The following is a 115,343-nucleotide window of genomic DNA, read 5'->3' on the forward strand; positions in this document are numbered from 1 at the left end:
CGCCTTTGGCACCTTCCCCCGCGTTGCGGGGGAAGGCTCGATGTTGTCCTTCCCCCGTTCCACGGGGGAAGGTGCCCGAAGGGCGGATGGGGGCGCTCTTCGCGCGGGCTACAACGGCGCGCAATGGCGCTCCAGCCAGGTCAGGTCCGCGTCCTCCAGCAACGGCGCGAGCGCCGCGCGCACGGTGGCGTGGTAGTCGTCCAGCCAGGCGCGCTCCTCCGGGTTGAGCAGGCCCGGTTCCAGCGCGCGGCGGTCGAACGGACAGAGGGTGAGCGTCTCGAAGGCGTGGAACTCGCCGAACTCGGTCTGGTCGGCCTGCACCACGACGGCCAGGTTCTCGTGCCGGATGCCGTGGCGCGCGGGCTTGTAAAGGCCCGGCTCGATCGAGGTGATCATGCCCGGCTCCAGCGGCACCAGCGCGCCGTTGGGGACGGGCGGGCGGATCGCGTGCGGGCCTTCGTGCACGTTGAGGAAGTAGCCCACGCCGTGGCCGGTGCCGTGGCCGTAGTCCAGGCCGCTGGCCCACAGCGGCGCGCGGGCCAGCGCATCGAGCTGCGGACCGCTGGCGCCTTTGGGAAACCTTGCGCGGGACAGGGCAATCAGCCCCTTCATCACCAGCGTGGCGTCGCGGCGCTGTTCGGCGGTGGTCTCGCCGAGCGCCAGCACGCGGGTGATGTCGGTCGTGCCGCCCAGATATTGGCCACCGGAGTCAACCAGCAGCAGGCCCTTGCGCTGCAGGGTGCTGTGCGCCTCGGGCGTGGCGCGGTAGTGCGGCAACGCGCCGTTGGCCTGGTAGCCGGCGATGGTGGCGAAGCTCTCGCCGATGAAGTGCGGCTGGGCCGAGCGCTCCTCGCGCAGCAACGTATCGACGTCCAGCTCGGTCTGCGTCATCCCGGCGGCAAGGCGTTCCTCCAGCCGGCGGAATGCGCGCACCAGCGCCGCGCCATCGCGGCGCATCGCTTCGCGGATGTGCTCGAGTTCGGCCTCGGTCTTGCGGGCCTTGAAGGCGGTCGAGGGATTGGACGCCTCCACGCGTGCGGCGTCCTTGCCGATGGCATCGGCCACGGCGCAGACCACGCGCGCCGGATCCAGCAGCAGGCGTGCGTCCTTGCCCAGTTCGCCCAGCGCGTCGGTGACGGTGGCGTAGTCGGCGATGCGCACGTCGTCGGCCTTGAGTGCGGCCACCAGTGCGTCGGAAAGCTTGCCGCGATCGACGAACAGCGTGGCCGGCCCATCGGTCTCGACCAGCAGGTGGGTCAGGAATACCGGGTTGCACTCGACATCGCTGCCGCGCAGGTTGGTGAGCCAGGCGATGTCGTCCAGGCTGGACACCAGGTGGTGCGTGGCCTCCTGGCGGCGCAGGCTGGCGCGCAGGCGTTCGAGCTTTTCCGCGCGGGTGGCACCCGGGTAGCCGGACGGATGCTCGAAGACCGCCGCCTTGGGCAGCGCGGGGCGGTCGGTCCAGACCTCGCCCGGCAGGTCCAGGTCGGTGCGCACGCGGGCGCCGGCTTCGCCCAGCAGGCGCTCGATCTGCTTGCGCGCGGCGACGGACAGGCTGTCGCCCGCCACCGCCAGCACGTCGCCCTCCTTGAGCGCCTGCTGCAGCCACTGCAGGTGCTCGGGGGCGTGCGAGATCTTCTGCTTCTTCAGCGCGGCGCCCGTGCCGGCCAGTTGCTGCTCGGCCTGCGAGAAGTAGCGCGAGTCGGTCCACAGATCGGCGGCGTCCGCGGTGACCACCAGCGTGCCGGCCGAGCCGGTGAAGCCGGACAGCCATTCGCGGGCCGCCCAGTGGGCGGGCAGGTATTCGGACAGATGCGGGTCGGCGGTGGGAACCAGGCAGGCGGCGACGCCGTGACGCTGCATGGCCTGGCGCAGGGCGGCCAGGCGGGAGGGGATGGGGTTGGTCATCCGCTCATGCTAGCGCCTTCCATCCTCGACCGTCCGCGCGGGCACGGGCGCGAAGCGCCGGAGTCCAGGCGCCACGCCAGGCCCTCAAACTGCCCGCTCTGCCGGTCGGGAGGAGCCAAGCGTGAACCGCGCGATGGGAATGTCTCGCCGCCGGCCCCGTCACCCGCTAAAATGCCGATTTCCAGCACGGCTGCATCCCATGACCCCCCTGATTTTCGTCACCGGCGGTGTGGTGTCCTCGCTTGGCAAGGGCATCGCGGCGGCGTCGCTCGCGTCCATCCTCGAGGCGCGCGGGCTTTCGGTCACCATGATGAAGCTCGATCCCTACATCAATGTGGATCCGGGCACCATGAGTCCCTTCCAACACGGCGAGGTCTACGTCACCGACGACGGCGCCGAGACCGACCTGGACCTGGGCCATTACGAGCGCTTCGTCCACACGCGGCTGACCGGCAAGAACTCGATCACCACCGGCAAGATCTACGAATCGGTGATCCGCAAGGAGCGCCGCGGCGACTACCTGGGGGCCACCGTGCAGGTGATTCCGCACATCACCGACGAGATCAAGCACTGCGTACACGAGGCCACGCGCGGCTTCGACGTGGCGCTGGTGGAGATCGGCGGCACGGTCGGCGACATCGAGTCGCTGCCGTTCCTGGAGGCGATCCGCCAGTTGCGCATCGAGCACGGGCCGGAAAAGTGCCTGTTCATGCACCTGACCCTGGTGCCGTACATCAAGGCCGCCGGCGAGATCAAGACCAAGCCGACCCAGCATTCGGTCAAGGAACTGCGCTCGATCGGCATCCAGCCGGACATCCTCTTGTGCCGCTGTGAAGAGGCGCTGCCGGAAAGCGAGCGGCGCAAGATCGCGCTGTTCACCAACGTGCCGGAGAACGCCGTCATCAGCGCGGTGGACGTGGACGTGATCTACAAGACCCCGCTGTGGCTGCACAGCCAGGGCCTGGACGACATCGTGGTCAAGCGCCTGGGGCTGGACGCCAAGCCGGCGGACCTGTCCAGTTGGCGCCGCACCGTGGACGCGGTGGAGCACCCGAAGGACGAGGTCACCATCGCGATCGTCGGCAAGTACGTCGAGCACAAGGACGCCTACAAGTCGCTCGGCGAGGCGTTGCGCCACGGCGGCATCAAGCAGCAGACCCGGGTCAACCTGGACTGGATCGATTCCGAGCAGGTGGAGTCCGAGGGCGCGCAGAAGGTGCTGGGCAAGGCCGACGCCATCCTGGTTCCCGGCGGCTTCGGCAAGCGCGGCTTCGAAGGCAAGGTGCTCACGGCGAAGTACGCCCGCGAGCACGGCGTGCCGTACTTCGGCATCTGCTACGGCATGCACGCGGCAGTGGTGGACTTCGCCCGCAACGTGGCCGGCCTGAAGGACGCCGACTCCAGCGAGAACGACCGCAACACCGCCAATCCGGTGATCGCGCTGATCACCGAATGGACCACCGCCACCGGCGAGACCGAGCAGCGCAGCGAGCATTCGGACCTGGGCGGCACCATGCGCCTGGGCTCGCAGGAAGCACGCCTGAAGACCGGCACGCTGGCGCGCGAGACCTACGGGCAGGAAGTGGTGCGCGAGCGCCATCGCCACCGCTACGAGTTCAACAATCGCTACCGCCAGGATTTCGAGGATCTGGGGCTGGTGGTCTCCGGCAAGTCGATGGACGACCTGCTGGTGGAGATCGTCGAGCTGCCGCAGCAGAAGCATCCGTGGTTCCTGGGCTGCCAGGCGCATCCGGAATTCACCTCCACGCCGCGCGACGGGCACCCGCTGTTCATCGGCTTCGTCGAGGCGGCGCGCGAATACAAGGCGATGCGCGAAGGGGAAAAACTGGCGGGCGCGCAAGCGAGGGCGTAAGCCCGCGATAGCGCGCGACGCCTGGCCGCCATCCCCGCGGAACGGGAATGGCGGCCGACGCATATGGGAATCCCGCTTCGCGGGAATGGCACCGAGACAGGAAAGACCATGAAGCTCTGCGGTTTCGAAATCGGCCTCGACCAACCCCTGTTCCTGATCGCCGGCCCCTGCGTGGTCGAGTCCGAACAGTTGCAGTTGGACGTCGCCGGCAAGCTGAAGGAAATCACCGACCGGCTGGGCGTGAACTTCATCTTCAAGTCCAGCTTCGACAAGGCCAACCGGTCTTCCGGCGAGAGCTTCCGCGGTCCGGGCCTGGAGGAAGGATTGCGCATCCTGGGCGAGGTCAAGCGCCAGATCGGCGTGCCGGTGCTCACCGACGTGCACGAATACACGCCGATGAACGAAGTGGCCGCGGTGGTCGACGTGCTGCAGACGCCCGCCTTCCTGTGCCGCCAGACCGACTTCATCCAGAACGTCGCCCGCGCCGGCAAGCCGGTGAACATCAAGAAGGGCCAGTTCCTGGCGCCGTGGGACATGAAGCATGTGGTCGCCAAGGCCAAGGCCGTGGGCAATGACGACATCATGGTGTGCGAGCGGGGCGCGAGCTTCGGCTACAACAACCTGGTCTCGGACATGCGTAGCTTGAGCGTGATGCGCGAGACCGGGTGCCCGGTGGTGTTCGACGCCACCCATTCGGTGCAGTTGCCGGGCGGGCAGGGCGCCAGTTCCGGCGGCCAGCGCGAGTTCGTGCCGGTGCTGGCGCGCGCGGCGGTGGCGGTCGGCGTGGCCGGCCTGTTCGCCGAGACGCACCCCGACCCGAGCAAGGCGCTGTCGGACGGCCCCAACGCCTGGCCGCTGGGCAAGATGGAAGCGCTGCTGGAAACCCTGATGGAGCTGGACGCCGCCACCAAGCGGCACGGCTTCCTCGAACAGACGCTTTGATCGGCGGCAACGCCGATTCCACGCGGACCGAAGTCCGCGGCAAAGACATTGACGCCACCCTCGACTGACGGACTTTCCATGACCACGACGATCACCCGCATTCACGCCCGTGAAATCCTCGACTCGCGCGGCAACCCCACGCTGGAAGCCGAAGTCACCCTGGCCGGTGGCGCGTTCGGCCGGGCGGCGGTACCCAGCGGCGCCTCGACCGGTTCGCGCGAGGCGGTGGAGCTTCGCGACGGCGACAAGGCGCGCTACGGCGGCAAGGGCGTGACCCGCGCGGTCGCCAACGTCAACGGCGCCATCGCTGACGCGCTGAAGGGCTTCGACGCGGCCGACCAGAAGGGCCTGGACAGCAAGCTGATCGCGCTCGACGGCACGCCGAACAAGGGCAAGCTCGGCGCCAATGCGTTGCTGGGCGTGTCGATGGCTGCGGCGCATGCGGTGGCCGCCTCGCGCGGCGAGCCGCTGTGGAAGTACCTCTCGCACGGCAAGCCGGGCAGCCTGCCGGTGCCGATGATGAACATCGTCAACGGCGGCGCGCATGCGGACAACAACGTCGACGTGCAGGAGTTCATGATCCTGCCGGTGGGCGTGCCCAATTTCGCCGAGGCGCTGCGCGCCGGCGCGGAGATCTTCCACGCGCTCAAGGGCGTGCTCAAGGGCAAGGGCCTGAATACGTCGGTGGGCGACGAAGGCGGCTTCGCGCCGAACCTGCGTTCGAACATCGAGGCGCTGGACACCATCATGGAGGCGGTCGGCAAGGCCGGCTACAAGGTCGGCAGCGAGATCCTGCTCGGCCTGGACGTGGCCAGTTCCGAGTTCTTCAAGAACGGCAAGTACGACCTGGAAGGCGAGGGCAAGGCCTACGCGCCGGAGCAGTTCGTCGACCTGCTCGCCGGCTGGGCGAAGCAGTACCCGATCGTCACCATCGAGGACGGCATGGCCGAGGGCGACTGGGACGGCTGGAAGCTGCTCACCGACAAGATCGGCAAGGACGTGCAGCTGGTGGGCGACGACCTGTTCGTCACCAATCCGGCGATCTTCCGCGAGGGCATCGAGAAGCACATCGCCAATGCGATCCTGATCAAGGTCAACCAGATCGGCACGCTGTCCGAGACGCTGGAAGCCATCGCGATGGCCGATGCGGCGAAGTACGCGGCGGTCGTCTCGCACCGCTCGGGCGAGACCGAGGACACCACCATCTCGGACATCGCCGTGGCCACCACCGCGACCCAGATCAAGACCGGCTCGCTCTGCCGCACCGACCGCGTGGCCAAGTACAACCAGCTGCTGCGTATCGAGGAGGCGCTGGGCCGCGCCGCCCGATACGCCGGCCGCAACGCGTTCCCCAACCTCGCCCGCCTGCCGGGTTGACGCGGAGCCTGCCCCGTCCATGCTGCGCTGGATCGCCCTGATCCTCCTCGTGATCCTGATCGGTCTGCAGTTGAAGCTGTGGACCGGCAGCGGCGGCATGCATGAAGTGCGGGCGCTGCGTTCCTCGGTGGCGAAACAACGTGTCGACAACGAGCGGCTGACGCAGCGCAACCAGGCGCTGGCGGCCGACGTGAGCGACCTCAAGCATGGCGAACAGGCGGTCGAGGCGCGTGCGCGCGCGGAACTGGGCCTGATCAAGCCTGGCGAAACCTTCTACCAGGTGGTCGAGCGGCCCGCCGGCAGCGCCAGCGTGCCGCCCCCCAGCGAAAGCGGCGGGCACTGACGTGGCGCCGCTGTGGTGCGTGATACCGGCCGCCGGTCGCGGCACCCGGGTCGGCGGCGACTGCCCCAAGCAGTACCTGCCGCTGGCCGGCCGCGCGTTGATCCTGCACACGCTGGAACGCCTCGCGACGCACCCGCGCATCGCCGGCCTGCTGGTGGCGCTGGCGGCGGGCGACGCGCGCTGGCCGGGCATCGACCGACTGGCCGGCAAGCCGGTGCTCACGACGGTCGGCGGCGGCGAGCGCGCCGACTCGGTGCTGGCTGGCCTGCGCGCGCTGCCCGCCGAGGTCGCCGAGGGCGATTTCGTGCTTGTGCATGACGCGGCCCGACCCTGCGTGCGTGCGGTCGACATCGACCGGCTGCTCGACGCGGCTTCGGCGGGTGATGGCGGCCTGCTCGGCGCACCGCTGCGCGACACCTTGAAGCGCGCCGACGATCGCGGCCACAGCCGGCTGACCGAGCCGCGCGAGCAGCGCTGGCGGGCCTTCACGCCACAGATGTTCCGTCGCGGGCAGCTTGTGGCAGCGCTCGAGGCAGCCAACCGCCAGGGCGTGGTGGTCAGCGACGAGGCGATGGCGATGGAGCGGGCCGGTTACGCGCCGCTGCTGGTGGAGGGCGCGGAGGACAACATCAAGGTGACCACGGCCGCGGACTTCGCGCTGGCCGAGTTCCTGCTGACGAGGACCGCGTGATGCGCATAGGCCAGGGTTTCGACGTACACGCATTCGGCGAAGGCGACTTCGTCGTGCTCGGTGGCGTGCGTGTTCCGCACCACAGCGGCGTGCTTGCGCACTCGGATGGGGACGTGGTCATCCACGCCCTGTGCGACGCCATCTTCGGGGCGTTGGCGCTCGGCGACATCGGCCGGCACTTTCCCCCTTCGGACGAGCGCTGGCGCGATGCCGACAGCCGCCAGTTCCTCCGCCATGCGGCGCTCCTGATGTCGCAGCACAACTACATGCTGGGCAATGCGGACATCACGGTGATCTGCGAAGCGCCCAAGGTCGGCCCGCACGCCGACGCGATGCGCGCCAACCTGGCCGAAGACCTTGCCTGCGACATCGGCCGCATCAGCATCAAGGCCACCACCACAGAGAAACTCGGCTTCACCGGCCGGGGCGAAGGCATCGCGGCGCAAGCCTGCGTGCTGCTGGAGCGCGCGTGAGCGAGGCCGAGGCCCGCGGCGCCAACCGGCTGCACGAGCAGTTGGAGGCCATTGCCGAGCTGCTGGCGCGGCTGGCCGACGATCCCACGCCGGACCACCAGGCCGAGTTGCAACAACGGCTGGACGAACTGCATCCGGCCGACATCGCGTTCGTGCTGGAGGCGCTGCCGCTGGACGAGCGCCTGGCCGTCTGGCAGCGGGTGAAGGCCGACCGCGACGGCGAGATCCTGCTGGAAGTCTCCGACGCGGTGCGCGAATCGCTGATCGCGGACATGGACCAGCGCGAGATCCTCGCCGCGGTCGAGCCGCTGGATGCGGACGAGCTCGCCGACCTGGTCGAGGACCTGCCGACCGAGGTGCTGCCCGAGCTGATGGCCAGCCTCGACGCGCAGCAGCGCGAGCGGGTGCAGTCGGCGCTGTCCTGGAAAGAGGACGAGATCGGCTCGCTGATGGACTTCGAGATGGTCACGATCCGCGAGGACGTGAGCCTGGAGGTGGTGCTGCGCTACCTGCGCCGCTTCGACGAGCTGCCCGCGCAGACCGACAAGCTGTTCGTGATCAACCAGGACAACCTGCTGACCGGCGTACTGCCGCTGCACTGGCTGCTGGTCAATCCGCCCGAGAAGATGGTCAGCGAGGTGATGGCGCCGGACGTCAACACCTTCCATCCGGGCGACGATGCCTACGAGGTCGCGCAGGCGTTCGAGCGCTACGACCTGGTAACCGCCCCGGTGGTGGACGACGGCGGCCGCCTGATCGGCCGCATCACGGTCGACGCAATGGTCGACGTGATCCGCGAGGAGAGCGAGAGCGAGGCTCTGAACCGCGTCGGCCTGCGCGAGGAAGAGGACATCTTCGCCTCGGTCTGGGCGAGCTTGCGCAACCGCTGGTCGTGGCTTGCGATCAACCTGGTCACCGCCTTCATCGCCTCGCGCGTGATCGGCCTGTTCGAAGGGGCGATCGAGAAGCTGGTGGCGCTGGCCACGCTGATGCCGATCGTGGCCGGCATTGGCGGCAATTCCGGCAACCAGACCATCACCATGATCGTGCGTGCGCTGGCGCTCAACCAGATCACGCCCGACAGCGCCAAGCGCCTGTGGCGCAAGGAGCTGGCCGTATCGCTGTTCAACGGCCTGGTCTGGGGCGGCGTGATCGGCGTGGTCGCCTACATGCTCTACGCAAACGTCGCCCTCGGCCTGGTGATGACCGCCGCGATGACGCTGAACCTGTTGCTGGCGGCGTTCTGCGGCGTCGGCATTCCGATGCTGATGATGAAGTTCGGCCGTGATCCGGCGCTGGGTTCCAGCGTGCTGATCACTGCGATGACCGACAGCGGCGGGTTCTTCATCTTCCTGGGGCTGGCGACGCTGTTCCTGATGTAGATCGACGCGTTCCTGCGCCACAGTCGCGTCTCGTAATCGTCTGCCGTCATTGCCGCGAAGGCGGGGAATCGCATGCTCCTCGCCTGCAAGCCGGCATGGACGCGTGCTTCGCGGAATGACGCCATGAAAGGAAATACCCATGCACGAACTCCCCTACGCCCACGGCACTCCGCCGCTCGCCGCCCGCCTGCGCGCCACCCCGGAAGACTTTCTGGTCGAGGAAATCCTCGGCTATGACGCGGACGGCACGGGCGAGCACGCCCTGCTGTGGGTGGAAAAGCGCGGCGCCAATACGGATTGGGTGGCACGCGAGCTGGCGCGCTTTGCCGGCGTACCGCCCGTGGCGGTGGGTTACGCAGGCTTGAAGGATCGCCACGCGGTGACCCGCCAGGCGTTCACCGTGCAGTTGGCAGGCAAGCTGGACCCGGACTGGTCGGCTTTCCCGCACGCGGACGTCAAGGTGCTCGCCGCGACCCGCCACGGCCGCAAGCTCAAGCGCGGCGCGCTGCGCGGCAACCGCTTCGTGCTGGTGCTGCGCGACGTACAGGGCGAGCACGCCGAGGCCGAGCGGGTGCTGGGGGCGATCGCCGCACGTGGCGTCCCCAATTATTTCGGCGAGCAGCGTTTCGGCCGAGAGGGCGGCAATGTGGCGCAGGCGCGGGCGATGTTCGGCGGTCGGCGGGTCGATCGCGACAAGCGCAGTTTCCTGCTCTCGGCCGCCCGCTCGCACATCTTCAATGGCGTGCTCGCCGCCAGGGTCGAGCAGGACGCGTGGGACAAGCCGATGGATGGCGAGATCTGGGCGCTCGCCGGCTCGCGCTCGTGGTTCGGTCCGGAGCCGTTCGATGCCACCCTGGCCGAACGCCTGGCGCGTGGCGACATCCATCCGTCTGGCCCGTTGTGGGGCCAGGGCGAACCACCCACCGCCGGCGCCGCCGGTGCGCTGGAGCGGGACGTCGCCGCGCGCGACAACGACCTTGCCGAGGGTCTCGCTGCCGCCCGCATGGACCAGGAACGCCGCCCCCTGCGCCTGCTGCCGCGCAACCTCGCCTGGCGCTGGCTGGCCGATGACGTGCTGGAGCTGGCCTTCGAGCTGCCGGCCGGTGCCTATGCCACCGTCGTGGTGCGGGAGCTGGCGCAAGCCTGACGTGGGGAACGTGATGGTGCGGCGCGGAGTTCGCCGCGCACGCAACCGCGGCATCCCGGTCGGGCCTTGCGTTCGGCGCGGATCAGGAGCTTTTGAGAAGGACGACCACGGCGCCGGTGCCGCCCTGCGCGGGTTTGGCCGAGGCGAAGGCGACCACGTCGTCGCGCCGGCGCAACAGCCGGTCGGTGAGCACCTTCAGCACGGGACCGGCGGCCTTCGAGCGAAGCCCCTTGCCGTGCACGATGCGCACGCAGCGCAGCCCGTGCTGGCGAGCCTCGGCCAGGAAGGTGGCGATGCTCGATTGCGCGGCGGCGGCGTTCATGTGGTGCAGGTCCAGTTCGTCCTGGATGCTGAACTGACCGCGCTTGAGCTGGCGCAGCAGGCGCGGCGGATAACCGTCGCGCAGGTAGCCGAGCTCTTCGCCGATTTCCATCAGCGCGGGATCGAAGGCGAGCTCGAGCAGCTCGCCGGGCACCGCCGCTTCATCCGCTTCGAACATGTGCGCACGCGGCTCTGGCCTCGGCGCAGGCGGCGGAGGCGCGTCGGTGCGGATTTCGCGTACCGGGCCGATGGCGTCGCGGAACAGACGGATGTCGTCCTCGTCGGGCTGGGTCGGGGCGCGTCGCTTGTTCATGAGGCCATGCTAGCAAGGGACTCTGGCGGGAGTTTCCTGCGAACCGCCCGTCCGACCGGTGCCTCCGGAAAGAGGGCTTTGGACCGTGTGCCCGTGAAAGAGGTGGCCCGCTCCGGTAGACTCGCGAGGATCGAAGCGCGGCCTCGACGGTGCGCGCTCGTGCACTTCCTGACGGATCATCATGCGAGTCCTGGTAAGCAACGACGACGGCGTGGATGCCCCCGGCATCCGCGTACTGGCCGAATGTCTGGCCGCGGTGGGGCAGGTGACGGTGGTGGCGCCCGATCGCGACCGCTCCGGCGCCAGCAACTCCCTCACCCTGGACGCGCCGATCCGCGCGTTGAAGATGGACGACGGCCGCTACCGCGTGGCCGGTACGCCGACCGACTGCGTGCACCTGGCGCTGGCCGGCCTGCTCGACCACGAACCGGACATCGTGGTGTCGGGCATCAACAATTCCTCCAACCTCGGCGACGACGTGATCTATTCGGGCACGGTCTCGGCGGCGATGGAAGGACGTTTCCTCGGACTGCCGGCGATCGCCGTGTCGCTGGTCAGCCGTGACCACAAGGGCGAGCACTATGCGTCTGCCGCGCAGGCGGTGCTGATCCTTATGCGGCGGCTGCTGGTCGATCCGCTGCCGGCCGACACCATCCTCAACGTCAACGTGCCGGACCGGCCCTGGCGCGAGATCCAGGGTTTCGAGGTCACCCGGCTGGGCAAGCGGCACCGCTCGGCGCCGTGCATCGCGCAGACCGACCCGCGCGGCAAGCCGATCTGGTGGATCGGGCCTGCCGGCGGCGCCGAGGACGACGGCCCGGGCACCGACTTCGACGCGGTGCGCCGCGGCTACGTGTCGGTCACGCCGATCCACGTCGACCTGACCCGCTACCAGGCGCTGGAGAAGATCAGCGGCTGGATGCAGGCGATGACCGACGCGATGGACGAGAAGGCGGCCTGAAGCGATGACGATGAACATTCATCCGCTGCCGCCGTCGGCGTTCAAGGGCGAGGGGATGACCTCGCAGCGTGCCCGCGACAGGCTGGCCGCGATCCTCAAGGAAAGCGGCATCCGCGACCCGCGCGTGATCGAGGTGATCCGCAACACGCCGCGCCACCATTTCATCGACCAGGCGCTGCACTCGCGCGCCTACGAGAACACCGCGCTGCCGATCGGTCATGGCCAGACCATCTCGCAGCCGTGGGTCGTCGCGCGCATGACCGAGGCGCTGCTGGAACACTTCAACGGCGGCGTGCCGCAGAAAGTGCTGGAGATCGGCACCGGTTCGGGCTACCAGGCGGTGGTGCTGGCGGCGCTGGTCGGCCAGGTGTTCACCGTCGAGCGCATCGAAGAACTGCTGCGCCAGGCGCGCCGGCGCTTCCGCCAGCTGGGCCTGACCAATGTGCGCTCGCGCCACGACGACGGCAAGCTGGGCTGGCCGGACCAGGCGCCATTCGACGCGATCATCCTCACTGCCGCCGGCGACGCGATTCCCAGCCAGGTGCTCGACCAGCTCGCACCGGGCGGGGTGCTGGTGGCGCCGGTAGGCTCGCCCAGCAGCCAGACGCTGCTGCGCATCCGTGGCGACGGGCAGGGCGACTTCATCCAGGAAGAACTCGGCGCGGTCAGCTTCGTACCGCTGCTCGGCGGCATCGGCTGATGCCACTCCCCCGGCGACAAGGAAACTCGTAGATGCGCCTGTTCGGAACGCTCTATTCGCGCGCACTGACCTGGGCGCGCGATCCACGGGCCGTGTACTACCTGTGCGGACTCAGCTTCGTCGAGGCCTTCATCTTCCCGATCATGCCGGAGGTGATGCTGGCGCCGATGATGCTGGGCAAGCGGCAGAAGGCGTTCTTCTACGCCAACATCAGCCTGCTGTTCTCGCTGCTCGGCTCGCTGGTGGGGTATGCGCTCGGCCACTGGGCGTTCCAGGCGTTGCAGCCGCTGCTGGCCTCGCTGCACCTGCTCGAGCCGATCGAGCAGGGCGTGGCCAGCCTGCGTACGCAGATGAACCAGCACTGGCTAGGCCTGCTGCTGGTGCTGGCGCTGGCCGCGCTGCAGCCGGTGGTGCCGATGAAATTCGTCACCTGGGCGTCGGGCATCGTCGGCGTGCCGGTGGTCCCGTTCCTGCTCTGCATGGCGGTGGGACGGGGCAAGCGCGTGTGGTTGCTCGCGCTGCTCATCCGCCTGTTCGGCGAGCGCGCCGAACGGCTGCTGCACAAGCACATCGAGCGCATCGGCTGGGCGGCGATCGTGCTGCTCGGGCTGCTTGCGGTCTGGTGGATCTGGCTGCGTTGAGCGGTCCCGCGCTTTTCGTGAAATCGGCGTGTCGGCTGGGTATGCTGGTTGGCATGACGAAATGGACGCGCTTCGCGGCGGCATGCACGGCCGCGCTTCTCCTTGCCGCCTGTGGCCGGTCGGTGGTGGTCCAGCCGAACCGCAGCGCCACGCCGCCGCCGCGTGCATCGGTGGCCGCGCCGCGCACGGCGGCCGGCAGCTATCGGGTGGCGCGCGGAGACACGCTCTACTCGATCGCCTTCCGCAATGGCGTCGATTTCCGCGACCTGGCTGCCTGGAACGGTATCGCTGCGCCTTACACGATCTGGCCGGGCCAGGTGCTGCGCCTGTCGCCTGGCGGGCGGAGCGCAGGCACCTCCCGCCCCATCGCGAAAAATGCGTCGGCCCGCCCCCAGGCGCCGGTGTTCAAGCCGGTTACGCCGGCACCATCGCATGCGAATCCGAGCGCGGCCCGCACGGTCGCCGCTCCTGCGCCCGTGGCCGTCGTTCCCGCGCCCCCGGCATCACCTGCACCGAAGGGCGCCACGCGCAACGCGGGCGGGGTGACCTGGCGCTGGCCGGCCGATGGCTCGCTGATCAAGAAGTTCCAGAGCGGCGATGCCATCCCGGGCATCGAGCTTGCCGGCAAGTCGGGCGATCCGGTACGCGCGGCGGCCGACGGCGTGGTGGTGTACAGCGGCAACGGCCTGGTCGGCTACGGCGAGCTGATCATCATCAAGCACAACGACGACTTCCTCTCGGCGTACGGCCACAACCGCAAGCGGCTGGTGAAGGAAGGCCAGCGGGTGAGCGCGGGGCAGCTGATCGCCGAAATGGGTTCGACTGGCGCGCCGCGGGACGAATTGCAGTTCCAGATCCGACGCAACGGCAATCCGGTCGACCCGCTGGATTACCTGCCGGCCCGGTGAGGGACGGATTCGGGCGTCAGCCCGCCGATCCCGTACGCGGCAGGATGAAGGCCGCCACCACCCGTCGCCCCTCGCTGGCCAGCAGGTCGTAGGTACGCGCTGCCGCGGCATTGTCCATCACCTCGATGCCGACGCCCTTGCGCAGGAAGCCGGCCATGAAGGCGGCCGGCGGGAAGCGCTGGCGCATGCCGGTGCCCAGCAGCACCACCTCCGGCTCGAGCGCGCGCACGGCTTCGCCGGCGCCTTCGTCCAGCGCCGCCACGTCGTCCACCGGCCAGCCTTCGACGACCCGGTCCGGTGCCAGCAGGAAACTCGCCTCCAGCTCCCGGTCCATGACCGTGATCGACCGCTCGCCGACGCGCCGGACGAACAGGTAACCCTCGGGGCGCTCGAGCGAAAGGTCCATCAGCGGGGCAGGGCGAGCTTGGGCTCGTCCTCGTTGCGGCGGAACAGGGTCACGGTATAGCCGATCTGCTGCACGTTGTCGGCGCCGGTGCCTTCGGTCAGGTAGGCGATCTGGGCCTCGCGCTCGTCCTTGTCGCCCCCTGAGAGCTTCACCTTGACCAGCTCGTGGTGGCTGAGCGCCAGGTCCAGCTCCTTGAGCACGGCCGGCGTCGCCCCCTTGGCGCCGAGCAGGATCACCGGGCGCAGGTCGTGGGCAAGGCTGCGCAGATAGCGCCGCTGGGAGGGGGAGATCGGCATGCGGAAAGGGTCCACGATTCGCGGTCAGGGGGCCGTAAAGGGTATCATGCGGCCGTCTGTCCCCATCGGTGGCCCCTGCCGCATGTCCCGCAGCAAAAGCAGCTCCCGATGGCTCCGGGAACACTTCGACGACGTCTACGTGAAGAAGGCGCAGGCCGAAGGCCTGCGTTCGCGCGCGGCGTTCAAGCTGGAGGAGCTGATCGACCGCGACCGCCTGCTCAGGCCGGGCATGCGCGTGGTCGACCTGGGCGCGGCCCCCGGCGGCTGGTCGCAACTGGTCCGCCAGCGCCTCGGCGACAACGGCACGGTGATCGCGCTGGACATCCTCCCGATGCAGGGCATCGGCGGCGTCGATTTCATCGAGGGCGACTTCCGCGAGGAGTCCGTGCTGCGCCAGCTGGAGCAGCGCCTGGGCGGCCAGGGCGTCGATCTTGTACTGTCCGACATGGCCCCCAATATGAGTGGAGTGGCGCTGGCCGACCAGATCCGTGCGATGGACCTGGCCGAACTGGCGCTGGATTTCTCCCGGCAGTGGCTCAAGCCGGGCGGCGCGTTCCTGATCAAGCTGTTCCAGGGCGCCGGCTTCGATGAGTACCTACGCAACTTGCGCGCGCAGTTCGCGCGCGTGACCATGCGTAAACCCAAGGCCTCGCGCGCGCGTTCGCGCGAGGTGTATGCGCTCGCCACGGGCCGGAAACCCGGCGGCGGGCAAACGGACGAGACCCGCGCATGAACGAAATGGCGAAAAACCTGTTGCTCTGGCTGATCATCGCGGTGGTCCTGCTGACCGTGTTCCAGAGCTTCAACCCGCACGGCGGCTCCTCTTCCGACCTGCCGTACTCGAGCTTCGTGCAGAGCGTGGACAGCGGCAACGTCGCCAGCGCCACGATCAGCGCCGACAACCCGGCCACCATCACCGGCAAGCTGAAGGACGGCAGCGCCTTCCGCACCGTCGCGCCCGTGCTCGGCTTTTCCACCAACGGCATCGTCAAGCAGATGCAGGACAAGAACGTGGTGGTGAGCCAGGAGCCGTCCAACAACGGCTTCTCGCTGCTGGGCCTGCTGGTCAACTGGCTACCGATCATCCTGATCGTGGGCGTGTTCATCTGGTTCATGCGGCAGATGCAGGCCGGCGCCGGCGGGCGCGGGGCGATGAGCTTCGGGCGCTCGCGCGCCAAGCTGCAGGGCGAGGACCAGGTCAAGGTCAACTTCAGCGACGTGGCCGGTTGCGACGAGGCCAAGGAAGAGGTCGGCGAGCTGGTCGAGTTCCTGCGCGACCCGGGCAAGTTCCAGAAGCTCGGCGGCAAGATTCCGCGCGGCGTGCTGATGGTCGGCCCGCCCGGCACCGGCAAGACGCTGCTCGCCAAGGCCATCGCAGGCGAGGCCAAGGTGCCGTTCTTCTCCATCTCCGGCTCCGACTTCGTCGAGATGTTCGTCGGCGTAGGCGCCAGCCGCGTGCGCGACATGTTCGAGCAGGCCAAGAAGCACGCGCCGTGCATCATCTTCATCGACGAGATCGACGCGGTCGGCCGCCATCGTGGCGCGGGCCTCGGCGGTGGTCATGACGAGCGCGAGCAGACCCTCAACCAGTTGCTGGTCGAGATGGACGGTTTCGAGGGCACCGAAGGCATCATCGTCATCGCCGCGACCAATCGTCCGGACGTGCTCGATCCTGCGCTGCTGCGCCCGGGCCGCTTCGACCGCCAGGTGGTGGTCGGCCTGCCCGACGTGAAGGGCAGGGAGCAGATCCTCAAGGTGCACCTGCGCAAGGTGCCGACCGCGAGCGACGTCAATGCGATGGTGATCGCGCGCGGCACGCCGGGCTTCTCCGGCGCCGACCTTGCCAATCTGGTCAACGAGGCGGCGCTGTTCGCCGCGCGCGAGAACGCGCGCGAAGTGCGCATGAGCCACATGGACAAGGCGCGCGACAAGATCCTGATGGGCACCGAGCGCCGCTCGATGGCCATGAGCGAGGACGAGAAGCGCCTGACCGCGTACCACGAGGCCGGCCACGCCATCATCGGCCGCCTGGTGCCCGAGCACGACCCGGTCTACAAGGTCACCATCATCCCGCGCGGCCGCGCGCTGGGCGTGACCATGTACCTGCCCGAGGCCGACAAGTACTCGATCAATCGGGTGGCCATCCAGTCGCAGCTTTGCTCGCTGTACGGCGGCCGCGTGGCCGAGGAGCTCATCTTCGGCGCCGACAAGGTCACCACCGGTGCGTCCAACGACATCGAGCGGGCCACCAAGATGGCGCGCAACATGGTCACCAAGTGGGGCCTGTCCGACGAGCTGGGTCCGGTGACCTACGGCGAGGACGAGGACGAGGTGTTCCTCGGCCGTTCGGTCACCCAGCACAAGAACGTGTCCAACGAGACTGCGCGCCGCATCGACGAAGTGGTGCGCGACATCCTGGACCGCGCCTATGCGCGCAGCAAGCAGTTGCTGACCGACAACCTGGACAAGCTGCACGTGATGGCAGACGCCTTGCTGCAGTACGAAACCATCGACGCGCGCCAGATCGACGACATCATGGCCGGCCGCGAGCCTGGCGAGCCGGCGGACTGGTCCAAGCCTTCCACGGGCGGTTCGGTGCCGCCGAACCTGCCGCCGCGCGGCGATGCCGGATCGCCCAAGCTCGGCGATCCCGCCACCCAGCCGCACGGCTGATTGGTCAGCCCCCCCCCGGCAGGCAGGGGAGGGCTGGGAAAAGGGCGCTTCCCACGCTTGTCGCTACCTTTGCGTTTGGACGTCCAAACGTAAAGGTCCGACGCAGAAGGGAGTCGCGGCTCGTCGCATCGGAAGCGAAGATTTTTTGAAAAAGGTGTTGACGCCGCTGCGTCCGATCTGAATAATTCCGCTTCTTGCTTCGGCAGCCACCGCTTCGGCGATGGCGCCACGGCAAACCAGTTTTACCGCGCGCCCGTAGCTCAGTTGGATAGAGTACCAGGCTACGAACTTGGTGGTCGGGAGTTCGAATCTCTCCGGGCGCGCCATTTACATCGCAAGGAGTGTTGTTCGCAACATGCCTTGTTCACCGGATCACGGTCCGGTGGTACCGGAAAGGATTTCGGTGCGCTGGACACGGATTGACGAGGTGAAGCGTCGCCCGTAGCATTCGAGGGCTTCGGAACGCGGGAGCGTTCCACGGATCTGCTACGGGGTATAGCTCAGTCTGGTAGAGCGCCAGCTTTGGGAGCTGGATGTCGGGGGTTCGAATCCCTCTGCCCCGACCAGGCAGGCGTTATGCTTAGGACATGCGCCTGTAGCTCAACCGGATAGAGCATCGGCCTTCTAAGCCGACGGTTGCAGGTTCGATTCCTGTCGGGCGCGCCAGCTTCACTAGAGTTTTTATGGTGGGCGTAGCTCAGCTGGTTAGAGTCCCGGATTGTGATTCCGGATGTCGTGGGTTCGAATCCCATCGCTCACCCCAATTTGGAAGTTTCAAGGGCCGTTAGCTCAGCTGGTAGAGCAGTTGACTCTTAATCAATTGGTCGTAGGTTCGAATCCTACACGGCCCACCAATAACGACAGGCGCCCGGGAAACCGGGCGCCTGTTTTCTTTTGTCTTGCAGGATGCGTTTCTCCGCCTCTCCTTTGAGGAGGATGAGGGGATGAGGCTCGCCAGAGAATCCGCCGAGGCGAGCTTTGATGTGGTTCCAGCCCAGCCTTGACCCCTCACCCCAACCCTCTCCCCGGAGGGGAGAGGGGGCGAAGGTGGTCCTGGCGGACCGTGCCCTTGTCCAAGAGCCGGCGTGCTTGTGCTGCCCCGCCACGCAACCGTAAAATGCCCTGCTTTGGCGCAAGGGAATCATCGACTTAGCGGGGCGGGGCGCCTGGCCGGTTTCCGTTCGGAATCCGCCGCTTCCGATCCGCTCGAGGCGTGATGCGAAAGTGGCGGAACTGGTAGACGCACCAGATTTAGGTTCTGGCGGGTAACCCCCGTGAGGGTTCGAGTCCCTCCTTTCGCACCAATCCCTTTTTAGTTTCTGCAAGGCCGGCCCGCACGCTGGCCCATCACGAGAGTTACCAGGAGTCGTCATGCAGTTTTCGGTTGAGAACGTCGGCAAGCTCGAGCGCAAGCTCACGGTGCGGTTCCCGGCGGAGCGGTTCGAGTCGCAGGTCAGCGCGCGCATCGCCGAAATGGGCCGTACCGTCCGGCTGAAGGGCTTCCGGCCGGGCAAGGTGCCGACGGCCGTGATCCAGCAGCGCTTCGGCTCGCAGGTGCGCGGTGAAGTCCTGTCCGACCTGATCGGCAGCACCCTGCGCGAGGCCTTCGAGAAGGAGAACCTGCGCCCGGTCGCCAATCCCTCGATCGATACCACCGGCAAGCCGGAGAACGGCGAGATCGCCTATACCGCCACCTTCGAGGTGATGCCGGAGTTCCCCGAGATCGACGTGGCTGCGCTGGAGGTCAACCGTCCGGTCGCCGAGGTGACTGACGCCGACATCGAGAAGATGATCGAGACCCTGCGCCTGCAACGCCGCAGTTTCGATGCGGTCGAGCGCGCCTCGGCCGAGGGCGACTTCGTGATGTTCGAGTACGCCGCCACTGCGGGCGACTACCGTTTCCCGGCCGAGGGCCTGGAGCGCGCCGGCAGCGTGCTCGGCTCGGGCACGCTGTTCAAGGCGCTGGACGAGACGCTGACCGGTCGCAGCGCCGGTGACGAGTTCGATGCCGAGATCAATTTCCCCGAAGACTTCGGCAATCCGCAGCTGGCCGGCAAGAGCGCCCCGGTCAGCTTCAAGATCGTCAAGGTGCAGGCGCCGAACCTGCCGGAGGTCAACGAAGAGTTCGCCAAGCTGTTCGGCATCGCCGACGGCAACCTGGATACCTTCCGCAAGGAAGTGCGTGCCAACCTCGAGCGCGAGCTCAAGGCCACGCTGATGGGCCGCCTCAAGGCCGAGGTCGCCGAGAAGCTGGCCGACGCCCACGGCGAGCTGGAAGTTCCGAACATGATGGTGCAGGCGGAGGCGCGCAACCTCGCCGCCGGCAGCGTGCCGCGTGGCCAGCAGCCACCGCCGCAGCTCGTCGAGGCGGCGATGCCGATGGCGCGCAAGCGAGTGATCGCCGGTCTCCTGATGGGCGAGATCGCCCGCAAGCAGGACCTCAAGATCGACCGCAAGCGCGTGGCCGAGCAGTTGGCCGCCATCGCCTCGACCTACGAGGAACCCGAGAAGGTCGTTGAACTTTACAACGCCGACCCCCAATTGATGTCTGGGCTGCAGAACCGCGTGATGGAAGACCAGGTGGCCGAGTGGGTGGCCGAGCACGCCAAGACCACCGACAAGAACCTGGGCTTCGACGAGGTGATGCGCCCGGCCGGCGCCTGAGCGACACTGCCAGGCACCATCATCAGGCCCGCCTGAGCGCGGGCCTTATCCGGAGAACAAGCACGCATGGCCATGGCCCCGATCCAGAACCTCAACCTGGTGCCCATCGTCGTCGAGCAGACCGCTCGCGGCGAGCGTTCCTACGACATCTACTCGCGCCTGCTGAAGGAGCGGGTGATCTTCCTGGTGGGCGAGGTCAACGACCAGGTCGCCAACGTGCTGATCGCGCAGATGCTGTTCCTGGAGTCGGAGAATCCAGACAAGGACATCCACCTGTACATCAACAGCCCGGGCGGTGCGGTCACCGCGGGCCTGGCGATCTACGACACCATGCAGTTCATCAAGCCCGACGTCAGCACCATGTGCATCGGCCAGGCGTGCAGCGCCGGCTCGCTGCTGCTGATGGCGGGCGCCAAGGGCAAGCGCTTCTCGCTGCCCAACTCGCGGATCATGATCCACCAGCCCTCCGGCGGTGCCCAGGGCCAGGCCACCGACATCGAGATCCAGGCGCGCGAGATCCTCTACATCCGCCAGCGGCTGAACCAGCTCTACGTCGACCACACCGGCCAGCCGCTGGAGAAGATCGAGCGCGACATGGAGCGCGACCGGTTCATGAACCCGGTCGAGGCGAAGGAATACGGGCTGATCGACCAGGTACTCGACCGCCGCGGCGTCGAGACGGTCAAGTCGGCCTGACTTCAGCCCCGCTGATCCCGACCGATCCACTTCACGGAAACGGACTCCGCGTCGGCGCTGGCCGGCGCGGGGCCGTATGCTATTCTCGCGGCGCAACCGAAATACGGCAGGACCTGATATGAGCGACGAGCGGCAGGGCCGTTCCAACGACAGCGGCAAGATTCTCTACTGCTCCTTCTGCGGCAAGAGCCAGCATGAAGTGCGCAAGCTGATCGCGGGTCCATCCGTGTTCATCTGCGACGAGTGCGTGGAGCTCTGCAACGACATCATCCGCGAGGAGTTGGAGGAGAAGGCCGCCTCCGGGCGCAGCCATCTGCCCAAGCCCCGCGAGATCATGGAAACCCTCGACCAGTACGTGGTCGGCCAGACCCGCGCCAAGAAGGCGCTGGCGGTGGCCGTGTACAACCACTACAAGCGCATGGAGTCGCGCCAGAAGAGCGACGAGGTCGAGCTCGGCAAGTCCAACATCCTGCTGATCGGCCCGACCGGTTCGGGCAAGACGCTGCTGGCCGAAACGCTGGCGCGCCTGCTCAACGTGCCGTTCACCATCGCCGACGCCACCACGCTGACCGAAGCGGGCTACGTGGGCGAGGACGTCGAGAACATCATCCAGAAGCTGCTGCAGAAGTGCGACTACGACGTCGACAAGGCGCAGTCGGGCATCGTCTACATCGACGAGATCGACAAGATCTCGCGCAAGAGCGAGAACCCGTCGATCACCCGCGACGTGTCCGGCGAAGGCGTGCAGCAGGCGCTGCTCAAGCTGATCGAGGGCACACTGGCCTCGGTGCCGCCGCAGGGCGGGCGCAAGCATCCGCAGCAGGAATTCCTGCAGGTGGACACCAAGAACATCCTGTTCATCTGCGGTGGCGCGTTCGCCGGGCTGGAGAAGGTCATCCAGCAGCGTTCGGAGACCACCGGCATCGGCTTCTCGGCCGAGGTCCGCTCGAAGGAGCGCACCGAGAACCTGGGCAAGGTGCTGGCCGAGGTCGAGCCGTCGGACCTGGTCAAGTTCGGCCTGATCCCGGAGTTCGTCGGCCGCCTGCCGGTCGTGGCGACGCTGGACGAACTGGACGAGCCCGCACTGGTGAAGATTCTCACCGAACCGAAGAATGCGGTGACCAAGCAGTTCAAGCGCCTGTTCGAAATGGAAGGCGTGGAGCTGGAGTTCCGTCCCGAGGCCCTGCAGGCGATCGCCAAGAAGGCGCTCAAGCGCAAGACCGGCGCGCGCGGCCTGCGCACCATTCTGGAACAGGTGCTGCTGGACACCATGTACGAGCTGCCCTCGCTGGAGCACGTCAGCAAGGTGGTGGTCGACGACGCCGTGATCGAAGGCCAGGCCGAGCCTTACCTCATCTACCGCGGCAACCTGCAGCAGCAGCGCGTGGCCGGTGAAGGTGGCGACGCCGCCTGACCGGCGCGCAGCGTCAAGAACCAGCGGCCCCGGCAGTTGCCGGGGCCGTTTGTTTTTTGGCGGCAGGCAGACAGGCGCTCGCCTGTTTTCGACGGCTCAGGCCGCATCAGGCCGGATTTTTCGTCACGTACGGAGCCGTGGGGCGGCTTGGCTTGAAAACTGCAGGTCACCGCTCAAGCCGCTTCGACAGGTCGCGTGCGACTTGAGGGTGGCTAGGGTCGACTCCACTTGACCTATCGGAAGCCCTGGCTCAGTGTCCGGGTAAACCTTACAAAATCATCGGGGACTTTTTCGATGGCAAAACACGCCTCCGTTTCCGCCACAGGCGCCTCGCTCGACGCACTTCCGGTGCTGCCGCTGCGCGACGTGGTGGTCTACCCCCACATGGTCATCCCCCTGTTCGTCGGGCGCGACAAGTCCATGCGCGCGCTGGAACAAGCGATGGAAGGTGAGCGGCAGATTCTGCTGGTGGCGCAGAAGAGTCCCGACATCGACGATCCCGCCTCGGACGACCTGCACGAGATCGGCACCCTGGCCGGCGTGCTGCAGCTGCTCAAGCTGCCCGACGGCACGGTGAAGGTACTGGTCGAGGGCCAGGCCCGCGTGTCCATCGAGGAATACCGCAACGAGGGCGGCATGCTGACGGCGCGCTCGCGCGTGATCGAGCCGGTCTACAGCGCCAAGGAGCGCGAGCTGGATGTCATCTCGCGCACGCTGGTGTCGCTGTTCGAACAGCTGGTCAAGCAGAGCCGCAAGCTGCCGCCGGAAGTGCTCGCCACGCTTTCGGGCATCGATGATCCCTCGCGGCTGGCCGATTCGATCGCCGCGCACCTGACCGTGCGCATGGCCGAGAAGCAGAAGGTGCTGGAGACCGCCGACGTCGGCCAGCGCCTCGAGTTGCTCATCGGTCTGGTCGATGGCGAGATGGACCTGCAGCAGGTCGAGAAGCGCATTCGCGGCCGCGTCAAGTCGCAGATGGAGAAGAGCCAGCGCGAGTACTACCTCAACGAGCAGATGAAGGCGATCCAGAAGGAACTGGGCGAGGGCGAGGAAGGCGTCAACGAGATCGAGGACCTGCAGAAGAAGATCGAGGATGCCGGCATGCCCAAGCCGGTGCTCGCCAAGGCCAAGCAGGAACTGTCCAAGCTCAAGCAGATGTCGCCGATGTCGGCCGAGGCGACGGTGGTGCGCAACTACCTGGACTGGCTGACCGGTGTGCCCTGGAAGAAGAAGACCAAGGTGCGCAAGGACCTGGCCGTCGCCCAGGAAGTGCTCGATGCCGACCATTTCGGCCTGGAGAAGGTCAAGGACCGCATCCTCGAATATCTCGCCGTGCAGCAGCGCGTGAACACCATGAAGGGCCCGATCCTGTGCCTGGTCGGTCCGCCCGGCGTGGGCAAGACTTCGCTGGGCCAGTCGATCGCCAAGGCGACCAACCGCAAGTTCATCCGTATGAGCCTGGGCGGCGTGCGCGACGAAGCCGAGATCCGTGGCCATCGCCGCACCTACATCGGTTCGATGCCGGGGCGGATCGTGCAGAACCTCAACAAGATCGGTACCCGCAATCCGCTGTTCGTGCTCGATGAGATCGACAAGATGTCGATGGACTTCCGTGGCGATCCGTCTTCGGCATTGCTGGAGGTGCTCGATCCGGAACAGAACCACGCCTTCAACGACCACTACCTGGAGGTCGACCTCGACCTGTCCGAGGTGATGTGGATCGCCACCGCCAACTCGCTGAACATCCCCGGCCCGCTGCTGGACCGCATGGAAGTCATCCGCGTACCGGGCTACACCGAGGACGAGAAGCTGGCGATCGCGCAGCGCTACCTGTTGCCGAAACAACTGAAGGCCAATGGCCTGAAGCCCGAGGAACTAAGCATCGCCGCGGACGCCGTCCGCGACATCGTGCGCTACTACACGCGCGAGTCGGGCGTGCGCAACCTGGAGCGTGAAATCGCCAAGATCTGCCGCAAGGTGGTCAAGGAGCTCACGCTCGGCCAGGTGAAGCAGGCCAAGGCCAAGGCACCCACGAAGGCGGTCACGAAGGCGGCAGCCAAGCCGAAGAAGAAGCCGGGCGCGACGCAGGTGACCGTCACCGCCGAGAACATCGAGCACTATCTGGGCGTGCGTCGCTTCGACTTCGGTCGTGCCGAGCAGGAGAACGAGGTGGGCCTGGTCACCGGCCTGGCCTGGACTTCGGTCGGCGGCGACCTGCTCAGCATCGAGGCATCGGTGGTGCAGGGCAAGGGCCGGCTGGTGCATACCGGCCAGCTCGGCGACGTCATGAAGGAGTCGATCCAGGCGGCGATGTCGGTGGTGCGCGCACGCGCGGACCAGCTCGGTATCGATCCGGACTTCTACCAGAACCTGGACGTGCATATCCACGTGCCCGAGGGCGCCACTCCGAAGGATGGCCCGAGTGCGGGCATCGCCATGTGCACGGCGCTGGTGTCGGTGCTGACCAAGGTGCCGGTGCGCTCGGAGGTGGCGATGACCGGCGAGATCACGCTGCGCGGTCGCGTGCTGCCGATCGGCGGCCTGAAGGAGAAGCTGCTGGCCGCGCACCGCGGCGGCATCACCACGGTGATCATTCCCGAGGAGAACAAGAAAGACCTCGCCGACATTCCCGCCAACGTCACCTCGTCGCTGGACATTCATGCCGTGCGCTGGATCGACGAAGTGCTCGACATCGCGCTCGAACATCCGCTGCAGCCGGCCAAGGCGGCGGTCGAGGTTGCTTCCGAAGAGCATGCGCCGGTCGAACCGGTAGCCGAGGAAACGGCTGAGAACCGTACCCGCGCACACTGATACGCAAGGAGTTTTTCGACAAGGCCGCCCGCATCCCGGGCGGCTTTTTCGTATTCACGCCGGTGCCCTGGCGAGGCGCTTCGCCGTAACGGTTATCGCGCTCGTTTGCAAGTGGTTCCGGTTGGTCGCGAATCGCCGGAACCGTTGGTATTGCTTGTATTGCGGACCGCCGTGAGGCGCTGGTATAAAGGCGGCACCGCAGTCAAAGCGCCGTGCATTTGGCGTAGCGATGCGGGGTTGCGGGGGATGCCGGTCATGCCATTTCATGGCGGTGTTTTCTCGTCCCAGACCGATCACGCGGGCAGCAAACCGTTTAAGGGAGTGTCTCAATGAATAAAACCGATCTGATCAATGCCATTGCCGAGAAGGCCGAGCTCACCAAGGCCGACGCCGGCCGCGCCATCGAAGCCTTCTTCGAGACCGTGCAGAAGGCTCTGAAGAAGGGCGACGACGTCTCGGTGGTCGGCTTTGGTACCTTCACCGTGCGCAAGCGCGCGGCTCGTACCGGTCGCAACCCGCGCACCAACGAGACGATCAAGATCAAGGCTTCCAAGGTGCCGGCGTTCAAGGCTGGCAAGACGCTCAAGGATGCCCTAAACTGAGCGGCTAGTTCGCTCGGTTTCGGGTGCTTAGCTCAGCGGTAGAGCGTCGCCCTTACAAGGCGAGGGTCGTAGGTTCGATCCCTACAGCACCCACCAGAATCGCGGAGTGGTAGTTCAGTCGGTTAGAATGCTGGCCTGTCACGCCGGAGGTCGCGGGTTCGAGTCCCGTCCACTCCGCCAGTAGTTCCAAGGGCGCCCGCGTGGCGCCCTTGTCATTTATGCTTTGCCTCTTGCAAGGCTTCGAATCGCGGGAATCCACACATGCTGCAGTCGTTGAGAGACAAGATGCACGGCTGGCCGTCCATCGTCGTGTTGGGCGTGGCGGTGTTCGCCATGTCCTTCTTCGGCATCGAGGGCTACTTCACTGCCCAGACCGAGACCTTCGTGGCCAAGGTCGGCAAGCAGGAGATCAGCCAGCAGGATTTCCAGAACCGCATGAACGAGCTGCGCCAGCAGGCCAGCGAGCAGATGGGCGACCAGTTCGATCCCAGCGTGTACGAGCAGCCCGCCATGAAGGAGCGCGTGCTCGGTGCGATGGTCGACCAGCAACTGCTGCTCAAGGCCAACGATGACCTGGGCATGCGCGTTTCCGACACCGCGGTGCGCGACACGATCGCGTCCATCCAGGGGTTCCAGGTGAACGGCCGGTTCGACGCGGCGACCTATCGGGCGGTGCTCGCCTCCCAGCGCAAGACGCCGGCGATGTTCGAGGACGAGGTCCGCTCCTCGCTGGCGATTCGCCTGCTGCCGGACGCACTGTCGGCCAGCACCATCGTCACCGACGACGACGTCGACCGCTTCCTCAAGCTGCGCCTTCAGCGCCGCGACCTGCGCTACGTGATGCTGCCGCGCCCGGCGCTTACCGATACCAAGGTCACCGACGCGCAGGTACAGGACTACTACAAACAGCACCAGGCCGAGTTCATGGCGCCCGAGCAGGTGTCCGTCCACTACATCGAGGTGAACGCGGCGGACCTGAAGGCCGACAACCCGCCGAGCGAAGACGACCTGCGCAAGCGCTACGAGGACGAGAAGCAGCGCTTCGTGCAGCCGGAGCAGCGCCTGGTTTCGCACATCCTCGTCGACGTGCCCAAGAACGCCACGCCGGCGCAGCAGAAGGACGCCCTCGCCAAGGCGCAGAAGATCGCCGCGGAGGCCACGCCGCAGAACTTCGCCAAGCTGGCAAGCCAGGACTCCGCCGACCTCGGTTCGAAGCGCCAGGGCGGTGACCTCGGCTGGCTGGAGCAGGGCGTGACCAACAAGGCCTTCGACGACGCGCTGTTCGCGCTCAAGAAGGGCCAGATCTCCGCGCCGGTGTTGTCGGACGAGGGCTACCACATCATCTGGCTGCGCGACATCCGCAGCGGTCAGGCCAAGCCGTTCGAGGAAGTACGCAGCCAGCTCGAGCAGGAAGCGGTTGCCGCCGAGCGCGAGCGCAAGTACAACGAGGTCGCCGGCAAGCTGGCCGACCAGACCTACCAGAGCCCCAGCTCGCTCGAGCCGGCCTCGCAGGCGCTGGGCCTGCCGGTGAAGAGCACCGGCCTGTTCACCCGGGAGGGCGACAAGAGTGGCATCACGGCCGACCCGAAGGTGGCCAAGGCCGCGTTCTCCGACGACGTGCTGGTGCAGGGCAACAACTCCAGCCTGATCGACCTGGGCAACGACCATTCGGTGGTGATCCACGTCGACAAGCACGTGCCGGCAGCGGAGCGGCCGTTGGCCGAGGTGCGCGACGCGATCGAGAAGGACATCCTCGACGAGCGCGTGGCTGCTGCCGCCAGCAAGCGCGCCAACGACCTGCTGGCCCGCCTGGAGAAGGGCGAGTCGATGGACGCGGTGGCCGCATCGGCCGGTGCCGCCGTACAGGAGGCCAAGGAAGCGGTACGCGTGCAGCAGGGCCTACCCGAGCAGTTGCGTGACCAGGCATTCCTGCTGCCGCATCCGAAGGACGGCAAGCCGCAGTTCGCCGCGGTGGCGCTGCCCGAAGGCGCCTACGCGCTGGTGGCGGTCGACAAGGTGCAGGACGGCGACCTTTCCAAGGTGACCCCGGACCAGCGCAAGATGCTTCGGCAGAGCATGCTGGCCGCGTACGGCAGCGTCGCCACCGAAGGCTTCATCGACGCGCTCAAGGCGAAAACCGAGATCAAGATCGCCAAGGACCGGATGTAACGTCCGTGTGTTGTGTCGCAAGCCCCGAGAGGCGGCCCTGGGCCGCCTCTTTGCTTTTCGGCCGTGCGCCTCGCGACGGGTGCCAGTCGCGCGCAAGGCGGATTCCCCGAAAAAAAAAGGCGGCCATGCGGCCGCCCTTTCGCTGATTGCCGCGCAGGCTCAGATCCCGGTCATGCCCAGGATGTTGTAGCCGGCATCCACGTAGGTGATCTCGCCGGTCACGCCCGAGGCGAGGTCGGAGCACAGGAACGCGCCCACGTTGCCGACCTCGTCGATCGTCACGCTGCGGCGAAGCGGCGCGTTCTCGTCCACGTGGTCGAGCATCTTGCGGAAGTTGGCGATGCCCGCGGCGGCCAGCGTCTTGATCGGGCCGGCCGAGATCGCATTCACGCGGGTGCCTTCCGGGCCGAGGTTGAAGGCCAGGTAGCGCACGTTCGCTTCCAGGCTGGCCTTGGCCAGGCCCATCACGTTGTAGTTGTTGAGCGCACGCTCGGCGCCGAGGTAGGTGAGGGTGAGGATGGCGCCGCCGCGGCCGGCCATCATCGGACGCCCGGCCTTGGCCAGCGCGGCCAGGCTGTAGCTGGAGATGTCGTGCGCGATGGTGAAGTTCTCGCGCGTGAGGTTGTCCAGGTACTGGCCCTGCAGCGCCTCGCGCGGCGCGAAGCCGACCGAATGCACCAGGATGTCGAAGCCGTCCCAGTGCTTGCCGAGCTCGGCGTACATCTGCTCGATCTGGCCGTCCTGGGCGACGTCGCAGGGAAGCACGATGTTGGAGCCGAACGCATTGGCCGCCTCGTCGACGCGGTCCTTCAGCCGCTCGTTCTGATAGGTGAAGGCGAGTTGCGCGCCTTCACGATGCATTGCGTTGGCAATGCCCCAGGCGATCGAGCGCTGGCTGGCGATGCCGACGATCAGGGCACGCTTGCCGTGCAGGAATCCCATGCGTCCTCCAAGAGTTTTCGATGGCGCGCCCGGTGGCGCAGCCGGGTGATTTTAGCAGCGTGCCGGGGGTCGTAGGCCGCCGGCTCACGTTTTGACGACGCTCGCCACGGTGGCTGCCGTCGCGACGTGGCGTAGACCATGCGCCGGATAGGGTGGCGCCATGTGCATGCCGCCCTGTGCGCCTCCCTCCGAAGCCTCATGAGCGTGTCCCTCTTGCGGTCGTGGTACTCCATTGCCGCGGTCGCTGCCGCGCCGATGGTGCTTGCGCTCGTCGAGGTTTTCCATCCGCACCCGGATGACCTGTTCCACCTGGATGTTGAGAGGTGGATGCTCGTGCACTACGCACAGATTCCCCTGTTTCCGCTGGCCGCACTGTCAGTGGCTACGTTGGTGCGCCACCACACCGACTGGGCCGCGTGGCTGTGCAAGGCGGGCATGTTCGTGTTCGCGGTGGCCTTCACCTCGTTCGATACGGCGGCCGGCCTGGTGATCGGCTTGCTGGTGAAGGGTGCGCTGGCATCCGGGAATCCCGAATCCTGGCGCGACATGATCGATGCGTTGTGGTTCGACCCGGTCCTCGGTGGCAAGGGCTTCACCGATGCACCGCTGATGGGGCTGATCGGCCGACTGGCGCTCTCGTTCGGCGCGGTGGCCGGCGCGATTTCGTTGAAGCGGGCCGGGCACGGCTGGTTGCCGGTGCTGCTGCTGGCGATCGCCAGCTTCGGCATCAACGTGTTCAAGTCGCATTCCTGGCCTGGCGGGCCGCTGACCTTCGGCGGCATGGCATTGGCGGCCGGCTGGATACGCTGGGAAAGCCTGCGCCGGCAGGCGCGTGCCGTTGCATCGCTGCAGCAGGCCTCCGATGCCGTCGCGGGCCCGGAAGCCGACCCATCCAGGACGCGCGTCAGCGTGCGTTGAGCCGGGAAGGAGCGCCGCCTGCAGGCTTCGGCGCAACAGGCCCGCGTGACCTGCATCAATGCAGATGCGCCTGCTTGCGCGCATGGTGGGGCTTGCCGGGGCGCTCGCATGCGCCCGGCGTACATCCGGGTGCAGCCGCCCCCATCGCGACAGCGGCTGGCCGCCCGCGGAGGACGCATGCTCATGAACCACGATTCCCCATCCCAGCAGCGCGAGCCGGACGTCGGCGCACGCCGCGCAACCGAACGCTGGATCGACGACGAGTTGGCGCAGAGCTTCCCGGCGAGCGACCCGCCCAGTTGGACGCTTGGTCCCGCGTCTCCCGGCGACAACGCCGCCAACACCCGCGGGAGAGCGCCATGACCGGGCCGCTGTATCCCGAATCGACCGCAGCGCTCGCACGCAAGCGGAGCGAACTGGCGCCGGATGCGCTGAAGGCGTTCAAGGCGTTCAGCGCGGCGGTGTTCGCCGAAGGGGCGCTGCCGGCGCAGACCAAGCAATTGATCGCGGTAGCGGTGGCGCACGTCACCCAGTGCCCCTATTGCATCAAGGGCCATACCGCCGAGGCTCTCAGGCAGGGCGCCAGCGAGCAGCAGATCATGGAAGCGATCTGGGTTGCTGCCGAAATGCGCGCCGGTGGCGCCTACGCACACGCCGCGCTGGCGCTGGACGTCATGCAGCAGCATGCGCACGCCCACGAAGGGGACTGAACCCGTGGCCACGCGCTTCCAGGGCCTGTCCGGCAGCATCCTCGACGCCATCGGGGATACGCCGCTGCTCGAGATCGGGGGCATCTACGCCAAGCTCGAGTTCCTCAACCCGTCCGGCTCGATCAAGGCGCGCATCGCCAAGTACATGATCGAGCGCGCCGAACAGGAGGGCTTGCTCAAGCCGGGCGACACCATCGTCGAGGCGACCAGCGGCAATACCGGCAACGCACTGTCGATGGTCGCCGCGGTCAAGGGCTACCGCATGCTGGTGGTGATGCCCGAAGGCCTGTCCAGCGAACGCGTGGCGATCTCCCGCGCCTACGGCGCCGAGGTGCTGTTCTGCGGCAACTTCCACGTCGACCAGGCGCTCGCGCGCGCACGGGAGCTGGGAAGCCAGCCTGGCTTCTTCTTTCCGGGCCAGTTCGAATCGGAATGGAACGTGGAAGAGAACCGCCTCATCCTCGGCGCGGAAATCCTGGCCCAGCTGCCGTCCGGGCGACTGCCCGACGCGCTGGTGCTGGGCGTGGGCACGGGAGGCACGCTGATCGGCGTCGGCCAGGCTTTCCGCGCGGCCAACCCGCAGGTGCGGCTGTTCGCGATGGAGCCGAGCGAGTCATGCACGATCCTCTGCGGCGAGATCGCCTCGCACGGCATCGAGGGCATTTCCGACGGCTTCGTGCCCGGCATCTTCCAGCGCCACGCCGACCTGGTGGACGACATACTCAGCGTTTCGAGCGAGCAGGCGATTGCCGCCATGCGCCATCTCGCCCGCCGCTACGGCCTGCTGTGCGGCCCGAGTTCGGGCGCGCACCTGCTGGCCGCCCGGCGGGTGCGCGAACGCTTTCCGGAACTGAAGACCGTGGTCACTGCGTTCTGCGACGAGGGCGAGAAGTACCTGCACGACTACTTCATGCCTGGACAGGAGACGGCATCCGCCGCACTGCAGTTCGGCTGACGCAATGGTGGTTGACGTGGATCAGGGCAGCGGGGCGGGCTGGATTCCATCATGCGGCGCCCGGCAGGTGCCGGTATCTTCCACGGAGCCCACGATGCAGTTCGAACTGTCCACCGCCCATCCCGACGCAGCCTCGCTCACAGCCGCCATGCGCGCGCTCGATCCCCAGGCGAAGGTCGTCCTGGACACCGACCGCGGTCGCCTGGAAGTGCTGGCGAGCGCAAGCGGCCCGCAGATCCTCGAAGCGCTGGCGCGGATCGGCTGCGTGGCCCGTCCGCTGGAGAAGGAGGTGCACATCAGTGGCGGCAGTACCTGCTGCGGCCACTGCGGCTGATCGGCGGGCGGGTCGCCTCGTACACGAACCGCGCAGGCCGGGACGATACGAACAATCGTCGGCTTGCAGGACACGCGATCGCAGGAAAATGCCAGGTACGGCAGCGAGCCGGTGACCGGCTCGCCGCGGGCAATGCGGGGCCGTAGTCGACGCAGCGGAACGTCGCCGTGCCCGGCTCGCGCGTCGATGTCGGAGACGCGGCGCACCTGCGCGAAAAATTGCGGCGAACCGGCGATGCAGGCGCGATTCGGCGCCAGGTGTTGCGCTGGACGTTGGCGCCCCCACCTTGCGTGGGTCCGTCCCCGAACAAGGAACCGTCGTGCCCGACCTGTCCGCCTTCCCGATCACTGCGCGCTGGCCGGCGCGGCATCCCGAGCGCATCCAGCTCTATTCGCTCAACACGCCCAATGGCGTGAAGGTGTCGATCATGCTGGAAGAGACTGGGTTGGCGTATGAGCCGCACCTGGTCGACATCATGCGCGACGAGAACAAGACGCCGGAGTTCCTCTCGCTCAACCCCAACGGCAAGATCCCCGCGATCATCGACCCGGACGGGCCGGGCGGCGAACCGATCGGCCTGTTCGAGTCCGGTGCGATCCTGCTCTATCTCGCCGAGAAAGCCGGCAGGTTCCTGTCGCCGGATCCGGCATTGCGCTGGGAGACCATCCAGTGGGTGTTCTTCCAGATGGCAGCGATCGGGCCGATGTTCGGCCAGGTGGGCTTCTTCAACAAATTCGCCGGCCGCGAGTACGAGGACAAGCGGCCGCTCAGGCGCTACGTCGACGAATCGCGCCGGCTGCTCGGCGTACTGGAAGCGCGCCTGGACGGACGGCCCTGGCTGATGGGCGAGGACTACAGCATCGCCGACATCGCCACGCTGGGCTGGGTGCGCAACCTGATCGGCCTCTACGAGGCGCGCGACCTGGTGCATTTCGACGAGCTGTCGAACGTGCCTGCGTGGCTGGAGCGCGGACTGGCCCGTCCGGCCGTGCAACGTGGCTTGCAGATCCCGGGGCGCGGCTAGCGGTCCGGTTGCCGGCCGGCGTCCGTGCGCACGGCTGGCAGCGCGGCATCGGGCGGGATCCGTGGCCGTTGGTTCTGCTCGGGGCCGGCATGGTCCAGCAGCGTACGCAAGGCCGGCTTCCAGAGCGTCCAGTTGTGATGGCCGGGCAGCCTGAACACCTGTCCGGCCGGCAACTGTGCGGCCAGCAGGCCGATGCGGTCGCGGAAGCGTTCCTTGTCGCCGTACGCCAGCCACACAGAGCGGGGGCGCCCGGGGCGATCGGACCAGCGCTGGATGTAGCGCCATAGCTCGCGCTGGTAGGTCGCGGGGGTGAATGCCTGCGCGGGCCCCGGTCGCCAAAGATCCAGGCCGCCGGCCGCCTGGATCTCGCGGTAGAGCGGCCTGTCGCCCAGGTAGGGCGAGATCAGCAGCATGCCATCGAGCTGGCCCGGGTACGCCCGGTCGTACATCAGCGCGCCCAGGCCGCCGAGCGAGATGCCGGCCAGCCAGACCTGGTCGTAGTGCCTCGCGCGGGCCGGTGCGAGGATCTCGTCGTGCAGGCGCTGGACCGCGCGGCCCTGCCGGTAGAAAGGCATGGTGAGGCCGGCGAGCACGACGTCCGCGTCTGGCCACTGGCCGTGGATGATCTGCGCGGTGCCGCGCCGTGCGAGCGAATCCGCGTCGTCGCCGCGCCCGGGCAGCATCACCACCAGTCGGTGCGCCGGTTGCGCGGCCGGAATGAAGCGGGTTGGGATCGGCCGGGTGACGTCGCCTCCCGTGCTGCATGCCGCCAGCAGCAGGGCGGCGAGCGAGTGGAGCAGGGCGGACGGTTGCAGGCGCATGCATGGGGCCCGGAGTGGGAACCGGCGCGAGCGTGCGCCGGCTGGCATGAAGGCGATGCACGCAGCGTAGCCAGCCCTTGGCTCCTACACCACGATCGGCCCGTCCTCGGCCACTCGCCCTAGGCGCGGGTCAGCCTGGCGCCGCAGCCGCGATCTCGCGCAGGGCCTGCTCGAACACCTCCGGCGGCTGCCCGCCGGGGATCAGGTGCGTGCCGTTGACGATGGTCGCCGGCACGGAACGGATGCCGCGCTGCTGGAAGAACGCCTCCTGCGCCCGCACGTCCTCGGCGTAGGCGCCGGTTTCCAGCACGCGCCGCGCTTCGTCGCGGTCGAGTCCCGCCTCGCCGGCCAGCCGCACCAGCACCTCGTGCGAAGCCACGTCCTCGCCGTCGGTGAAGTAGGCGCGCAGCAGCGCCTTCTTCAGCGCCAGGTGGCGGCCCTGCAGTTCGGCCCAGTGCAGCAGGCGGTGCGCGTCGAACGTGTTGTAGACGCGGCTGCCCACGCCGACGTTGAAGGCGAAACCCAGCGCCGCCGCACGTTCACGGATCACCGCGCGGTTGGCCTCGACCTGGGCCATGCCGATGCCGTACTTGTGCATCAGGTGCTCGGTCGCATCCTCGCCTTCGGCAGGCAGCTGCGGATTGAGCTCGAACGGCTGCAGATGGATGTCCGCCTGCACCACGCCGTCCAGTTGCCTGAGCGCCTGCTCCAGCGCGCTGAGGCCGATCGCGCACCAGGGACAGGACACGTCGGAGACGAAGTCGATGCGAAGCGGTGCAGGGGCGGTCATGTCGTACTCCGAAGCGGCTGCCGGAACCATCACATGGAGCAGCATGCCGGTATCTCAATCACAGCTGATCAAAGGTGGACCTCTCGGCATGCACCAGGGGCTCGCCCCGCTTTACCGGTACCTGGTTTCGCCCGGGTGGTAGACCTTCTCGGTGTGGCCCTTCAACTGCTCGGGCCAGTAGTAGACCTCGCGCAGGTTGCCGGTGGTGTAGCGCTCGGCCTCGTCGTTGAAGTGCGATGAGTCCGGGTGGCCGCTTTCGCCGCCGGCGGTGATCGCCCGCGCGCTCACCTTGGGGCCGAACTCCACCACCGCCACGAAGCTGTTGCCGCTGGTGCCGTAGTAGCGCTTCGTGCCCGGCCAGCGGTGCGCGCCGAAGGAGGCCAGCGAGCCCCAGCGCGAGGAGGTGAAGGGCACCGGGATGCTCGGCTTGCTGTCGTCGAACGGCTGCACCAGGTCGCCGTTGATGCGCTGGAAGCGGTTGATCTCGCCCCAGGGCACGCCCCAGTGGCCGAAATCCTTCTGCAGGCGGTCCACGGCTTCGACCAGCGCATGCAGGCGCGCCTTCGAGCCGGCCTTCTCGGCCATGGCGTCGTAGATCGACAGGCCCTCGGCGGTGTCGGCCTTGCTTACTTCGTCCCACAGCGTGTCGCCCCAGAACACCGCCAGCGAGGTCGGCATCGAGGCGATGCCCCAGCGGTAATCCCAGTGCCGGAGCATGGCGATCGGACCGGCCAGCTTCTTCTTCAAGGGATCGCTCGCCGGCAGCGCGTCGTAGTCGGCGATCAGGATCGGGATCTGCCGCGCGAAGGCGGGCAGGTAGGAATCGAACGCGGCGGTGATCAGCGAGTCGCGGGTGAAGTCGTCCTGGCCGGTGAGCACGCGGATGGCGTGCAGGCCGCGCGGGTTCTCGCCGAAGGTGTCCATGTAGCGCGGGAAGTCGGCCTTCTTCGGGCTGTCCTTGCCGGCGGCGGAGTAGGGCCAGTTGTTCGTGTTGTAGACCCAGCCGTTGGCGGGATTGAACACGTGCGGCGCCTGGTCCAGCGGCGTGAGGCCCTGCCAGTCGGTGGCGGGGTCGGAGCCGTCCACCGGCCTGGTGTAGTCGAAGCGATCGTCGCGCTTGGGGATGAACTGCGGATGCAGGTAGGCGATCTCGCCCTTGTCGTCAGCGAACAGCGTGTTGTTGGACGAATTGGCCTTGAGCTCGGCGACCTTCATGTAGCTGGCGTAGTCGTGCGCCTTGGTGCGCAGCCAGCTCTGCTCCAGCGCGGGGATTGGCCGGTTCATCAGCGCCATGGCGATCCATTTGTCGTGCGCTTCGCGCACGATCGGGCCGTGGTGGGTGAAGTAGGCGGTGAAGCTGCGTTTGGCCATCGAGCCGTCCTTCGCGCGATAGGACAGGGTGATCTCGCGCTCGGTGACCGGCCGCAGTTCCTTGCCGTAGCGGTAGTACGGCTTGCCGTCCTTGCGCACGATGGTCTCGGCGAATTCGTCCACCACGTCGGCGCCGGTGGAGGTATGCATCCAGCCGATGTGGTGGTTGAAGCCCTGGTAGACGAAGAACTGGCCCCAGGTCACCGCACCGTAGGCGTCCAGGCCCGCGTCGGAACTCATCTGCAGCTCCGAGCGGAAGAAGAACGAGGTGTGCGGATTGATCAGGAGCAGCGCGTGGCCGTCGGCGGTGAGCCTGGGTGCGATGGCGATGCCGTTGGAACCGGTTGGTTCGACCCAGCTCGGGTGCGTGTCGGCGATCGCCACCGGCACGGGCGTGTCGCCCGATTTGCCGTAGAACGCCTGCAGCTGCTTGAGCGAGACCCGCTCGATGTCGCCGCCGATGCTGCCCTCGGTGAAGCTCAGCGCCATCCACGGTTCGTAGCGCGTGATCACGCGCGGGTGCACGTCCGGATGCGTGGCCAGGTAGTAGTTGAGCCCGTCGGCCCAGGCGTTCATCAGCTGCTTCAGCCAGTCGGGACTTCGCGCGTACAGCTTCTTCAGTTCCACCGGGTCGATGAAGAGCTGCTGGCGCAGGTCCGACCAGAGCGCCTGCTCGCCTTCGGCCTCGGCCAGCCGGCCCAGCGAGTTGAGGTAGTTGGTCTCGACGCGGTTGAAATCGTCCTCGGCCTGCGCGTAGACCATGCCGAACACCGCGTCCGCGTCGGTCTTGCCATGCACGTGGGCGATGCCCCAGTCGTCGCGGGTGATCGTCACCGCTTGCGCTTCCTGCTTCCAGCGCGCCTGCTCGCCGGCGTCCGCGTGGGCGGTACCGGCCAGGCCGAACGCAAGCAGGGTGGCCAGGGACAGGGCGCGCGGCGCGTGGCGCAGCATCGGACGGACCGGCTTGGACGAAATGGTGGCAAGCATGCGTGGCTCCCCTTGCGTTGGCTGGGCCGGGAACCGCGTGCCGCCTGTCCGCCGGACGTCGCCGGCAACCATAGCAGGCAAGGGCGCGCTGTCGAACCGGACGGGCCTGCGTCGCAGGCGGGACGATCCGCCCTTGACGCATGCCAGGCGCCTGCGGCAGGTTCCGGGCTTCCCCGTCACCCATGCGAGCGCCGTGTCCTTCCTTCGTCCCGGGTGCGCGACCCTGCTTCGCGCGAGCCGTCTCTTTCCGCTGGCGCTGCTGCTGGCCGGCCTGGCTGCCTGCGGCCCGGTGCGCAACCCGATGGCCCGCTGGGTGCCTTCGCCCAACTACGACCAGCGCCGGCCGGTGGCGATCGTGATCCACTTCACCGACCAGCATTCGGTGCAGGAAAGCCTGCACACCCTGCGCACCGCCAACAGCGGCGGGCCGGTGAGCGCGCACTACCTGATCGGCAGCGACGGCGGCATCTACCAGCTGGTCGCCGACAGCAAGCGCGCCTGGCAGGCCGGACCCGGGCGCTGGGGCACGATCACCGACCTCAATTCGGCGTCGATCGGGATCGAGCTGGACAACGACGGGCACACGCCTTTCACCCCCGCGCAGATCGACAGCCTGCTGCGCCTGCTCGCCGACCTCACCACGCGCCTGCACATCCCGCCTACCCAGGTCATCGGCCACGAAGACCTGGCGCCCGGCCGCAAGGACGATCCCGGCCCGCTGTTCCCCTGGCAGCGCCTGGCCGACGCCGGGTTCGGACTGTGGCCGCGCGGTCCGCTGGTCGACCCGCCGCCGGGCTTCGATCCCTGGATGGCGCTGGCGCTGGTCGGCTACCCGCTGGACGACCGCCCCGCCGCGGTGCGCTCCTTCCACCACCATTTCCGCGGCATGGACGGCGACACGCTGGACGAACAGGACCTGCGCGTGCTGTACGCACTGGCCTGCCAGTTGACGGGAACACCCGAGGTGATGCCGGCCGTCTCTCCGTAATCCATGGATCGCTGCGTTGCGCCGGGGAGGCGCCAAGGGATGTGTCGAAATCGCCGTGCCCCGCACGTCAAAGGGATGCAGGCCATCGAGCCTTGCCATTGACCAGGAGATTTCCGATGCAGATCCAGCCCTACCTGTTCTTCGACGGCCGCTGCGAAGAGGCCGTGTCGTTCTACCGCGACTCGCTCGGCGCGGAAGTGGTCATGCTGCTGCGCTACAGCGACGCCCCGCCGGGCGAGGCCGATTGTCCCGGCGGTACGCAGCCGCCGGCCGACAAGGTCATGCACGCAGCCCTGCGGATCGGCCAGACCCAGGTGATGGCGTCCGACGGCTTTGCCACCGGGCATCCGGAGTTCAAGGGCGTGTCCCTTTCCCTCACCGCCGACGACGACGCTCACGCCAGGCGGCTGTTCGACGCGCTCGCCGCGGGCGGGCAGGTGCAGCAGCCGCTCGGGCCGAGCTTCTTCGCTTCCAGTTTCGGCATGGTCACGGACCGCTTTGGCGTCGCGTGGATGGTGATCGCGGGCGGGCAGGGCTGAACCGAAACCGGAGGGCGCCCGTCCCGGGGCCCTCGCCGTGCCCTGCGTGAACGGCGGCCGGTGCACCGGCCCTTGGCGGCGCCGGGGTAGTGGCCTACGCTCCGCGCGGAATCGCCCGAAACGCACGGGGTCGGCCATGGTCCAGCGTGTTTCCGCAGGGTTGCCCATTTTGGCCGGAGGCCTGGCCCGCCATGCCGCGTCCACCGTGCCGCCGGGTCTATGCGCGGAGGTCGCCTTTCCGCACGTGGCGCTGCGGCCGTTCGTGTCGCGCTACGTGCAGGTGGCGCTCGATTTGCCGGCCGGCAGCACGCTGCAGCATCCGCTGAGCGCGCTGACCGGCTCGGTGGCGACGGTGCTCTGGTCCGGCCAGGTCACCATGCGCGGCGCGGGCATCGAGAACCGGATCGCGTCCAGTTGCCTGATCGGGCCCCTCACGCGATGGCACGACAACCTGGTCACCGGCTCGCTGCGTACGTTCTGCGTGCACTTCACGCCGCTGGGCGCCAACGTGCTGCTCCAGTTGCACGGCTGCGATTTCCAGGACCACGCGGTGCCTTTCGGCGACGTGCTCGACGGCGCGGTCGGCGCACGGGCTTGCCGCTGGTCCGATCAGGTGGCGCAGGCTGCCGGCTTCGCCGCACGCATCGCCTTGGCGGACCGGTTCCTGCTGGACCAGTTGTGTGGGGCGCAAGCGCATTTCGACCTGGTCGCCGCCGCCGTCGTGCAGATCGGCCAGGCCCCCGAGGGTGTCTGCCGGGTTTCCCGGCTCGCGACCGAACTGGCCTGCAGCGAGCGCACCCTGCGCCGGCGTTTCCACGAGGAACTCGGACTCTCGCTCAAGCGCTTTGCCCGCATCACCCGCTTCCGCCAGGCCCATGCCTTCCTGCAGGGTGCGGGCGGCGTGGACTGGGCCTCGGCGATCGCACGCTTCGGCTACGTCGACCAGGCGCACCTGATCCACGAATACCGCGAGTTCGCCGGCACCACGCCGGCACGCTTTCGCACCGACGAGCGGTTCCTCGACAACGCGCTCATCCTCCGCTGACCCCGAACCCCGGACGGCTGGCCGATTTGTACAAGACAGCGCCCGGCCGGGGCGGCAAGTTGACGGGCGGTTCGCCGGCCGGGCGCTCGGTCCGGACCGGTCTCGGGAGGGCGCGATGATGAAACGGAAGCATCCTGGCCGTCGCCTGGCCTGGCTCGCGATGGCATGCCTGGCTTGCGCCGCGGTCGGCGCACGTGCACCGGCAACGCAGCCGGCAACGGCGCCGCACGCGGCGACGACGGTTTCGCGGCCATTGCTCGGGGAGGTCGTGGAAGTGCACGTCCACGGCACCGCGCTCGAAGGAAACCGGCTGGGCGACTCGCCCGATCGCACGGTCACCGTCTATCTGCCGCCAGGCTACCGGCACGAGCGATCCCGGCGTTATCCGGTGATCTATGCGCTGGGTGGCTACCAACCCTCGCCGGCGCTGGCCGCGCGGATCGGCCCGCATCCGGAAGGCTATCTATTCGCCGGCGTCGACCGGGCCATTGCCGAAGGCCGGCTGGGCAAGGTCATCCTGGTCAACGTGGAGGGCTGGAACCGACTGGGCGGAAGCTTCTGGGTGAACTCGGCCAGCACCGGCCGCTGGGAGGATTTCGTCACGCACGACGTGATCGACACGATCGACGCGCGTTTGCGCACCCTCCCGCGACGCGACAGTCGCGGGCTCTACGGCGGCTCGATGGGTGGTTTCGGTGCGTTGTCCATCGCGATGCACCGGCCCGAGCTGTTCGGCACGGTCTTCGCGCAATCGCCCTGCTGCATGGCGATGGTGGACGAACTGGGACCGACCGCCGCGTGGGTGCCGTTGCAGCGGGTCACACTGGCCCAGGCGGACGCGGCGTTCCGGCAGGGCGACGCCGGTGCGCTGGAAGCGCTGGCCCTGGCTGCGGCCTTCGCGCCCGACGCGCGTCGTCCGGAGGTCTTCGGCGATCTGCCTTACCGCGTGGAAGGCCAGCGCGTGGTCGCGGCGCAGCCGGCCTACGTACGCTGGCAGGCGCGGCTGCCAGGCAACCGGCTGGACCGCGAAGCCGCGGGGCTCAAGACCCTGCATGGCTTGCGCATCCAGTACGGCGATCATGACGAGCTGCGCCACATCGTCGACAGCGTGCCGGCCTTCCACCGGGCGCTGCTGGCCCATGGCGTGAAGCACGAATTCCTGGCCGATCACGGCGGCCACATGGACCTCGGGCGCTTCGAGCGGGATGCGCTCCCGTTCTTCGCGCGCACGCTGGCCGGCGCCGCCGGCGGGGAGGCGTCGCCATGAACGCCATCACACCCGAGCGCAGCCCGGTACGCCAGCGCGCCCTCGGCGGCGGCCTGTTCCCCTGGGCCGGCTACGGCTTCGTCCTGTTCTTCCTGGCGGCGCTGGTCGCGTTCTGGCCGGAGTATCTGTCCCGTCTGCCACGCGGCGGCATCTACCGGCACTTCCATGCGGGCTTGATGACGCTGTGGTTTGCGCTGCTGATCGCGCAGCCGTTGCTGGTCAGGACCGGGCGGCGGCCGCTGCACCGGATGCTCGGCAAGAGCTCCTTCGTACTGGCGCCGCTGGCGGTGGTCTCGATGGTGCTGCTGACGCACGTCCGCCTGCAGGAGGTGACCGACGCCAGCATGCGCGCCCTCGCGATCCTGCCGCTTGCGATGGCGACCCTGTTTGCCGTCGCCTACGCGCTGGCGATCAGCTACCGCCACCAGCCGGCCCTGCACGCGCGCTACATGATCTGCACCGGCCTCGCGCTGGTCGATCCGGTGGGCGCGCGCCTGCTCGGCTACTACCTGCCGTTCGCCCTGCCGGACTGGGCCTACCAGGGAACTACGTTCACGCTGACCGACCTGCTCCTGCTCTGGCTGATCTGGCGCGAACGCGGCGTCGCCCGTGGCCGCGCCGCCTTCCCGGTCATGCTGGCAGTCGCGGTGGTCCTGCAGGCGATGGTCTTCGTCTTCCCGCACCTGTCCGCCTGGCAGGCGGCGATGCGCTGGTTCGCCGCGCTGCCGCTGACATAGTGGGCCGGGACACCCGTCAGCCCTGGCGTGGCGCCGGCGGCGACCGATGCCAGAGCAGCACGAAAAACGTCGCGATGGCCACGCCGCTCAATGCCAGGAACACGATCGGGATATCCAGCACCGTGCCTTCGTGCAGCACGCTCATCGCGACGGTGCCCAGCGCGGCCACGCCCATCCGTACGAAGCCCAGCAGCGAGGCGGCATTGCCTGCCGAGCGGGGGAACGGCGCCATCGCCTTGGCGGTGGCCACCGGCACCACCAGGCCGACGCCGCAGAAGCACACGCTGATCGGCACGAGGAAGGCCGCCAGGCTGCCTGTCGCGCCGAGCGACAACGCCACCGCGAGCAGGCCGATCGATCCGGCGACAAGCACGCCCAGCCCGGCCGCCACGATCAGCGTGTGCGCCACCCGTGGCGTCAGCCACACGCACAGCCCGGCGCCCGCGACGAAAGCCACCAGGATCGACGCCGCGACGATCACGATCGCCTCGTTGCCTTTGCCGAGCACGTTGATGACCAGGTCCGGCGCACCGATCAGCGCGGTGTAGACCACGCCCACCGCGCAGCCGCCCAGCAATCCGAACAACAGGAAGCTCGGCGTGCGCAGGATCCGCCGCCAGGTGCGCCAGAGGCGGCGCGGACGGATCGCGCGGCGGTCCGGATGCGGATGGGTTTCCGGCAGCCACCGCCATACGGCGAACCACAGCAGCGCACCGAGCGCCGCCAGCAGCGCGAAGTTGGCGCGCCAGCCCAGCGCCTGGACGAGCCAGGCGCCGGCAACCGGACCGATCGCCGGGGCCAGCGCGAAAGCGGCGCTCAGCTTGGCGTACACGCGCTGCCGCCGTTCCGCGGGAAAGGCATCGCGCACCGCCGCGTCGGCGACCACGCCGCCGGCGCTGGCGCCCAGGCCCTGCACCAGCCGGCTGCCCAGCAGCGGCCAGATCGCGACGGCTGCAAGGCTGAGCAGGAAACCGGCGGTCAGCAGCGCGGTGCCGCCGAGCATCACCGGACGCCGCCCGAAGCGATCCGCGAGCGGCCCGAAAACCAACTGGCTGATGGCCGAGCCGGCGAGGTAGAAGGCCATCGTCAACTGCACCATGCCGTAGTCCGCCTGCAGCGCGTGCGCGATGGCCGGCATCGCCGGCGTGTACTCGGTATCGCCGAAGGGCGCGAGCGCCATCATGAAGACCAGCAGCGGCAACGGCGGACGCGGCACCCGGGCGCCGCCTCCGCGCGTCGTTGACGCGACCTTGGCGGCAGGGGTGCCGGAATCGGCTGAGAGGCAGGACATGCGGCAGGTCTCGCGCCGGACCAGCGGCCACGATTGACGGTCGCCCGAGAACGTTTCGTGAGGCGCGCAAGAGAACAGGCAGACATCCCACCGCCAAGCACAGGACCCGAGACTGGCATGGCCCCATCCCGCAGCGATGCCCGTGCGGCCGTCCCGGCTGGCGGGTTGCGCCATTGGTTCCGCCACGACGTCGAGCGGCCGCTGGAAGCGCTGGCCGGGGGTCCGGCGCGGCTGAAGGTGATCGTGCTGCTGGCCTGTGTGCTGTCACTGGACGCCGCCGACAAGGCGGCGGTCGGTGCGGTAGCCGCGCCGATGGAAGCGGCGCTGCACGTGGGCAACCTGCAGATCGGCTGGCTGGTGACCGCCGCGACCGCGGTCGCCGCGGTGATGACGCTGCCCTTCGGCGCACTGGTCGACCGCGTCCGGCGCGTGCGCCTGCTGGTGATCGCACTGGTGGTGTGGTCGGCCACCATGGTCGTCAGCGGCCTGGCTGTGTCCTACCCGATGCTGCTGCTGAGCCGCCTGGCATTGGGCGTGGTCGCCTCGGCCGCCTCGCCGGCGGTGACGTCGCTCACCGGCGATTTCTTCCGGCCGGGCGAGCGCGGGCGCATCTTCGGCTACGTACTCGCCGGCGAGCTGCTGGGCGTGGCGTTCGGGTTCCTGGTCTGTGGCAACGTGGCCGCGTGGTGGTCGTGGCGCGCCGCCTTCTTCGTGCTGGCGGGGCTGGGCTTCGTGCTGGCGCTGGTGCTGTGGCGCGGACTGCCGGAACCGGCGCGAGGCGGGCAGAGCCGTATTCCGGTCGGTGCGCGCCGCATGCCGCGCGAGGGCGAAGCCGCCACCGACGAGGTCGCGCAGCGTGGCTCGCTGCGGCGGGTGATCCGCTGGCGCGGCGTGCGTCCCCGCCACGCGTTGATGACGATGAACCCCGCCACTGCCTCGCTTTGGCGCGCGGTGCGCTACGTGCTGGCGGTGCCCACCAGCCGCACGCTGATCGTCGCCTCGGCGCTGGGTTATTTCTACTTCACCGGCCTGCGCACCTTCGCCATCGTGTTCATGCGCGGCCGTTTCGAGCTGAGCCAGTCCGTCGCCAGCAGCCTGGCGGTGCTCATCGGCCTGGGCGCGGTCGCCGGCGTGCTGCTGGCCGGACGCCTGGGCGACCGGCTGATCGACCGCGGACGGCTCAGCGGGCGCGTATGGGTGGCGGCAGGGGCCTACCTGCTGGCCACGGCGGCCTTCCTGCCCGGACTGCTGATCGGGTCGCTGTGGCTGGCCGGGCCGTTCTTCTTCCTTGCCGCGGCGGGCATCGGCGGCGCCAACCCGGCGGTGGACGCCGCGCGCCTTGACGTGATGCCCTCGGCGCTGTGGGGACGGGCCGAGGGCGTGCGGGCTACCTTACGCTTCGCACTGGAAGCGGCAGCGCCGCCGCTGTTCGGCTACGTTTCCAGCCGCCTGGCGGACCACGCCGGCACCGGCGGCCCAGCCGCGGGCGCGGCGATGGGCGGCGCGGCCACGCGCGTCGGTGCGGCAGGGCTGGACCATACCTTCCTGCTGATGCTCGTGCCGCTGGCCGCCGCGGGCGTGCTGCTGCTGGTGCGCACGACCCGCACGTACGCCCGCGACGTCGCCTCGGCGCTGGCTGCCGAGCAGCGGACACGCGAGCGCTCCTAGACGCCGGACATCGCCGCCGTTCGTACGTTGCCTTTACGCAGGCGGCGTCGTTCGGCGGGAAGATGGTGCATGGAACCCACCCATCCCTCTCGGGCGTGAACGCGCCTCACTGGCGCGCGCGCTTTCGCCACACATGAGACAGCCCATTGAAACCATGGATTTCCCCGGCGCGCTGCGGTCGGGGAGACGGACGCCCGTGCCTGGGCGATCCGGACTGCTTCGCAGCAAAAACCCCGAGAGGAGAAACCGCAATGAACAATCGTTTCGAACGTACCGGCCCCCTGACCGAGCTGGCCAGCTACCCGCAATGGGCGCAGGACATGGTCGGCGCCTGCGAGGAGGCCAAGCAGGGCATCGTCAACCACGAACTGTGGGACCTGATGCGCGAAGTGCGGCTGTCCCGCCAGGCCACCCGCGACTTCATGGCAGGCATCTGGCCGGTGATCGAGCGCTTCCCCGCCTACATGGCGCACAACCTGCTCAAGACGCAGTTCGGCCGCAGCCCCGGCGAGACCATGGCCCGGCGCTGGCTGGTACGCAACATCCGCGTCGAGCAGAACCATGCCGAGTACTGGCTCAACTGGGCCGAGGGCGCCGGCGTGCCGCGCTGGGACGTGCTGTACGGCGAACGCGCCCAGGGCACGCAGGTGCTGGCCGACTGGTGCGAGGAGGTCAGCCGGCACGACAGCCTGGCCGCCGGCATCGTGGCCACCAACTACGCGGTGGAAGGTGCCACTGGCGAGTGGTCGCAGCTGATCTACGACAGCGCCAGCTACGCCCAGAGCCTGCCGGCGGACAAGCGCGTGCAGAGCCTGCGCTGGCTGCAGTTGCACGCGGCCTACGACGACACCCACCCCTGGGAGGCGCTGGAGATCGTCTGTACTCTCAAGGGAACGGCACCGGTTGCCGATGAAGTGGACCACCTGACCGAGTGCGTCAAACGCAGTTATATAGGCATGTCCGTCACACTGGACCGTTGCCTTGGCGCGTATCATGGCGTACGGAGGGAGGTCAGCGAGGTCGCCTGACCGTACCGCCAACGCAAGGCAGAACGGCAACGATCGTCGCTCAACGGGATGAAGAGATTCGATGCCAGTCGCTCGCACCACCTTGCAAATGCCCTTGCTTAGGCGGTTGTTGCCGCTCGGCTATGCGTTGGCGGGCATCATCGCGTTGATCCTGGCCCTCACCTGGGGCGCATTGCAGGTGCAGGTGACTCTCGCCGGTTTCCTCAACGGCGAGAGTCTCTGGTCCAAGGCGCAGAAGCAGGCGGTCATCGATCTGGACGCCTATGCGGCCAGCGGCAATCCGGCCGACCTGGCCGGCTTCCGCCGCAACCATGCACTCGTCGCATCGGACCGCTGGGCGCGCGATGCGATCGCCAGCGACCATTTCGACCGCGACGCGGTGGCCCGTGCCTTCGCACGCGGGGAGGTCATCCCCTCGGCCATCCCGGGCATGATCTTCATCTTCGACCATTTTTCAGGCGCGCCCTACATCCGCCAGGCGGTGGCGGCATGGCGCTCGACCGATGAGAGCGTGGGCGAGCTGTCCCAGATCGCCGACCGGCTGGAAAGCGCGTATGTCAGCGGTGGGCCCTCCGCCGCGCTGGTCGCCAGCGAGCGCGCCCGCGTGGCGGCGCTCAATGCCTTCATCGAGCCGCAGACCAAGCTCTTCTCGCTGGAGATCGCCCGCGGCGCGGCCTGGCTCGGGCACATGCTGTTCGCGGCGGTGCTGGCCGCCGCCTGCATCGCCTTGCTGCTGTGGCTGCGCATGGCGCGGCGCATCCTGGCGGACATCCGCGGCACCGAGGAGCGCTACCGGCTGCTGTTCGACCGCGCCGCCGACGCCATCCTGATGGTGGACGAGGAGCGCGGCCACATCCTGGACGCCAACCAGAAGGCCGTCGAATGGACCGGCCAGGGCACGCAGGAACTCATAGGCACCTCATTCGCCGCGTTGTTCGAACGCCGCCAGCCGCGCGGCGAGGGCATCACCCAGGGCACGCTGCGCGACCGCGCCGGCCACGAGCGGCCGGTGGAAACGCAGAGCAGCCTGGTTCGCTGGGGTGATCGCTCGGTGCGCCAGGCGATCGTGCGCGACATCTCCGAGCGGCTGAGTCTGGAGCAGGAGCGGCGCATCGCCGCCGAGGCGCTGGCCAGCATCGCCGAGGGCGTGATCATCGCCGACGCCGATCGCCGCGTGGTCTCGGTCAACGCGGCGCACGCGGCAATCACCGGCCTGACGCTGCAGGACGTGCAGGGGCACCGGTTCGACGAGACCCGGCGGCTGGCCGACGACACGCCGCTGCCGGCATCGGTGTGGGACACGCTGGACGCCGGCGGCAACTGGCTGGGCGAGGTGCACAGCCAGCGCGCCGACGGCAGCGTCTATCCCGAGCTGCTCAGCATCAGCGTGATCCGCGATGCCGAGGAGCGCGTGCAGCACTACGTGGCGGTGTTCACCAACATCAGCACTACCAAGGCCAACCAGCGCCGACTGGAACACCTGGCCACGCACGACCCGCTGACCGGGCTCGCCAACCGCGCCGAGTTCGAGCGGCAGTGCGCGCAGGCGATCGCCGCCGCCGACCGGGGCCACGGCGCGGTGGCGGTGCTGTTCATCGACCTGGACGCCTTCAAGGTGGTCAACGACAGCTACAGCCATGCCATCGGCGATCGCCTGCTGGTGCACGTGGCCGAACGCATCACCCGCGACCTGGGCGAGCACGACGTGGCCGGGCGCATTGGCGGCGACGAGTTCACCGTGCTGATCGGTCGGCTGGTCTCGCGCGAGCAGGCCAGCGCCCTGGCGCAGCGGCTGCTGTCGGTGCTGGGCGAGCCGATGAAGGTCGGCGATTACGAGGTCGCGCTGAGCGCCAGCATCGGCATCGCCGGCTATCCGCTGGACGGCAGCGATCCGGTCACGCTGATCGCCAACGCGGACGCCGCGATGTACGCGGCCAAGACGCAGGAGCGCAACACCTTCCGCCTCTACTCGCCGATGATGCAGGCCGACGCGCGCAAGCGCCTGGCGCTGGCGGCGGAACTGCGCCAGGCGTTGACCCGCGGCGAGTTCCGCCTGGTCTTCCAGCCGAGCGTGGACATGCGCAGCGGCAAGGTGGTGGCGGTCGAGGCGCTGTTGCGCTGGCGCCACCCGGCGCGCGGCGAGATTTCGCCGGGCGAGTTCATCCCGATGGCCGAGAAGCTCGGCCTGATCCGCCACGTCGACGACTGGGTGCTGCAGGCCGTCGCCCGGCAGATGCGCCGCTGGGACGAGGAGGGCATGCCGCCGATCCGCGTGGCGGTGAACATCTCGGCCGGCACTTACGGCGCGCCGCAATTCGTGGAGGACGTGCGCCGCTTCCTGGTGGCTGAGCGGGTCGCGCCGCAGCGGCTGCTGCTGGAGATCACCGAGGGCGCGATCCTGCGCCTGGGCGACGAGATGGAGCGCACCATGAATGCGCTGCACTCGCTGGGCGTGGGCGTGGCCATCGACGACTTCGGCACCGGCTATTCCTCGATGGCCTACCTCAAGCTGCCGGCGATCGCCTTCCTCAAGATCGACAAGAGCTTCGTCGACGGCCTGCCCGGGAACACCCACGACGCGGCCATCGTCGAGGCGATGCTGGCGCTGTCCAAGCGGCTGGGCCTGTGCGCCATCGCCGAAGGCATCGAGACCGAGGCGCAGCACGAGTTCCTGCTGCGCGCCGGCTGCACGGAAGGCCAGGGCTACCTCTACGCGCGGGCGCTGGAAGTGCCGGAGATCGAGCGCATGCTGCGTCCCGGCCAGCGTCCCGGCAGCGCACGCCTGCGGCTGGTGCCGCCGGCGAACTGATCGCCCACGCCCACGGCGCTCAGCCGCTTCCACCCGCGCCGGCTGGAACCTGCGCCCGGCTCATTGCAACTGCACGTCCACCGTCTGCGTAGGGGTGCGATAGAGCGCCGGCAGCCATTGCTTCAGATGCGCCACCTTGGGCGCGTCGTTGTAGACGATGTAGGGGCTGTCCGGGTGCTGCGCGGCATAGTTCTGGTGATACGCCTCGGCCGTGTAGAAACCCTGCAGCGGCGTCACCTGGGTCACGATGGGCGCCGCGAACGCGTGGGCGGCGGTGAGCTGGGCGATGTAGGCGTCGGCCACCCGTTGCTGCTGCGGCGTGGCGTAGAAGATCACCGAGCGGTACTGGCTGCCCACGTCGGGCCCTTGCCGGTTGCGCTGGGTGGGATCGTGGGCGACGGCGAAGAACACCTTGAGCAACTGGCCGTAACTGACCTGGCGCGGGTCGTAGATCACCTTCACCGACTCGGCATGCCCGGTGTCGCCATCGCTGACCTGCTCGTAGGTGGCGGTGTCGGCCGCACCGCCGGCATAGCCGGACCAGGCACGACGCACACCGCGAACGTGGTCGAACACCGCCTCCACGCCCCAGAAGCAGCCGCCGGCGAATACCGCGACCTGTTCGCCCGGCTGGGCGGGGGGCGGGTCAAGGCGGGGATCGGGCAGGCGCACGACGCCGTCGGCCGCGGCGGGGCCGGAAACGCCGCAACCGGCGAGCAGTGCGGCAGCCAGCGGGAGCAGGGCAAACCATCGGCGGGTCATGGGCAACACCTCTCGGCAGATCACGGGGAGTTGTGGTGTGTTCGCCGGAGGTAGATCTACGGTTACCTTGCCTGTTCTCTTGCCGTTCGGCCGCCACGGCGCCTTTACTCCGCCCCGGCGAGAGAGGGAGCCAGATCGATCAGAGGACGCGGATTTCCACGTCTCCGAGCCGTACCGTCTGGCCCGCGTGGATCTTGCAGGTCTTGCGCAGCTCGCGCTGTCCATCGACGTGGACCGCACCGCTGGCGACCAGCGCCTTGCCGGCGCCGCCGCTGTCGCACAGACCGCTCAGCTTGAGCAACTGGTTCAGTTCGACGTGCTCGCGGTCGAGCTGGAAGGTGAGGTGCTGCATGGCGCGCATCGGCTGGCGGGGGAGCGCCAGTGTACGGGAGCACACGCGAGGAGGGCGCCGCGGCGGCGCCCTCGCATGGTCCGGGCCGCGGCCCTCAGTGGTAGTAGTTGCTGATGCGGTTGGTGAACGTGGTATCGGCGAAGTCCGGCCAGTTGTCCTTGTCGAAGCCGGGTGCATCCTTCAGGCGGTCCTTGGAAACGTCGAGCACCAGGCAGTGGTTCACGGTGTCCAGCCGCATCGAGTTCCACGGCACCGCGAACAGCTTGTCGCCCATGCCCAACCATCCGCCGAAGGACAGCACCGCGTACTGGATGGTGCCGCTGGCGGTGTCGATCATCAGGTCCTTGATCTCGCCCAAGTCCTCGCCGGAGGCGTTGCGCACGTTCTCGCCGTTGAGTGTGCTCGAGGCCAGTACGGGGCCGCTGCCGATGCCAGCGCGGGTGGTATTGGTGGCGTTGTAGCCGGTCGATTGGATCGTCATGGCGAATCTCCTGGGCGGTGGTGGGAGTGTCGTCGGTGCGACGATTCCCAGCTTGCCGCAGCCGCCGTGACGTGCGGGACAAACGTCCGTAAACGTCGCCTCGAACGCTACGGTCGTGGCTGGTCGACGCGCGCCTGCAAGGCGATGGCGGCCGCGGGATTGCGTTCCTTCGCGCTGCTGATGAAGAAGATGAACACCTCGCGCGGCGCGCCGCGCGACTGCGGGGCCCCTGCGTGCGGGAGCGCTGCCGGGTCCTCGCCACGCGCCCAGGCGTGTGCGTGTGCTGCCCAGGCGTCGAGCGCCTCGGTCGGGTAGCCGTCCGGCTCGTCGGCGCTACTGCGCATCAGCCGCGCATATACGAACGGACCGGTGATATCGGCGAACGAGGGATACCGCGTGGCGTCGGTGAACACGGTGGGCACGCCGCGCGCGCGGGCCAGCTCCACGTAGCGCTCGCTTTCGAAGCTGGGATGCCGAACTTCCAGCACGTGCCGCAGCGGACGGCCATTGAGCTCGCGCGGCAGGAGATCGAGGAAGCCGGCGATGTCGTCCGCGTCGAACGGCCGTGCCGGGCCGAGCTGCCAGTTGATCGGACCGAGCCGGTCGCCCATTTCCTCGATGCCGCTAAAGACGAACGCGTCGATGCCCTTACCGGCCGCAGCCAGTTTTTTGCTCTCGACCACGTAGCGCGGCGCCTTTAGCGCGAACACGAAGCCCTCCGGCGTCTCCGCGGCCCATTTGGCGTAGGTGGCCGGCTTCTGCGCGCCGTAGAACGTGCCGTTGATCTCGATCGCGCGCAGTTGGCGGCTGGCGTACTCCAGCTCGCGCCGCTGCACCAGGCCGGCCGGGTAGAAGTTGTTGCGCCAGGGCGCGAAGGTCCAGCCGCCGATGCCGGCGCGGATCGATGATGCAGGTGACGGGGTAGGGGATGGCATGGGCAGGGGCTCCCGACAGCGAGGGGCGCATCTTGTCACGCCGACGCGGCGCCGCGCGTGAGCGGATGACTTGCGGCACACGCCAGTGCCGCGTAGCCGGCGTATCTGTGCCGCTGCGTGGTCCCCAACCTCAAGGAACGAACATGTCCCGAACGAATGGCCGTCTGCTGGCCGCGTGTGTCTGTGTCGCTCTTTCGTCGCCAGCCGCTGCCGCGGCTTCCGTGCAGCCGCAGGTCTTCGCGCCAGGCGTGGTATCCGGCCCGGCCGCCGAAGATTCAGCCGCCTTCACGCCCGACGGCAACACGGTGTTCTTCGATCGCGTGCGCTGGCCCAACGCGGCCATCCTGGTTTCGCACCGGACCGCCGATGGCTGGTCGGTACCGGTGGTCGCCCCGTTTTCCGGTCGGTGGCTGGACCATGACCCGGCGATGGCGCCGGACGGCTCGTTCCTCGTCTTCAGTTCCAACCGGCCGGATCGGCCGGGCGGCAAGCCGCTGGATGCGGTACTGGGCAATGGCAAGGTGGCGGCCGGCTCGGGCGGTCACCTGTGGCGGGTCGACCGCAAGGGCGGCGGCTGGGGCGAGCCGGTGCGCCTGCCCGACACCGTCAACGCCAGCAGCCGCACCTATGCGCCGAGCGTCGCCGCGGACGGCAGCGTGTATTTCCAGCATCCGGGAGCGGACGGCGTTTTTCGCTTGTTCCGCTCGCAGTACCGCGATGGCACCTACCAGCCGCCTGTGGAGGTCGCGCTCGGCGATGCTGGCGCGCACAAGCTCGATCCGGCGGTCGCGCCGGACGAATCCTTTCTGGTATTCGACGCCAACTATGCCGGCAAGGACGGGCCGGACCGGCTCTACATCACCTTCCGTGAGGGCGACCATTGGGGTGCGCCGATAGACCTGGGCGACGAGGTGAACCACGGCTCCCCGTGGGGTTCGCACCTGGGCCCGGACCACCGCACGCTGTACTTCTCCAGCGCGCGGGGCGTACCCGTGCATTACCCGCGCACCGCCGCGCAGGGACGGCAGGACATGGCGCGCATGGCTGCGTGGGACAACGGCCTGGACAACCTGTGGTCGGTCCCGTTGGCCTCCTGGCTGGACGCCCATACCGCGAAGGCCCGCTAAGCGGACCGGACGGGCTGGCGCCGAGGCGCCTTTGTCGCGATAGTGGGGCGTTCTCATCAGCGGAGCCTTTCGATGACCCAGCCCGTTTCCTCCCTGCGCCTGGCGCTGGCCTGCGCGTTGCTGTTTGCCGCCACCGGCACGCTGGCGCAGACGCCCGCGTCGCGGCCGCTGCCGCCGCCGGTCTCCACCGGCGATACCGCGCGCCCGCTGCCGCCGCCGCAGCTGGCCGACTTCGGCGCCTACGTGGACAGCGCACGCAAGACCTTCGACGTGCCGGGCATCGCCGTGGCCATCGTCAAAGATGGCCGCGTGGTGATGGAGCAGGGCTGGGGCCTGCGCGAGCTGGGCAAGGGCGACAAGGTCGACGCCAATACGCTGTTCGCGATCGCCTCCAACACCAAGGCGTTCACCGCCGCGGCGCTGCAGCAGCTGGCCGAGCAGGGCAAGCTGGACATGGACGACCGGGTGATCGAGCACCTGCCGTGGTTCCGCATGTCCGACCCCTACGTCACGCACGAGATGCGCATCCGCGACCTGCTGGCGCACCGCAGCGGCCTGTCGCTGGGCGCCGGCGACCTGCTGTACTGGCCGCCGACCAGCTACACCACCAAGGAAGTGGTCGAGCGCCTGGCGAGGGTGCCGATCAAGAACAGCTTCCGCGCCGGCTACGCCTACGACAACATCCTGTTCGCGGTGGCCACGCTGGTGATCGAGCAGGCCTCCGGCGAGAGCTACGCCGACTACGTGCGCGAGCACATCTTCAAGCCGGTGGGCATGGATCAGTCGCTGATCGACAAGACCTACCTCAAGCCCGGCATGGACGTCGCCACCGGCCACGCCAAGGCCGACTTCAAGGATCTCAAGCCCGTGCCGCCGATGGCCTGGCTCAACGATCCGGGCGCCGGCGGCATCTACTCGAGCGTGCACGACCTGGCCAAGTGGATGAACGTGCAACTGGCCGGCGGCCTGCTGTCGACCACCGGCGCGGACGGCAAGCCGCAGCGGCTGTTCTCGGAGAAGAGCCAGCACGAGATGTGGTCGATGCTCACGCCGATCCGGATCAACAAGCCGCCGGTGCCGGAGCTGGCGCCGCTCACGCCCGACTTCTTCGGCTACGGCGAGAGCTGGTTCCTGTCCGACTACCGCGGCAAGAAGCTGGTCTGGCACACCGGCGGCTGGCCGGGCATGGTCTCGCGCGTGACGCTGGTGCCGGAACTCAAGCTCGGCGTGGTGGTGCTGACCAACGCCGAGTCGGGCGCCGCCTTCAACGCGGTCACCTACCGCGCGCTCGATGCCTACCTCAATCCCGGCGAGAAGACCGATTGGGTGGCCGCCTACGACAAGGCGGTCAAGCATGCCCAGGCCAAGGCCGACGACAGCATGGCCAAGCACGAGGCCGCGCGCGACAGGAAGAGCAAGCCGTCGCTGCCGCTGGCCGGCTATGCAGGCACCTACCGCGACCCGTGGTACGGCAACGTCGTCGTCAGCCGCGAGGGCGGCAAGCTGCGCATGCGCTTCGGCCACACGCCGCAACTGGTCGGCACCATGACGCCCTGGCAGCACGACACCTTCACCGTGCGCTGGGACGACCGCACGCTCAACGCCGATGCCTTCGTCACCTTCGCATTGGACGAGGACGGCCACGTGCGCGAGGCGCGCATGGAACCGATTTCGCCGTTGACCGACTTCAGCTTCGACTTCCAGGACCTGCGCCTGGCGCCGGTGCAGAAGAAGGGCGACGGATCGGCAGACTGACCATCCATGGGGCCGGGTAACCGGCCCCTCGTTGCATCAGGGAGCGCTTGCCATGTTCAAACCAGTCCACGGCGCCTTGGCGCTGCTCTTCACCGGCCTGCTGGCCTCCGGCGCCTGCGCGCGCGAAGCGGCGCCGGCGACACACCCGTTCTTCCAGGTCAGCCTGCCGGCCGCAGCCGGTAAACCGGTCGCCGGGCGCCTGCTGCTGTTCGCCACCGAGGCGAAGGCGGCAAGGGCCGCGGCCAAGGAAGGCAAGGTCACCGAGGTGGACAGCAGTCCGTTCGCGCCGAAGCAGACCGCCGTCGCCGCACGCGAAGTCGAGCGCCTGGCACCCGGCGCCGATGTGCTGCTGGATGCCGACGACCAGGCCTTTCCTTCCGCGTTCTCGAAGCTGCCGCCGGGCGACTATCTCGTCCAGGCCGTGCTGGATCCCCAGCATGACTACAACTACCACGGGCGCAACGGCGGCGACCTGGTGAGCGCGGTGGTGCAGGTGCATCTGCCCAGCGCCAATACGCCCGCGCTGGCGCTCACCGAAACCCTGCCGACGACGGCGCTGTGGGATCTTCCGACACGCTACCTGAGCGAGACCACGAAGAAGCACCTGGCACAGGCGCGCGAGCAGGTGCAGTCGATCGATTTTGTCAGCCCCTCGCTCACCGCCTTCTGGGGCCGGCCGATCCACATGCGTGGCTGGGTGGTGCTGCCGCCCGGCTACGACCCGGCAAGCCGCGCGACGTACCCGACCGTCTACCAGACCCACGGCTACGGTGGCGACCTGCACACGCAGGCCGGCACCGCGGCGATGGTGTTCGGCGCGATGGCCGAGAAGCAGCTGCCGCCGATGATCTGGGTGGTGCTGGACGAGTCCAGCCCGACCGGCACCCACGAGTTCGCCGACTCGGTGAACAACGGTCCGTGGGGGCAGGCGCTCACCGCCGAGCTGATTCCCGCCCTGGAAGGGAAATACCGCATGGATGCGCGTTCTTCGGGCCGCTTCCTCACCGGCCATTCCTCCGGCGGCTGGGCCACGCTGTGGCTGCAGACGCGCTACCCGAAGGTGTTCGGCGGCACCTGGTCGACCTCGCCCGATCCGAGCGATTTTCACGATTTCACCGGCGTGGACCTGTATGCGCCGCATGCCAACGTCTACCGCCGTGCGGACGGCACGCCGTACCCGCTGGTGCGCGACAAGGGCAAGGTCATCGCCAATTACGAGGATTTCGCGCGGATGGAGCGCGTGATCGGCCCCTACGGCGGGCAGATGGCCTCGTTCGACTGGGTGTTCTCGCCGCGGGGCGCGGACGGCCGTCCCATGCCGATGTTCGATCGCGACACCGGCGATGTCGACCCGGTGGTGGTCGCCTACTGGAGCGCGCACTACGACATCGCGCGCCGGGTGAAAGAGCATTGGTCCGAACTCAAGCCCGACCTGGACGGCAAGATCCACCTGGTCGTCGGCACGGCGGACACGTTCTACCTCGACGGCGCCGCGCACAGGCTCAAGGCCGTGCTGGATGGCCTGGGCGCGAAGTCGGACTTCCGTTTCCTGCCCGGCCGCACGCACATGGACCTGTACGTGCAGGGCAAGGACCGCCAGGGCCTGCTCAAGCAGATGGCGTGGGAGATGTATGCGGTGGCGCGACCGGCGTCGAAGCTCAAGCGCGTCGCAGCAGCGCCCTAGGCTTCGGCTCCCTCTCCCCTCCGGGGAGAGAGCTGGGGTGAGGGGCAAGGCTTGCGTAAAGGGGCGGACACGCGGGGAAACGCTTGTCATCTCACCCGCAAGCAGCGCAGGGTGAAGGTTTCCGGCGAGCCCCGGCCCCTCACCCCAACCCTCTCCCCGGAGGGGAGAGGGAGCCTGATTCGCGCCCAGTCGTGGGCGTCGCAAACGTCGATCTGCTCCCTTTCCTAAGCAAGGAGGAAGGAGCTGGTGCTCACCCTGCCCACGGGTCGTAGCTGCCGAACCACCACAGGTGGCCTTCCGGATCGCGGCAGCCGTAACCGGCACCGCCGTAGTCCTTCTCCGCATATTCGTCGACGATCTGCGCGCCGGCCGCCTTTGCCCGCTCGTAGTGCGCACGGCAATCGCGCACGGTCACGCAGGCGCACTGCGTCTCGCGTCCTCCCAGCGCATCGGGCTGGGCCATGAGCCGGCCGAAACCGTCCTCGCGCACGCTGCCGAGCATCAGCATGCCGCCCTCGTAGACCAGTTGGGCGTGCATCACGCCGCCCTGGTCATCGTCGTACACCGCATGCTTCTCGAAGCCGAATGCGCCGCACAGCCAGTCGATCATCGCGTGGGCGTCGCGGTAGCGCAGGCAGGGGATGATGGTGCTGGGTCCTCGGTTCATCACGTTTCTCCTGTCGGGAGCGACGAATCTAGGCGGTCGTGCCGGCCCGGGTCTTGTAGATTTCCGGACGCTCAGTCGAGCGCCAGGTGGTTGAGGTAGACGCCCTGTTGCGCGACGAACGCACCGGGCGTGATGCCCGCGAAACGGCGGAACTCGTGCGCCAGGTGGGCCTGGTCGCAATAGCCGCCATCGGCCGCCACGGCCGCCCAGTCCACGCGCGGGCGGCCATGCACCTGCGCCACCACGGCGCGGAAGCGCAGCAGCCGCGCGTATTGCTTGGGCCCGTAGCCGACCTGTCGGCGGAACAGCCGGCCGAGCCTGCGTTCGGACACTCCGGTTTCCCGCACCAGCCAGCCGATGCGCGCCGCCTGCGGTGTCCGTTCCAGCCAGGCCAGCGCATGGGCGACGCAAGGTTCCAGGCGCGGCAGGCGCATGCATTGGCGCAACCATCGTTCCAGCAGTGCGAGCCGGTGTGCCGGTTGCGGCGTTTCCAGCAGGCGTTCGCGCAGCGTCGTGGCGTGGTGGCCGAACAGGCCGGCCAGGTCCACGTCGCGGCCTTCCAGCGCCCCCATGTCCTCGCCGGTCAGCGCGCCCGCACCGCCCGGGCGGAATACGACGCCCATGACGCGGATCTGCTCGGCGGTATCGATGATCTGGCTGCACAGTTGCGGCCCGCCGAGCACGCTGCCGGAGGAGCGCAGGCAGCGGCGTTCGGCGTCGTCGGTGTAGACGCGCGTCTGGTCCTCGTGGAGGTTGATGATCAGTTGCGCACCCGGCTGCGGCAGCACGCGCTCGTACTGGTGCGCTGCCGGCGGCATGTCCCAGTCCCACAGCTTCTCGACCAGGACGTCCAGTGGCGGGGCAGGCACGCGCTGGTGGAATGCCATGGCCGCCTCCCCGCGCTCAGCCGGTCTCGCCAGCGTCGTGCAGGCGATGGATGCGCATGTCCTGCGGGCGGGTCAGCGGCAGGCCCTCGCTGCGCAGTCGCTCCAGGATCGCCAGCAGCAGCTCGCTGCGCACGCCGCCGACCTCGCGCGGACTGGGCACGTAGCCAGTGCCGACGAAGTGGATGCCCAGCGTGTCGACGTGCTCCAGCTGCACGCTCGGCGCGGGGGTATCGAGCATCGTCGGATGCCCGAGGAAGGCGTCCAGGATGATCTGGCGCGCGCGTTTGGCATCGGTGTCCAGCGGCATCGGCAGCTTGATCTGCACGCGGCCCTGCGCGTTGGCCAGCGTCACGTTGCGCACGTTCTGGGTGATCAGCTGCGAGTTGGGCACGATCACGGTGGAGCGGTCCCAGAGCTGGATCTCGGTGGCGCGCACGTTGATCCGGCGGATGTCGCCTTCGACGTCGGCCAGGCTCACCCAGTCGCCCACCTTCACCGGCCGCTCGGCGAGCAGGATCAGGCCCGAGATGAAGTTCTGCACGATCGCCTGCAGGCCGAAACCGATGCCCACCGACAACGCGCTGGCGATCCAGGCGATGCTCTGCAGGCTCACGTTGAGCGCGGCCAGCGCCAGCGCGAACACCAGCACGCCGCCGGCGTAGCCGAGCAGGGTGACCATCGAGTTCTGCATGCCCGGTTCGAGCGTGGTCCGGGGCAGCAACTGCTCGCCCAGCCAGCGCTTGAACACGCGCACGGCGAAGAGCCCGAGCACGAACACCGCCAGCGCCTCGAACACCGTGCCCGGGTTGATGGTCAGCTGGCCGAGCTTGAGGTTGCCGAACAGCTGGCCCATCCGTCCGGCCAGTTCCTGCGGATCGGTGCCGAAGGGTGCCAGCAGCGCGCCGACTGCCAGCAGCAGGATCAGCACGCGACTGATCCCGGACAGCACGGTGGCCGCTTGTTCCAGCGTCCGCGGCGGGAGCCCGAAGGCCGCCTGCAGCCGCTGCCCGCTGCGCCCCTCCGGGGCGAGCAGGGTGGCGACCAGGTCGTGCACCAGGTGCAGCAGCAGATAGAGCGCGCCGATCAGCACGCCGATCCACAGCATCTGCACGGCGATGAAATAGGCCAGCGCGATGTAGCCCAGCAACACGGCGATCCAGCTGAGGATCGCGCCCAGCGCCGCCGCGCCGGCGAGCAGCCCGACCCACACGGGGCGCTGTGCGGGGGCACTGCCGGCCGCGAGCAATGCGCGCCGCGCGTGGTCCAGGCGCAACAGCGCAACGCCGACCAGGCCGCTGACCACCAACGCGAGCAGGCCGCGCGTGGTCACGGTCGCCGGCAGGCTGGCGCCGATCGCGCTGTTCACCCGGTCGATCACCCCCAGCAGCAGCGTGGCGGCCGCCAGCAGCCCGGGGAACAGGCGCAGCCGTCGTGCCGCGGCGTTGGAGAGCGTGGGCAGCCGCCACGTCGGGTGCGCCACCGACAGCAGCGCGCGCCCCAATCCCGCGACGAAGGCCGCGAAACAGACGCGGCGCACCAGCGAGCGGGCGAGTTCGTCCAGGCTCGGGTCGAGCGTGCCATTCCAGTCCAGTCCCGTGCGCACGAGCTGCACGGCCAGGCCATACACCAGCACCGATCCCAGAGCGACACCGGCCGCCGTGGCGCTGCGGCGCAGGTGTCCGTCGGGCATGGCGCGCGCGGCCAGCCGGTACAGCAGGCGTTCCAGCAGCAGGCGCCCGGCGGCGAGCAGCAACAGGGCAGCGCCGAGGCACAGCAGCAGCGGCAGGCGGTTGGGCGGTTGCCAGGCGTCGTGCCAGGCGTCGGCGACGTGCGAGCGCAACCGCTTCAGGCGCGCCAGGTCGTCCGGCAGCGTGCGCGCCGGCTCGGCCCAGAAAGACGCACCCAATGGCGTCGCCGTGCGCGAGGTCAGTTGCGCCTGGAACTGGTCGCGGCGCAGGCCGTAGATCTGCGTGGCCAGTTGCATGCCTTCCTCGCCGAGCAGTTGCGCCTGCTTGATCTGTGCGTCGAGGTTGGCCTTGTCCTTGTCCAGTTGCCGGCGCTGGCCGGCGACCTCGGCCGCTTCCGGCGGTGCGCCCTTGGCCGGGGCGGGGCCGAGCACGGCCAGGCGCGCATCCAGGCTGCCCATCTGCGGCGAAAGCGTGCCGGCGAGCTGCTCGGCCTGGTCCTGCACCGCCAACGCCGTGGTGCGCAGGTCGGCCAGGGCATGGTCGTCCGGCTTGTTCTTCAGCGCGGACTTGATGCCGTCGAGTTGGTCGCGCAGGTCGTCCAGCGCCTGCGCGGGCGACACCGTGGGGGTGGTCGCCGCGGTCGGCGCATCCTGCGCGTGGAGCGCGGGAAAGCCGGCCAGCAGCAGGCAGAGCAGAAGGCGTCGCAGGATGGGCATCCGGGCATCATCCGGGCCGGCCTGCAGGCGGTCAATCGAAGAGGCTGAACGGGTGCTACGGACCCACGAAGGCCGGGCCAACGAAGCCTTGCCCGCCGTTTCACGCGCCGCTGCGCAGCATGGGCATCCAGCAGCGGGAGATCCATGGCATGACCGGAAAGACAGCTTCGAAGCGCGCGGCCAAGGTCGTTGCCGACGATATCGTCCGCGCGCGCCAGGGGGACGAGGGCCGGATGTCCCGGGCGCGCGGCGGCGCGGCTCGCTGCGCGCTGCCGACCATGCAGGCCTCGGCCCGCCGGCGTGGCCCGCGGGCGCACGACGTGCCAGGCGCTCCGCGCAAGCCCAAGCGGGCGAAGCGGACGCCTGGCCTCGGCGGGCGCCTGGCCGCCGCCATACGCATGGCGCGCCTTCGGGCCGGCCGTGCCGCCGAGGAGTTCGGCGCGCGCCGTTAGCGTTTCGTCGCCTCGGCACGGGGCGCAACGATCTCGCTGGTGAATCGCGAGCGCTGCAAGTTGGGACGGGCAGGCCTTTCATGTCGCCCTCCCAGGTTTTAGAGTGCGCGGCGCGGCCCCCCACGCCGCGTCCCCCGGACCGCCCGCCCCATGCAGACCCGCGTCGAACCCCTCGCCGCCACCGCACCCGCGGAGCCGCGCACCGCCTTCGCCGTGCTCGGTGCGATCAGCTTCTCGCACCTGCTCAACGACATGATCCAGTCGCTGATCGTGGCGATCTACCCGGTGCTGAAGAGCGGCTTCGCGCTGAGCTTCGCCCAGGTCGGCCTGATCACGCTGACCTACCAGCTCACCGCCTCGCTGCTGCAGCCGCTGGTGGGCGTGGCCACCGACCGGCGGCCGATGCCTTATTCGCTGCCGGTGGGCATGGGATTCACCCTTTGCGGCCTGCTGCTGCTCGCCGTGGCGCCGAACTTCCCGATGCTGCTGGTGGCCGCGGCGCTGGTGGGCACGGGCTCGTCGGTATTCCATCCGGAGTCCTCGCGGGTGGCGCGGATGGCCTCGGGCGGCAGGCACGGGCTGGCGCAGTCGCTGTTCCAGGTCGGTGGCAACACCGGCGCCTCGCTGGGGCCGCTGCTGGCGGCCTGGGTGATCGTGCCGCACGGGCGCGGCAGCGTGGCCTGGTTCTCGCTGGCGGCGTTGCTGGCGATCGCCGTGCTGCTGCGCGTGAGCGGCTGGTACCGCGCCCATCACGCGACCCGCGGTGCGGTCCGCCGGCACCATGCGCAGGTGACGCTATCGCGCAACCGCGTGCTGCTGTCGCTGCTGATCCTGGGCCTGCTGATCTTCTCCAAGTACTTCTACCTGGCGAGCCTTTCCAGCTACTACACCTTCTACCTGATCCACCGCTTCGGCGTGTCGGTGCAGAGCGCGCAGACGCACCTGTTCGTGTTCCTGGCCGCGGTGGCGGCCGGCTCGCTGATCGGCGGCCCGGTGGGAGACCGGATCGGGCGCAAGTGGGTGATCTGGATCTCGATCCTGGGCGTGGCGCCGTTCTCGCTGCTGCTGCCGCACGTCAGCCTGCTCTGGACCGGCGTGCTCAGCGTGGTGATCGGCCTGGTGCTGTCCTCGGCGTTCTCGGCGATCCTGGTCTATGCGCAGGAACTGCTGCCGGGGCGCGTTGGCATGGTCTCGGGCTTGTTCTTCGGCTTTGCCTTCGGCATGGGCGGCATCGGCGCGGCGGTACTGGGCGAGCTCGCTGACGTGCACGGGATCGAATACGTCTACCGCCTGTGCGCATTCCTGCCGCTGATGGGCCTGATCACGGTGTTCCTGCCGGAGCTGGACCGGCCGCACAAGGCGGGCGCGCTCGGCGGGCCTGCGACGCGCTAGCATGGGACAGCGCCGCGTCCGCGTGGCAACCACGAGAGAGAGGGAATCCATGCGCTCCAGCAACCCGGTACTGCGCGAAAACACCTTCCAGGGCCTGTTTGCCGAAGGCGATCGCATGACGCTCAACGGCACGGTCGCCAAGACCGGCCTGCTGCTCCTGCTGGCGGTGGTCACTGGCGGCTGGACCTGGCACCGCTTCGACACGCTGGCCGCCGCGGGCGACGTGGCCGGCGCCCTCGCGGCGATCTCGCCGTTCATGTGGGGCGGCCTGATCGTCGGCTTCGTACTGGCGCTGGCCAGCACGTTCCTGCGCCAGTGGTCGGGCATCACCGCGCCGCTGTACGCCATCGCCGAAGGCTTCGCGCTCGGCGGCATCTCGGCCTTCATGGAACTGCGCTACCACGGCATCGTGCTGCAGGCGGTGATGCTGACCGCCGGCGTGCTGGCAGTGATGCTGGTGCTCTACCGCACGCGGGTGATCAAGGTCACCGACCGTTTCCGCACCGGCGTGGTCGCCGCCACCGGCGCGATCATGCTGCTCTACCTGGTGGACATCGGCCTGCGCGCCTTCACCAGCATCCAGGTTCCCTTCATCCACGAGTCCGGCATGCTGGGCATCGGCTTCAGCCTGCTGGTGGTGGGGCTGGCGGCGTTCAACCTGGCGCTGGATTTCGACCTGATCGAGCGCGGCACTCAGGAAGGTGCGCCCAAATACATGGAATGGTACGGCGCGTTCGCGCTGATGGTGACGCTGGTGTGGCTGTACCTGGAGATCCTGCGGCTGTTGTCGAAGGCGCGGCGATGACGCGCTGAGGCCATGCCACCCCCATCCGCCTGTCGGCACCTTCCCCCGTGAACGGGGAAGGCTCGGCAGGCGGTCCTTGCGAATCCTTCCCCCGCTTGCGGGGGAAGGTGCCCGAAGGGCGGATGGAGGAGGGCTTGCCTCAGATGACCACGGGCTCGGGTTCCAGCCGCACGCCGAACGTGTCTTGCACGCCCGCGATCACCTTTTGCGCGAGCGCCCACAATTCGGCACCGCTGGCGTGGCCGTGGTTGACCAGCACGAGCGCGTGGCGGTTGGAGATGCCGGCGTCGCCTTCGCGATGGCCCTTGAAACCTGCGGCCTCGATCAGCCACGCGGCCGAGAGTTTCCAGCGGCCGTCACTGCCGGGCCAGGCGACCAGCTCCGGATGCTCGCGCTTGAGCGATTCGCCCAGCGTCGCATCGACGATCGGGTTCTTGAAGAAGCTGCCCGCGTTGCCGATCACCGCCGGATCGGGCAGCTTGCGGGTGCGCAGATGCACCACGGCCTCGGCGACGTGGAACGGCGCGGGCTTGTCCACGCCCATGCGCGCCAGCTCCTCGCGGATGCCGGCGTAGTCGGTGCGCAGTTCGCGTTGGCGGGGCAGGGCGAAGCGCACGGCGGTGACGATGTAGCGGCCGGGCTCGCGCTTGAACAACGAATGGCGGTAGGCGAACGCGCAGGCGGCGTTGTCCAGCGAGACCACGCGGCGCTCGTGCAGGTCCCAGGCTTCCACGCTCTCGACGAACTCGGCCACTTCGGTGCCGTAGGCGCCGATGTTCTGGATCGGCGCGGCGCCGACGGTGCCCGGGATCAGGATCAGGTTCTCTAGGCCGGCGAAGCCCTGGCCCAGCGTCCAGCGCACGAAGTCGTCCCAGCGCTCGCCCGCGGCCACCGCGATGCGCGCGACGTCGCCGTCCTGCTCGACCTGCACGCCGCGGGTGGCCATCGCCACCACGGTGCCGTCGAAGTCGCCGGTGAGCAGCAGGTTGCTGCCTTCGCCCAGCACCAGCAGCGGACGGTCGCGCACCGCGGGGAAATCCAACAGCTCGGGCAGCTTGGCCGCATCGCGCACCTCGGCCAGCAACCTGGCGCGGGCGGCCACGCGCAACGTGTTGCGCGTGGCCAGCGGGGCCTGCTCGATCAGCGTGTAGCCGCCCATGTCGACGCGCTCAGCCGGCATCCGATGCTCCGTGCTGGCGGCGGATCTCGTTGACGCATTCGCCGACCAGTGCCGGTCCGCGGTAGATCAGGCCGGAATAGAGCTGGACCAGGTTGGCGCCGGCGTCCAGTTTCTCGACCGCATCGCTGCCATCCAGGATGCCGCCCACGCCGACGATCGGGACGTCCGGCCCCAGTCGAGCACGCATGCCGCGCAGCACCCCGGTGGAGCGCGCGAACAATGGCTTGCCCGAGAGTCCGCCGGCCTCCCGGCCATGCGGGTCGCCCGCCACCGCGCTGCGGTCGATCGTGGTGTTGGTGCAGATCACGCCATCGATGCCGGCCGTGCGCAGCACTTCCGCGATGCCGTCGAGTTCAGCCTCGCCGAGGTCCGGTGCGATCTTCAGCAGCATCGGCTTGCGCGCGCCGGCCTGGCTGCCGAGCCGCTCCTGCGCCTCGCGCAGCGTCTCGATGAAGCGCCGCAGCGTGGCCTCCTCCTGCAGGTCGCGCAGGCCCTGGGTGTTGGGCGAGGAGATGTTCACCGTAACGTAGCTGGCGTGGCGGTACACGCGCTCGAGGCCGAACAGGTAGTCCTCGACCGCGCGCTCGTTGGGCGTGTCCTTGTTCTTGCCGATGTTGATGCCCAGCACGCCGCGGTAGCTGGAGGCCTCGACGTTGCGCACCAGCGCGTCGACGCCCTCGTTGTTGAAGCCCAGCCGGTTGATGATCGCCTCGTGCTGCGGCAAGCGGAACATGCGCGGCTTGGGGTTGCCCGGTTGCGGGCGCGGCGTCACCGTGCCGACCTCGATGAAGCCGAAGCCCAGCGCGCCCAGCTCGTCGATGTGCGCGGCGTTCTTGTCCAGCCCGGCAGCGAGGCCGACCGGGTTGGGAAAGCGGATCCCGAAGGCGGTGACCGGCAGATCCTCCGGCGGCGTGGCGACGAAGCGGCCGAGGTTGCTGCGATGGGCCACGCCCAGCGCATAGAGCGTCAGCCGATGGGCCGTTTCGGCATCGAGCGCGAAGAGCAGCGGTCGCAGGAGGTCGTACATCAGTGCACCTCGCCCGCGAAGACGCGGGTGTCGTAGTCCAGGTTGACCGCGCCGTCGACGGCGCAGCGGTCGAACAGCTCGCGCAGTGCGCGCTTCATCGGCAGGTGGTCGGGGTGATCCGGCCGCGGCGCGTAGGAAGAAGACAGCAGACGGCCGAGCAGGCCGTCGAAATCCAGCAACTGGCGGTGCGCGAAATGCGCCTCGCCGCGCAGGCCGTCGCCGAACCAGGCGCGCATCGCCTCGTCGCTGGCGTGGCGTTCGGCGACCATGGCGTAGTCGATGCCGTAGCGCCTGAGCAGCGCTTCGTAGCCATCGAGGAACGGCGTGCCTGCAAGCTTGCGCGAGTTCCAGAAGATCGCCGCCAGTCCGCCGGCGCGCAGGATGCGGCCGAACTCCCGGTGAGTGGCGGCGGGATCGAACCAGTGGAAGGCCTGTGCCACGACGACCAGATCCATCGAGGCATCGGGCAGGTCGGTGGCGTCGGCGCGCCCGTCGATCGCCTGGAAGCGCGGGTGGCTGCCGAGCCACTCGACCGCCGCGGCACGCATGGCCGCGTTCGGCTCGACCGCCGTCACGCGATAGCCGGCCTCCAGGAACATGCGGGAGGAAATGCCCGTGCCCGCGCCGACGTCGGCCACCGCCCAGTCCGGCGAGATCCCGAACTCGCGCTGCAGCCAGGCCAGCAGGGCAGGCGGGTAGTCCGGTCGATGGCGCACGTAATCGCCCACGCGATCACTGAATCGGGCGGTGGGATCGAAGGCGGCCATGGTTCAGCCCGTCAGCCCCTGGCCGCCGTCGACGCAAAGCGTCTGGCCGGTGATCCAGCCAGCGTACGGCGAGGCTAGGAACAACGCGGCGTGCGCGATTTCCTCCGGCCTGCCGTAGCGGCCGAACGGGATCTTCGCGAGCGTCGCCTGGTACAGCGTCGGCTCCTCGCGGCGGCGCCGGTCCCACAGCCCGTCGGCAAACTCGATCGAGCCGGGCGCGATGGCGTTGACCCGGATGCGCTGCTCGGCCAGGGCCAGCGCCTGCGAGGTGGTGTACTGGCTGAGCGCCGCCTTCACCGCCGCGTACGGCGCACCGTGGCGACGCGGGTGAAAGGCGGCGATCGAGCTGGTGTGCAGGATCGAAGCATGCGGTGAGGCTGCGAGATGGGGCAGGGCGGCACGCGAGGCGCGCACGGCGGCCATCAGGTCGACCTCGAAGCCGCGCATCCAGCCCTCGTCGTCGTCGCTGAAGCCGTAACCGCTGGCGTTGTTGACCAGCACGTCGATGCCGCCCAGCGCCTGCGCGGCGTCCTCGATATACGTGGCAATGGCTTGTGCGTCGGCGAGATCGCAACTCGCCGCATGCACGGCGTGGCCGAACGCGGACAGTTCCCCGCGCGTAGCCTGCAGAGCCTGTGCGCCGCGCGCGCAGATCGACACCGTCGCACCGGTTTCGGCAAAGGCCAGTGCGATGCTGCGGCCGATGCCCTTGCTGCCGCCGGCGACCAGCACGCGGTAGCCAGTGAAGTCGAAGGCGCCTTCGGGCATGTCAGTGGAAGAACGAGGAGCCGATGCCGATCGACAGGCCGAGCACCAGCGCGGCGATGGTGAACAGCACCACGACCAGGCCGAAGGCCAGTTGCACGTAGCCGAGCACCAGGCCGGCCACGGCCAGGCCATCGCCTTCCAACTGGCCCTGCGAGCGGCGGATTTCCCCGCGCGCCAGGTGGCCGCAGATGATCGCCACGATGGCGCCGACCACCGGCAACATGCACCAGGCGGCGATGCCGAAGACCAGGCTGACCACGGCCATGGCGCTGGTGGTGCGATGGACGGGAGGCATTGCGTTCATGGCGGCGATCCTCGGTCGGTGGATCCTCTCCCCGTGGGCCGGGGAGAGGTGTTGCATCGCTTACACGGTGAACTTGATGCCCTGCGCCAGCGGCAGCGCGTCGGAGTAGTTGATGGTGTTGGTCTGGCGGCGCATGTAGACCTTCCACGCGTCCGAGCCCGACTCGCGGCCGCCACCGGTTTCCTTCTCGCCGCCGAAGGCGCCGCCGATCTCGGCGCCGGAGGTGCCGATGTTGACGTTGGCGATGCCGCAGTCCGAACCGGCCGCCGACAGGAATTGCTCGGCGGCGCGCACGTTGTTGGTGAAGATCGACGAGGACAGGCCCTGCGGCACGTCGTTCTGCATCTCGATCGCCTCATCGAGCGTCTTGAACGGGATCACGTAGAGGATCGGCGCGAAGGTCTCGGTCTGCACCACCTCGTCGGCGTTCTTCACCCCGGTGATGATGGTCGGCAGCACGAAGTTGCCCTTGCGGTCGTCGAGCGCCGCGCCACCGGTGCGCACGGTGCCGCCCGCGGCCTTGGCCTTCTCGATGGCGGCCAGATAACCCTGCACCGCCTCGGGGCTGTTGAGCGGACCCATCAGCGTGGTGGCCAAGGTCGGGTCGCCGATCTTGCCCTCGACCTGCTTGTACGCGCCGACCAGGGTATCGAGCACGTTGTCGAAAATCGCCTCGTGCACGAACAGGCGGCGCGTGGTGGTGCAACGCTGGCCGGCGGTACCGACGGCGCCGAACACGATGCCCGGGATGGCGAGCTTCAGGTCCGCGGTTTCATCGAGGATGATCGCGTTGTTGCCGCCCAGCTCCAGCAGCGAGCGACCCATGCGGTGCGCCACGCGCTCGCCGACCATGCGGCCCACCTTGGTCGAGCCGGTGAAGCTGATCAGCGGGATGCGCTTGTCGTCCACGAAGGCCTGCGACAGTTCGGTGCCGGCGTCGTTGAACAGGAAGAAGATGTCCGGGAAGCCGCCGGCCTTCAGCGCTTCGTTGCAGATCTTCATGGTGGCGACCGCCGACAGCGGGGTCTTGGGCGAGGGCTTCCAGATGCAGATGTCGCCGCAGATCGCGGCCAGGAACGCGTTCCAGCTCCACACCGCGACGGGGAAGTTGAACGCGCTGATGATGCCGACCAGGCCGAGCGGCTGGTACTGCTCGTACATCCGATGGCCCGGACGCTCCGAGTGCATGGTGTAGCCGTGCAGCATGCGGCTCTGGCCCACCGCGAAGTCGGCGATGTCGATCATCTCCTGCACTTCGCCGTCGCCTTCGGGCTTGATCTTGCCCATCTCCAGCGCGACCAGCGAGCCCAACGCGTCCTTGTGCTTGCGCAGCGCCTCGCCGCACAGGCGCACGGCTTCGCCGCGCTTGGGCGCCGGGGTGGTGCGCCAGACCTTGAAGGCTTCCTGCGCGCGCTTGACGATGGTCTCGTAGTCGGCCTTGCTCGAGGCGTGCACGCTGGCGATCACCTCGCCCGTGGCCGGGTTCTGCGGCTTGATCGTGCCGGCGTCGGTGGTCTTCGACCACTCGCCGTTGCCGAGGTAGGTGCCGGAATGGGAATCGCCCAGGCCGAGCGCCTTGAGAATATCGTGGGACATGCGTGACTCCTTGGGGTCGGGCACCGTTGGGGGGCCGGACTATTGCGAAACGACCATTCTAGCAGGGTGGTCGGAAGGGCTTCGGCGGGAGAGGCCGAGGCAGGGCTTCCCCCATCCGCCCTGCGGGCACCTTCCCCCGCAAGCGGGGGAAGGACCGGATGCCGCCAAGGCGAGCCTTCCCCCTTCACCGGGGAAGAGCCGGGATGTTGCAAGGTGAGCCTTCACCCGTTCACGGGGGAAGGTGCCGACAGGCGGATGGGGCGACCGGAGCGCGAAGCCGCACGGACAATCGCGCCGTGCGCGCATCCATGCCAAAATCCGCGCCTCGCCCCCGTAGCTCAGTTGGATAGAGCGGCCCCCTCCTAAGGGGCAGGTCGGACGTTCGAATCGTCTCGGGGGCACCATTCGAGGGCCGGCATCGCCGGCCTTTTTTTCGTCTCGACGGAGCCTGGGCGAGCGCGGTGTTATACCGGGCGCTCTTGTGCGGCATCGCCGCGTTTCCGGAGAGTGCCTTGGCCCGCCTGTCGCGTTCCGGCCCGCTGCTGTTCGTCACCGGCATCGTCTTCATCCTGCTGGGTCTCGCGCTCGTCGTGGGCGGCCTCTGGCTGCTGGCGCTGGGCGGCTCCTGGTACTACCTGCTGGTTGGACTGGGCGTGGCGGCGACCGGCGTGCTGCTCGCGCTGGGGCGGATGCTGGCCTTGTGGCTGTACGCGCTGGTGCTGCTCGGCAGCACGGTGTGGGCGGTGGTCGAGGTGCGGCTCGACGGGTGGCAACTGTTGCCGCGGCTGGACGTGTGGTTCGTGCTGGCGCTCTGGCTTTGGCTGCCGTTCGTCAACCGGCGGCTGTGTCCCGTCGATGCGACGCACCGCGCGGTGCCGGATCGCTCGCTGCGTGGCGGGCGCTGGGCGATCGGCGTCAGCCTGGTGATTGCGCTAGTGGTCGGCGCGGCCTCGCTGTTCCGCTCCCCGCACGACCATCCAGGCGAGGTCGCGGCGGCACGCATGAACGCCACCGGCAAGGCGCCGGCACCCTTCGCCGCACCGGACGACTGGATCGCCTACGGCCACTCCGGCTATGGCGACCGCTACTCGCCGGCAGCGCAGATCACGCCGCGGAACGTCGACCGGCTGAAGGTGGCCTGGACCTTCCACACCGGCGACTTCCCGGGCCCCGGCGACCCGACCGAGATCGCCAACGAGGTCACACCGCTCAAGGCCAACGGCATGCTCTACCTTTGCACGCCGCACGACATCGTGATCGCCCTGGATCCCGACACCGGCCGCGAGATCTGGCGCTTCGACCCGAAGATCAACCGCGACGCGAAGGACTACCAGCACATGATCTGCCGCGGCGTGGCCTACTACGACTCCGGCACCTACGCCGCGCAGGCCGCCGCCATGGGACTGCCGGCCGACCAGGAACTGGCCGCCGCGGCGTCGGCGCCCACGCCCGCGGGGGCGGTCGCGCCGACCGCGATCAAGGTCGACATCTGCCCGCGCCGCATCTTCGCGCCCACGGCGGACGCCACCATCGTGGCGATCAATGCCGACAACGGGGAGCCATGCCGCGACTTCGGCGGCAACGGCGTGATCCACCTGTACGACGACCAGCCGGTCAAGAAGCCGGGCTTCCTCAACCCGACCTCGCCGCCGACGGTGACGCACCACGTGCTCATCGCCAGTGCCAGCGTCACCGACAACGCGTCGACGAACGAGCCGTCCGGCGTAGTCCGCGGCTACGACATCGATACCGGCCGCCTGCTGTGGAACTGGGACCCCTCCGAGCCGGGCCAGACCCGGCCGCTGCCGCCGGGGCAGACCTACATCCGCAACTCGCCCAACGCCTGGAGCGTATTCAGCGTCGACGAGAAGCTGGGCCTGGTCTACCTGCCGATGGGCAACCAGACGCCCGACATCTGGGGCGGCCGGCGCGACCCGAGCGCGGAGAAGTACAGCAGCGCGATCGTGGCGCTGGACATCGCCACCGGCAAGGTGCGCTGGGTCTACCAGACCGTGCACCACGACCTGTGGGACATGGACGTCGGCGGCCAGCCGACGCTGGTCGACCTGGATACGCCGCAGGGGAAGGTGCCGGCGCTGGTCGCCTCGACCAAGCGCGGCGACATCTACGTGCTGGACCGCCGCGACGGCCACCTGCTGGTGCCTGCGCCCGAGCAGCCGGTGCCGCAAGGCGCGGCCAGGGGCGACCATGTGTCGCCGACCCAGCCGTTCTCCGCGCTCACCTTCATGCCCGAGCGAAAGCTGCGCGAGGCGGACATGTGGGGCACCACGCCCTATGACCAGCTGGTCTGCCGCATCACCTTCCGCAAGTACCGTTACGAGGGCATCTTTACGCCGCCCTCGGTGCAGGGCTCGCTGATCTATCCGGGCAACTACGGCATCTTCGACTGGGGCGGCATCGCCATCGACCCGGTGCGCCAGGTGGCGATCCTCAATCCCAGCTACATGGCGTTCGTATCCCGGCTGGTGCCGCGCGAGGAAGCTAAGGACGCGAAGGGCGGCGGCAGCGAGCAGGGGCTGCAGCCGATGAAGGGCACGCCGTTCGCCGTCGACCTGCATCCCTTGCTGTCGCCGTTGGGCGTGCCGTGCCAGGCCCCGCCGTGGGGCTACCTGGCCGCGGTGGACCTCACCACCATGAAAAAGGTCTGGATGCACAAGAACGGCACCATCCAGGACCAGGCGCCGTTCGGCATCCCGCTGCCGCTGGGCGTGCCAAGTCTGGGCGGTCCGATGGTCACTGCCGGTGGCGTCGCGTTCATGAGCAGCACGCTCGACTCCTATCTGCGCGCCTACGACGTGCGTACCGGCAGGAAACTGTGGCAGGCGCGCCTGCCGGCCGGCGGGCAGGCCACGCCGATGAGCTATGTCTCCGAACGTACCGGGCGGCAGTACGTGGTGGTGATGGCCGGCGGACATCGTTCGCTGGGTACGAAGATGGGCGATGCGCTGGTCGCCTACGCGCTGCCGGCAAAAACAGCGGAAAAGGCGCCTGTCCAGTAGCGCCGGCGGCGGGCGCCACCGGCAACGCGAGGTCGCTCCCTCACGCAGGCGACATCCGGTACGCGGTGCCCAACGCCCCGGGCGATGGGCACCCATCCACCGGGCGCGGGCAACAACGCTAGCCAACAGCGGCCTCATCCTTTCGTTTCGCAGCGCAGCATGGCTTTTTTCTCGTTGCTGCTAGAGTAGGTTTTGTTAGCGCTAACAATAGATGTGCGATGGAACAAAAGGCCGCTCTCACACAGGGATACACGAGCACCGCAGGGCAGGGTGCCAGCGGGGCCAACGAGCGCCCGCGGACGCCCGGCCGCGGCCTGGCGGCCCCGGCGCATCGGTCCCCGGATGAACACGCCGCCCACGCACGCCGGAGGGGTGTCGCATGAGCCTGGTCGCTGGCATCGATCTGGGCACCCAGAGCACCAAGCTGGTCGTCTACGACCCAGAGGCGCGCGCCACGGTCGCGATGGCCAGCGCGCCGCTGGACATGTTGAGTGGCGATGGCGGCAGCCGCGAGCAACTGGCCGCCTGGTGGGTGGATTCGGTACGCGCCTGTTTCGCGCAGGTCGACGCGGGCGTGCGCGCACGCATCGCCGCGATCGCCGTGTCCGGGCAACAACATGGTTTCCTGCCGGTCGACAAGATGGGCGAGGCGCTCGCGCCGGCCAAGTTGTGGTGCGACACCAGCACCAGCGCCGAGTGCGGCCAGATCATGGGTGCGCTCGGCGGTGCGGCCCGCTGCATCGAGCTGGCCGGCAACCCCATCCTGGCCGGCTACACCGCGTCCAAGCTGCCGTGGACGCGCAAGCATCGTCCGGACGTCTACGCGCGGATGGCCCGGATCCTGCTGCCGCACGACTACGTCAACTTCTTCCTCACCGGCGAGTATTTCTGCGAGTACGGCGATGCCTCGGGCACCGGCTGGCTCGACGTGCGCACGCGTCGCTGGTCCGCCGAGCTGCTGCGCGCCACCGATCCCGACCGCGACCTGTCGGCCTGCCTGCCGCCGTTGGCGGAGCCCGGATCGAGCTTCCCAGTGTTGCCGGCCATCGCCGACGAGCTTGGATTGCCGCGCGCGGCGCGGGTCGGCGTCGGCGGCGGCGACAACATGATGGCCGCCATTGGCCTGGGCGTCGTGGCCCGAGGCCGGCTGGGCATGAGCCTGGGTACCTCGGGCACGTTGTTCGCCTATTCGGACGTGCCGGTGGTGGATCCCGCGGGCGCATGGGCGACGTTCTGCTCGTCCTCCGGCGGCTGGCTGCCGTTGATCTGCACGATGAACTGCACCGTCGCCATCGAGACCATCGCCCGCATGTTCGGCTTCAGCGCGCGCGAGGGCGACGCCTACATCGAATCGAGCGCCCCCGGCGCGGGCGGACTGACGCTGCTGCCGTTCTTCGATGGCGAGCGCACGCCGGACCTGCCGCACGGCAAGGGCGTGCTGGCCGGCCTGGACCTGCACAACGCCACGCCGGCCAACGTCTATCGGGCGGCCATGGAGGGTGCGGTCTACACCCTCAGGTACGGCTACGAAGCCCTCGCCAAGGCCGGCATGGCCTTCGATGCCATCGCGCTGACCGGTGGTGGCGCCAACAGCGCCGCGTGGCGGCAGATGGTCGCCGACGTGTTCGACCTGCGCGTGGACGTGCCCACGCAGCCGGAAGGCGCCGCTTTCGGTGCCGCGCTGCAGGCGCTGTGGTCGCTGCACCGGGCGCAAGGGCAGGCGGTTGCGTTGCCTGAACTGGTAGCGGCGCACGTCGCCGTCGATCCGTCCCGCGCCACGATGCCCGATCCCCTACGTGCGGCCGCCTACCGCGAGCCGTATCGCCGTTTCCTCGACCACCTCGATGCCGTGCGGCCGCTCTACGCGGCGTGACGCCATCCCCTGGCACGCACAAAACAGGAGCTTGCAGATGAGCAATCAACCTTTCATTGGCGCCAAGGAATATTTCCCGGGCATCGGCCGGATTCCCTTCGAAGGGCGCGACTCGGATAACCCGCTCGCCTTCAAGTTCTACGATGCGGGCAAGCGCATCGGCAGCAAGACCATGGCCGAACACCTGCGCTTCGCGGTGTGCTACTGGCACAGCTTCTGCAACGCCGGCCACGACCCGTTCGGCCCCGGCACGCGCCGCTATCCCTGGGATGCGCCCGCCGCACCGCTGGCGCGAGCCGAGGCCAAGGTGGATGCGGCGTTCGAGTTCTTCAGCAAGCTCGGCGTGCCGTACTACTGCTTCCACGACATCGACCTGGCGCCGGACGATGACGACGTGGCCACCTACGAGGGCAACCTCAAGCACATGGTCGCGCTGGCCAGGGAGCGCCAGCAGGCCAGCGGCCTGAAGCTGCTGTGGGGCACCGCCAATCTGTTCAGCCATCCGCGCTACATGAACGGCGCGGCCACCAATCCCGACTTCGACGTGGTCGCACGCGCCGCGGTGCAGGTGAAGGCCGCGCTGGACGCCACGGTGGAGCTGGGCGGCGAGAACTACGTGTTCTGGGGCGGCCGCGAAGGCTACGCCTCGCTGCTCAACACCGACATGCGGCGCGAGCTGGCGCACATGGGCCGCTTCCTCACGATGGCCCGCGACTACGCGCGCAGCATCGGCTTCAAGGGCGCGTTCCTGATCGAGCCCAAGCCGATGGAGCCGATGAAGCACCAGTACGACTTCGACTCGTCCACGGCGATCAACTTCCTGCGCGAGCACGGCCTGGACAAGGATTTCAAGCTCAACATCGAGGCCAATCACGCCACCCTCGCCGGGCATACCTTCGAGCACGACCTGCAGGTGGCGTCCGACGCTGGCATGCTCGGCAGCATCGACGCCAACCGCGGCAACCCGCAGAACGGCTGGGACACCGACCAGTTTCCCAGCGACCTGTACGACACCGTCAACGCCATGCTGGTGGTGCTGCGCCAAGGTGGCCTGGGCAGTGGCGGCCTCAACTTCGACGCCAAGGTGCGGCGCGAATCGACCGACCCGCAGGACCTGTTCCTGGCGCACATCGGCGGCATGGACGCGTTCGCGCGCGGCCTGGAAGTCGCGCACGCGCTGATCGATAACTCACCGCTGGAAGGGTGGCGCAAGCAACGCTACGCGAGCTTCGACCAGGGCGCGGGCAAGGACTTCGGGAACGGCAAGCTGGATTTCGCCGCGCTTCGCGCGCATGCGCTGGCCGCAGGCGAACCGAAGCAGACCAGCGGCCGCCAGGAGGCCTACGAGAACCTGCTCAACCTTTACCTGTTGCGCTGACAGCCGCGCTGGAGCGGCACCGGCACGGCCGCGGGGGCGGCCATGCCGGATTTGACAGGGTGGCTGCAGACACATGCACGGGGGAGACATGGGCAACCTGGCGGGCAACGACGGCGAGAACACCGGCCTGATCATCCTGATCAGCCTGGTCGCGACGATCGGCGGCTTTCTGTTCGGCTTCGACAGCGGCGTCATCAACGGCACCGTGGATGGCCTGGAGCAGGCCTTCCATTCCAACTCCATCGGCACCGGCTTCAACGTCGCCTCTATGCTGCTGGGTTGTGCGGCGGGCGCGTTCTTCGCCGGGCGCCTGGCCGACCTGTACGGGCGGCGCGCGGTGCTGATCGTGGCAGCGGTGTGTTTCATCGTATCGGGCTGGGGTTCGGGCATCGCCGCAAGCTCGATCGAGTTCGTGATCTACCGCCTGATCGGCGGCCTGGCAGTGGGCGCGGCCAGCGTGATGTCGCCGGCCTACATCAGCGAGGTGTCCTCGGCGCGCTACCGCGGCCGGCTGGCGACGCTGCAGCAGATCGCCATCATCTGCGGCCTGTTCGCCGCTTTCCTCAGCAACTACCTGCTGGCGCGCTTCGCCGGCGCATCCACGCTCGTGCTGTGGTGGGGCTACGAGGCCTGGCGCTGGATGTTCTGGATCGAACTGGCGCCGGCGGCGCTGTTCCTGGCGGCCTTGCTGCTCATCCCGGAAAGCCCGCGCTACCTGGCGGTGAAGGGCCGCGTGGAGCACGCCGTGGCGGTGCTGACGCGGCTGTATGGCGCGTCGGCGGCGCAGGCCAAGCAGGCGGAGATCGAGGCCTCGCTGGCGCTCGACCATCATCGGCCGCGCCTGTCCGACCTGGTCGACCGGACGCGGCGCCGCGTGCGCCCGATCGTCTGGGTCGGCATTGGCCTGGCCACGTTCCAGCAACTGGTCGGCATCAACGTGGTGTTCTATTACGGCGCGGTGCTGTGGCAGGCGGTGGGCTTTTCCGAAAGCGACGCGCTGCTGATCAACGTGCTGTCCGGCGCGCTGAGCATCGGCGCCTGCCTCGTCACCATCGCGCTGATCGATCGCATCGGGCGCAAGCCGCTGCTGTGGGCCGGCTCGGTGGCGATGACCGTGGCGCTGGCCCTGGTCACCTGGGCATTCGCCAGCGCGGGCGTGGACGCCGAGGGCAAGCTCCAGCTCGGCGGTTCGATGGGCATGCTGGCGCTGGTGGCGGCCAACGCCTACGTGGTGTTCTTCAACATGTCCTGGGGCCCGGTGATGTGGGTGATGCTGGGGGAGATGTTCCCCAACCAGATCCGCGGTTCGGCATTGGCGGTAGCCGGCGCCGCGCAATGGCTCTCCAACTTCGCCATCACCATGACCTTCCCGGTGTTGCTGGCCGGGCTGGGCCTGGCCAGCGCCTATGGCCTGTACACGCTGGCCGCGCTGCTCTCGGTGCCCTTCGTGCTGCTCTGGGTGCGCGAAACGAAGGGCCGCGAACTCGAGCAGATGGAAGGCTGAGGATGCGTGCCGGGTTCGGCGATGCCGGATCAGTCGCGCGCCGCCGGTGGCGCCACCGAGGCGCGCTTGACCAGGGTGTGCGCGACCACGTGATCCACCAGCACGCGCGGTTCGCTTTCCCGCTGGCGGATGGTGCGCAACAGGATGTCGATCGCCGAATCGGCCATCGAGGCGATCGGCTGGCGCACGGTGGTCAGTTCCGGCCACACCGTGGTGGCGGCGGACGAATCGTCGAAACCCACCACCGACAGATGGCCGGGCACCTCCAGGCCGCGGCGGTGCGCCACCGACACCACGGCCGCCGCCATGTCGTCGTTGGCGGCCATGATCGCGGTCGGCCTGCTGCGCCGTGCAAGCAGCTTTTCGGCGGCCTTCAGGCCGGAGCGGTAGGTGAAGTAACCCTGCTGCACCAGCGCCGGGTCGGCCGCGATACCGGCCTCGTCCAGCGCTGCCTGGAAGCCCTCGAAGCGGCGTGCGCTGGCGGTCTGGTCCGGGTTGCCCTTGATGTAGCCGATGTGGCGATGGCCGAGCGAAATGAGGTACGCGGCGGTTTCCTTGCTGGCGTTGAAGTCGTCGATGCGAACGCGGGAGATGCCGGTGCCGCGCAGATCCGATGCGATCGCCACCACGGGCACGCCGGCGGCCGCCAGTTCGGACAGCACGACCTTCGACTCGCACAGCGGTGGCGGCAGGATCACCCCGGCCACGCTCTTGGCGAGCGCGCGCGCGGAAGCACGCTCGCCGTCGGCGTCGAGCTCGTCCCAGGCGTCGATGACCAGTTGCACCGCGGTACGCGCCGTCCCCCGCAACGCGCCCAGCAGCAGTTCGCGCAGGTAGGCGGCGCTGGGGTTGGTGTAGATCAGCGCGATGCGCGTAGCCTGCGCCGCGGCCAGCGAACTGGCCGCCAGGTTGGGCGTGTAGCCCAGTTCGCGTATCGCCCGCAGCACGCGTTCGCGGGTGCTGTCGCGCACGTTGCCGTTGCCGTTGATCACCCGCGACACGGTCATCGGCGAGACGCCGGCGCGCGCGGCCACTTCGTTGATGGTGGTCGCATCTCCCTTGCGGCGCGCGGATTTCTTTCCAGTGGCCAAGGTCTGCCCTTTGCAAGGCCGGCAGCGGCCGAGGCCGCAGCACGCGGTAATCGAGGGAATCGCCGTCATCCGGCCAGTGCCGGAGGACGGCCATGAAGCCCGGCCATGGTAGCGACAACTGGTTGCAACGGCGACGGGACGAAGCGATCGCGCGTGCACCCGTGAGATCGCCGCGCCGTGCAGGACAGCTCGGTGCGGGCATGCTTGCCGCGCTCGCCGCGCTGCTGCTGGCGGTGGCCTGCGTGCGGCCGGCGCGCGCGGAGGACGGCTACGACCTGTGGTTGCGCTACCGGCCGATCGCCGCCGCGCAGGCGCAGGCCTACCGGCCGTTCGCCACTCAACTGGTCGCCGGGCGGTCCACGCCGACGCTTGCTGCCGCGCGCGACGAACTGCTGCGCGGCCTGGGCGGGCTGCTCGGCGCGGCGCCGTCCTCCTCCGGAGCGGTGACCCGCGATGGCGCCGTCGTCCTCGGCACGCCCACCTCGTCGTCGCTCGTCGCGGGGCTTCACCTGGACACCGCAGGGCTCGGCCGCGAGGGCTACCTGATCCGCAGCGTCCGCGTCGACGGGCACGCGGCCACGGTAATTGCCGCCAACGGTGATGTGGGCGCGCTGTATGGTGTGTTCCGCTTCCTGCGCCTGCTGCAGACGCGCCAACCGCTGGCGCACCTGGACATCCGCGAACAGCCGAAGGTGCAGGTGCGCATCCTGGACCACTGGGACAACCTCGACCGCAGCGTCGAGCGCGGCTACGCCGGCCAGTCGCTGTGGGGCTGGCCCACGCTGCCCGACTACCTCGCGCCGCGCTACACCGACTATGCGCGCGCCAACGCCTCGGTCGGCATCAACGGTACGGTGCTGAACAACGTCAACGCGGTCGCGCTGAGCCTCGATGAGCGGTACCTGGTCAAGGCGGCCGCGCTCGCGAAGGTGTTCCGACCCTACGGCATCCGGGTGTACCTGAGCGCACGCTTCAGCGCGCCGATCGAACTCAGTGGCCTGCACAGCACCGATCCGCTCGACCCGCAGGTGCGCCGCTGGTGGCGCGACAAGGTCGACGAGATCTACCGCCTGATTCCCGACTTCGGCGGCTTCCTGGTCAAGGCCAACTCCGAGGGCCAGCCGGGGCCGCAGGACTACGGCCGCAGCCATGCCGATGGCGCCAACATGCTCGCCGACGCGCTGGCGCCGCACGGCGGCATCGTGATGTGGCGCGCGTTCGTCTACTCGGACAAGCAGCCGGACGATCGCGCGAAGCAGGCCTACCAGGAGTTCGTGCCGCTGGACGGCAAGTTCCGCGGCAACGTGATCCTGCAGGTGAAGAACGGCCCGATCGACTTCCAGCCACGCGAGCCGTTCCATCCGCTGTTCGGCGCGATGCCGAAGACGCCGCTGATGGTCGAGTTCCAGCTCACCAAGGAGTACCTCGGCTTCGCCACGCACCTGGTCTACCTGGGCGCGCTGTTCGAGGAGACGCTGCGGGCGGACACCTGGGCCCACGGCAAGGGCTCGACCGTGGCGCGGGTGATCGACGGCTCGCTGGACGGCCACCGGCTGACCGGCATGGCCGGCGTGGCCAACATCGGCAGCGATCGCAACTGGACCGGCTCGCAGTTCGACCAGGCCAACTGGTACGCGTTCGGCCGGCTGGCGTGGGATCCGCAGCAGTCCGCGCGGGCGATCGCCGCGGACTGGGTGCGCATGACCTACACCAACGATCCGCGCTTCGTCGCGCCGGTGGTGGACATGATGATGGCCTCGCGCGAGGCGGTGGTGGACTACATGACCCCGCTGGGCCTGGCCCACCTGATGGGCGCCGGCCACCACTACGGTCCCGCGCCGTGGGACGACAGCCTGCCGCGTGCGGACTGGAACCCGGTCTACTACCACCGCGCCGACGCGCAGGGCATCGGCTTCGACCGCAGCGCCAGCGGCAGCAACGCGGTGGCGCAATACGCGGCGCCGGTGGCCGCGCAATTCGGCGACCTCACGCGCGTGCCGGACGAATACCTGCTGTGGTTCCACCGCGTGCCCTGGGACTACCGCATGCGCTCGGGCCGCACGCTGTGGGACGAACTGGTGCACCGCTACACGCACGGCGTGGACGAGGTGAAGCGAATGCGCCGGACCTGGCGCGGCCTGTCCGCCTACGTCGACAAGGAACGCTACGACGAAACCACCGCCTTCCTGGGCATCCAGCAGCAGGAGGCGCAATGGTGGCGCGACGCCTGCATCGCCTACTTCCAGGGCATCGCCCGGCGGCCGCTGCCAGCGGGCGTCGAGCCACCGGCGCACACGCTGACGTACTACGAATCGCTGTCCTTTCCCTACGCACCGGGCCAAGCGAAATGAGCCTGACTTCCCCGATTCTTCCGAGGCTGTACTCCCGCGCCGCGGTGCTCGTTGCGGCCCTGCTCTTGGCGGTACCGGCGGGCGCCGCGACGGAGGCGCTGTGGCTGCCGGCGATGTTCCAGGATCATGCGGTGTTGCAACGCGACCGCCCGATCCCGCTGTGGGGCCGCGCGCGGCCGGGCGAGGACATCCGCATCACCCTCGCCGGTGACCAGGTGCACGTGCACACCGATGCGCAGGGCCACTGGCAGGCGCAACTGCCGGCGCTGCGGGCGGGCGGGCCCTACACGCTCACGGTAACCGCGGGGAGCGGCGACGCGCGCACCCTCGCCGACGTGCTCGTCGGCGATGTCTGGCTGTGCAGCGGCCAGTCCAACATGGAACTCCCGGTGCGCCGCACGCTGAATGCGCGCGCCGAGATCGCCGGCGCCGACAACGACACCATCCGCATGCTCAAGGTCGGCCAGGACGAAAGCGTGCTACCGCGCGCGGATTTCGCCATGCCGCTGGCCTGGCGCAAGACCACGCCGGCCACGGTGGGCGACTTTTCCGCCACCTGCTACTACTTCGCACGCGAGCTGCAGAAGACCGAGCACGTGCCGCTCGGTCTGATCGACGCGTCGCTGGGCGGCGCGCGCATCGAGGCGTGGATGAGCGCCGGCGCCCTGCGCAAGGTCGGCGGCTACGACGAGGCGCTGGACCTGCTCGCGCTGTATGCCACCGATCCGGTCGCGGCGAGCGAGCGCTGGGGCCGCATCTGGGAGCGCTGGTGGCAAGGCCTGCCGGGCATGGCCGGCGATCGGCCGTGGAAGCCCGGGCAGGCGACCGGCGCGCCGTGGCACAACGCACCGGCGCAACTGGGTCCGTGGGAGGCCTGGGGCGTGCCGGCGCTGGCCGAGTTCAACGGCATGCTCTGGTACCGCACCAAGGTGACCCTGAGCGCGCAGCAGGCTGCGCAGGACGCGGTGCTCACACTGGGTGAAGCCGACGAGGTCGACGTGAGCTGGGTCAACGGGCGCGCGGTGGGCAGCGGCTACATCGGTCACGACCGCGTCTACCGGCTGCCGCACGGCCTGCTGCACGCGGGCGACAACGAGATCGTGGTGAACGTGCTGGACACCTATGGCGAAGGTGGCCTGACCGGTCCGGCGTCCAAACAGGCGTTGCACCTGGCCGACGGCACGTCGGTGCCGCTGAAGGGCTGGAAGTACCGCGTGGTGCCGGAGCAGGCGGGCACGCCGCCGCTGGCGCCGTGGCTGTCGGCCGGCGGCAAGACCACGCTGTACAACGCCATGATCGCGCCGCTCGGTCACTACGGCCTGCGCGGCGCGGTGTGGTACCAGGGCGAGTCGAACACCGGCGATGCCGAAACCTACGCCGGCCTGCTGCGTGCCTACCGCAGCGACCTGCGAGCGCAGTTCGGCAAGCCGTTGCCGCTGGTGATCGTGCAACTGGCGAACTACGGCCCGGCGCCGACCCATCCGGGCGAGAGCGGCTGGGCGGCGTTGCGCGAAGCGCAGCGCGAGGTCGCTGCGGACGATCCGCTGAGCGGGCTGGCGGTCGCCGTGGACATCGGCGAGCGCTCCGACATCCATCCGGCGAACAAGCAGGAATTGGGCATCCGGCTGGCGCGCGTGGCACGTCACATCGCCTACGGCGAACCGCTGCCGCCTTCCGGCCCGGTGCCACGGTCGGTACGACGCGAGGGCGATGCGATCGCGGTGCGCTTCGGCGACCTCAGCGGCGGACTGGTCGCCTACGGCGCCGACGGTCCGGTCGGCTTCGAGCTGTGCGGCCGCGCGGCCGGTTCCTGCCATTACGCCACCGCGCGCATCCGTGGCGACGAAGTCCTGCTGCAGGCGGCGAACACAGCGAGCGCCACGCGCGTGCGCTACGGCTGGGCCGACAGCCCGGTGGTGACGTTGTACGACGGCGCCGGCCTGCCGGCTGGTCCGTTCGAGATGCCGATCCCGTAACTCCTGCGAGCGAATCCTCGATGAGTACGCACACCGCCTCCGATCCGTCTGTCCCCGCCGTCTCCCATGCCGAAGGCAAGGCGGCGATGGCGCACCGGACGCTCCGCCGCGTGCTGCTGGCGTGGCTTGCCGTTGCCGGCTGCGCCGTGCAGGCGCAGGAAGCAGCGCGCTTCGACTGGTTCGATTACCGCGGCCACGATGCAGCGTTCGAGCAGCCGTTGAAGCCGAGCGAATACCGCAACCCGGTGCTGGCGGGCTTCTATCCCGATCCCGGCGCCGTGCGCGTCGGCGACCGCTACTACCTGGTCAATTCGAGCTTCTCGTACTTCCCCGGCCTGCCGGTGTCGGAGAGCCGCGACCTGGTGCACTGGCGGACCATCGGCCATGTCATCTCGCGGCCGTCGCAGATGGACTTCGACGGGCAGGGCATCTCGCGCGGCCTGTTCGCGCCGACCATCGCCTACCACGACGGCCTGTTCTACGTGGTCAACACCAACATCGACGGCGGTGGCAACTTCGTGGTCACCGCGAAGGACCCGGCCGGCCCGTGGTCGGATCCGACCTGGCTGCGCGGCCTGGATGACGCCATCGACCCTTCGCTGTTCTTCGACGCGGACGGCAGGGCCTACCTGCTCAACAACGGCCCGCCGCCCGGCACGCCGCGGTACGAAGGACACCGCGCGATCTGGATGCAGCAGTTCGACCTTGCCACGTTGCAGCCCATCGGCCCGCGCAAGGTGCTGCTGGACGGCGGCGTGGACATCCGCAAGCAGCCGATCTGGATCGAAGGCCCGCACCTGTACCGGCGCCACGGCTGGTACTACCTGTCCTGCGCCGAGGGCGGCACCGGGCCGCAGCATTCGCAGGTGATCCTGCGCAGCCGCTCGCCATGGGGACCGTACACGCCGTGGCAGGGCAACCCGATCCTGACCCAGCGCGACCTGCCGGACGATCGCGCCGAGCCGGTCATCAACGCCGGCCACGCCGAATTGCTGGAAGCACCCGACGGCCAATGGTGGGCGCTGTTCCTGGCCAGCCGCGGCTATGGCCGCACGCACTTCAACACCGGCCGTGAGACCTGGCTGCTTCCGGTGCGCTGGCAGGACGGCTGGCCGCAGATACTTCCCCACGGCCAGGCCATCCCCCGCGTCGTCGCCGGTCCGACCGACATGCAGCGGGACGCCACGCAGGCGCCGATGAGCGGCAATTTCGAGTGGCGCGACGACTTCGATCGCGCGACGCTGGACAGCGCCTGGATGAGCCTGCGCAACGCTTCGGAAGGGTGGGCCGACCTGGCCGCTTCGCCGGGCTGGCTCACCCTGCATCCGCACAGTGACGGGCTGGACAGCCTGCACACGCCCGCGTTCCTCGCACGCCGCCAGCAACACCTGGCCTTCGACGCGAGCACCTTGCTGCAGGTGCCTGCGCATTCCGGCACCGCGGCCGGCCTCGCCGCGTTCCAGAACGAGACGCACTGGTACTTCCTCGGCGTGCGCCGCACCGGCGCCCAGGCCGAGGTGTTCCTGGAACGGCGCGACGGTGATGCCACCCGCGTGGTCGGACGCGCGACGGTATCGCCGGGCAAGGCGATGCAGTTGCGCATCGCCGGCGACGGCGGCCGCTACTCCTTTGCCTACGACGCCGACGGCAAGGGCTGGCGATGGCTGCGCCGCGACGATGACGCAACCTTCCTCAGCACGGACGTCGCCGGGGGTTTCCTGGGCGCCGTGCTGGGACCCTACGCGCGCATCGAAGCCGCACAGCAACCGGGAGGCTAGACACTGATGAACCGGACCCAGGTCGTGTCACGCACGCTGTTCGCGCTACTGCTGCTGCTCGCGGCTCCGCCCGGCCTGCGGGCGCGAGTTCCCGTCGATCCCACACCCATCTATCGCAACCCCGCCTACAGCTTCCAGGCGCGCGCCCACGACCTGGTCTCGCGCATGACGCTGGAGGAGAAGGTCGCGCAGATGCAGAACGACGCACCGGCGATCCCGCGCCTGGGCGTGCCGGCCTACGACTGGTGGAACGAGGCGCTGCACGGCGTGGCGCGCGCCGGCGGCGCCACGGTTTTCCCGCAGGCGATCGGCCTGGCCGCGACCTTCGACGTGCCGCTGATGCACCAGGTCGCCACCGCGATCAGCGACGAGGCGCGCGCCAAGCACCAGGAAGCGCTGCGTCGCGGCCAGCACGAGCGCTACCAGGGCCTGACCTTCTGGTCGCCGAACATCAACATCTTCCGCGACCCGCGCTGGGGCCGCGGGCAGGAGACCTACGGCGAGGATCCGTACCTGACTTCACGCATGGGCGTGGCCTTCGTCAAGGGACTGCAGGGCGACGACCCGACCTGGCGCAAGCTCGACGCCACCGCCAAGCACTTCGCCGTGCACAGCGGACCGGAGTCGGAACGTCACCATTTCGACGTCCGTCCCTCCGAACGCGATCTCTACGAAACCTACCTGCCGGCGTTCCAGGCGCTGGTGCAGGAAGCGAAGGTCGACGCGGTGATGGGCGCCTACAACCGCGTCAATGGCGAGCCGGCCACGGCCAGCCCGCGCCTGCTCGGGCAGATCCTGCGCAAGGACTGGGGCTTCGAGGGCTACGTGGTGTCCGACTGCGATGCGGTCGACGATATTCGCAGCGGGCACAAGCTGGTCGCCACCGCCGAGCAGGCGGCCGCGATGGCGGTGAAGAACGGCGACGACCTCAACTGCGGCCACACCTACGCTGCGCTGGTCCAGGCCGTGCACGACGGCCTGGTCGACGAGGCGGCGATCGACATGGCGCTGGAGCGGCTGATGTGGGCGCGCATGCGGCTGGGCATGTTCGACCCGCCCGAACGCGTGCGCTGGGCGCGCATCCCGTACTCGGTCAACCAGTCGCCCGCGCACGACGCGCTGGCGCGCCGCGCCGCGCGCGAGTCGATGGTCCTGCTGAAGAACGACGGCGTGCTGCCGCTGTCGCGCGAGCTCAAGCGCGTGGCGGTGATCGGTCCGACCGCCGACGACGTCAAGGCGCTGCTGGGCAACTACCACGGCACGCCAGCGCATCCGGTCACGATCCTCGCGGGCATCCGCCAGGCCTTGCCGCAGGCGCAGGTGGACTACGTGCAAGGCGCCAGCCTGGTCGAGGACAACGAGGACCCGGGCCTGGCGCCGATCGACGCGCGCTACCTGCAGCCGGCCAGCGGCGAGGGGCAGGGCCTGACCGGCGAGTATTTCCGCGGCAGGGCGCTGGCCGGCAAGTCGGTGCTCACGCGGGTGGACCCGCAGGTGCGTTTCCGCTGGGACCGCGGCACGCCGACCGACGAGCTGGTGGCGCGCGGCGAACTGCCCGCCGCGCAGGCGCTGTCCGGCGACTTCAGCGTGCGCTGGCGGGGCCGCCTGCACGCGCCGGCCACCGGCCGCTACGAGCTGCAGGTCGCCGGCGTCGGCGGGTTCCGCCTCTACCTCGACGGCCGGCCGATCGTGGACGCGTGGGATATCGACGAAGCCTCGCGCGCCCGCAGCGCGACGGTCGAACTGCAGGCGGGGCACGACTACCCGCTGCGCGTGGACTACCGCCACGGCGAGCACGACGCCGAACTGCGCCTGGCCTGGCGCGTGCCGGGGTCCAAGCGGCCGCGGGAAGCGGCGCTGGACGCCGCGCGCCAGGCCGATGTGGTGATCTTCGTTGGCGGCCTCACCAGCGACGTCGAAGGCGAGGAGATGGACGTGAACTACCCCGGCTTCGCCGGCGGCGATCGCACCGACCTGCGCCTGCCGCGGCCGCAGCGCGAACTGCTGCAGGCCTTGCAGGCCACTGGCAAACCGCTGGTGCTGGTGCTGACCAGCGGCTCGGCGCTGGCCGTCGACTGGGCGCAGCAGCACCTGCCGGCGATCCTGCTGGCCTGGTACCCGGGCCAGCGTGGCGGCAGCGCGGTGGCCGACGTGCTGTTCGGCGATGCCGACCCGGCCGGGCGGCTGCCGGTGACGTTCTACAAGGCGAGCGAAAAACTCCCGGCTTTCGACGACTACGCGATGCGCGGACGCACCTACCGGTACTTCGAGGGCGAGCCGCTGTACCCGTTCGGCCACGGCCTGTCGTACACGCGCTTTGCCTATTCCGGACTGGCGCTGGACCGCACCGAGGCCGCGCCCGCCGACCGCGTGCAGGTGTCGCTGACGGTAAGGAACACCGGCAAGCGCGCCGGCGACGAGGTGGTACAGCTCTACTTGCACCCGCTCGATCCGAAGCGCCCGCGCGCGTCGAAGGAACTGCGCGGCTTCCAGCGCATCCACCTCGCGCCGGGCGAGGCGCGCCGGGTGTCCTTCGCCTTCACGCCCGCCACCGACCTGCATTACTACGACACGGACCGGCATGCCTACGCCGTCGACCCGGGCCGCTACGAGGTCCAGCTGGGCGCCTCCAGCGCGGACATCCGCCTGCGTGGCACATTGACCGTGAAAGCCACCCCATGAACGACCCAAAGGTGACCATGAACAGTACCCAGGAAAAGCTTTCCATCCGGGAAAAGGTCGGCTATAGCCTGGGCGATTTTGCGGCCAACCTGATCTTCCAGACGCTGGTCACCTTCCTGGCATTCTTCTACACCGACGTCTACCGGATCCCTGCGGCCACCGCGGCGACCGTCATCTTCGTGGTAGGCCTGCTCGGCGCGTTCGTGTTCACGCCGGTGATGGGCCTGGTGGCCGACCGCACGCGCACGCGCTGGGGCAAGTTCCGGCCGTGGATACTGTGGACCGCGATCCCATTCGGTCTGCTGTCGCTGGCGGCCTTCAGCACACCCGACCTGGGCGAGCACGGCAAGGTGGCCTACGCGCTGGGCTCCTACGTGCTGCTGATGCTGGTCTACGTAGCCAACAACCTGCCGTACTCGGCGCTCAGCGGCGTGCTCACCGGCAGCATGGCGCAGCGCAACAGCCTGTCGTCCTACCGCTTCGTCGCGGTGATGATCGCGCAGTTCATCATCCAGGTGCTGCTGCTGCCGCTGGTGCTGATCCTGGGCGGCGGCGACAAGGCGCGCGGCTTCGAACACACGATGGCGCTGTTCGCCGTCGTCGGGACAGTGTTCTTCATCATCACCTTCCTCACCACCCGCGAGCGCGTGGTGCCGCCGCCGGAGCAGGCCACCAGCATCCGCCAGGACCTGGCCGACCTGGCGCGCAACCGGCCCTGGCTGGTGATGCTCGCGCTGACCGTGCTGGTGTTCATCAACCTCGCCCTCAAGGGCGGCATGTACATCTACTACTTCAAGTACTACCTCGATCCGCTGCAACTGGAGCGGTTCCTCGACGGCATCGGTTTCGAGCGCGGCGTGGCGGGCCTCAACGCCGCGTTGGCCGGCATGGGCCTGGCCGGCTTCCAGTGGCCCAGCGACGCGCCCACCTCCGCCTTCAGCCTGTTCAGCGCCGGCGGCATCATCTTCATGATCATCGGCATCGGGTTTTCGCGCCCGTTGGCCGACCGCTTCGGCAAACGCGACGTGTTCGGCGGCGCGCTGCTGGTCTCGACGCTGTGCCTGCTGGCGTTCTGGTTCTTCCCGCCCGGCGCGATCGGGCTGGTGATGCTCGCCTACATCCTGCACGGCTTCTTCTACGGCATCACCACGCCGCTGCTGTGGGCGATGATCGCGGACGTGGCCGATTACTCGGAGTGGAAGAACAACCGTCGCGCCACCGCGATCATCTTCTCGGCGATGCTGTGCGGGCTGAAGCTGGGCCTGAGCATCGGCGGCGCGCTGGTGGCCGGCATCCTGGCCGCCTACGGCTACGACGCGGGCGCGGCGGTGCAGGCACCGCAGGTGGTGCAGGGCATCCGGTTGTCGGTGAGCCTGTACTGCTCGATTCCGTTCCTGCTCGGCGTGGCGCTGTTGTTCCTGTACGAGATCGACCGCCACATGGAGGCGCGCATCGAGCAGGAACTGGGCTTGCGCCGCGTCGCCGCCGCGTGAGCCAAACGCATTCCACCCAGGCATCGAACAGGTAAGGGCATGTCCGACGAAACCGATCCGGTCCGACTGCAGCAACTGGCGGAACGCGCCATCTCGCAGCCGCTGGTGACCCACATCTACACGGCCGATCCCTCCGCGCACGTGTTCGAGGGCAGGCTCTACGTCTACCCCTCGCACGACGTCGACGCGGGCATCCCGTTCAACGACGAGGGCGACCATTTCGGCATGGAGGACTACCACGTGCTGCGGCAGGATTCGCCCGAGGGCGAGGCAGTCGATTGCGGCGTGGCGTTGCACATCCGCGACGTGCCCTGGGCGCAGCGCCAGATGTGGGCCCCCGACGCAGCCTGCCGTGACGGGCGGTACTACCTGTATTTTCCGGCCAAGCGTGCCGACGGCATCTTCCGGATCGGCGTGGCGGTGGGCGATCGCCCCGAGGGTCCGTTCCGGGCCGAGCCCGAACCCATCGCAGGCAGCTACTCGATCGACCCGGCGGTGCTGGCCGATGATGATGGGCAGCACTACATGTACTTCGGCGGCCTCTGGGGCGGACAGTTGCAGAAGTACCGCGACAACGCCTACGCACCGGAGCACGCCGAACCGGCCGCGCACGAGCCCGCGCTCGGCCCGCGCGTGGCGCGCCTGCGCGAGGACATGACGCAGTTCGCCGAACCTCCTCGCGAGGTGGTGATCGTGGACGGGGCAGGGCAGCCACTGCGCGCCGGCGACCACGAGCGGCGCTATTTCGAAGGTCCCTGGATGCACAAGTACCAGGGCCGCTACTACCTGTCCTACTCGACCGGCGACACGCATTGCCTGTGCTACGCCGTGGGCGACAGTCCCTACGGCCCGTTCGTCTATCAGGGGCGCATCCTCACCCCGGTGGTCGGCTGGACCACGCACCACTCGATCGTCGAGTTCGGCGGCCGCTGGTGGCTGTACTACCACGACGCGCTGCTCTCCGGCGGCGTCGCCCACCTGCGTTCGGTCAAGGTGACCGAGCTGCACTACGAGGCGGATGGCCGCATCCGGACGGTGCACCCCTATGGCGAATGAAGCCACCGCGATCGACGTTGCGCGGCAACCGATGCCGCCCGGGGAGCTCGTGCGCATCGGCTCGGGCGCGTTGACGGTGGACGTGGCGCCGGAGGCGGGGGGACGCATTGCGCAGATCACGCAGGCCGGCGTCGATTGGCTGGTCGGGCCGCACGACGGCACTCCCGCCATGATCGCCTGGGGCTGTTATCCGATGGTGCCCTGGGTCGGGCGCATCCGTGCCGGCCGCTTCGCGCTCCAGGGACGCCGGTACCAGTTGCCGCTCAACCTCGAGGGCCATGCCATCCATGGCGTGGGTTTCGGCATGCCCTGGCGGCTGGAGCGCCACGCGCCGACCGCGCTGGAGCTGTCGCTGGTGCTGCCCGAGGACGAGCGCTGGCCGTTCGGCGGCAGCGCGCACCAGCGCATCGAGGTGGCCGACAGGCGGTTGAGCCTGTGGCTGTCGGTGACGGCCGGCGCGCAGTTGATGCCCGCGGTCATCGGCTGGCATCCGTGGTTCCGCAAGCCGGAGCGGATCGAGTTCTCGCCCAGCCTGGCCTACCCGCGCGACGCGGAGGGCATGGTCATGCTGCCGCTGGTCGAGCCGCCGGTAGGTCCATGGGACGACTGCTTCCTCAACGACGATCCGGTGGTCGTGCACCACGCGGGCCAGCGCCTGCAGCTCGCCTCGGACTGCCGCCACTGGGTGGTGTACGACCAGCCCGCGCATGCCACCTGCATCGAGCCGGAAAGCGGGCCACCCGACGCCTTCAACATCGGCGGTGCGGCCTGGCTGGCGCCGGGCGCCACGCTGGGCGCCAGGTTCACGATGGAGTGGCGCTGACGCAACCCACCGTCGCCGCCATCCCCGCCGGATCGCATCCCGGACGGCAAACCGCTAGCATGCGGAAACGTCGGACGGCCGGTGAGTCGGCCGTACCTGGGGTAGCGGTCCAAAGTGAGCAAGCACAAGGCAACATCCATCGACATCGCCCACCTGGCGGGGGTTTCCCAGGCAACCGTGTCGCGCGCCCTGCGCGGCAGCCCGCTGGTCAGCGAGGAAACCCGCGAGCGCATCCGCGCCGCCGCCGAGCAGCTCAACTACAAGGTCGACAAGAACGCCTCCAACCTGCGCCTGCAGCATTCGGGCGCGCTGGCGTTGCTGCTGTTCGAGGATCCGACCACCGACGGCTCGAACATCAACCCGTTCTTCCTCTCGATGCTGGGCTCGATCACCCGTGCCTGCGCACAGCAGGGCTACGACCTGCTGATCTCCTTCCAGCAGTTTTCCAACGACTGGCACGCCGACTACGCCGACAGCAAGAAGGCCGACGGCATCATCCTGCTGGGCTACGGCGACTACCTGGCCTATCGCGCGCGGCTGGAGAAGCTGGTGGCGATCGGCACGCGCTTCGTGCGCTGGGGCGCGGTGGAACCGGACCAGCCCGGTGTTTCGGTCGGCTGCGACAACTTCAGCGGCGGGCAGGCGGTGGCGCGGCACTTCATCGAGCAGGGTTGCCGGCGGGTCGCCTTCCTGGGCGATGCATCCAGCCACTATCCCGAGTTCTTCGAGCGCTATCGCGGCTATGCCGATGCCCTGCGGCAGGCTGGCCTGGACGTGGACGAAACGCTGCAGGTGGATGCCGAAAGCACGCAGCCCTGCGGCCACGGAGCCATGTCCGAACTGCTGGCCCGCGGCGTCGCCTTCGATGCCGTGTTTGCCGCCAGTGACCTGATCGCGATCGGCGCGATGCGGGCGCTGGCGGAACAGGGCTACAAGGTGCCGGCGGACGTTCCGGTCGCCGGTTTCGACGACATTCCCATGGCGCGCTTCGCCAGCCCGCCGCTCACCACCGTGTTGCAGGACACCCGCCGCGCCGGCGAGGTGCTGGTCGACAACCTGCTCAGGATGATCCGCGGCGAGCCGGCGCAAAGCGTGATGCTGCCGGTCAAGTTGATGGTGCGGCAGTCGAGCGTAAAGCCGACCTAGCCGATGCTCCCGCTTCGCGGGAGGGACCCAGCCTCCGGCGCCGGGGCTCGCGAAAAGCTATGGCCGTGCGGCCGCCGGAAACGCCCAGCGCAAAAACACCGGCAGCATCTTCGCCCACGACGCCTGCTGGTGATGCCCGCCCGGCAGCAGGAACACGGTCACGTCCGCGTGCGCACCCGCGGTCGAGTAGCCAAGCTGACGCAGACCCCGTCGCCGCACGCCATCGCCACGCCAGCCGTCCACCAGGTCCTGCAGGTCGTCGACCACGTCGATGACGCCGTCATGGTCGCGGTCATTGGTTTCCTCGGCCGTTCCGGCGGCGAACCAGAACTTCAGGCCGTCGCGCTTCGGCCCGCGGTCGACCATCGCCAGCGCCAGCCGGCTGCGCTGCACCGCCGCCGCATCGCTGCGATCCCCTGCCAGCCAGAACGAAGGCGACATCGCCCCGACCTGGCCGAACACGTCCGGGTACTGCCAGCCGAGGTTGAACGCGTTCAGCGCGCCCAGCGACCAGCCCATCATCGTGCGTTGGTGCACGTCGGCGCGCGTGCGGTAGTGCGCATCGATGTAGGGCACCAGCGAAGTGGCCACCCACGCGGAGTAGTCCGCGGCACGCAGGCCGATCGCGCCGATCCGCGAGCCGCCGACCACGCTCTGCCCTCGCGCGCGGTCGGAAAGCCCGTAGCCGCTGGCACGGTCGTGCAGCATGTCGATCGCCACCACGATGAGCGGCTCGATCGCGTGCTCGCCGTACAGCCCGGCCAGCGTGGCCTGCAACCCGACGGCCTGCATGTCCTGGCCATCGTCGGCGTACAGCACGGGGTAGCGGGCGGTCGACTGGGCGTAGCCCGGCGGCAGATACACGGTGACGTGGAGGCGTTCGGGGGCGAAGGCCGGGGCGGCGAGCTCGAGCTTCTGCACCTGCGCATGCAGCGCGCAGGGAAGCAGGAAGAACAGGGCGAACCAGCAGCGTGCCAGCAGCCGCGTAGGGTGGGCTTCAGCCCGCCGTGTCCGGCCTAGCGAAGAGCGGTGGGCTGAAGCCCACCCTACGAGGCGCTCAGTCATCCGGATGGCTCCTGTCGCGCATCAGGCGCGTCAGTTCGGCGACCAGGTCGCCGCGGGTGGCCGGCGCATCGAGCAGGTATACCGCCACGTCGTGAGGCGCCACGCTGGCCTCCAGCGCACCGCCCTCCGCCACGTCGATCGTCCCGTCGCCCAGCGCCGCCTGCCAGCGCCCCGCCTGCAGGTACTTCGTCACGTGGAACGACGCCGGCTTGTCGCCCTTGTTGAGCAGCACCAGCGCGATCTGGTGCGCGCCATCCTTCTGGTAGACGCGATAGAACGCGGCCTGGTCGCCCGCCATGTGCTCGACGAGCATCAGCCCGCGCTGCAGCGCCGGCGTGCGTGCGCGCAGGTTGGCGATGCGTTTGAGCTGACGGTAGATCGGGCTCCTGTCCGCCGCGTCGATGCGCGCCTGGCCGTAGTAGTTGCGGTTGCCCTGGTGCTCGGCGCGGCCGCGCTCGAAGCCGGTTTCCGAGCCGTAGTAGATCGCCGGAATGCCGCGCGCGGTGAACAGCCAGTTGTTGGCGTCGATGAAGCCCGCGTCGCTGGCGTCCATGCGCGCCATGTCGTGGTTGTCGTAGAAGGTGACCAGCTCGTAGGGATTTTCGTAAGGACCGTTGGCCAGGTAGAGCTTCGACTGCAGCATTCCGTAATCGCTGCCCGGATGCTCGAACACCGCCTTGATCGCCAACTGCTGCGGGAAATCGAGCAGACTGATGCCGCCGTTCTTCGTCCAAGTGTACTTGCCGATGTTGTCCGGGCTGTAGTCGAACGCCTCGCCGTACATGAAGAAACCCGGGTGTTTCGCGCGGATGCGCGCGGAGAACTGCCGCCAGAACGTGGTCGACATGTGGCTGATGGTGTCGATGCGGAAGGCGTCCGCGCCCTGGCCGATCCACTTCAGGTAGGCGCCGGTGAAATAGTCCAGCACCGCCGGGTCGGACTCGTCGTTGTTGGACAACTGCGCCAGGTCCTCGTACGCGTGATAGAAGCGGTGCAGCGGGTTGTGGCGCGGATCGAGTTGCCACGGCGGCAGGTTCTGCTCGTCGGCGATCAGCTTGCCGTGCTCGTCGAAGATCTGTCCGAACTGCGGCTGGCGCACCGGCATGGTGAACGCCGGCGAGCCATGGTTGAGCACGATGTCCTGCACCACCTTCAGCCCGGCCTTGTGCATGCCCGCGGTGAACTGCGCGAAGTCCAGGCCCTTGCTCGGCAGGTGCTCGTCGAGCTTGTAGAAGTTGACGCCCCAGTAGCCGTGGAAGCCGGTCTTGCCGCGGTCGGAGAACTTCGAGCCCCAGTAGACCGGATCGCCGCCGGTAAAGGCTTCATCGGGGTTGTCCACGATCGGCGTGATCCACACGGCGCCGAAGCCCATGCCGCGGATGTAGCCGGCGTTGTCCAGCACGCCCCTGAAGTCGCCGCCCAGGTAGCCGATGTTCGCGCTCTCGCCCTTGGGTGCACCGGGCACCGGAATGTCGAAGGTGCGATGCACGCCGCCCTGGTTTCGATGGTCGTTGGACGGATCGCCGTTGACGAAGCGGTCGGTCATCACGAAGTAGATCGCGTTGGAGGCGAACGGCGCGGCGGTGCCGTAGAACTCGCGCGGCGGCGTGGCCGCATGGGTGATGCCGAGGCCAAGGGCCCATGCCAGGCAGGCGGCGCCGATCTTGAGCTTCATGGTGGAATCCTTGAGGAAAGCGGATCGTTGAATGACAGACGGCCACGGCCATGCCCGCGACTCGCGGGACGGCACCCGAATGATTTGTGCATGCCTACGGCGCGGCGACCGGTGCGGGTTCGTGCACGCGCAGCGTGAACAGCCCGGCCACCAGCAGGCAGGCGCCGCCCAGCGCCAGCGCCCAGATCGGCTGGTTGCCGAAGCACAGCCGCAGCAGCAGGCCCAGCACGCTGGCCGCGAGCAACTGCGGGATGACGATGAAGAAATTGAAGATGCCCATGTACACGCCCATCTTCGCTGCCGGCAGGTTGTCCGACAGCAGGGCGTAGGGCAGCGACAGGATCGAGGCCCAGGCGAAGCCCACGCCGACCATCGAGGCCAGCAGCCAGCGCGGGTCGCGGATCAGCAGGAACGAGAGCAGCCCCGCGCCGCCCAGGCACAGGTTGACCAGGTGGCTGATGCGCAGGCCGAGTCGGCGCACCATCAGCGGGATCACCACCGCCGCCAGCGCGGCGAAGCCGTTGTAGGCAGCGAACAGCATGCCGACCCAGTTGGCGCCCTCGTTGTACAGCGCCGAACCGACGTCGGTGGTGCCGTAGATCGTCTGGGTGACGCCGGCGGTGGTGTAGATCCACATCGCGAACAGCGCGAACCAGGAGAACAGTTGCACCCAGGCCAGCCGTCGCATCGACACCGGCATGCCGTACAGGTCGCCCATGACCTCGCGCAGCATGCCTTTGCTGCGGGTGAAGCTGAGCCATACGAACAGCAGGCCCGCGACGATCAATCCGCCGCCGAGCAGGTAGACCTCCTTCTCCAGCGCGAAGTGGCCGATCGCATAGAGCACGCCGGCGCCCACCAGCAGCAGCACCAGGCCCAGCCGCCAGGCAGGCGAGGCGTCGGGCCGCGCGTCCTGCGCCACGCTGTCGGCGAACGCGCGCAACTGCGCGGGCGGGTATTCGCGGGTGCTCAGGATGGTCCATAGCACCGCCCCCAGCAGCACCGCGCCGCCGGCGTAGAAGGCGTAGCGGACCGTGTCGGGAATGCCGCCGTCCGGCGCCACGTTGGCCACGCCCAGGTGGGCCAGTACCCACGGCAGCATCGAGGCAACCACCGCGCCCACGCCGATGAAGAAGCTCTGCATCGCGTAGCCGGCCGCGCGCTGCTGCGTCGGCAACTGGTCGCCGACGAAGGCGCGGAAGGGTTCCATCGACACGTTGATCGAGGCGTCCAGGATCCACAGCAGTCCGGCCGCGATCCACAGCATCGGCGCGTTGGGCATCCACAGCAGCGCCAGCGAGGCGAACACCGCGCCGATCAGGAAGTACGGACGACGCCGGCCGAGCCGGTTCCAGGTGCGGTCGGAAAAGTGGCCGATGATCGGCTGCACGATTAGCCCGGTCAGTGGCGCGGCGATCCACAGTGCCGGGATGTCGTTCACGTTGGCGCCGAGCGTCTGGAAGATGCGGCTGACGTTGGCGTTCTGCAGCGCGAAGCCGAACTGCAGGCCGAGGAAGCCGAAGCACATGTTCCAGATCTGCCAGAACGACAGCTCCGGCTTGCGGATCAGGGGACGTTCGTCCTTCATGGCGTGCGCTGACCGGTGGCAAGCGGGGCGATCAGCAGGTCGTGCAGCGTCGCTTCGTTCAACGGCCCGGCGCTGCCGCCGCTGCCGCCGGTGTACTGCGCGAAGTGCGCGAGGTAGCTCATGTTGAAGCCGTCTTCCAGGCTGAAATGGCAACGGGCGCCGGCGCGCGCGTCGAAGCGGCCCCAGGTGGACGGCTGCACGCCGATGCTGTGCGGCATCACCAGCGGCAGGCGCTGCTCGGCGGCGCCCTCGCAGCGGACCACCAGCATCTTCACTGCCGCAGTGATGCCGGTGTTGATCGGGCCGTGGCCATTGGCGTAGTCGAGCGCGACGCGGTAGCTGCCGCTGGCCGGCGCCGTCCAGGCGCGCGGCCAGTCGCCGGAAACCTTCGCCTGGTCGCCCACGCAGGCGGCGGGGGAGTGCAGCGATTCGAGCCCTTGGGCATCGACGCGCGTGGTGGTGAGGCAGACCCGGCCCGGCTGGTGCGGCAATTGCGCGGTGCCGTCGATGTCGCCGTGCGGATGGCCGTCGATGTAAAGCCGTTGCCGGCCGTCGACCTGCACCCGCCAGCCGTCGCCCGAGGATGCCACCTGCGGCGCCTGCGGGGCGACCGGGGCGTACAGCGTCGCGTCCAGGCGCAGCGGCGGATCGGCTACCTGCACGGCCTTCAGCGTGACCGTGGTGAGCGTGCCTTTCGTGGTCGTGCGGCCGGCGACGAGCAGGTTGCCGTCGATCTTCGCGGGGCGCTCCAGCGTGATGCGGCGATCCTTGAGCTCGAGCGAGATCGCGTGCCGTTCGCCGAACAGCATCGGCACCAGCGACGCGGGCAGCAGCGGTTCGACGCGGTCGTCGGCGGTGAGGCCGAACACGCCCTCGGTCACCACCGCCAGGTAGCCGGCCACCGACCAAAGCTGGCGCGGCGAGTTGACCACCGGTCCGCTGAGCGGACCTTCGTCCACGTGCTCGGCCTGGGTCAGCAGCTCGTAGTTCTCCATGTTCGAGCCATGCAGCGCCGCGCCGCGCATGACCGACTCGATCTCGTGCGCGATGCGCGCCGGCTGCCTTGTCGCACGCGCGGCGCGCAGCGCGTAGGCGCTGACGAACGGCCAGATCGCGCGATTGTGGTAGACGGGCTGGTCGGAACGCTCCGGCCAGATCACCGGACTGCCGGCCGGCCAGGTGGGGTAGTTGGCCAGCGCCTGGCTGGCACGCTCGCCTTCGGCCACGCCGCTCTCGATCGCCAGCGTCGTGCCGAGCAGGTCGTAGGTGTCGAACGGGGTGCCGTCGCCGCCGATGTAGCTCATGTACAGGCCGCGGTCGGCGCGCCAGAAGCGGGCATTGATCGCCGCCTTCAACGCCTGCGCCTGGGCTCGGTAGCCCTCCGCGGCGGCCGTGTCGCGGTGCTCGCCGGCCAGCTTCGCCGCCATCTGCAGCGCCTGGTAGTGCAGCACGTTGGTCGACAGCGCGAAGGACTGCGCGATGAAGGTCACACGCTGCGCGGTCCAGGCCGGATAGGTCTGCTCGCGCCAGTCGAGGAACGAGGTCTCGCCGCGGTAAAGCCCGAGCTTCGCGTCGAAGGCGTATTGCCGGTCCTGCGCAAGGGTGGCGCGCAGCGCCGCGTAGACCTGGCCGGCGAACGCCTTGTCGTCGAGCAGGTGGCGTGCACCGAGGAACCACACCACGCGGTCGGTGCTGATCGGCCAGCTACCGCCCGAACCGGTGTCCTGCATCGGATACGGCCCCGGCGGCACGTCGGCCACGCGCGCATCCGACAGCTTGAACTCGAGCCCGTTGCGCGAGCGTGCCGGGTCGAAGCGCCACAGTCCCAGGTCGACGGCGTAGGACAGGTCGCGCGTCCACACGTACGGCCACTTGAGGCCGGTCTCGAAGCAGTGGCAGGGAATCGGCTGGCCGTGGTTGAACGCACCGTCGCGGATCTGCTCGACCGAGTCCTGCCTGAGATCGTCCTGCGCCATGGCGAACAGGCCATCGAACAGGACGCTGCCGGTATCGCTGCGCAGCGGTTGCGCCGCAATCGTGCGCTGCCCGGTGGGCGATGCGAGCGTGTAGCTGCCCTGCGCGCCGCGGCGCATCGCGACGTCGGTGCCGCGCCATTGGAGGCTGTCATGCCAGGCGGGCGCGGTGGTGGCGGTCATGGCCGCAAGCAGCAGGCTCAGCACGGGCGGGCCGAACATGGAAGGAGTGGAGTCATCGGCTTGGTATCCACGGATGCGGGCTGTTATGTCACGCCCCGGCGCATTGCGCATGCTGCGGCTGCAACATCGCGTGGCCGGATACGGAAAGGCTCCGGCATGGTAGGCAGCGCCGCGCGAAGGCGACCAGTGGTTGCATACGTATTCATTGCGCCCTCGCGGGGTAGCCAGCGCCTTGTAAAGCGCCGGGCGGAGCCGGCATAGTCGATCGGCGTTGGCAACGGCAGCGGGAGCTTCCATGCGGGTCCGCCTCGAAGATGTGGCGCGTAAGGCGGGCGTATCGCCCAAGACGGCGTCCCGCGTGCTCAACGACGAGGCCAACGTGACCGAGGCCACCCGCCAGCGCGTGCGCGCGGCGATGGAGGCGCTGGACTACCGCCCGCTGCCCTCGGCGCGCAGCCTGGCGGGTAACCGCTCGTTCGTCGTGGCGATGCTCTACGACAACAACGACAACCCGGCGTCGACGTATCTGGCCGAGATCCAGGACGGGGTGCTCGAGGCCTGCGACGAACACCGCTACAGCATGATGGTGCGCCCGCTGCGCATGCGCGGCGACGACTTCGTGCGCCGGCTGGACGCGCTGATTTCCGACCACCATCCCGACGGCGTGGTGCTCACTCCGCCGATCACCGACTACGAACCGCTGCTGCGCCAGCTGAAGGAGCGCAACGTGCCCTACGCCAGCGTCTCGCCGGTGCAGCACGACAGGGCGATCGGCGTGGCCATGGACGAGCAGCAGGCCGCGCGAGCGATCGTGGGGCACCTGCTGGAGCTGGGCCACCGGCGCATTGCCCACGTCATCGGTATCGCCGACCACGGCGCTAGCCGCTGGCGCCTGGCCGGCTACCGCGAGGCGCTCGCCGCCGCCGGCATCGAGGAAGATCCGGCACTGGTGGTGCAGGGGGGCTTCACGTTCAGCTCCGGCGTCGCCGCGGCGCACGAGCTGTTCGCGCTCGAGCATCGGCCCACCGCGGTGTTTGCCGCCAATGACGACATGGCTACCGGCGTGATGTGGGCCGCCGGTGAGTACGGATTGAAAGTGCCGCACGACCTGTCCGTCTGCGGCTTCGACGACACGCCGCTGGCGCGCCAGTTGTGGCCGGCGCTGACCACCGTGCGCCAGCCCAGCCGCGAGATGGGCAAGATTGCCGCGCAGCAATTGCTGAACGTGCTGCGCGGGCAGGGCCAGGGCCGGCTGGTGCAGATCCCGTTCGCACTGCAGATCCGCGGGTCGACCGCCGCCGCCCCCTGAGAGATTTCGGCCGTCGCCGGCATGTTTCCGCTTCGATTTCGAACAGCGATTTTTCCGCAAGCGTGCCCATGGGTACGACACGGCCCATATCGCGTCCGAGGGCCAGTGGGCGTGGGACGAGGCACGGTTCCGGGCTTTCATGCGGAATGCAGCCTGCGTGCGCGCCGGGATGCGGAACAAGACAAGCGCCCCATACCTCTCCGTGAGCCGCGGGATCGGCCGGACCAGCGATCGAGCGCTCCGTGCACAATGCATTGACAGCGCTGTCATTCCTGTCACCATGCGGTTTGTCGCGTGCCCCGACACGCCCGCCTGGGAGCTCCCCCGTCGTGCCTTCGTCGCCTCTGTCGCCGCCGATCCTGTGTCGTTTCCTGCTGGCCGCATCACTTCTCGGCGTGCCGCCCATGGTTCCTGCTGCCACGCTGGCCGCCGATACCACCGTCCATCCCGGGATCTGGCCCAGGGGACACTCGCCACTGCCGCCCGATCCCGCACTCGAAGCGCGCATCGACGCGCTGATGGCGAAGATGTCGGTGGAGGACAAGGTCGGCCAGATGATCCAGGCCGACATCAAGTACGTGACGCCCGAGGACGTGCGCAAGTACCGCCTCGGCTCCGTCCTGGCCGGCGGCAACTCCGGCCCCGACGGCGGCCAGTACGGCACCGCGGCGCAGTGGCAGAAGCTGTGCGATGCCTTCTACCAGGCTTCGATGGACACCACCGGCGGGCGCCTGGCGATCCCGGTGCTGTTCGGCATCGATGCCGTGCATGGCCACAACAACCTGGTCGGCAGCACGCTGTTCCCGCAGAACGTGGGCCTGGGCGCCACGCGCGATCCGAAACTGATCCATGAGATCGGCAAGGTCACTGCGCTCGAACTGCGCGCCAGCGGTTTCAACTGGACCTTCGCGCCCACGCTTACGGTGCCGCAGGACGAACGCTGGGGCCGCGCCTACGAGGGCTACTCGCAGAACCCGCCGCTGGTCGCGCGCTATGCAAGCGCGATAGTGGCGGGGTTGGAAGGCCGGCCCGGCACGCCGCAATTCCTGGATGCCAACCACGTGATCGCCACCGCCAAGCATTTCGTCGGCGACGGCGGCACGCACAACGGCAAGGATCAGGGCGATGCCCAGGTGCCCGAGACCGTACTGCGCGACGTCCATGCCGTCGGCTATCCGCCGGCGATCGCGGCCGGCGTGCAGGTGGTGATGGTGTCCTTCTCCAGCTGGAACGGCGTGAAGATGGCCGGCAACAAGGGCCTGATCACCGACGTGCTGAAGGGGCGCATGGGCTTCGACGGCATCGTGCTCGGCGACTGGAACGCGCACGGCCAGGTGCCCGGTTGCAACAACGAGGACTGCCCGGCGGCCTACAACGCCGGGCTGGATATGTTCGAAGCGCCCGATTCGTGGAAGGGCGTGTACGTCAACACGCTGGCCGAAGTGAAGAAGGGCGTGATCCCGATGAGCCGCGTGGACGACGCGGTCCGCCGCATTCTGCGGGTGAAGCTGCGGCTGGGCATGTTCGAGGCCGGTCCGCCTTCGGCCAACCCGCTAGTGGCGCGCTCGGCGCAGGTGATCGGCAGCCCGATGCATCGCGCGCTGGCGCGGCGCGCGGTGCGCGAATCGCTGGTGCTTTTGAAGAACCACGGCGGCGTGCTGCCGATCGATCCGCGCAAGCATGTGCTGGTGACCGGCGACGGCGCCGACGACATCTCCAAGCAGAACGGTGGCTGGACGCTGACCTGGCAGGGCACCGGCCTGACCAACGCCGACTTCCCGGGCGCCACCTCGATCTGGCAGGGGATACGCCAGCAGGTGCAGGCTGCCGGCGGCAGCGCCGAGCTGGCGGCCGATGGTCGTTACAAGCACAAGCCCGACGTCGCCATCGTGGTGTTCGGCGAGGATCCCTACGCCGAGTTCCAGGGCGACCTGCCCAACCTGGCCTACCGTCCCGGCGACGACCACGACCTGGAGCTGCTGCGTCGCCTGCGCGGGGAGGGCGTGCCGGTGGTGGGGGTGTTCCTCACCGGCCGGCCGCTGTGGATGAACCGCGAGATCAACGCCGCCGACGCCTTCGTGGTGGCCTGGCTGCCGGGCACCGAAGGGGAGGGCGTCGCCGACGTGCTGCTGCGCACCGCGGACGGCCGCATCGCGCACGACTTCCACGGCAAGCTCGCCTACGCCTGGCCGCGCACGGCGGCGCAGATTCCCGTGGCTGCAGCGGCGCGCGGCGAGGCGCCGCAATATCCGTACGGCTTCGGCCTGACCTATGCCGACCGCGACACGTCCGCGCCGCTGCCCGAGATCGCCGGCGTGGACCTGAGCCACGCCCGTGCCGGCATCTACTTCAGCCACGGCAAGCCGGCGCAGGGCTTCACGCTGCGCCTGACCGGCGCCGACGGCGCGACCGCGGACGTCACCGGCACACCCGCGGCTACCGGCGACGGCAGTCTTCGCGTCGGCGCCTTCGACTACAAGGCACAGGAGGACGCCCGTGCCCTGGCCTGGTCCGGCGATGGCGGCGCGCGCGCGGCGCTGGTTGCACCCGCGCCGCTGGATGTGGAGCGCGAGACCAACGGCGACGTGCTGCTGGTCACCACGCTGCGCATCGAATCGCTGTCGCCACAGGGCGCGGCGATCGGCGTGACCTGCGGCGACGGCTGCGGTGCGCAGGTGCCGGTGGGTGACCAGCTGGCGACCCTGCCGCATGGCCAGTGGCTGCGCGTGGGCATTCCGCTCAAGTGCTTCGGTGAGGCCGGCGCCGACATGACCCGGCTGGACCGGCCCTTCGTATGGACTGGTTATCCGGGCGGGCGGATCGACCTCACCGAGGTCTCTCTCGGCACCGTCGCGGACCAGACGCTTGCCTGCCACGGCCAGTCCGCCAAGCCATGAATGCCATTGCTCTTGCGCCCGCGGCTGTCCACGCATGGTCACCTGTGCCGTGGGCGATCTGCCGGGCCTCCGTGCACGGGTCGGGCAGATGCCGGGACCATGCCGGACCGAGCGGATTGGGTTCCGATCGGGCGACGGTAGGCGCGTAGGGCTATCGTCGGTTAGCGGCCGCAGATGCTTCCCCGCCGGGACGGGGAAGCAACGGGTTACGGCCGTGCATCCAGTGCGGTTGCCCGTACCGCACCGGCCCCGTCCCTTCTCACTGCGCCAGGATGGCGCCGTAATGGCCGTTCACGCTGAGCGTGACCTGGCCGTTCTGCACCGTGTACGAGGTACCGGAAATCTGGTCGACCAGGTGGCTGCCGTTGGTCACGCTCAACTGCCACACCGGCACGGTCACCGAATGCGTGACCGAATCGTTGTTGAGCACCACCGCGATGCGGTTCGAGGCATCGAAGCGGCCGTAGGCGTACAGCTTCGAGGCATCCTCGGTGAGCAGGGTCATGAACGAGCCGGTGCGCAGGGCCGGGTAGGCGTTGCGGATCGCGATCAGCTTGTTCGCCAGCGCCACCGCGCTGTTGGTCGAGGTGCCCACGGTCCAGTCGAAGGTGCGGCGGTTGTCCGGGTCGGCGCCGCCCTGCATGCCGTACTCGTCGCCGTAGTAGATGGTCGGTGTGCCGACGTAGGTCATCTGGAAGATCAGCGCGAGATAGGTCTTCCAGATGTCGCCGCCGGCACGGGTGCCGAAGCGCGTGGTGTCGTGGCTGCCCAGCGCATTGCTCATGGTCTGCTGGACGTTGGTGGGGTAGTTGGCGCGCGTGCCGCGCAGCCAGCTGTCGAACTGGCTCGCCGGAATGGAGGCGGCGCCGTTGCCGTAGTCGTGTCCGGTGATCCACTCCGAAACCGGCTGCATGAAGCCGTCGTAGTTCATCGCACCGTCCCATTCCTTGCCATCGTCGGTCCACGGGCCGGCGTTGCCCCAGAACTCGCCCAGGATCTCGGCGTTGGGATTGACCGATTTCACCGCGGTGCGCAGCTCGGCCATGATCTGGTGGTTGGTCGCGTCCGAGCCGTCGCCGCCGTTCGCGTCCAGGTATTGCGCGGCATCCAGACGCCAGCCGTCGATCGAGTAGGGCGTCTTCAGGTAGGTCTTCACCACCGAGGTGGCGCTGCCGTAGATCGCGTTGCGCACGGCCGAGCCACTGGACCCGTAGTTGAGCTTGGGCATGCTCGCGATGCCGAAGAAGCCCGAGTAGCTGTTCGGCCAGGCCTGGAAGGTATACCAGCTGTAGTAGCTGCTCGACTGCGACTCATAGGCGCCGGTCACGCTCGACCAGTGGTAGCGGTCGAACCAGGCCGAGGTGTCGCCGGTGTGGTTGAACACGCCATCCAGGATCACGTAGCCGCGCGGACCGTTGGTGCTGCTGTGCACGTCGCCGATCAGCGTCTGCAGCGTGGTGCTGGTGCCGAAGGCGGGATCGACCTTGAGGTAATCCTCGGTGTCGTACTTGTGGTTGGTCGGCGAGAGGAAGATCGGGTTGAGGTAGAGGATGTTCGCGCCCAGCGTGTTCTTGATGTAGCCGAGCTTCTGGTCGACGCCGGCCAGGTCGCCGCCGAAGAACACAGCGCTGTTGCAGCCGCCGACGTTGGACACCACGCTGGAACCCCAGGCGTGCTTCTCGGTGGCGCAGCCGGCGTAGGTGTACTGGCCGTTGGTGACGTCGTTGACGGTGTTGCCGTTGTAGAAGCGGTCGGGGAAGACCTGGTAGATCACGCCGTTCTTCATCCACGCCGGCGTGGTGAAGCCGGGCACGATGAAGAAGTCGCCGGAGGACGGCTCGGACGAGCTGGCGCCTGCGGCGTTGAGCCAGGCGGTGGCGCTGCCGTCGTTGACCTGGAAGCGGTAGTACTTCTCCGAGGCGCTGGCCGGCACCGTGCCCTTCCAGAAGTCGAAGTTGCCGGTGGCGTCATTGGCCGACCAGCTCATCGCCACCCAGTGGAACTGGCCGTCGGCGCTGTCGTAGTACTTGATGTTGGCGCTGGTGATGTCGCCCTTGAAGGTGCGCAGCGTCAGTGTCACCGCCTGGGCGGCCGTCGGCTCGACGTGGTTGTCGTACAGCGGCCCCTGGTCGTGGAACAGGCCGTTCCATTCGACGTTGTTGTCGTTGCTCGCCGCCAGCAGGGCAGTCGAGGGCAAGGCATAGAGCGCCATGGCCGCGAGGATCGCGGCGGTGGTCTTCCAGCGGCGGATCGTCCGTTCGTCATTGCGCATGCCACGTTCCTCCCAGGCGGTGAACATGAGGGTCGTCCGGCTCTCGCGGCCGTCATTCCCGCGAACGCGGGAACGACGACCCTGTGGACCATGGGCCGGACGGCAAAAACGCTGCGGCTTACTTTTTCACGTCGAGCGTGACGGTCAGGGCGTGGCCGGCGGCCACCCGCACCCAGGTCACCGGGCCGAAGCGGTCCTTGCCCACTGCCCAGCCGTCGTCGCCGGACGCGCGCAGGGCGTCGACCCCGTCGAAGGCTTCCAGCGCCCGGCCGCTGCTGCGCACGGCCTCGGCCGCTTGCCCGTGGAACTTCAGCAACCACGACTTCAGCGCGGGCTTGTAACTGCCCTGCGGCGCGGCGATGGCGAAGCTCACGGTATCGCCGTGCGCCTGCATCCGCATCGACTGCAGGAAGTATTCGCCCTGCTCGTAGCCGTAGGTCCTGCCGTCGTCGTCGTAGTAATCGAACTGGCTGCCGTCGGCGGCGGGGAACAGTTCCACCTCGAGTTCGGTGAGCGGGCGCTGGCCGACGTAGTCCATCGGCGGCGCCATCGGGATGATCGCGCCTTCGCGGACGTACAGCGGAATGTCGCTCCAGTGCGTGGCGTCGGCCTGGTGCTCGATGGTGCGGCCGCCCTCATAGCGCTTGCCGCTGAACCAGTCGATCCACTCGCCCGCGGGCAGGTAGACCGGCTTGGCCGTCTGGCCTTCATCGACCACCGGCGAGACCAGCAGGCTGTCGCCGAACAGCCAGGCGTCAACGTCGTTGCGCAGGTTGGCGTCGTGCGGCCAGTCGAACAGCAGCGGGCGGACCAGGCCGATGCCGGTGGCGCGACGCTGGTGCTCGTAGCTGTAGATGTAGGGGATCAGCGACTGACGCAGGCGGATCGCGTCGGTCGCGGCCTTCTCGGCGACCGCGCCGTACACCCACGGCTGGCGGTGCTGGCCGAGTTCGCCATGCACGCGGAACACCGGCGTGAACGCACCGAACTGGATCCAGCGCGCGTAGTTCTCCGGGGTCGGCGTGCCGCCCTTGAAGCCGCCGCCGTCCATGCCCCACTGCATCGCGCCGACGTTGATGGCGCTCAGCATGCGCTGGCGCTGGCCGGCCATGGAAGCGAAACCGGTACGGATGTCGCCCGACCACAGGCCGTAGGCGTAGCGCTGGGCGCCGAGGTAGAAGTTGCGGTTGAGTGACCACACGCGCAGGTCGGAGATGGCGCGCTGGCCGTCGTAGAGCGCGCGCTGCATGTCCATGTGCTGCAGGTCGACGGCGACGTCGTCAGCCTCGTCGTTCCACCAGCCCACGATGCCGGTTTCGAAGGAATGCTTCAGCGCGGCGTTGAAGAACCAGGCGCGTGCGGCCGGATCGGCGAAGTCGAGCTCGCGCACGGTCTTGCCGGAGAAGTAGTCCGGCGCCGGGTCGCTCTGCGCCAGCCAGTAGCCGTGCTCGCTGGCCTCGCGGCCCTCGACGGTGTCCACGTGGATGCGCGGCTTCATGATGCCGGTCAGGTGCACGCCCTGGGCGTCGAGCAGGGACTTGAGCTTGCCGCTGTCGCCGTCGGGAAACTTGTGCTCGTTCCAGCGGAACTCGCCGTAGTTGTCCTCGCCCCAGGCCTTCCAGTCGAAGTCGAGGGTGAAGTTGTCCAGCGGGATGTGGCGCTCGCGGTAGCCGTGGACGATGTCCAGCAGTTCCTTCTCGTCGATGCCCCACTGGCTGTTGGTGAAGCCCATCGCCCACTTCGGGAACAGCGGGCTGCGGCCGCTGACCTGCGCCAGCGCGCCGAAGATCGCGTGCGGGTTGCCGAGGAAGACGTAATAGTCGAGGCCGCCGTCGAACATGCGCGCGTCGATGCGCGTGTCACCCAGCGCGATCTGGCCGCCGACGCCGTCGACCAGCACGCCGTAGCCGGCGGTGCTCCACACGAACGGCGCACCGGCGTGGCCCTGCTCGCCGGCGGTGACCGGGCGATAGCCGTCGCGCAGCAGGCCGGCGGTGGCCGGCTCGACGGCGTCGAAGCCACCGATGCCGTACATCGGCTCGCCCTTGGCGTGGATCAGGCTCAGCCGGCCGTGACCCAGCGAGGGCAGGGCGAACTGGCGCAGCAGCGGCGGCTGGCCCGGCACGCCGATGCGCAGTTCGCCGTGCTGCTTGTCCCACACCGCGTCCAACTGCGCCGAATGCAGGCGTGCGCCGCCGGCGTCCTGGGAAACCTCCGCAACCGGCCGGGTCGAGGCCTGCGGCGCAGGATCGATCACGATCGTCGGCGCGCTCACATGGCCGGCCTTGCGGAACTGCACGTGCAGCGTGCCGGGCGCGGTCAGCTCGACGCGGACGGTATCGGCACCGAGCGTGATGTCGAACCCGGGAGCGGCCGGCGTGAGGGAAGCGGACCTGGCCGGCGCAACGTGCGCCCGGGCCTGGGAAAGCGATGCAGCAGCGGAAGAAGGGGACACCAGCGATACTCCGACGACTAACAACGTGATCGGCCCCATTGACGCGCGCTTGAGCTTTGTGAAGAGCGCGTGCAGGCGATCGAAGCCGGGCCCATAGTAGGGTCGGCGGCGCGCGGCGCAACACCCGTGTGCATACGTATTCATGTGTGACATGACGCGGTTTTCCGATGGTGCGGCGCACGATCCGCCAGCACGGGTGGTAGGGGACAAACGGACTCGGCCGTACGCGCATCCAGGACCGTTTTTCGCGCGCCGAAGACCTCTGTCGCCGAGCTGTGGGTGCTGCCTGCGCACGACATCAGACCGCTCACTGCAGCACCACCGAAGCGTAGGCGGGCAGATGCAATTGCCCTGCGGTGATCCGGGTGTCGGGTTCGCTGGCGTGGCTTATCTGGCTGAAGTGCGCGAGCGGACCGGCCAGCTTCAATGTCTGTGGCGTGCGCGAAAGGTTGTGCACGACCAGCACCCTGTCGCCGGCATCCGCCAGCTCCCAGGCGGCAAGATGGGGATCGGCGATGGCCGGCACGCTGAGGGCGCCGTCGCGCAGCACGGCCGATTCGCGGCGCCAGTCGATCAGCATGCGGTACCAGGCCAGCAGCGAATGCGGGTCATCCCGCTGGACATCCACCGACACGTCCGGGCCGTCGCCCGCGCTGAAGCGCTTCCAGCGACTCTCGCCGGGGCCGGTCGGATCGCGATGCCAACGCATCGGTTCGCGCAGGTCCGGATCGGGCTTGCGTCCGCGCATGCCCAGTTCCTCGCCGTAATAGATGAATGGCTGGCCGGGCAGGGTAAGCAGCATCGCCGCGGCCGTACGCATGTGCTGCGTGTTGCCGTCGAGCTGGCTCATCACCCGTTCCTGGTCGTGGTTGGAGAGGAACGGCGCGTCCTGTCCGGCCGGGATGGACGTGGCGATGCGCTCGAGCAGGTCGCCGAGTCCGCCGTTGCGTTCGCTGCGGGCGCTCTCGATCAACTGCGTGGCGAGCGGGAAATCGAACACCGCATCGAGCGGGCCATACCAGGGCGCCAACTGCTTCGGTTCGTCGCGGGTCACCTCGCCGACCAGGTACACACCCGGGCGCGCGGTCCTCATCGCGTCGTGGAAGGCGCTCCACCAGGCCAGGTTCCGGCGCAGCAGGGCCGGGTCGTCGACCGTGGCGGCGAAATCCTCGTAGACATGCCGCGCCGCGTCGAGGCGGAAGCCGTCCACGCCGCGGGCGAGCCAGTAGCGGCCGATGTCGATGACTTCCTTGCGCACGGCGGGTGTGTCGAAGTCCAGGTCCGGCATCTCGCTCGTGAAGATGCCCAGGTAATGCTGCTTGCCCAGCGCGTGCCAGGCCTGCCCGCCGGTGGCGCTCTTCGCATCGAGATCCGTGCCGGGGCTGGCCCAGCCATACCAGGCGTGGTGCGGGTCGGCCGGGTCGCGCGCGGCGAGAAACCATGGGTGGCGATCGCTGGTGTGGTTGACCACCAGGTCCATGATCACGCGGATGCCGCGTGCGTGCGCGGCATCCAGCAGGCGATCGAAGTCGGCCAGCGTGCCGTACTGCGGATTGATCGCGCGGTAGTCGGTGACGTCGTAGCCGTGGTAGCTGGGCGAGGGATTGATCGGCATCAGCCAGATACCGTCGACGCCGAGCGACTTGAGGTAGTCGAGTTTTTCGGTGATGCCGTTGAGGTCGCCGACGCCGTCGCCGTCGCTGTCGCGCCAGGCACGCACGAAGATCTCGTACCAGACGCCCGAGCGGGAAGCGGCGGGCGCCTCGGCATGGACACGCTCCTCCGGGGCGCGGTAATAACTGGCCGCGATGCCGGTGGCGGGTAGCAGCACGGCGAGCAGCGCCGCGGCGAGGATCGGTTGCCAGCGGGGATGCATCAGACGGCCTCCAACGTGTTGGCGGCACAGTGCCGGGCGATGAACTGCGCGTGCTCCGGCATGCCGGCCACGGCGCGATCGAGCAGCGTGCGGATGTGCGACAGGAACTCCTCCAGTTGCGCCTGCGGCAGCGCATCGGCGAGCGGGTGGTGGCCGGTCGGCGCGATGCCCTGGCCCAGCATCACCTGCAGCCAGGCGGGTTCGGCGAACAGTTCGTCGGCATCGCGCACGATGCGGCCGCCGCTGCGGAACAAGGCGAGCTTGCGCTCCAGCGGCTCGGGCATGGCGATCTGCGCGCAGTGCTGCCAGAACGGCGTGTCGCGCCGCTCGACGGCGCGGTAGTGCAGGACCAGGAAATCGCGGATGCGCTCGTATTCGAAACGCGTCTGCCGGTTGTATTCGGTCACCAGCGCGGCGTCGCACTGGCGGTCGGGGAACAGCGTGAGCAGGCGCTGCACGCCCGACTGGATCAGGTGGATGCTGGTCGATTCCAGCGGCTCCATGAAGCCGGCGGCCAGGCCCAGCGCCACGCAGTTGCGGTTCCAGGCCTGCCGCCGCATGCCGCTGGTGAAGCGCAGCAGGCGCGGCTGCTCCAGCAGCTCGCCCTCGATGTCGCCGACCAGCAGGGCGGTCGCCTCGTCGTCGCCCATGAACTGGCTGCAATACACGTGGCCGTTGCCGCTGCGGTGCTGCAGCGGGATGCGCCATTGCCAGCCGGCCGGCCGCGCGTTGGCCTGGGTGAACGGACGCAGCGGTTCCACGCGGCTGCTTGGCGCGACCATCGCGCGGTCGCAAGGCAGCCAGTGGCGCCAGTCCTCGTAGCCGGTCTTGAGCGCCTCCTCGATCAGCAGCCCGCGGAAGCCGGAGCAGTCGATGAACAGCTCGCCGGCGATCGTTTCGCCGCTCGCGAGTTGCACCGATTCGATGAAGCCGTCGGCCGCGCGCAGGTTGACTTTGACCACCTTGCCTTCGGTGCGCTGCACGCCTTGCGCCGCATGCTGGCGCAGGTAGCGGGCATAGCGCCCGGCATCGAGGTGGTAGGCCCAGCGCAGGCCGGTGAGCGGAGTGCCGTCGACCCGCTCCATGCGCGCGAAGCGATGCGCGCCGATCGCACGGGCGTTGAGCGAGTAGGCCCACAGGTCGGCTGCGGCCGGATCCTGCCGGCTGCGCAGCCAGTACGGATGGAACGGCAGCAGGCCCAGCGGCAGGCCGATGTCGCCGAAGGCGTGCAGGTAGGACTCGCCGATGCGGTGCCAGTCGTTGAACTGGATACCGAGCTTGATGGTGCCCTGTACCGAGCGGAGCAGGTCGTCCTCGTCCAGGCCGAGGAAGGCGTTGACCAGGCGGATCGAGGGAATGGTCGATTCGCCGACGCCGACGGTGCCGATCTCGTCGGATTCGACCAGCCGGATCTGCGCCTGCCCGCCGAGCGCGCGCGAGAGCAGCGCCGCGGTCATCCAGCCGGCGGTGCCGCCGCCCACGATCACGACGTTGCGGATGCGCGTGTCGCCGCTTTCGCCCATGCGCTCGTTCCTGCTGCGGCCCGCCGCCTGCGCGGGCGTGAAAACAAAAATGCCCCGCCGGAGTCCGCACGGCGGGGCATACGGGGAGAACCTGAGCCCGTCAGTACCTCACTGGAACTTGTACGAGACGGCCAGATCGTAGCGCCGGCCGTAGCTTTCCCAGGTTAGTACCTGCCTCGGGTCGTTGTTCTGATAGGTGATGAACGACTTGTTGGACAGGTTGGAACCCTGTGCGATCAGGGTCAGGCCCTTGAAGGCGCCGCTCTGGAAGGTGTAGCTCACCTGCGCGTCGTAGGTGCTGCCGCCCTTGATGGTCTGCTCGATGCGCGAGGCACTGATGCCCGACACCTCGCCAAGGAAGCTGGAACGGTAGTCGTCGCTGACGCGGGCTTCGAAGCCCTGGTGCTGGTAGTACAGCGTGGCGTTGGCCACCCACTTGGACAGGCCCGGCACGGTGAGCGGATCGGGATTGCCCGCGTACACCACCGAGCTCTTCGTACGGTTGCCGGTGAGGATCATGCCGAAGCCATCCAGCGGCTGGGCAATCAGGTTGAATGGCAGGTTCAACGTCACCTGCGCGCCCTTCACGTAGCCGTGGCCGTCGTTGGTCGGACCGGACACGGTGCCCAGGGTGGTGCCGAGCTGGGACACCTGATCCGGCGTCAGGCCGAACGGCAGGAACGCTTTGAAGTCGTACAGGTAGGCCGCGCTCGGGTTGATGTAGTCCTTGAGCTTGATGAAGTAACCGGACACCGAGAAGTAGCCGCCGCCACCGCTGCGGCACAGGTCGGAGTTCTTCTGGTCGGTGTTGTTGCACTCGAAGCCGTTGCCGCCGGAGAAGTAGTGCTCGTAGCTGACGTTGTAGTTGTCAGCCAGGGTCGGCTTGAGCTTGGCGTTGCCGCCCGATGCGCTGAAGTAAGCTTGGTTCGGGTCGGTCGACTGCAGGCGCGTGATGTTGCCGCTCACCGCGAGGCTGGCGTTCATCTGGTCCATGCGCGCGCGGGCCAGCGTACGGGCCGCGCTGACGCGCAGGTCGTCGTTGTCGGAGAAGCCGAAGATCAGGTTGGCACTGGGCAGGTAGTTGTTGTAGCTGGTGCTGCCGGTCACTGGGATCAGCTCGATCGCGTTGCCGGTGACGGCGCTGCCAGGCGCCACGCGTTCGCCGGTGGCGGTCTGCGAGGTGTGCTGCGCCTGCACGCCGAAGTTGCCGCGCAGGCTGACGCCGCCCAGATAGGTGTCCAGGTTCAACTGCACGTACGGGGTGAACACCTTCTCGCGCACCTTCCAGTTCGGCGGCATCGATAGCGACGAGCCGAAGGTGGGGACGCCCACCAGGGTGCCGTTGGCGATCAGGTCGAACGGGTTGTAGCAGAGCTGCTGGCCGATGCCCATGAACGAGAGCGGATCGCAGTTGCTGCCGGTGAACGGCGCCGTCTCCACCGCGCTGCCGCCGCTGATGGTGCCACCGCCCAAGGTCAGGAAGCTCTGGTCGATGTGGTAGGTCTTGTTGCGCGTGCTGTGCGCCACGCCGAACTCCATGCTGGAGAACGGACCACTGGCGAAGCTGCGTTCCACGGCCAGGCGCAGGTTGGCGAGGTAGTCGACGGTGTGCGGCGCGTTGATGAAGCCCGCCTGCACCACATCGTTGCCGCCGCCCCAGCCCTGCGGGTCGGTCAGCACCACGCCCTGGGTGTAGTCCAGCGACGGGCTCAGGTAGAACAGGCCGTTGCCATGCTGGTCGAAGCCGACGGTGTCGGTGGCGCCGTTGGCCGGGGTGAAGCCCGTGCCGGAGTAGCTCTCCAGGTTGACGTCGTTGCGGGTGGCGCGCGAGTAATTGCCGTCGAGGTCGAGCGACCAGTCCTCGTTGATGGTGAACTTGTTGTCCCAGTTGAAGTTGTAGACGCGCGCGCTGGTGCTGTTGTAGTCGTTGCGGATGACCGGCTTGACGGCGGTGTAGGTGCCGCTGTCATCGAAGCCGTTCTGCACCACGCTGCCAGGCTGCAGCTGCGCGGAGCTGTAGAACAGCGGGAACTCCATGCCCTTGGCCTGCTGCACTTCCTTGAAGTTGTCGTACGTCATGTCGATGGTGCCGGTGTAGTGCTCGTTCGGCTGCCACTGCACGGTGGCGAGCACGCCGCGGCGCTTCATCGAATCGGAAATGCCGTAGTTCTTCGCACCGCCGATCACCAGGTTTCCGTCGGCGTCGGTGGCGTAGCCCCAGGGGGCCTGGTGCTGGATCTGCGAGGGGTTGTTCTCCAGGTCCACGCCCAGGGTCACGCCCACGGTATGGTCGGCGAACTGGTGCACCCACACGCCGTTCAAGTTGTAACCCTTGTCGCTGACGCCCGGGCCGTCGGCGAGCTGGCCCATGCCGTCCCAGATGTAGTGCGCGTTCACGGCCGCTTCCGGACCGCTCTTCTCGAGCGGACGGATGGTGTGCATGTCCACCGTGCCGGCCAGGCCCTGGCCGATCAGGTCCGCGGACGGGGACATGTGCACCACCACGTTGTCGAACCAGCTCGAGGGGTACTGGTCGAACTGCACGTCGCGGTTGTTGGAGGTGGACACCTGCTGGCCGCCATTGACCAGCGCGGTAGAAAGGTCCGGTCCCAGGCCATGGATGGTCAGCACCTGCGGGCGACCGCTGACGGTCTGCACCGCCAGGCCGGGCAGGCGGCCCAGCGAGTCGGCGATGGAGACGCCCGGCAATTTGCCGACCTGCTCGGCCGACACGGCCTCGACAATGCCGTTGGCGTTGCGCTTGAGCGCCGTGGAATTCTCGATGCTGCTGACGAAGCCGCTGACTTCGACCGCCTGCAGGGTCTTGGCCTTGCCCGGGCGGTTCTTCTGGTTGGCCTTGTCCTTGTCGTCGGCCTGGTCGGCCGACTGGTTTTGCGCCTGGTCCTGCGCCGGGGCGATGCCCTGGGCGGACGGCGCCGTGGCGGGCGCATTCGCAGCCGCCGCCGTCGAGCAAAGCCCGAAGCATGCCGTGGCAATCGCGACTGCAAGAATGTTGCGCTCTGGTTGTTTCATTTCCCCTCCCGAAAACCGCTGAATTGTCGCAAGTCGTTTTTGACGGCGGATCGCACTCGCAGTCGATCGCCACGTCCGCGTTATTAAGACGTGGCCCGATCATAAAGACGTTGTTTTGGACTCAGCGCAGGAGTGCATACGTATTCATGCCGGCCGCCCGCATGCAGTGACTGCATTGCAGCATCGGCTGCACCACGGCATGTACGGAGCGCCTTCGGACACGCGCCGCGCGCGGCATGGCAAGGGCTGACGGCGGTTACGATAGGTCTGGCACAGAGCCGCCGAACACACGGGCAGGCGTGTGTGATGACGCACGCGCAGCACGAATGAATACGTTTGCACCGCCGAGGTCGGTTGCGCACTCAACATTTAAGCTGCCTTGCAACCCAAATTGCCTCACGCGCATCTGTCGAAAAATCTTGCGAGACACAACGAATGAGTGATGCACCCTGGTGGCGCGGCGCCGTCACCTACCAGATCTACCCGCGCAGCTTCCTGGATACCAATGGCGACGGCGTGGGCGATCTGCCGGGCATCATCGAGAAGCTCGACTACGTGGCGAGCCTCGGCGTGGATGCGATCTGGATCTCGCCGTTCTTCAAGTCGCCGATGGCCGACTACGGCTACGACATCGCCGACTACCGCGACGTCGATCCGCTGTTCGGCACGCTGGAGGATTTCGATCGGCTGCTGGCCAAGGCGCACGGCCTCGGCCTGCGCGTGATGATCGACCAGGTGTTGAGCCACACCTCGGCCGAGCATGCCTGGTTCCAGGAAAGCCGCGCCAGCCGCGACAATCCCAAGGCCGACTGGTACGTCTGGGCCGACGCGAAAGAGGACGGCACGCCGCCCAACAATTGGCTGTCGATCTTCGGCGGCGTCGCCTGGCAGTGGGAACCGCGGCGCGGGCAGTACTACCTGCACAACTTCCTGGCCTCGCAGCCGGACCTCAACTTCCACAACCCGCAGGTGCGCACGGCCATCCTCGATTGCGTGCGCTTCTGGCTCGAGCGCGGCGTCGACGGCCTGCGCCTGGACGCGATCAACTTCTGCTTCCATGACGCGCAACTGCGCGACAACCCGCCCAAGCCCAGAGACCTGCGCGTCGGCCGCGGTTTCAGCCCGGACAACCCATACGCATTCCAGTACCACTGGTACAACAACACGCGGCCGGAGAACCTCGGCTTCCTCGCCGAGCTGCGCGCGCTGCTCGACCGCTATCCGGGCACGGTGGCGCTGGGCGAGATCTCCTCGGAGGACTCGTTGGCGACGATGGCCGAGTACACGCAAGCCGGCCGCCTGCACATGGGCTACAGCTTCGAGCTGCTCACCGACGACTTCAGCGCCGCGCACATCCGCCATACCGTGCGGCAGCTGGAAACACAGATGCGCGACGGCTGGCCCTGCTGGGCGATCTCCAATCACGACGTCGAGCGCGTGCTCAGCCGCTGGGGCGGGTCACGGCCCGATGCCGCGCTGGCCAACCTGTTCACCGCACTGGTCTGCTCGCTGCGCGGCTCGGTGTGCGTCTACCAGGGCGAGGAGCTGGGACTGACCGAAGCGCAGGTGCCGTTCGAATCACTCAAGGATCCCTACGGCATCGCCTTCTGGCCGCAGTTCAAGGGCCGCGACGGCTGCCGCACGCCGATGCCCTGGAGCGAGGATGCCCACGCGGGTTTCAGCCGTGGCGAGCCATGGCTTCCGGTGCCGCCCGAGCATCGCGCGGTGGCCGTGTCGCGGCAGGAAGCCGATGTGGCCTCGGCGTTGAACGGCTTCCGCCGCATCCTGCGCTGGCGCAGCGGGCAGCCGGCCTTGCGCTGGGGCGACATCCATTTCCTCGATACGCCCGAACCCGTGCTTGCCTTCGTGCGGACCCATGCCGGGGAAACGCTGCTGGTTGCGTTCAATCTGGGGCCGGAGGCGGCGGAGGCGGAGCTTGCGCTGGACGGGCAGTGGCAGGCCGTCGATGGTCATGGACTGGCCCAGGGCACCGTCAACGGCGGACGCCTGCGCTTGCCCGGTCATGGCGTCCTGTTCGCCAGCCTGGCGCGGTAACCGGCGCAGCGCGGGCTCAGGCTCGCTGCGGCTCGGTCATCCGAAGCCGGGTCCGTCTTCACGAACGATCACACGGCCATGAAGCTGGCCGGCGTAGGTTGGGTGGCAGGTTTCGAAGCGGAGTGTGCACATGCCCCATCCCATGCCTCCGGCCGACCGCAAGCACGGCACCGGCGACCGCAACGACAACGAGGTTGCGCGGCACGACCACGGTCTGCAGGAGAAGCGCGACGCGAAGGAAACCCGCGAGGCCAAGGAAGCCGATCGCGAAGCCAAGCGCAAGGAAGGCTTCGACCATCCCTAGCCGCCGCAAACAGAAAGCCCCGGGAGCTTGCGCTACCGGGGCTTTGTCTGGAACGGATTGGTGGAGTGGAGGAGGATCGAACTCCCGACCTTCGCATTGCGAACGCGACGCTCTCCCAGCTGAGCTACCACCCCACGCGAGCCGCGCATGTTAGCAGCGTCGTGCGGTGTCGCCAAGAGCCTCGACGCGTACCACGTCCGTTTGCATCAGCCGCCAGGGAGCAGCGGGCTCAGACGCTCGTGCAGTACGCCGCGGCGCCAGCCCTCGAGAAATTCCGGCCATTCCTGCGTGGTGAGGTATTCCTCCAGCACCTTGCGCGGGCAGAGCAGGCCGGGGGGCAGGTCGAGTTCGCCGGCAAGGCGGTCGACCGCCTCCTTCATCGCGGCGAGTGCCTTCTTGGCCGGCCCCAATACCGACGCCGGGATGGCGGCGGTGGCGGCGAGCTCCTGCGCATCCGGGGCCGGGGCGAGCAGGTCGAAAAGCTCCGCGCGCTGTGCCGAACGCAGGGCGCGCTGGCCGCGGGTGCGCTGTTCCAGTGCCGCGAGGTTGGCCGGGGGATCCTGCGCAAGGCCGAGTGCCAGCGCATCCTCCAGCAACCACGAGCGCGGGCGGTCGAGCGTTCGCGCGCTGCGCTCGCGCCAGAGCAGGATGCGGCGCAGCAGCGCCTGCTGCGCCCGCGGCCAGTCGGCGGCGGCGCGAAAGCCGCGCTGCGGCTGCGGGTCGCCCTCGCGCGCATCGGCGCGGCGCTTGAGCCGCTCGCAATCCTCGGCGTGCCAGGCGGTGCGTCCGCGTTCGGCCAGGCGCGCGGCCAGTTGCGTATGCACCGGCTCCAGGTAGACCACGTCGAGCGTGGCGTAGAGCCGCTGCGATTCGGTGAGCGGGCGCTGCAGCCAGTCCGAGCGAGTCTCGCCCTTGTCCAGCTCCACGCCGGCCAGTTCGGCGACCAGTGCGCGGTAGCTCAGTCCCAGGCCCATGCCGACGAAGGCGGCGGCGATCTGGGTATCGAACAGCGTGCCCGGGCCCTGCGGCAGGAGCGGGGCCAACGCTTCGAGGTCCTCGCCGGCGCTGTGCATCACCGTGACCATCGGGCCGTCGGCCAGGTAGGGGCGCAGGGCATCGGCGATGTCGAAGGCGAGCGGATCGACCAGCGCATAGCGGCCGTTCCATCCCAGTTGGAGCAGGGCCAGTTGCGGGTGGAAGGTGTTGCGGCGCATGAACTCGGTGTCGACGCCCAGCGCGGCATCGGCCGGCAGTTGCGCGAGCCACGCCTCCAGTGCGTCGCGGCGGTCGATCCATGGGGTGGCGGCCGCAGTGGGCACGGACATGCGAAGGCTTCCTCGGTGTCTGGCGGGCGGGCCTCGGGCGCGCGGCGCGCATTGCCCTGTCATCGGCCCTGCCATATGGTGAGCGGCGCACGATAACAGCCCCCGCCCAGAGACTTCCATGCCGAGCAACGAGACCGTCCGCCGTCAGCGCACCCTGGGGGGCGCACTGGGCGTGGCCGTGCTCGGCGCGGCGCTGGTCTATCACTTCTTCCCGCGGGTTTTCCATGTCGATCCCGCCACGCTGACTGCCCATCGCCCGACGTCCGGCGGATTCTCCCCGGCCGGCGCCCGGCGCCCGGCACGCACGCCGCTGAATGCCGAGCTCGACGCCGGGCCGCCGCTTACGCTGGCGCCGGCCG

90 protein-coding genes and 10 tRNA genes (1 of these 100 running past the window's edge) are annotated in these 115,343 nt (G+C 68.6%); 66 read left to right on the forward strand and 34 right to left on the reverse strand.

Translation table 11 applies throughout. The annotated features are described in order from the left end of the window. Positions 1–108: 108 nt before the first annotated feature. On the reverse strand, positions 109–1,908 hold the full coding sequence (locus AAIL17_RS00005; protein ID WP_424680756.1) for an aminopeptidase P family protein: 1,800 nt from the start codon (positions 1,906–1,908) through the stop codon (positions 109–111). Positions 1,909–2,107: 199 nt separating this feature from the next. On the opposite strand from AAIL17_RS00005, the gene AAIL17_RS00010 reads away from it, so the two are divergent. The 8 genes from AAIL17_RS00010 to truD all read left to right on the forward strand — a co-directional run bounded on the left by AAIL17_RS00010 (position 2,108) and on the right by truD (position 10,136). Next, the gene (locus AAIL17_RS00010) at positions 2,108–3,781 is read left to right on the forward strand and encodes a CTP synthase (RefSeq protein ID WP_424680758.1); all 1,674 of its coding nucleotides are present in this window, start codon (positions 2,108–2,110) and stop codon (positions 3,779–3,781) included. A gap of 108 nt (positions 3,782–3,889) precedes the next feature. Further along, positions 3,890–4,723 (forward strand): 3-deoxy-8-phosphooctulonate synthase, encoded by an 834-nt coding sequence (gene kdsA / locus AAIL17_RS00015; protein WP_424680759.1) that lies wholly within the window; start codon positions 3,890–3,892, stop codon positions 4,721–4,723. Positions 4,724–4,801: 78 nt separating this feature from the next. Beyond that, positions 4,802–6,100, forward strand: coding sequence for a phosphopyruvate hydratase (eno, locus tag AAIL17_RS00020; RefSeq protein ID WP_424680760.1), 1,299 nt, complete (start codon positions 4,802–4,804; stop codon positions 6,098–6,100). Positions 6,101–6,119: 19 nt separating this feature from the next. Beyond that, a complete protein-coding gene (ftsB, locus tag AAIL17_RS00025; protein ID WP_424680761.1) occupies positions 6,120–6,443 on the forward strand; it encodes a cell division protein FtsB in 324 nt (107 codons plus the stop codon). Position 6,444: 1 nt separating this feature from the next. After that, positions 6,445–7,134 carry a 2-C-methyl-D-erythritol 4-phosphate cytidylyltransferase gene (ispD, locus tag AAIL17_RS00030; RefSeq protein ID WP_424680762.1) on the forward strand — a complete coding sequence of 230 codons (690 nt, stop codon included), beginning with the start codon at positions 6,445–6,447 and terminating at the stop codon, positions 7,132–7,134. Continuing rightward, positions 7,134–7,607 carry a 2-C-methyl-D-erythritol 2,4-cyclodiphosphate synthase gene (gene ispF / locus AAIL17_RS00035; protein ID WP_424680763.1) on the forward strand — a complete coding sequence of 158 codons (474 nt, stop codon included), beginning with the start codon at positions 7,134–7,136 and terminating at the stop codon, positions 7,605–7,607. Before ispD ends, ispF begins: the two co-directional genes overlap by 1 nt. Then, complete coding sequence (mgtE, locus tag AAIL17_RS00040; RefSeq protein ID WP_424680764.1) at positions 7,604–8,989, forward strand: magnesium transporter; 1,386 nt, start codon at positions 7,604–7,606, stop codon at positions 8,987–8,989. The genes ispF and mgtE overlap by 4 nt, the downstream gene beginning before the upstream one ends. A 139-nt stretch (positions 8,990–9,128) precedes the next feature. Beyond that, complete coding sequence (gene truD, locus AAIL17_RS00045; RefSeq protein WP_424680765.1) at positions 9,129–10,136, forward strand: tRNA pseudouridine(13) synthase TruD; 1,008 nt, start codon at positions 9,129–9,131, stop codon at positions 10,134–10,136. Between the two features lie 82 nt (positions 10,137–10,218). On the opposite strand, the gene AAIL17_RS00050 is transcribed toward truD, so the two are convergent. Further along, positions 10,219–10,770 (reverse strand): Smr/MutS family protein, encoded by a 552-nt coding sequence (locus tag AAIL17_RS00050; RefSeq protein ID WP_424680766.1) that lies wholly within the window; start codon positions 10,768–10,770, stop codon positions 10,219–10,221. Positions 10,771–10,951: 181 nt separating this feature from the next. Here AAIL17_RS00050 and surE point away from each other — a divergent pair, with 181 nt between their 5' ends. From surE to AAIL17_RS00070, 4 genes are read left to right on the forward strand one after another with little or no spacing between them, the layout of a single operon-like run. Further along, on the forward strand, positions 10,952–11,731 hold the full coding sequence (gene surE / locus AAIL17_RS00055) for a 5'/3'-nucleotidase SurE (RefSeq protein ID WP_424680767.1): 780 nt from the start codon (positions 10,952–10,954) through the stop codon (positions 11,729–11,731). A gap of 10 nt (positions 11,732–11,741) precedes the next feature. Beyond that, positions 11,742–12,431, forward strand: a complete 690-nt coding sequence (locus tag AAIL17_RS00060) for a protein-L-isoaspartate(D-aspartate) O-methyltransferase (protein ID WP_424680768.1) — start codon at positions 11,742–11,744, stop codon at positions 12,429–12,431. A gap of 32 nt (positions 12,432–12,463) precedes the next feature. Continuing rightward, positions 12,464–13,072 (forward strand): YqaA family protein, encoded by a 609-nt coding sequence (locus tag AAIL17_RS00065; protein WP_424680769.1) that lies wholly within the window; start codon positions 12,464–12,466, stop codon positions 13,070–13,072. A gap of 41 nt (positions 13,073–13,113) precedes the next feature. After that, positions 13,114–13,980 (forward strand): peptidoglycan DD-metalloendopeptidase family protein, encoded by an 867-nt coding sequence (locus tag AAIL17_RS00070; protein WP_424680933.1) that lies wholly within the window; start codon positions 13,114–13,116, stop codon positions 13,978–13,980. Between the two features lie 16 nt (positions 13,981–13,996). Here AAIL17_RS00070 and AAIL17_RS00075 read toward each other — a convergent pair whose 3' ends face one another. After that, entirely contained in the window at positions 13,997–14,386 is a 390-nt protein-coding gene (locus AAIL17_RS00075; protein WP_424680770.1) for an Mth938-like domain-containing protein, read from the reverse strand. Further along, positions 14,386–14,682 (reverse strand): YhbY family RNA-binding protein, encoded by a 297-nt coding sequence (locus AAIL17_RS00080; protein ID WP_424680771.1) that lies wholly within the window; start codon positions 14,680–14,682, stop codon positions 14,386–14,388. The genes AAIL17_RS00075 and AAIL17_RS00080 overlap by 1 nt, the downstream gene beginning before the upstream one ends. Positions 14,683–14,764: 82 nt before the next feature. On the opposite strand from AAIL17_RS00080, the gene rlmE reads away from it, so the two are divergent. From rlmE to AAIL17_RS00160, 16 genes are all read left to right on the forward strand, one after another. Next, entirely contained in the window at positions 14,765–15,415 is a 651-nt protein-coding gene (rlmE, locus tag AAIL17_RS00085; protein ID WP_424680772.1) for a 23S rRNA (uridine(2552)-2'-O)-methyltransferase RlmE, read from the forward strand. Further along, positions 15,412–17,355, forward strand: a complete 1,944-nt coding sequence (gene ftsH, locus AAIL17_RS00090) for an ATP-dependent zinc metalloprotease FtsH (protein WP_424680773.1) — start codon at positions 15,412–15,414, stop codon at positions 17,353–17,355. The genes rlmE and ftsH overlap by 4 nt, the downstream gene beginning before the upstream one ends. A 249-nt stretch (positions 17,356–17,604) precedes the next feature. Further along, positions 17,605–17,681: transfer RNA gene (locus AAIL17_RS00095), tRNA-Arg, on the forward strand. 163 nt (positions 17,682–17,844) lie between these two features. Next, positions 17,845–17,921: transfer RNA gene (locus tag AAIL17_RS00100), tRNA-Pro, on the forward strand. A 23-nt stretch (positions 17,922–17,944) separates the two neighbouring features. Continuing rightward, positions 17,945–18,021: transfer RNA gene (locus AAIL17_RS00105), tRNA-Arg, on the forward strand. 20 nt (positions 18,022–18,041) lie between these two features. Continuing rightward, positions 18,042–18,118, forward strand: a tRNA-His gene (locus AAIL17_RS00110). 15 nt (positions 18,119–18,133) lie between these two features. Then, positions 18,134–18,209 (forward strand) — tRNA-Lys (locus AAIL17_RS00115). A gap of 364 nt (positions 18,210–18,573) precedes the next feature. Beyond that, positions 18,574–18,659 (forward strand) — tRNA-Leu (locus AAIL17_RS00120). A gap of 67 nt (positions 18,660–18,726) precedes the next feature. Further along, positions 18,727–20,019 (forward strand): trigger factor, encoded by a 1,293-nt coding sequence (gene tig, locus AAIL17_RS00125; protein ID WP_424680774.1) that lies wholly within the window; start codon positions 18,727–18,729, stop codon positions 20,017–20,019. Positions 20,020–20,085: 66 nt separating this feature from the next. Further along, complete coding sequence (gene clpP / locus AAIL17_RS00130; protein WP_231351494.1) at positions 20,086–20,715, forward strand: ATP-dependent Clp endopeptidase proteolytic subunit ClpP; 630 nt, start codon at positions 20,086–20,088, stop codon at positions 20,713–20,715. A 118-nt stretch (positions 20,716–20,833) separates the two neighbouring features. Continuing rightward, positions 20,834–22,129 carry an ATP-dependent Clp protease ATP-binding subunit ClpX gene (clpX, locus tag AAIL17_RS00135; RefSeq protein WP_327480609.1) on the forward strand — a complete coding sequence of 432 codons (1,296 nt, stop codon included), beginning with the start codon at positions 20,834–20,836 and terminating at the stop codon, positions 22,127–22,129. 294 nt (positions 22,130–22,423) lie between these two features. Next, positions 22,424–24,940: an endopeptidase La gene (gene lon, locus AAIL17_RS00140; RefSeq protein ID WP_424680775.1), complete on the forward strand. Its 2,517-nt coding sequence runs from the start codon at positions 22,424–22,426 to the stop codon at positions 24,938–24,940. 329 nt (positions 24,941–25,269) lie between these two features. Further along, positions 25,270–25,542, forward strand: a complete 273-nt coding sequence (locus AAIL17_RS00145; protein WP_091336270.1) for an HU family DNA-binding protein — start codon at positions 25,270–25,272, stop codon at positions 25,540–25,542. Between the two features lie 21 nt (positions 25,543–25,563). After that, positions 25,564–25,638: transfer RNA gene (locus AAIL17_RS00150), tRNA-Val, on the forward strand. Positions 25,639–25,645: 7 nt separating this feature from the next. After that, positions 25,646–25,722: transfer RNA gene (locus tag AAIL17_RS00155), tRNA-Asp, on the forward strand. A gap of 81 nt (positions 25,723–25,803) precedes the next feature. Continuing rightward, positions 25,804–27,711 carry a SurA N-terminal domain-containing protein gene (locus AAIL17_RS00160; protein WP_424680776.1) on the forward strand — a complete coding sequence of 636 codons (1,908 nt, stop codon included), beginning with the start codon at positions 25,804–25,806 and terminating at the stop codon, positions 27,709–27,711. 159 nt (positions 27,712–27,870) lie between these two features. Here AAIL17_RS00160 and AAIL17_RS00165 read toward each other — a convergent pair whose 3' ends face one another. Further along, on the reverse strand, positions 27,871–28,653 hold the full coding sequence (locus tag AAIL17_RS00165; protein ID WP_424680777.1) for an enoyl-ACP reductase FabI: 783 nt from the start codon (positions 28,651–28,653) through the stop codon (positions 27,871–27,873). Positions 28,654–28,851: 198 nt separating this feature from the next. On the opposite strand from AAIL17_RS00165, the gene AAIL17_RS00170 reads away from it, so the two are divergent. From AAIL17_RS00170 to AAIL17_RS00195, 6 genes are all read left to right on the forward strand, one after another. Continuing rightward, positions 28,852–29,571: a hypothetical protein gene (locus tag AAIL17_RS00170; RefSeq protein WP_424680778.1), complete on the forward strand. Its 720-nt coding sequence runs from the start codon at positions 28,852–28,854 to the stop codon at positions 29,569–29,571. A 183-nt stretch (positions 29,572–29,754) separates the two neighbouring features. Further along, positions 29,755–29,934: a hypothetical protein gene (locus AAIL17_RS00175; RefSeq protein ID WP_424680779.1), complete on the forward strand. Its 180-nt coding sequence runs from the start codon at positions 29,755–29,757 to the stop codon at positions 29,932–29,934. Next, complete coding sequence (locus tag AAIL17_RS00180) at positions 29,931–30,281, forward strand: carboxymuconolactone decarboxylase family protein (protein ID WP_424680780.1); 351 nt, start codon at positions 29,931–29,933, stop codon at positions 30,279–30,281. The genes AAIL17_RS00175 and AAIL17_RS00180 overlap by 4 nt, the downstream gene beginning before the upstream one ends. A gap of 4 nt (positions 30,282–30,285) precedes the next feature. Further along, the gene (locus tag AAIL17_RS00185; RefSeq protein WP_424680781.1) at positions 30,286–31,236 is read left to right on the forward strand and encodes a PLP-dependent cysteine synthase family protein; all 951 of its coding nucleotides are present in this window, start codon (positions 30,286–30,288) and stop codon (positions 31,234–31,236) included. Between the two features lie 94 nt (positions 31,237–31,330). Next, positions 31,331–31,570, forward strand: a complete 240-nt coding sequence (locus AAIL17_RS00190; protein WP_424680782.1) for a hypothetical protein — start codon at positions 31,331–31,333, stop codon at positions 31,568–31,570. Positions 31,571–31,889: 319 nt separating this feature from the next. Continuing rightward, positions 31,890–32,594: a glutathione S-transferase N-terminal domain-containing protein gene (locus AAIL17_RS00195; protein ID WP_424680783.1), complete on the forward strand. Its 705-nt coding sequence runs from the start codon at positions 31,890–31,892 to the stop codon at positions 32,592–32,594. On the opposite strand, the gene AAIL17_RS00200 is transcribed toward AAIL17_RS00195, so the two are convergent. The 3 genes from AAIL17_RS00200 to AAIL17_RS00210 form a co-directional block, all read right to left on the reverse strand. After that, complete coding sequence (locus tag AAIL17_RS00200; protein WP_424680784.1) at positions 32,591–33,415, reverse strand: alpha/beta hydrolase-fold protein; 825 nt, start codon at positions 33,413–33,415, stop codon at positions 32,591–32,593. The two genes, AAIL17_RS00195 and AAIL17_RS00200, sit on opposite strands and share 4 nt — an antisense overlap. Before the next feature lie 130 nt (positions 33,416–33,545). Continuing rightward, positions 33,546–34,205 carry a DsbA family oxidoreductase gene (locus AAIL17_RS00205; protein WP_424680785.1) on the reverse strand — a complete coding sequence of 220 codons (660 nt, stop codon included), beginning with the start codon at positions 34,203–34,205 and terminating at the stop codon, positions 33,546–33,548. 111 nt (positions 34,206–34,316) lie between these two features. Beyond that, the gene (locus AAIL17_RS00210; RefSeq protein WP_424680786.1) at positions 34,317–36,563 is read right to left on the reverse strand and encodes a penicillin acylase family protein; all 2,247 of its coding nucleotides are present in this window, start codon (positions 36,561–36,563) and stop codon (positions 34,317–34,319) included. A gap of 193 nt (positions 36,564–36,756) precedes the next feature. Here AAIL17_RS00210 and AAIL17_RS00215 point away from each other — a divergent pair, with 193 nt between their 5' ends. The 5 genes from AAIL17_RS00215 (at position 36,757) to AAIL17_RS00235 (ending at position 41,139) form a co-directional block, all read left to right on the forward strand. Next, on the forward strand, positions 36,757–37,551 hold the full coding sequence (locus AAIL17_RS00215) for an N-acetylmuramoyl-L-alanine amidase (RefSeq protein WP_424680787.1): 795 nt from the start codon (positions 36,757–36,759) through the stop codon (positions 37,549–37,551). A 116-nt stretch (positions 37,552–37,667) separates the two neighbouring features. Then, entirely contained in the window at positions 37,668–38,090 is a 423-nt protein-coding gene (locus AAIL17_RS00220; protein ID WP_424680788.1) for a VOC family protein, read from the forward strand. A 169-nt stretch (positions 38,091–38,259) separates the two neighbouring features. Next, the gene (locus AAIL17_RS00225; protein ID WP_424680789.1) at positions 38,260–39,135 is read left to right on the forward strand and encodes a helix-turn-helix domain-containing protein; all 876 of its coding nucleotides are present in this window, start codon (positions 38,260–38,262) and stop codon (positions 39,133–39,135) included. A 118-nt stretch (positions 39,136–39,253) separates the two neighbouring features. After that, complete coding sequence (locus AAIL17_RS00230; protein WP_424680790.1) at positions 39,254–40,402, forward strand: alpha/beta hydrolase; 1,149 nt, start codon at positions 39,254–39,256, stop codon at positions 40,400–40,402. Next, positions 40,399–41,139, forward strand: a complete 741-nt coding sequence (locus AAIL17_RS00235) for a hypothetical protein (protein WP_424680791.1) — start codon at positions 40,399–40,401, stop codon at positions 41,137–41,139. The genes AAIL17_RS00230 and AAIL17_RS00235 overlap by 4 nt, the downstream gene beginning before the upstream one ends. A 16-nt stretch (positions 41,140–41,155) precedes the next feature. Here the strand turns inward: AAIL17_RS00235 and AAIL17_RS00240 are convergent, their stop codons facing one another. After that, positions 41,156–42,355: a multidrug effflux MFS transporter gene (locus AAIL17_RS00240; protein WP_424680792.1), complete on the reverse strand. Its 1,200-nt coding sequence runs from the start codon at positions 42,353–42,355 to the stop codon at positions 41,156–41,158. Positions 42,356–42,547: 192 nt separating this feature from the next. Between AAIL17_RS00240 and AAIL17_RS00245 the strand changes: the two genes are divergently transcribed. From AAIL17_RS00245 to AAIL17_RS00255, 3 genes are all read left to right on the forward strand, one after another. After that, positions 42,548–44,098 (forward strand): MFS transporter, encoded by a 1,551-nt coding sequence (locus AAIL17_RS00245; RefSeq protein WP_424680793.1) that lies wholly within the window; start codon positions 42,548–42,550, stop codon positions 44,096–44,098. A 251-nt stretch (positions 44,099–44,349) separates the two neighbouring features. After that, positions 44,350–45,126, forward strand: coding sequence for a TenA family transcriptional regulator (locus tag AAIL17_RS00250; RefSeq protein ID WP_424680794.1), 777 nt, complete (start codon positions 44,350–44,352; stop codon positions 45,124–45,126). An 88-nt stretch (positions 45,127–45,214) separates the two neighbouring features. Beyond that, entirely contained in the window at positions 45,215–47,935 is a 2,721-nt protein-coding gene (locus AAIL17_RS00255; RefSeq protein ID WP_424680795.1) for a putative bifunctional diguanylate cyclase/phosphodiesterase, read from the forward strand. 60 nt (positions 47,936–47,995) lie between these two features. Here the strand turns inward: AAIL17_RS00255 and msrA are convergent, their stop codons facing one another. The 4 genes from msrA to AAIL17_RS00275 form a co-directional block, all read right to left on the reverse strand. Further along, entirely contained in the window at positions 47,996–48,697 is a 702-nt protein-coding gene (gene msrA / locus AAIL17_RS00260) for a peptide-methionine (S)-S-oxide reductase MsrA (RefSeq protein ID WP_424680796.1), read from the reverse strand. A 139-nt stretch (positions 48,698–48,836) separates the two neighbouring features. Then, on the reverse strand, positions 48,837–49,049 hold the full coding sequence (locus AAIL17_RS00265; RefSeq protein ID WP_424680797.1) for an RNA-binding S4 domain-containing protein: 213 nt from the start codon (positions 49,047–49,049) through the stop codon (positions 48,837–48,839). 94 nt (positions 49,050–49,143) lie between these two features. Next, positions 49,144–49,530, reverse strand: a complete 387-nt coding sequence (locus AAIL17_RS00270; protein WP_424680798.1) for a PRC-barrel domain-containing protein — start codon at positions 49,528–49,530, stop codon at positions 49,144–49,146. 107 nt (positions 49,531–49,637) lie between these two features. Further along, on the reverse strand, positions 49,638–50,465 hold the full coding sequence (locus AAIL17_RS00275) for a DUF72 domain-containing protein (RefSeq protein WP_424680799.1): 828 nt from the start codon (positions 50,463–50,465) through the stop codon (positions 49,638–49,640). Positions 50,466–50,608: 143 nt separating this feature from the next. Between AAIL17_RS00275 and AAIL17_RS00280 the strand changes: the two genes are divergently transcribed. The 3 genes from AAIL17_RS00280 to AAIL17_RS00290 all read left to right on the forward strand — a co-directional run bounded on the left by AAIL17_RS00280 (position 50,609) and on the right by AAIL17_RS00290 (position 55,031). Then, on the forward strand, positions 50,609–51,592 hold the full coding sequence (locus AAIL17_RS00280) for a TolB family protein (protein WP_424680800.1): 984 nt from the start codon (positions 50,609–50,611) through the stop codon (positions 51,590–51,592). Positions 51,593–51,664: 72 nt separating this feature from the next. Then, positions 51,665–53,347 (forward strand): serine hydrolase, encoded by a 1,683-nt coding sequence (locus AAIL17_RS00285; protein WP_424680801.1) that lies wholly within the window; start codon positions 51,665–51,667, stop codon positions 53,345–53,347. A 52-nt stretch (positions 53,348–53,399) separates the two neighbouring features. Then, positions 53,400–55,031 (forward strand): alpha/beta hydrolase-fold protein, encoded by a 1,632-nt coding sequence (locus AAIL17_RS00290; protein WP_424680802.1) that lies wholly within the window; start codon positions 53,400–53,402, stop codon positions 55,029–55,031. A 250-nt stretch (positions 55,032–55,281) separates the two neighbouring features. Here AAIL17_RS00290 and AAIL17_RS00295 read toward each other — a convergent pair whose 3' ends face one another. From AAIL17_RS00295 to AAIL17_RS00305, 3 genes are all read right to left on the reverse strand, one after another. After that, the gene (locus AAIL17_RS00295; protein WP_424680803.1) at positions 55,282–55,698 is read right to left on the reverse strand and encodes a VOC family protein; all 417 of its coding nucleotides are present in this window, start codon (positions 55,696–55,698) and stop codon (positions 55,282–55,284) included. Between the two features lie 71 nt (positions 55,699–55,769). Further along, the gene (locus AAIL17_RS00300; protein WP_424680804.1) at positions 55,770–56,585 is read right to left on the reverse strand and encodes a helix-turn-helix domain-containing protein; all 816 of its coding nucleotides are present in this window, start codon (positions 56,583–56,585) and stop codon (positions 55,770–55,772) included. Between the two features lie 16 nt (positions 56,586–56,601). Then, positions 56,602–58,989 carry a DUF3772 domain-containing protein gene (locus AAIL17_RS00305; protein WP_424680805.1) on the reverse strand — a complete coding sequence of 796 codons (2,388 nt, stop codon included), beginning with the start codon at positions 58,987–58,989 and terminating at the stop codon, positions 56,602–56,604. 119 nt (positions 58,990–59,108) lie between these two features. Between AAIL17_RS00305 and AAIL17_RS00310 the strand changes: the two genes are divergently transcribed. The 3 genes from AAIL17_RS00310 to AAIL17_RS00320 all read left to right on the forward strand — a co-directional run bounded on the left by AAIL17_RS00310 (position 59,109) and on the right by AAIL17_RS00320 (position 61,638). Further along, positions 59,109–59,441: a hypothetical protein gene (locus AAIL17_RS00310; protein WP_424680806.1), complete on the forward strand. Its 333-nt coding sequence runs from the start codon at positions 59,109–59,111 to the stop codon at positions 59,439–59,441. Positions 59,442–59,591: 150 nt separating this feature from the next. Further along, on the forward strand, positions 59,592–60,833 hold the full coding sequence (locus AAIL17_RS00315) for an MFS transporter (RefSeq protein ID WP_424680807.1): 1,242 nt from the start codon (positions 59,592–59,594) through the stop codon (positions 60,831–60,833). A 49-nt stretch (positions 60,834–60,882) separates the two neighbouring features. After that, positions 60,883–61,638: a Bax inhibitor-1/YccA family protein gene (locus AAIL17_RS00320; RefSeq protein ID WP_424680808.1), complete on the forward strand. Its 756-nt coding sequence runs from the start codon at positions 60,883–60,885 to the stop codon at positions 61,636–61,638. A 139-nt stretch (positions 61,639–61,777) separates the two neighbouring features. On the opposite strand, the gene murB is transcribed toward AAIL17_RS00320, so the two are convergent. Genes murB through AAIL17_RS00350 form a run of 6 tightly spaced genes read right to left on the reverse strand, consistent with a single transcriptional unit; the run spans position 61,778 to position 67,280 of the window. Further along, a complete protein-coding gene (gene murB / locus AAIL17_RS00325) occupies positions 61,778–62,797 on the reverse strand; it encodes a UDP-N-acetylmuramate dehydrogenase (RefSeq protein ID WP_424680934.1) in 1,020 nt (339 codons plus the stop codon). A 10-nt stretch (positions 62,798–62,807) separates the two neighbouring features. Continuing rightward, complete coding sequence (locus tag AAIL17_RS00330) at positions 62,808–63,845, reverse strand: quinone-dependent dihydroorotate dehydrogenase (RefSeq protein ID WP_424680809.1); 1,038 nt, start codon at positions 63,843–63,845, stop codon at positions 62,808–62,810. Beyond that, on the reverse strand, positions 63,845–64,612 hold the full coding sequence (locus AAIL17_RS00335) for a class I SAM-dependent methyltransferase (protein WP_424680810.1): 768 nt from the start codon (positions 64,610–64,612) through the stop codon (positions 63,845–63,847). The genes AAIL17_RS00330 and AAIL17_RS00335 overlap by 1 nt, the downstream gene beginning before the upstream one ends. Before the next feature lie 3 nt (positions 64,613–64,615). After that, complete coding sequence (locus AAIL17_RS00340) at positions 64,616–65,380, reverse strand: SDR family NAD(P)-dependent oxidoreductase (protein WP_424680811.1); 765 nt, start codon at positions 65,378–65,380, stop codon at positions 64,616–64,618. 1 nt (position 65,381) lies between these two features. Beyond that, entirely contained in the window at positions 65,382–65,684 is a 303-nt protein-coding gene (locus AAIL17_RS00345) for a DUF4190 domain-containing protein (protein WP_424680812.1), read from the reverse strand. A gap of 60 nt (positions 65,685–65,744) precedes the next feature. After that, positions 65,745–67,280 (reverse strand): aldehyde dehydrogenase family protein, encoded by a 1,536-nt coding sequence (locus AAIL17_RS00350; RefSeq protein WP_424680813.1) that lies wholly within the window; start codon positions 67,278–67,280, stop codon positions 65,745–65,747. Between the two features lie 327 nt (positions 67,281–67,607). On the opposite strand from AAIL17_RS00350, the gene AAIL17_RS00355 reads away from it, so the two are divergent. From AAIL17_RS00355 to AAIL17_RS00375, 5 genes are all read left to right on the forward strand, one after another. Beyond that, positions 67,608–67,684 (forward strand) — tRNA-Arg (locus AAIL17_RS00355). A gap of 108 nt (positions 67,685–67,792) precedes the next feature. Continuing rightward, complete coding sequence (locus AAIL17_RS00360; protein ID WP_424680814.1) at positions 67,793–70,300, forward strand: glucose/quinate/shikimate family membrane-bound PQQ-dependent dehydrogenase; 2,508 nt, start codon at positions 67,793–67,795, stop codon at positions 70,298–70,300. A gap of 379 nt (positions 70,301–70,679) precedes the next feature. Beyond that, positions 70,680–72,173, forward strand: coding sequence for a xylulokinase (xylB, locus tag AAIL17_RS00365; RefSeq protein ID WP_424680815.1), 1,494 nt, complete (start codon positions 70,680–70,682; stop codon positions 72,171–72,173). A 37-nt stretch (positions 72,174–72,210) separates the two neighbouring features. After that, positions 72,211–73,551 (forward strand): xylose isomerase, encoded by a 1,341-nt coding sequence (gene xylA, locus AAIL17_RS00370; RefSeq protein WP_424680816.1) that lies wholly within the window; start codon positions 72,211–72,213, stop codon positions 73,549–73,551. An 88-nt stretch (positions 73,552–73,639) separates the two neighbouring features. Continuing rightward, positions 73,640–75,055, forward strand: a complete 1,416-nt coding sequence (locus tag AAIL17_RS00375; protein ID WP_424680817.1) for a sugar porter family MFS transporter — start codon at positions 73,640–73,642, stop codon at positions 75,053–75,055. Between the two features lie 29 nt (positions 75,056–75,084). Here the strand turns inward: AAIL17_RS00375 and AAIL17_RS00380 are convergent, their stop codons facing one another. After that, complete coding sequence (locus AAIL17_RS00380) at positions 75,085–76,146, reverse strand: LacI family DNA-binding transcriptional regulator (protein WP_424680818.1); 1,062 nt, start codon at positions 76,144–76,146, stop codon at positions 75,085–75,087. Positions 76,147–76,346: 200 nt separating this feature from the next. Between AAIL17_RS00380 and AAIL17_RS00385 the strand changes: the two genes are divergently transcribed. The 8 genes from AAIL17_RS00385 (at position 76,347) to AAIL17_RS00420 (ending at position 89,451) form a co-directional block, all read left to right on the forward strand. Further along, positions 76,347–78,497 (forward strand): alpha-glucuronidase family glycosyl hydrolase, encoded by a 2,151-nt coding sequence (locus AAIL17_RS00385; RefSeq protein ID WP_424680819.1) that lies wholly within the window; start codon positions 76,347–76,349, stop codon positions 78,495–78,497. Further along, positions 78,494–80,473: a sialate O-acetylesterase gene (locus AAIL17_RS00390; protein ID WP_424680820.1), complete on the forward strand. Its 1,980-nt coding sequence runs from the start codon at positions 78,494–78,496 to the stop codon at positions 80,471–80,473. The genes AAIL17_RS00385 and AAIL17_RS00390 overlap by 4 nt, the downstream gene beginning before the upstream one ends. Positions 80,474–80,559: 86 nt before the next feature. Further along, positions 80,560–82,251 carry a glycoside hydrolase family 43 protein gene (locus AAIL17_RS00395; RefSeq protein WP_424680935.1) on the forward strand — a complete coding sequence of 564 codons (1,692 nt, stop codon included), beginning with the start codon at positions 80,560–80,562 and terminating at the stop codon, positions 82,249–82,251. Between the two features lie 6 nt (positions 82,252–82,257). Then, entirely contained in the window at positions 82,258–84,933 is a 2,676-nt protein-coding gene (locus AAIL17_RS00400) for a glycoside hydrolase family 3 C-terminal domain-containing protein (protein ID WP_424680821.1), read from the forward strand. Positions 84,934–84,950: 17 nt separating this feature from the next. Continuing rightward, the gene (locus AAIL17_RS00405) at positions 84,951–86,426 is read left to right on the forward strand and encodes an MFS transporter (protein ID WP_424680936.1); all 1,476 of its coding nucleotides are present in this window, start codon (positions 84,951–84,953) and stop codon (positions 86,424–86,426) included. Between the two features lie 39 nt (positions 86,427–86,465). Beyond that, positions 86,466–87,482 (forward strand): glycoside hydrolase family 43 protein, encoded by a 1,017-nt coding sequence (locus tag AAIL17_RS00410; RefSeq protein ID WP_424680822.1) that lies wholly within the window; start codon positions 86,466–86,468, stop codon positions 87,480–87,482. Next, positions 87,472–88,305, forward strand: a complete 834-nt coding sequence (locus tag AAIL17_RS00415; RefSeq protein ID WP_424680823.1) for an aldose epimerase — start codon at positions 87,472–87,474, stop codon at positions 88,303–88,305. Before AAIL17_RS00410 ends, AAIL17_RS00415 begins: the two co-directional genes overlap by 11 nt. A gap of 114 nt (positions 88,306–88,419) precedes the next feature. After that, the gene (locus AAIL17_RS00420; RefSeq protein ID WP_424680824.1) at positions 88,420–89,451 is read left to right on the forward strand and encodes a LacI family DNA-binding transcriptional regulator; all 1,032 of its coding nucleotides are present in this window, start codon (positions 88,420–88,422) and stop codon (positions 89,449–89,451) included. Between the two features lie 57 nt (positions 89,452–89,508). On the opposite strand, the gene AAIL17_RS00425 is transcribed toward AAIL17_RS00420, so the two are convergent. From AAIL17_RS00425 to AAIL17_RS00440, 4 genes are all read right to left on the reverse strand, one after another. Beyond that, on the reverse strand, positions 89,509–90,372 hold the full coding sequence (locus AAIL17_RS00425; protein WP_424680825.1) for an alpha/beta hydrolase: 864 nt from the start codon (positions 90,370–90,372) through the stop codon (positions 89,509–89,511). A 136-nt stretch (positions 90,373–90,508) separates the two neighbouring features. Then, positions 90,509–92,191: an alpha-amylase family glycosyl hydrolase gene (locus AAIL17_RS00430; RefSeq protein ID WP_424680826.1), complete on the reverse strand. Its 1,683-nt coding sequence runs from the start codon at positions 92,189–92,191 to the stop codon at positions 90,509–90,511. A 94-nt stretch (positions 92,192–92,285) separates the two neighbouring features. After that, entirely contained in the window at positions 92,286–93,779 is a 1,494-nt protein-coding gene (locus tag AAIL17_RS00435; RefSeq protein WP_424680827.1) for an MFS transporter, read from the reverse strand. Further along, a complete protein-coding gene (locus AAIL17_RS00440; RefSeq protein ID WP_424680828.1) occupies positions 93,776–95,974 on the reverse strand; it encodes a Six-hairpin glycosidase-like protein in 2,199 nt (732 codons plus the stop codon). Before AAIL17_RS00440 ends, AAIL17_RS00435 begins: the two co-directional genes overlap by 4 nt. A 256-nt stretch (positions 95,975–96,230) precedes the next feature. On the opposite strand from AAIL17_RS00440, the gene AAIL17_RS00445 reads away from it, so the two are divergent. Then, positions 96,231–97,244 (forward strand): LacI family DNA-binding transcriptional regulator, encoded by a 1,014-nt coding sequence (locus AAIL17_RS00445; RefSeq protein WP_424680829.1) that lies wholly within the window; start codon positions 96,231–96,233, stop codon positions 97,242–97,244. Positions 97,245–97,648: 404 nt separating this feature from the next. Then, a complete protein-coding gene (locus AAIL17_RS00450) occupies positions 97,649–100,141 on the forward strand; it encodes a glycoside hydrolase family 3 N-terminal domain-containing protein (RefSeq protein WP_424680937.1) in 2,493 nt (830 codons plus the stop codon). Positions 100,142–100,400: 259 nt separating this feature from the next. Here AAIL17_RS00450 and AAIL17_RS00455 read toward each other — a convergent pair whose 3' ends face one another. The 5 genes from AAIL17_RS00455 to AAIL17_RS00475 all read right to left on the reverse strand — a co-directional run bounded on the left by AAIL17_RS00455 (position 100,401) and on the right by AAIL17_RS00475 (position 111,300). After that, positions 100,401–102,413: a glycoside hydrolase family 13 protein gene (locus AAIL17_RS00455; RefSeq protein ID WP_424680830.1), complete on the reverse strand. Its 2,013-nt coding sequence runs from the start codon at positions 102,411–102,413 to the stop codon at positions 100,401–100,403. A 118-nt stretch (positions 102,414–102,531) separates the two neighbouring features. Beyond that, on the reverse strand, positions 102,532–104,868 hold the full coding sequence (locus tag AAIL17_RS00460; RefSeq protein ID WP_424680831.1) for a TIM-barrel domain-containing protein: 2,337 nt from the start codon (positions 104,866–104,868) through the stop codon (positions 102,532–102,534). A gap of 307 nt (positions 104,869–105,175) precedes the next feature. Further along, complete coding sequence (locus tag AAIL17_RS00465; RefSeq protein WP_424680832.1) at positions 105,176–106,744, reverse strand: alpha-amylase family glycosyl hydrolase; 1,569 nt, start codon at positions 106,742–106,744, stop codon at positions 105,176–105,178. After that, positions 106,744–108,267, reverse strand: a complete 1,524-nt coding sequence (locus AAIL17_RS00470) for a tryptophan halogenase family protein (RefSeq protein WP_424680833.1) — start codon at positions 108,265–108,267, stop codon at positions 106,744–106,746. Before AAIL17_RS00470 ends, AAIL17_RS00465 begins: the two co-directional genes overlap by 1 nt. A gap of 108 nt (positions 108,268–108,375) precedes the next feature. Then, a complete protein-coding gene (locus AAIL17_RS00475) occupies positions 108,376–111,300 on the reverse strand; it encodes a TonB-dependent receptor (RefSeq protein ID WP_424680834.1) in 2,925 nt (974 codons plus the stop codon). Between the two features lie 435 nt (positions 111,301–111,735). On the opposite strand from AAIL17_RS00475, the gene AAIL17_RS00480 reads away from it, so the two are divergent. Then, the gene (locus AAIL17_RS00480) at positions 111,736–113,355 is read left to right on the forward strand and encodes an alpha-glucosidase family protein (protein WP_424680835.1); all 1,620 of its coding nucleotides are present in this window, start codon (positions 111,736–111,738) and stop codon (positions 113,353–113,355) included. 130 nt (positions 113,356–113,485) lie between these two features. Further along, a complete protein-coding gene (locus AAIL17_RS00485; RefSeq protein WP_424680836.1) occupies positions 113,486–113,659 on the forward strand; it encodes a hypothetical protein in 174 nt (57 codons plus the stop codon). Positions 113,660–113,717: 58 nt separating this feature from the next. Here the strand turns inward: AAIL17_RS00485 and AAIL17_RS00490 are convergent. Together AAIL17_RS00490 and AAIL17_RS00495 are read right to left on the reverse strand one after the other, a co-directional pair. Then, positions 113,718–113,793, reverse strand: a tRNA-Ala gene (locus AAIL17_RS00490). Positions 113,794–113,865: 72 nt separating this feature from the next. Then, positions 113,866–114,984, reverse strand: coding sequence for a ribonuclease D (locus tag AAIL17_RS00495; protein ID WP_424680837.1), 1,119 nt, complete (start codon positions 114,982–114,984; stop codon positions 113,866–113,868). Between the two features lie 118 nt (positions 114,985–115,102). On the opposite strand from AAIL17_RS00495, the gene AAIL17_RS00500 reads away from it, so the two are divergent. Then, positions 115,103–115,343, forward strand: partial view of an SUMF1/EgtB/PvdO family nonheme iron enzyme gene (locus tag AAIL17_RS00500; protein ID WP_424680838.1) — the 5' portion only. It continues 1,700 nt past the right edge of the window; 241 of the gene's 1,941 nt are visible here — the first part of the coding sequence; the start codon lies at positions 115,103–115,105; its stop codon lies off the right edge, out of view.

The organism is Frateuria sp. YIM B11624, assembly GCF_049727805.1.
Lineage (GTDB): Bacteria > Pseudomonadota > Gammaproteobacteria > Xanthomonadales > Rhodanobacteraceae > Frateuria_A.

Bases quoted from the DNA above. Each gene is read 5' to 3' on its own strand.
- AAIL17_RS00005 (WP_424680756.1), bottom strand. From the start codon at position 1,908: ATGACCAACCCCATCCCCTCCCGCCTGGCCGCCCTGCGCCAGGCCATG.
- AAIL17_RS00010 (WP_424680758.1), top strand. From the start codon at position 2,108: ATGACCCCCCTGATTTTCGTCACCGGCGGTGTGGTGTCCTCGCTTGGC.
- kdsA (WP_424680759.1), top strand. From the start codon at position 3,890: ATGAAGCTCTGCGGTTTCGAAATCGGCCTCGACCAACCCCTGTTCCTG.
- eno (WP_424680760.1), top strand. From the start codon at position 4,802: ATGACCACGACGATCACCCGCATTCACGCCCGTGAAATCCTCGACTCG.
- ftsB (WP_424680761.1), top strand. From the start codon at position 6,120: ATGCTGCGCTGGATCGCCCTGATCCTCCTCGTGATCCTGATCGGTCTG.
- ispF (WP_424680763.1), top strand. From the start codon at position 7,134: ATGCGCATAGGCCAGGGTTTCGACGTACACGCATTCGGCGAAGGCGAC.
- truD (WP_424680765.1), top strand. From the start codon at position 9,129: ATGCACGAACTCCCCTACGCCCACGGCACTCCGCCGCTCGCCGCCCGC.
- AAIL17_RS00050 (WP_424680766.1), bottom strand. From the start codon at position 10,770: ATGAACAAGCGACGCGCCCCGACCCAGCCCGACGAGGACGACATCCGT.
- surE (WP_424680767.1), top strand. From the start codon at position 10,952: ATGCGAGTCCTGGTAAGCAACGACGACGGCGTGGATGCCCCCGGCATC.
- AAIL17_RS00060 (WP_424680768.1), top strand. From the start codon at position 11,742: ATGAACATTCATCCGCTGCCGCCGTCGGCGTTCAAGGGCGAGGGGATG.
- AAIL17_RS00065 (WP_424680769.1), top strand. From the start codon at position 12,464: ATGCGCCTGTTCGGAACGCTCTATTCGCGCGCACTGACCTGGGCGCGC.
- AAIL17_RS00070 (WP_424680933.1), top strand. From the start codon at position 13,114: ATGCTGGTTGGCATGACGAAATGGACGCGCTTCGCGGCGGCATGCACG.
- AAIL17_RS00075 (WP_424680770.1), bottom strand. From the start codon at position 14,386: ATGGACCTTTCGCTCGAGCGCCCCGAGGGTTACCTGTTCGTCCGGCGC.
- AAIL17_RS00080 (WP_424680771.1), bottom strand. From the start codon at position 14,682: ATGCCGATCTCCCCCTCCCAGCGGCGCTATCTGCGCAGCCTTGCCCAC.
- rlmE (WP_424680772.1), top strand. From the start codon at position 14,765: ATGTCCCGCAGCAAAAGCAGCTCCCGATGGCTCCGGGAACACTTCGAC.
- ftsH (WP_424680773.1), top strand. From the start codon at position 15,412: ATGAACGAAATGGCGAAAAACCTGTTGCTCTGGCTGATCATCGCGGTG.
- tig (WP_424680774.1), top strand. From the start codon at position 18,727: ATGCAGTTTTCGGTTGAGAACGTCGGCAAGCTCGAGCGCAAGCTCACG.
- clpP (WP_231351494.1), top strand. From the start codon at position 20,086: ATGGCCATGGCCCCGATCCAGAACCTCAACCTGGTGCCCATCGTCGTC.
- clpX (WP_327480609.1), top strand. From the start codon at position 20,834: ATGAGCGACGAGCGGCAGGGCCGTTCCAACGACAGCGGCAAGATTCTC.
- lon (WP_424680775.1), top strand. From the start codon at position 22,424: ATGGCAAAACACGCCTCCGTTTCCGCCACAGGCGCCTCGCTCGACGCA.
- AAIL17_RS00145 (WP_091336270.1), top strand. From the start codon at position 25,270: ATGAATAAAACCGATCTGATCAATGCCATTGCCGAGAAGGCCGAGCTC.
- AAIL17_RS00160 (WP_424680776.1), top strand. From the start codon at position 25,804: ATGCTGCAGTCGTTGAGAGACAAGATGCACGGCTGGCCGTCCATCGTC.
- AAIL17_RS00165 (WP_424680777.1), bottom strand. From the start codon at position 28,653: ATGGGATTCCTGCACGGCAAGCGTGCCCTGATCGTCGGCATCGCCAGC.
- AAIL17_RS00170 (WP_424680778.1), top strand. From the start codon at position 28,852: ATGAGCGTGTCCCTCTTGCGGTCGTGGTACTCCATTGCCGCGGTCGCT.
- AAIL17_RS00175 (WP_424680779.1), top strand. From the start codon at position 29,755: ATGAACCACGATTCCCCATCCCAGCAGCGCGAGCCGGACGTCGGCGCA.
- AAIL17_RS00180 (WP_424680780.1), top strand. From the start codon at position 29,931: ATGACCGGGCCGCTGTATCCCGAATCGACCGCAGCGCTCGCACGCAAG.
- AAIL17_RS00190 (WP_424680782.1), top strand. From the start codon at position 31,331: ATGCAGTTCGAACTGTCCACCGCCCATCCCGACGCAGCCTCGCTCACA.
- AAIL17_RS00200 (WP_424680784.1), bottom strand. From the start codon at position 33,415: ATGCGCCTGCAACCGTCCGCCCTGCTCCACTCGCTCGCCGCCCTGCTG.
- AAIL17_RS00205 (WP_424680785.1), bottom strand. From the start codon at position 34,205: ATGACCGCCCCTGCACCGCTTCGCATCGACTTCGTCTCCGACGTGTCC.
- AAIL17_RS00210 (WP_424680786.1), bottom strand. From the start codon at position 36,563: ATGCTTGCCACCATTTCGTCCAAGCCGGTCCGTCCGATGCTGCGCCAC.
- AAIL17_RS00220 (WP_424680788.1), top strand. From the start codon at position 37,668: ATGCAGATCCAGCCCTACCTGTTCTTCGACGGCCGCTGCGAAGAGGCC.
- AAIL17_RS00230 (WP_424680790.1), top strand. From the start codon at position 39,254: ATGAAACGGAAGCATCCTGGCCGTCGCCTGGCCTGGCTCGCGATGGCA.
- AAIL17_RS00235 (WP_424680791.1), top strand. From the start codon at position 40,399: ATGAACGCCATCACACCCGAGCGCAGCCCGGTACGCCAGCGCGCCCTC.
- AAIL17_RS00245 (WP_424680793.1), top strand. From the start codon at position 42,548: ATGGCCCCATCCCGCAGCGATGCCCGTGCGGCCGTCCCGGCTGGCGGG.
- AAIL17_RS00250 (WP_424680794.1), top strand. From the start codon at position 44,350: ATGAACAATCGTTTCGAACGTACCGGCCCCCTGACCGAGCTGGCCAGC.
- AAIL17_RS00255 (WP_424680795.1), top strand. From the start codon at position 45,215: ATGCCCTTGCTTAGGCGGTTGTTGCCGCTCGGCTATGCGTTGGCGGGC.
- msrA (WP_424680796.1), bottom strand. From the start codon at position 48,697: ATGACCCGCCGATGGTTTGCCCTGCTCCCGCTGGCTGCCGCACTGCTC.
- AAIL17_RS00265 (WP_424680797.1), bottom strand. From the start codon at position 49,049: ATGCAGCACCTCACCTTCCAGCTCGACCGCGAGCACGTCGAACTGAAC.
- AAIL17_RS00270 (WP_424680798.1), bottom strand. From the start codon at position 49,530: ATGACGATCCAATCGACCGGCTACAACGCCACCAATACCACCCGCGCT.
- AAIL17_RS00275 (WP_424680799.1), bottom strand. From the start codon at position 50,465: ATGCCATCCCCTACCCCGTCACCTGCATCATCGATCCGCGCCGGCATC.
- AAIL17_RS00280 (WP_424680800.1), top strand. From the start codon at position 50,609: ATGTCCCGAACGAATGGCCGTCTGCTGGCCGCGTGTGTCTGTGTCGCT.
- AAIL17_RS00285 (WP_424680801.1), top strand. From the start codon at position 51,665: ATGACCCAGCCCGTTTCCTCCCTGCGCCTGGCGCTGGCCTGCGCGTTG.
- AAIL17_RS00290 (WP_424680802.1), top strand. From the start codon at position 53,400: ATGTTCAAACCAGTCCACGGCGCCTTGGCGCTGCTCTTCACCGGCCTG.
- AAIL17_RS00295 (WP_424680803.1), bottom strand. From the start codon at position 55,698: ATGAACCGAGGACCCAGCACCATCATCCCCTGCCTGCGCTACCGCGAC.
- AAIL17_RS00300 (WP_424680804.1), bottom strand. From the start codon at position 56,585: ATGGCATTCCACCAGCGCGTGCCTGCCCCGCCACTGGACGTCCTGGTC.
- AAIL17_RS00305 (WP_424680805.1), bottom strand. From the start codon at position 58,989: ATGCCCATCCTGCGACGCCTTCTGCTCTGCCTGCTGCTGGCCGGCTTT.
- AAIL17_RS00310 (WP_424680806.1), top strand. From the start codon at position 59,109: ATGGGCATCCAGCAGCGGGAGATCCATGGCATGACCGGAAAGACAGCT.
- AAIL17_RS00315 (WP_424680807.1), top strand. From the start codon at position 59,592: ATGCAGACCCGCGTCGAACCCCTCGCCGCCACCGCACCCGCGGAGCCG.
- AAIL17_RS00320 (WP_424680808.1), top strand. From the start codon at position 60,883: ATGCGCTCCAGCAACCCGGTACTGCGCGAAAACACCTTCCAGGGCCTG.
- murB (WP_424680934.1), bottom strand. From the start codon at position 62,797: ATGGGCGGCTACACGCTGATCGAGCAGGCCCCGCTGGCCACGCGCAAC.
- AAIL17_RS00330 (WP_424680809.1), bottom strand. From the start codon at position 63,845: ATGTACGACCTCCTGCGACCGCTGCTCTTCGCGCTCGATGCCGAAACG.
- AAIL17_RS00335 (WP_424680810.1), bottom strand. From the start codon at position 64,612: ATGGCCGCCTTCGATCCCACCGCCCGATTCAGTGATCGCGTGGGCGAT.
- AAIL17_RS00340 (WP_424680811.1), bottom strand. From the start codon at position 65,380: ATGCCCGAAGGCGCCTTCGACTTCACTGGCTACCGCGTGCTGGTCGCC.
- AAIL17_RS00345 (WP_424680812.1), bottom strand. From the start codon at position 65,684: ATGAACGCAATGCCTCCCGTCCATCGCACCACCAGCGCCATGGCCGTG.
- AAIL17_RS00350 (WP_424680813.1), bottom strand. From the start codon at position 67,280: ATGTCCCACGATATTCTCAAGGCGCTCGGCCTGGGCGATTCCCATTCC.
- xylB (WP_424680815.1), top strand. From the start codon at position 70,680: ATGAGCCTGGTCGCTGGCATCGATCTGGGCACCCAGAGCACCAAGCTG.
- xylA (WP_424680816.1), top strand. From the start codon at position 72,211: ATGAGCAATCAACCTTTCATTGGCGCCAAGGAATATTTCCCGGGCATC.
- AAIL17_RS00375 (WP_424680817.1), top strand. From the start codon at position 73,640: ATGGGCAACCTGGCGGGCAACGACGGCGAGAACACCGGCCTGATCATC.
- AAIL17_RS00385 (WP_424680819.1), top strand. From the start codon at position 76,347: ATGCTTGCCGCGCTCGCCGCGCTGCTGCTGGCGGTGGCCTGCGTGCGG.
- AAIL17_RS00390 (WP_424680820.1), top strand. From the start codon at position 78,494: ATGAGCCTGACTTCCCCGATTCTTCCGAGGCTGTACTCCCGCGCCGCG.
- AAIL17_RS00395 (WP_424680935.1), top strand. From the start codon at position 80,560: ATGGCGCACCGGACGCTCCGCCGCGTGCTGCTGGCGTGGCTTGCCGTT.
- AAIL17_RS00400 (WP_424680821.1), top strand. From the start codon at position 82,258: ATGAACCGGACCCAGGTCGTGTCACGCACGCTGTTCGCGCTACTGCTG.
- AAIL17_RS00405 (WP_424680936.1), top strand. From the start codon at position 84,951: ATGAACAGTACCCAGGAAAAGCTTTCCATCCGGGAAAAGGTCGGCTAT.
- AAIL17_RS00410 (WP_424680822.1), top strand. From the start codon at position 86,466: ATGTCCGACGAAACCGATCCGGTCCGACTGCAGCAACTGGCGGAACGC.
- AAIL17_RS00415 (WP_424680823.1), top strand. From the start codon at position 87,472: ATGGCGAATGAAGCCACCGCGATCGACGTTGCGCGGCAACCGATGCCG.
- AAIL17_RS00430 (WP_424680826.1), bottom strand. From the start codon at position 92,191: ATGAAGCTCAAGATCGGCGCCGCCTGCCTGGCATGGGCCCTTGGCCTC.
- AAIL17_RS00435 (WP_424680827.1), bottom strand. From the start codon at position 93,779: ATGAAGGACGAACGTCCCCTGATCCGCAAGCCGGAGCTGTCGTTCTGG.
- AAIL17_RS00440 (WP_424680828.1), bottom strand. From the start codon at position 95,974: ATGTTCGGCCCGCCCGTGCTGAGCCTGCTGCTTGCGGCCATGACCGCC.
- AAIL17_RS00445 (WP_424680829.1), top strand. From the start codon at position 96,231: ATGCGGGTCCGCCTCGAAGATGTGGCGCGTAAGGCGGGCGTATCGCCC.
- AAIL17_RS00450 (WP_424680937.1), top strand. From the start codon at position 97,649: ATGGTTCCTGCTGCCACGCTGGCCGCCGATACCACCGTCCATCCCGGG.
- AAIL17_RS00455 (WP_424680830.1), bottom strand. From the start codon at position 102,413: ATGCGCAATGACGAACGGACGATCCGCCGCTGGAAGACCACCGCCGCG.
- AAIL17_RS00465 (WP_424680832.1), bottom strand. From the start codon at position 106,744: ATGCATCCCCGCTGGCAACCGATCCTCGCCGCGGCGCTGCTCGCCGTG.
- AAIL17_RS00470 (WP_424680833.1), bottom strand. From the start codon at position 108,267: ATGGGCGAAAGCGGCGACACGCGCATCCGCAACGTCGTGATCGTGGGC.
- AAIL17_RS00475 (WP_424680834.1), bottom strand. From the start codon at position 111,300: ATGAAACAACCAGAGCGCAACATTCTTGCAGTCGCGATTGCCACGGCA.
- AAIL17_RS00480 (WP_424680835.1), top strand. From the start codon at position 111,736: ATGAGTGATGCACCCTGGTGGCGCGGCGCCGTCACCTACCAGATCTAC.
- AAIL17_RS00485 (WP_424680836.1), top strand. From the start codon at position 113,486: ATGCCCCATCCCATGCCTCCGGCCGACCGCAAGCACGGCACCGGCGAC.
- AAIL17_RS00495 (WP_424680837.1), bottom strand. From the start codon at position 114,984: ATGTCCGTGCCCACTGCGGCCGCCACCCCATGGATCGACCGCCGCGAC.